Genomic DNA, 110103 nt, shown 5'->3' on the forward strand with positions numbered 1-110103 from the left:
CCCGTCCGCCCGTCCGTCGCTCCCGTTCGCGTGGTCACAGACTCGCGGCCACCTCGGTGCCCTGTTTGATGGCGCGTTTGGCGTCGAGTTCGGCGGCCACGTCGGCGCCGCCGATGAGGTGGGCCTTCGTCCCGGCGGCGAGCAGGTCGTCGTAGAGGTCGCGGCGGGGGTCCTGGCCGGTGCAGAGGACGACGGTGTCGACCTCCAGGACCGTGCTCTCCTCGCCGACGGTGACGTGCAGTCCGGCGTCGTCGATCAGGTCGTAGCGGACGCCGGGGACCATGGTGACGCCGCGGTGGCGGAGTTCGGTGCGGTGGATCCAGCCGGTGGTCTTGCCGAGTCCCGCGCCGACCTTGGTGGTCTTGCGCTGGAGGAGGTGGACGGTGCGCGGCGGGGCGGGCCGCTCGGGGGCGCCGAGGCCGCCGGGTGCCGCGTACTCCATGTCGACGCCCCACTGCCGGAAGTACGTCGCGGGGTCCTCGCTCGCCCCGTCGCCGCCGTCGGTGAGGAACTCCGCGACGTCGAAGCCGATGCCGCCCGCGCCGAGGACGGCGACCCGCTCGCCGACGGGGGCGTTGTCGCGCAGCACGTCGAGGTAGCCGACGACGCTCGGGTGGTCGATGCCCGGGATGTCGGGGACGCGCGGGCTGACGCCGGTGGCGACGACGACGTCGTCGTAGCCGGTGAGGTCGTCCGCCGTGACGCGGGTGCCGAGGCGTACGTCGACGTGGTGGGCGTCGAGCTGGTGGCGGAAGTAGCGGAGCGTCTCGTCGAACTCCTGCTTGCCGGGGACCTTGCGGGCGACGTTGAGCTGGCCGCCGATCTCGCTCGCCGCGTCGAACAGGGTGACGGTGTGGCCGCGTTCGGCCGCGGAGACCGCGCAGGCGAGTCCGGCGGGTCCGGCGCCGACGACGGCGACGCGCTTGCGGCGCCGGGTCGGGGTGAGGACGAGTTCGGTCTCGTGGCAGGCGCGCGGGTTGACCAGGCAGGAGGTGATCCGGCCGCTGAAGGTGTGGTCGAGGCAGGCCTGGTTGCAGCCGATGCAGGTGTTGATGGCGTCGGGGGTGCCCGCGGCGGCCTTGTTGACGAAGTCGGGGTCGGCGAGCATCGGCCGGGCCATCGACACCATGTCGGCGCGGCCGTCGGCGAGCAACTGCTCGGCCAGTTCGGGGGTGTTGATGCGGTTGGTGACGACGAGCGGCACGGACACCGCGCCCATCAGCCGCTCGGTGACCCAGCTGAACGCGCCGCGGGGCACGGAGGTGGCGATGGTGGGGATGCGGGCCTCGTGCCAGCCGATGCCGGTGTTGATGATGGTGGCTCCGGCCTCCTCGACGGCCCGCGCGAGGGCGACGACCTCGTCCAGCGTGGAGCCGCCGGGGACGAGGTCGAGCATGGAGAGCCGGAAGACGAGGATGAAGCGCTCGCCGACAGCCGCGCGGACCCGCCGGACGATCTCCAGCGGGAACCGGGTGCGGTTCTCGAAGGAGCCGCCCCAGCGGTCGGTGCGGTGGTTGGTCTGGAGCGCGACGAACTCGTTGATGAGGTAGCCCTCGGAGCCCATGATCTCGACGCCGTCGTAGCCGGCGCCCTGGGCGAGGACGGCGGCGCGGGCGTAGTCGTCGATGGTGCGCTCGATGTCGGCGTCGGTCAGCTCGCGGGGCACGTGCGGGCTGATGGGGGCCTGGAGCGGGCTGGGGGCGACGAGGTCGGGGTGGTAGGCGTAGCGGCCGAAGTGCAGGAGCTGCATCGCGATGCGGCCGCCCTCGCGGTGGACGGCGTCGGTGACCACGCGGTGCTCGGCGGCCTCCTCCTCGGTGGTGAGGCGGGCGCCGCCCGCCCAGGGGCGGCCCTCGTCGTTGGGGGCGATGCCGCCGGTGACGATCAGGCCCACTCCCCCGCGGGCCCGTGCGGCGTAGAACGCGGCCATCCGCGCGAAGCCGTTCTCGGCCTCTTCCAGGCCGACGTGCATGGAGCCCATGAGGACGCGGTTGGGCAGCGTGGTGAAGCCCAGGTCGAGCGGGCTCAGCAGGTGGGGGTAGGGGCTCGGGCTCGGGTGTCGGCTCATGGCGGCAGGCCTCCGTACGCGGGATCGTCCCCTCCAGTTCTAGAGGACCCCGTACGGGTTCTGCAACTAGTTGCACAATCAGGTGGGCCGGTGTGCCGCAGGTCACCGGCGGGGTAGGGCGTACGTCACCGACACGGCGCGGCGCGGGGGCGGGTCAGCGGTTGGCGAGGAGGACATGCAGTTCGCGTTCCTGGTCGCCGGAGGCGGAGGACAGGTCCTGGACGTCGAACATCGCGTCCAAAGTGGAGCGCAGCCGGTCGATCGCCCAGTAGCCGCCCTGCGCGTCGGCCTCGACGGCGGCGGAGAGACGGGCGGGGGCGGAGGGGGCGTGCGTGTGCTCGGTGACCTCGAAGGTGCCCGTCCACACGGTCGGGCGGGTCTCGTGCAGCCGCCGGGGGACGTCCTCGGCGGCGCGGTCGGAGGCGAAGCAGGAGCACAGCGCGTCGAAGACCACGCGCGCGTCCTCGGCGCCGCATCCGCTGATCTCCACGGAGACGGACTCCTCGTGCGGCCGGTCGCCGCCGGAGCGGCCGTGGCCCGCCGCGCGGCCCTGCCCTGTCATGCGGTCCTGGCCCGTCATGCGGTCCTGGCCTGTCGTGCGGTCGTGGTCCGTCATGCGTTCGCGGTCCATCGTGGGCGCTCCTCTCGTGGCGGTGGGACGCAGTCGCGGGTTCCCCGCGAACCACGCCACATCCCCAGACAAGCACCACTTTCCGCACCGGACCAGCGGCACGGCCCCCGGGACGCCCAGGGGCAGAACGCGGACGGGACCGGCCCGCGGGGTGCGCAGCCCGGTCCCGTCCGGCGGCGGTGTCAGCCGCGCTTGAAGCGGTACGTCTTGCTGTCGGTCAGCACGCAGATGCTGGGCGAGACGACGATCACCCGGAGTTCGCCGGTGCGGCGGTCGTAGTCGATGCCCTCGGTCTCGAAGGAGCCGGAGCAGGCGCTGCGCAGCGGGAGCTGGCGCAGGGCGGTGACCTTGCCGGTGACGTCGCCGGAGCCGCCGGGCTGGGCCGAGAGGTCGATCTGGAGCAGCGGCTTGCTGTACCCGAAGAGGGTGCTGTCCGGGTCGTCGGAGGAGCAGAGCAGCGTGGTGGCGCCGCTGAAGTCGCAGCCCTGGATGTCGCGCACCGGGCGGTCGAGGACCACCTGGGAGGCGAGCGGGAGGTTCGCCGAGGGGGAGGTGGCGGAGTTGACGCCGGGGGTCGGGAAGACGAGGAGGCGGTTCATGGTGCCCCACTCCCCCGCGAGCATCCACTGGCTGTCGGGCGTGATGGCCACCCAGGAGTTGTTGCTCTGCTCGCCGGGGGCGAGCTGGTGCACGTACTCCGACCAGGCACCGCCGGGCGCCTGCGCCCGGAACATCTTCTTGCCGCCGTCCTTGTACTGGTACGGCTCGACGTAGTGGCCGCCGTAGGAGGCGTCGGGGTCGCCGACGTGGTTCCAGCCGCGGATGTTGAGGTCGAGCGGGATGGTGCCGATCCCGGTGTAGCGGTTCGGGCTGTTCACCGGGACCTCGACCGAGGTCAGGCCCTGGCTCTCGGTGAGCGGGCGGGCCCGGTCGGAGCCGATCTCGTTCCAGGTGTCGGCGGCCGCGGCGGGCGGGGCGGCCCAGAGGGTGGCCGCGGTCGCGGTGGCCAGCGCGAGTAACGCGGCCCGGACGGCGTGACGGCGTCCGCGGGCAGGGCGCAGGGGCATGGGTCTCCTCGGATGGGGGGTGGGAGCGCGCACGGCGCACAGTGTGGCCAACTTCCCTGGGCATGTACAGAGCAATGGAAGGGACGGGTGCGGTCCGTGGGATGAACGGTGCGTGCGGCGGGGGCGGGGCGGCCGACAGATAGCGCTTGCAGCTGACATGGGGGAACGCGGCCCTTCCCGGCGACGCCTGCCGAGCGCGGGCGCGCTCGGCAGGCGTACTTGCGCTCGGCGGGCGTACGTGGGGTCCTCAGGCGCGTGCGGGGTCCGCGGGCGTACGTGGGGTCCGGGCCCGGATGCCCTCGCCGGGTCCGGGTGTCCTCAGGGGGCGCGGGTCCCGATGACCACGCGGGCCGGAAGGTCCTCGTCGACGATCAGACGGGCCGTCAGGCCCGCCCGTGTGAAGGCCCGGAGCGCGGAGGGTGCCTGGTGGGCGCTCGTCTCGACCAGGACCCGGCCGCCGGGGGCCAGCCAGTGCGCGGCCCCGGCGGCGACCCGGCGCAGCACGTCGAGCCCGTCGGGGCCGCCGTCGAGGGCGGTGCGGGGTTCGTGGTCGCGGGCCTCGGCGGGCAGCAGCGCGACCTCGCCGGTCGGGACGTAGGGGACGTTGGCGGCGAGGAGGTCGACACGGCCGCGCAGCGCGGCGGGCAGCGCGGTGAAGAGGTCGCCGGGGTGGACGTGTCCGCCGAAGGGGGCGAGGTTGCGCCGCGCGCAGCGGACCGCCGCCGGGTCGATGTCGGCGGCGTGCAGTTCGACCGGTCCGAGGGCGGTGGCGAGCGCGGCGCCGACCGCGCCCGAGCCGCAGCACAGGTCGACGACGACGGAGGCGTCCGGGGCGAGGGCGAGGGCCTGCCCGACGAGGAACTCGGTACGGCGGCGGGGCACGAACACGCCCGGCTCGACGGCGACCCGGAGGCCGCCGAACTCGGCCCAGCCGACGACGAGTTCGAGGGGTTCACCGGTCACCCGGCGGGCCACCATCGCGGTGACCTCGTCGGGGGTGCGGGCGGTGGTGAGGATGAGGCGCGCCTCCTCCTCGGCGAAGACGCAGCCCGCGGCGCGCAGCGCGGCCACGACGGAGTCGGCACCGGGTTCGCGCGACGGGAGGGGCGGGGTGGAGGACGGCGGGGTGGGCGGGAACGGGACCTGGGACACGGGGAGTTGACAGCCTCTCGGGAGCCGAAGGGCGCTCCCGCGGTCGTCTACCGGCGGCGGTCCACGCCGTACGGAGAGCCGTGCGAAGGAGGGAACACCCGTCCTGACACTGCGGTGATGGGTCCCACCTCCTCGGTCCGGTCGCGGCCGGGGACGCCCCGGCCGGACCGCAACCCTACACCGGCGCGCGGACGGGGAAAGCCGGGCGGGGGCGCGCACCGGACCGCCGACCCGGTCCGGCGGCGCGCCCCCGCCGCCCCGTCGGGGCCGCGGGCGCCGGGGCCTCAGGCCACCGGCACCGCGTCCCGCTCGGCCGCGCCGTCCCGCTCCGGTGCCCGCGCCGCCAGGAACGCGGTCCGCAGGCGGAGGCGGAAGCCGAGGGACTCGTAGAGCCGGATCGCGTTGGTGTTGCCGGCGCTGGTGTGCAGGAACGGGGTCTCGCCGCGTTCCCGGATGCCGTGCGCGACGGCCAGGATCAGCCGGGTGGCGAGGCCCTGTCCGCGTACCGAGGCGTCGGTGCAGACGGCGCTGATCTCGGTCCAGCCCGGCGGGTGGAGGCGTTCCCCGGCCATCGCGACGAGGACGCCCTCGCGGCGGATGCCCAGGTAGGTGCCGAGTTCGACGGTCCGCCGCTCGAAGGGGCCGGGCTGGGTGCGGGCGACCAGGTCCAGCATCTCGGGCACGTCGTCGGCGCCGAGGCGTACGGCCTCCGGGTCGGGGGCGGCGGCGAGGCCGTCGTCGACGAACTGGACGCCCGCGATGCGCTGGGTGATCTCCCAGCCGGGCGGGACCTCGCCCCGGAAGCCGGGCAGCGGAACCTCCCCGCCGGGGCCCGCGAGCGCGGCGAGGTCGGCCCAGTCGTCGGCGTCCGGCTCCTCGGGCAGCGCCAGCCAGGGCGACACGTCCACGGGGTAGCGCAGGACCCGGCCGCGGCGTTCGGCGAAGTGGGCGTGCGGCCCGGTGAGGGAGGCGAGGGCCGGGTTGTCCAGGACGTGCCGGGGTGCGGCGGCGGTCATGCGGTGGCTCCGATCTCGATCACGATCTTGCCCCGGGCGTGGCCGTCCTCGACCTCGCGCAGGGCCTGTCCCGCCTGTTCCAGCGGGTAGCTGCGGGTGACGTGCGGGTCCAGGGCGCCGCCGACGACGAGGGCGGCGACCGCGCGCAGGACGGCCGCGTCACGGGCGCGCAGGACGCGGGCACCGCCGAGCGCCTCGGCCGCGTCGGCCGGGGCCCCGGCCGTGATCAGCTTCGTCCGGTCGGCGACCAGGTCGGCCGCCTCGCGCAGCACGTCGCCGCCGACGAGGTCGTAGACGCCCGCCACGCCGTCGGGCGCGGCGGCGCGGGCGCGGTCGGTCCAGCCGGTCCCGGAGGTGACGTGGACCGCGCCCAGTGACTCCACCAGGTCCTTCTTGGCCTCGCTCGCCACGCCGACGACCCGGACGCCGAGGGCGCGGGCGATCTGGACGACGGCCACGCCGACCCCGCCGCCCGCGCCGGTGACCAGGAGGGTCGCCCCGGCGGGCAGGGCGAGCTGGTGGACGCCGTCGTAGGCGGTGGCGGCGGCGACCGGGAGGGTGGCGGCGTCGGTGACGGACAGGGCGGGCGGCCGGGGGGCGGTGATGTGCGCGGCGAGCAGCGCGTACTCGGCGTAGCCGCCCGCGACGGCGGTGCCGAACACCTCGTCGCCGGGCGCGAACCCGGTGACACCCTCGCCGGTCTCCACGACGGTCCCGGCGACCTCGTTGCCGAGGACGGCCGGGAAGTCACGCTCGCCGCTCTCGCCGGGGCGGCGGTAGCCGGTGCGCTGCTTCCAGTCGACCGGGTTGACGCCCGCCGCGCGGACCGCGACCAGCACCTCGCCGGGGCCCGGCGAGGGCCGGTCCAGCTCCACCAGGGCCTCGGTCTCCGGGCCGCCGTACCGCGTGAAGACGTACGCCTTCGGCATTGCTCCCACTCTCCTTCGCTGCCACCGGACCGCAAGGCCCGGAACGACACGTCCAAGGGAGATCCTGCGGCCGGTATTCCCCGGTCGGAACGGTGCGCGGGAGTGTTCATACGGCCTTAACGATGCCGGGCCGCCCCCGGGCGGGGGCATCCGCGGCCCGGCGCTACGGTTGAACGCGCAACGTCCGCCGCCTCCCCGCCTGTCCTCTCCCCTCTTCTCCCGCTGGAACCGCATGAACGCCACGCCCGTCACGCCCCTCGCACCGCCCGTGCCGCCGGGCCCGCCCGTCACGCGGGGTTTCACCGGCCGCCCGCGCGCCTTCGATCCGGGGCTGCCGCCGGGGCAGTACGACGCGCGCGACGACTGGCCCGTCCTGTCCGCCGAGGTCACCCCCGACCTGGCCCCCGCCGACTGGTCGTTCCGCGTCGACGGGCTGGTGGACACGCCCCGCGTCTGGGACTGGGAGCAGGCGCACGCGCTGCCGTTCTCGGAGTACGCGGGGGACATCCACTGCGTGACGGGCTGGTCGCGGTTCGGGACACGGTTCGGGGGCGTGCCGCTGGACGTGTTCCTGGCGGCGGCCGGTCCGCTGCCGACGGCGACGCACGTGGTGGCGTACGCGCACACCGGATACACGACGAACCTGCCGCTGGCCGATCTCACGGGCGGGCGGGCGTGGATCGCGTTCACCCACGACGGGGCGCCGCTCACCGCCGAACACGGCGGCCCGGCACGGCTGTTGGTGCCGCACCTGTACTTCTGGAAGAGCGCCAAGTGGATCGCGGGGCTGCGCCTCCTCGACCACGACGAACCGGGGTTCTGGGAGCGCAACGGCTACCACGCGCGGGGCAACCCGTGGGAGGAGCAGAGGTACGCCGGTGACTGAGACCGTGACGTCCGCGGGGCCGTCGGCGGCGCCCTTCGTGCCGCCGACCCGGTTCGCCGTGCCGGGGCGCGTCGAGGTGAGCGACCGGGCGGCGGCCGTCTGGCAGACGGCCGTCCTCACCGGCGTCCGCCGCGAGACGCCGCGCGCGGCCACCTTCCGACTCGCGGTGCCGCGGTGGGCGGGCCACCTGCCCGGCCAGCACCTGATGCTGCGGCTGACCGCCGCCGACGGGTACGTGGCGCAGCGGCACTACTCGATCGCGTCGCCGCCCGACGACACCGGGCACGTGGAACTGACCCTGGACCACGTGGCGGGCGGCGAGGTGTCCGGCTGGTTCCACACCGTGGCCCGGCCCGGCGACACCGTGGAGGTGCGCGGCCCGCTCAGCGGCTTCTTCGCCTGGCCCGGCGACCGGCCCGCGCTGCTGCTGGGCGCGGGCTCGGGGGTCGTCCCGCTGATGTCGATGGTCCGCCACCACCGGGCCCGCTCCCTCACGGTGCCGCTGCGGCTGCTGGTGTCGGCTCGCACCCCTGAGGAGCTGATCTACGCCCGCGAGTACGGCGCCGAGACCACGCCGGTCTTCACCCGCCGCGCGCCCCGAGGGGAGCCCGTGGGGCGGCTGTCGGCCGATCATCTGGCGCCGCTGCTCGCGGCGGCCCCGGAGGCGGCGGGCGGCTGGGAGGCGTACGTGTGCGGGTCCAACGGGTTCGCGGAGCACGCGTCGCGGCTGCTGGTGGCGGCCGGGCAGCCGGTGCACCGCATCCGCGTCGAACGCTTCGGCTGACCCCGGCCCGCCCCCCGACGGTCCGCCGGACGGCCCCGCGGGCCGGTGCCGGAGCCGTGGGGATGCCGGACCGGCCCCCTGGTGGAACGATTCTCCGTGTACGAGGCATCTCCTCCACGCGGGTGACCGCCCGGGTGACGGCGAGGGGGTCGACATGCGAGGTCGGGTGCGCGGCTGGCGCTGGCGGCGCAATCCCCTGCGGCGCCGCTGCGACGTCGTGGAGATGTGGACACTGCTGGTCGTCGCCGTGCTGGTGCTGACCGGAGCGCCCCTCGCGGGGGCGCTCGCCGGTCTGTGGGCGCATGACGACGCGCGGTCGGTCGCGGCCGGCCTGCGGGCGGAGCGCCACCCCGTGACCGCCGAGGTGGTGGGCCGCCCTCCGGCGGGCACCATGCCGACCGCCGACGGCGGCCAGGTGCGGCTCTACCGGGTGGACGTCCGCTGGACCGACGACCGGGGCACGACGCACACCACGCGCGCCGGGGTCCCCGCGGGGACGCGGCCGGGCGACACGGTGCGGATCTGGCTGGACGCGCGGGGCCGCGGCGTTCCGGCTCCGCCGGGCGACGCGGCCGTGTGGCAGCACACGCTCACCCTGGGCTGCGCCACGGCGGGCGGCACCGCCGCCGCGATCCTGCTCGGCCACGCGGCCGTCCGCCGCGTCGCCCTCCGCCACCGCCTGGGCGAATGGGACCGCGAGTGGGCCCGGACGGGGCCGGAGTGGAGCAAGGGGAAGGCGTAGGGCTCGGGGCGGATCGGAGCGGGCCGGGGCAGCTCGGAGCGGATCGGAGCGGTCGGGCGCTGCGGCGTGGGGAGACCTTCCGGCCGAGAGGTCCGGGTCCGCTCCGGCGGGTCACCCACGGGCTTTCGGACAGAGGTACGCCGGACGGCGGGGCGGCGTCACGGACAGACGGACGGGCCGGTCGGAGGGGTGGGCGGCCTCCGGGGCGCGGGCCCGGCAGCGCGCCTCCGGGGGCGGGTGCGGGGTGCGGCCGGATCGGCGGCGGTGCGGTTTCGGCCGATCGGGACGGCCGCCCTTCCCCTGTGGTTTAGACCAATGCTAGATCTGGTGGCGCACGAACCCGCACGGCACGTCACCCCCAGGAGGCGCGCGGCATGGCCCGCACCATCGCCCACGATCACCCCATCTACTGGCGGATAGCGAAGGAGTTGCTCGGCGAACTGCGTGACGGCACCATCCCGCCCGGCGAACGGCTGCCCGGCGAACGGCAGTTGGCGGAGCACTTCGGCGTCAGCAGAGTCACCGTCCGGCAGGCGCTGGAGGTGCTGCGGCGGGACGGGCTGGTCGCCACCGACCGGCGCGGCAGCCACGCCGTGCTGCCGGGCGCCCCGGTCGCCGCGCCGGACTGGCTCGCCTTCCCGGTGGGCGCCCGTCCCCCCGACGACACCAGCGCGGTGGACCGGGCCACCCTGAGCTGGGAGCCGCCCCCGCCCGAGCACGCCGAGGCGCTCGAACTGGCCCCGCACCGGCCGACGTTGGTGCACCGCTACGAGTCGGCGGGGGCCGACGGCCGGGCCCAGCGCACCGCCCTCACCTCGTTCTCGGCGGTGGCTCTGGCGGAGGTCGGCGAGCTGGCCCGCTACCGGGACCGGACCGCGACCGTCTCCTCGCCGCAACTGCGGCGGGCCTACGACTGGATGCGCCGGGCGGGGCTGAGTCTGCACCACCAGGACTCCATCACCCGCCCCGACGGCGCCCCCTCGATCCGGCTCACCCGCCGGGTGCACGACCAGTACGCGCGGCCGTTGGAGATCACCGACCTGGTCGTGGACATCCGTCGGGACGCGCTGGTCTACACGTTCACCCTGCCCGCGGCGGACTGACCGCGCGGCGGACGGGAGGCGGGCGGGAGGCGGGCGGGAGGCGTCCGGTTCAGTCCGCGCGCCGGGCCTCCACCAGGCGGACGCGCGGGCTGCCGTCGTCGCGGGTCCCGAACGCGGGCAGGGCGCGCAGCCCCACCTCGAACCCGGCGCGTTCCAGTTCGCGGCGCACCTCGCCGAGCCGGAAGGCCCGGTAGTACATGACGAACGGCGGTCGCCAGAGCGCGTTGCGCACGCGCATCACGGCGTCGAAGCCGAGGAGCATCCAGTAGGCGGACGTGGACGGGCGGGGCGGCGCGAGGACGGGGAAGACGAACCGCCCGCCCGGCCGCAGCGCCCCGTGCACCCCGGCGAAGAGGCCGGGCAGCTCCCGCGGCAGGAAGTGGCCGAACGCGCCGAAACTGACGACGAGGTCGAAGGCCGCCGCGAACGGCAGGTCCCGCGCGTCGGCACGCACCCACGACACCCGCGGGCCGGACGCCCCCGCCCCGGACCCGTGCGGGACCGGCGCGGACTCCGTCCGCCGTCGCGCCACGTCGAGCATGCCCGCGCTGAAGTCGACCCCGGTGACGCTGTCCCGGCAGACGGCGGTCAGGACGTCGACCCCGGCGCCGGTGCCGCAGCACAGGTCGAGTCCGTCGCCGTGGGGTCCGGTGGCGCGCAGGGCCTCGGCGACCGCGTCGAGCACGGAGTCGGGGGTGCGGAAGGGGGTGTGGTCGAACTTCGGGGCCAGCAGGTCGTAGCCGTGCTCGACGGACGACAGGGCCTGGACGGCGAGTTCGCGCAGCGTGGGTCCTTCGGGGCTGAACATCCGGGTCAGCCTACGGCGGTGCGGTCGGCGAGGAGGGCGAGCACGCGCGCGCACCAGCGCTGGTTCTCCTCCTCGAACCCGATCCCGGCCATCAGGGTCAGATAGGGGCCGATCCGGTCGGCCGCGCTCAGGTACGCCTCCTCGGTCCGGCCGTCGAGGAGGCGGTCGCGCATCCGCGTGTAGCGGTCGAGTTTGGCCCGCGACCACGCCATCCGCTCCTCGACCTGCGCGCGGGTGAGGGCGGGGTCGCCGCCGTCCATGGCCTGGATCTTGACGAGGAGTTCGTCGCGGATGACGGTCGGGCGGCGCGGCGGAGTGTCGGCGAAGGCCCGCAGGTGGGCGCGTCCGGCGTCGGTGAGGGTGAACATCCGCTTGTTGGGGCGGCGGTCCTGCCGTACGAGCCGGGCGGAGAGCAGGCCGTCCTGGGTGAGGCGTTCCAGCTCGCGGTAGAGCTGCTGGGGGGTGGCGGGCCAGAAGTTGGCGAGGGAGGCGTCGAAGAGCTTCGACAGCTCGTAGCCGGAGGCCTCGCCGTCGAGCAGGGCGGCCAGCACGGCGTGCTTGAACGACATGGGGACACGGTAACAGCCGGTGGTAGTGTCCTCGGCACCTATTCAACAAGTTGAGTATGAGGTGATCGCGTGCGCGCATTCCGTGAGGCGGTGGAGGCCGGCGACCTCGACGCCGTGGAGGCCCTGCTGGCCGAGGACGTCGTCTTCACCAGCCCGGTCGCGTTCAAGCCCTATCCGGGCCGCGCGATCACGGCGGCCGTCCTGCGCGCCGTGTCGCAGGTGTTCGAGGACTTCCGCTACGAGACCGAGCTGGCGTCCGGCGAGGGCCGCGACCATGCGCTGGTGTTCAGCGCCCGGGTGGGCGAACGGCGCCTGGAGGGCTGCGACTTCATCCACCTCGACGAGGAGGGCCGCATCGACCGGCTGACGGTGATGGTGCGTCCGCTGTCCGGGGCGCAGGCGCTGGCCGAGGCGATGGGCGCCCGGTTCGACCAGATCGCCGAGGAGGCGCAGGCGCGCTCCCGCTGAGACGCCGACACCCCAGAGAACACAGAGAACACCGGGAACACCGGGAACACCGGCAACGCAGACGGCGGCCGGAACGCGGGTGCGTGCCGGCCGCCGTCGCGGTGATCGGGTGGGGTCAGTCCTTGAGCCCGTCCATCGTGGTCTTGGCGTCGGCCTTGAGCCAGTCCGTCACCTCGTCGAGCTTCGGCGGGTCCTTGTCGGTGTCGTACGAGGAGAGGTAGGCGCTGTAGGTCATGGTGTACGTCGCCCAGCCGTCGCGGACCGCGAGGGTGGCGTAGATCGAGCCGCTGGACGTGCCGCTGGTGGTGTCCTGGCTGACGAGGTAGGCCTCGTCGCCGATGTCGTCGACGCTCTCCACGTCGTAACCGGTGTGGCTCTCGTCGTAGTTCTTCCAGGAGGCGGTGAACTCCGGTCCCGGGTCGGTCTTCCGGTGGAGGTCGACCTGGCTGGTGAGGTAGGCGTCGGCGTAGCTGGACGCGGTCTTCTTGAGGCTGATGCTGCACGAACTGCTGTCGAGCGCCGGGTCCTTGAGGGCGTTGTGGGTCGGTGTGCCGTCGGTGTCCGGGTACTCGCCCTCGAAGGAGGAGTAGTCGGTGCTGGAGCAGAGGTTCGCCGGGGCGGCGTAGCCGCGCAGGTCGGCCTGGTCGGTGTTGACGCCGATGAGGAAGACCCCGGCCGCCCACGCGGCGGAGGCGACGACCGCGCCGACGGCCGCCCACAGCACGGCCCGCCCGGCGCCTGTGCCGCCGCCGGGCGGCGGCGGGGGCGGGTACGGCGCCTGCTGGCCGTAGGGGTAGGACGGGTGCGGACCCGGCTGGGCGGGGACGCCGGTCTGTCCCGGCGCGCCGACCAGGGTCGGGGTGGCGTAGAAGTTCTGCTGGCCCGGTGCGGAACCGGCCGCCGGGGGGAACGCTCCCGGCCCGCCCGGGGCCGGTGACTGCGGATTCGGGTACGGATACGCACTCGGCGCAGCCGACGTCCCGGACGGCTGCTCGGGTTCCTGCGGAGGCTTGGGCGGCGTGGACATGACGTGAAGATAGTGCACCGATGGCGGCCAAGTCCCTTGTCGTCCGGGATCGTTATGGTCTGGGGACATCTGCTGCAAACCTATGACACGGCGCCCGGGACGCGGGGCGCCATACCGGGACGGACCAGGCGTTCCGCGGTCACGGAATAACCGGTCGCTCACCCGTGTTGACGCCCTCGAACGGTCGGCACCACGGCCACGGCGCCATGACGGGTGCTACTGTCCGGACAGCACGTGTGTACGCCCCTCCGTGGGCGCCGGTGCTGCATCTCTCCTCACCTCTCGATCCGCCCGCCGCGTTCCGGCCGGTGCGGACGTTCCTCCGCAGACTCTGTGAGCGGCCGTCAGCCGTCGCCCCCGTGGTGCTGCGTTCCCGCCGCCCGAGGCGTGCCGTCACGGCCCCTCCCCTTCGCGGCTCCCCCCCTCTTCGCCTGTTTCCGAACCGGCAGTCCCGAAAGGACGATCACCATGACCACCACACTCGAACACCCGCCCGTCCGGGAGCGGCCCCCGGCCCGGATCGTCGCCGGAGTCCTCGACACCGACGGCCACGGCAAGGGGCACCTCCGGGCCGCGACCTGCCTGCCCTCTCCCGCCGACGTGCAGGTACCGGCCGCGCTGGTCCGCCGCCTCGGTCTGCGCAAGGGCGACCTCGTCGAGGGGCAGGTCGACGCCCGGGGCGCGCTGGCCGACGTCACCCGCGTCGACGGCCGCGCCCCGCGCGGGCTGCGCGACCGGCGCGCCTTCCACGACCTCACCCCGGTGCACCCGCGGGAGCGGCTGCGCCTCGAACACCCGGCGGCCGGACTCGCGGGCCGGGTCGCCGACCTGCTCGCACCGGTCGGCAAGGGGCAACGGGGGCTGATCGTGGCCCCGCCCAAGACCGGCAAGACCGTCCTGCTCCAGCAGATCGCCGCGGCGATCGCCGGGAACCACCCCGGCGCCCGGCTGATGGTGCTGCTCCTCGACGAACGCCCCGAGGAGGTCACCGACATGCGGCGCTCCGTGCGCGGCGAGGTGTACGCCTCCACGTTCGACCGGACGCCCAAGCAGCACATCGCCCTCGCCGACCTCGTCGTCGAGCGGGCCAAGCGGCTCGTCGAGGCGGGCGAGGACGTCGTGATCCTGCTCGACTCGCTGACCCGGCTGTGCCGGGCCCACAACCACGCCGCCCCCTCGGGCGGACGCACCCTCAGCGGCGGCGTCGACGCCACGGCCCTGATCGGGCCCAAGCGGTTCTTCGGCGCGGCGCGGGCCGCCGAGGAGGGCGGCTCCCTCACGATCCTGGCCACCGCGCTCGTCGAGACCGGGTCGCGCGCCGACGACTTCTTCTTCGAGGAGCTGAAGGGCACCGGCAACATGGAGCTGCGGCTGGACCGCGAACCGGCCTCCCGCCGGGTCTTCCCGGCCCTCGACATCGACGCCTCCGGCACCCGCCGCGAGGAACTCCTCCTCACCCCGGCCGAGTTGACGGCCGTACGGGGACTGCGCCGCGCGCTGCGGACCGGGGACGGCCGGGCCAGCCTGGAGACACTGCTGGAGCGGCTGCGGGCCACGCCGGACAACGCGGCCTTCCTGCGGCGCGTGGCCCCGACCCTGCCGGGCGCCTGAGGCCGTCTACGGAGCCAGTCGCCGGAGCCTGTCGGCGGAACATCTCCCCGGCGCAGGCCGCCCCCCCTCCCCGGCCTCCTCTCCCCGCCCCCGTTCCGAGCCCGGGAACGTGCGGCATCCGGGTGCTCGCGGGGTGTCGTGCGGCACGGGCAGCGCGGGGACGGACCGGTTCATTCCTACGTTGATCATATGAAGATCGGATTCTCTTCTCGGGTGGTCGCGTCGGCCTGCGCGTTCTGCACGGCCGGAGTGCTGGCCCTCACGCCCGTCCTCACCCTCACCGCGGCCGCCGCGCCCGCCACCGGCGCCGATCCGGGCACGCACCGCGGGCCGCGGGCCGCCGCACCGCCGCCCGACCGGCTCTACCGCCCCGGCACCCAGGTCAGACCGCGCGCCGGGGCTCCCGGCGTCCCGGACGTCTCCGCGCTGTCGTGGGTGGTGGCCGACGCCGACAGCGGCGAGGTGCTGGCCGCGGCGGACGCCCACCGCAGGCTGCCCCCCGCCAGCACCCTCAAGACGCTGTTCGCCCTCACCGTGCTGCCCTCCCTGCCCGCCGGTCTGCGGCACACCGTCTCCGAGGAGGAGCTGGCCGGGATCGGCGCGGGCAGCAGCCTCGTCGGCGTCGCCGAGGGCCTCACCTACGGCGTCGACGACCTGTGGCGCGGGGTGTTCCTCAACTCCGGCAACGACGCCGTGCACGTGCTCGCGTCCCTCGGCGGAGGCTGGGACGTCACCGCCGAGCGCATGCAGGCCAAGGCCCGCTCCCTGGGCGCCCTCGACACCCATGTGCGCTCCCCCGACGGCTACGACGCCCCCGGCCAGGTGTCCTCCGCCTACGACCTCGCCGTGTTCGGGCGCGCCGGGCTGCAGGACCCCGACTTCGCCCGCTACTGCGCCACCGTCGAGGCCCAGTTCCCCGGCCGGGACGGCGGGACGTACGGCATCGCCAACACCAACCGGCTGCTCAGCGGCGCCGACGGCGTCGGCCGCTACCCCGGACTGATCGGCATCAAGAACGGCTACACCAGCCACGCGGGCAACACCCTCGTCGCCGCCGCCCGCCACGGGGAGCGCACCCTCGTCGTCACCGTCATGAACCCGCAGGCGGGCGGCGGCCTCACCGTCTACGAGGAGGCGCGCGCGCTGCTCGACTGGGGGTTCGCGGCCGCCGGGAAGGTCGACCCGGTGGGGTCGCTGGACGGACTGCGGGTGCGCCCGGCCCCCGCGCCGCGGCCCAGCGCGTCGGCGCCCGCCGCGGCCGGTGCCCCCGCACCGGCCGCCCCCGCGTCCCCGGTCGCCTCGGCCGACGGGGCGACGGCGGAGGGCGGCTGGGCGCGGGCGGGCTGGGTGGCGGGCGCGGGTCTGCTCGGCGCGGGCTCGGTCGTCTGCGCGCTGCGGCTCAGGGCGCGGCGCCGGTCCGGGGGCCGCGCGGAGCTCTGACCGACCGGCAAGCTGAGCAGCAGGCCGAGGGTGATCCAGGTGTACAGGTTGGCGCCGAGGAAGCCGCCGACGCCGGACGCGTCGTCGTACCAGAGCCACACGACGCTGGTGCACAGGACCGCGTACAGGCACGCCGCGACGCGGGCGTGCCCGGCGCGGACCAAGACGGCGAACGACGGCAGCAGCCACACCAGGTGGTGGACCCAGGTGACCGGGCTGACCAGGCACGCGGTCAGCCCGGTCAGCGCGAACGCGGCCGTCCGGTTCCCCGCCTCCGCCGCCCGCCGGACGCGCCACGCCCACCAGCCGAGCACCAGCACGGCCAGCAGCGCCCAGACCGGGCGGCCCTCCACGCCGAGCCGGGCCAGGACGCCCTGGAGGGACTGGTTGGAGACGTAGTCCAGGCGGCCCACCCGGCCCGTGTCCCACAGGGCGGTCGTCCAGTAGAAGCGGGAGGCGTCGGGGGCGACCAGGGCGGCGCAGGCCGTGGCGCCGACAGCGACCGCGGTGGCGAGGACCGCCGCGCGGCGCCGTCCGGCGACCAGGAGCAGGCCGATGAAGAGCGCGGGCGTGAGCTTGATCGCCGCGGCCAGGCCGATGCCGACGCCCGCCCAGCGGGCCGCCCGCCCGCCGGACAGCAGCGCGCAGTCCGTCAGGACCAGCGCGAGCAGCACCAGGTTGACCTGGCCGAAGCTGACGGTGTCGCGAAGCGGCTCGAACAGGGCGAGACCGCAGGCCGCGAGACCGACGCCGTACCAGCCGTACCGGCGCCAGGCCGGGCCGGTCAGGACGCGCAGGGAGACGGCGAGCGCGGCCAGGTTCAGCAGCAGGGCCACCGCGATCGCGGTGCGCGTCCCGACCAGCGCCATCGGCAGCATCACGACGGCCGCGAACGGCGGGTAGGTGAAGCCGTACGGGGTGCCGGGCACCCGGTAGTCGTAGACGCGCCCGCCGTCGTGGACCCAGCTGGTGACGGTGCCGTGGTAGACGCGCAGGTCGAACCAGTCGCGCAGCAGCGGGACCGTGGCGGTGAACACGGTGACGGCCGTCGCCAGGGCGAGGAGCAGCAGCAGGCGTCCGCCGTCGGTGCGCGGGAGGGCGGGTCGTCTCATGCCGGACGCGCCGGGGGGACGGCCGGGGTCCGGGCGGCGAGGCGGGTCTGCCCCAGGACGACGACGGCGAGCGCGCCGCCGGACACCGCCAGCAGCAGGCGTCCGGTGTCGGCGGGGTCGCCGTCGGGCAGCACCGCCAGGGCGAGCACCCCGGCGACGGCCGCCGTGCGGTGCCGTACGGAGGCGGAGGGCGCGGCGGCGGCGATGAGGAACAGGCCCCACAGCGCGTACCAGGGGCGGACGGCCGGTCCGAACGCGGCGACGGCGGCGAGGCTCAGGCCGAGCGCGTACACCGGGCGGGGGCGCAGCCGCCACCAGATGGCGGCCAGGAGCACGGCGGTGACGGCGAGGCCCAGGAGGTGCCAGGCGGGGACGGCGAGCGGGGCGAGGTCGCTGCCGAGGGCCGCCAGGGCGGCGCCGGTGGCGCGGCCGAGGAGGCTCGTGAGGGCCCAGTTCTGTTCGGAGACGGGGGTGTCGAGGGCGCCGGTCCAGCCGTAGCCGGTGCCCGCCACGGCGGTCGCGGTGACCGTGGTGGCGGCGCAGACGGTGGCCGTGCCGAGGACGGCGGGAAGCCAGGGGCGTCCGGCGCGTGCCTGGAGGACCAGGACGGCGGCGAGGCCGAGGGCGGCGGGCGCCTTGACGAGGGCGGCGAGGGTGATCAGGGCGGCGCCGAGGGCCGGGCGGCCCCCGAGGGCGGCGACCAGGCCGACGCCGAGGAGGCCCAGCATGAGGGCGTCGTTGTGGGCGCCGGCCACCAGGTGCAGCAGGACCAGCGGGTTGAGGGCGCCCAGCCAGAGCGCGGCGGCCGGGTCGGCGCCGCAGTGCCGGGCCAGCCGGGGCAGCGCCGCCGCCATCAGCGCCACGCCGACGACCGCGACGGCCCGCATCCCGGCGAGCCCGGCGGGCAGTTCGCCGCGGGTGAGGCCGGACAGGGCGGCGGCGACGGCGAGGAAGACCGGCCCGTAGGGGGCGCCGGTGTGCTGCCACAGCGGGGCGACCTCGTCGGCGAGCGGGCCGCCGAGCCGGGACGGGCCGTGCGCGTACACGTCGATGTGCGCGTCGACCATGGCGCCCTGCGCGAGATAGCTGTAGACGTCCCGGCTGAACAGCGGCGGGGCGAGCAGCAGCGGGGCCGCCCACACGGCGAGGACCAGCGTGAGGGCGCGCGGGGTCGGCGGGTCGCCGCCGCGCACCAGGCGGCCCAGGAGGACCCAGGCCGCGGTGAGCAGCACCAGCCCGAAGTAGACCCCGACCAGGCCCAGGACGGCGTGCGCGGAGGTCGGGGCGAGGAGGTCGCGGGCGGGCAGCGCACCGGCCGTCTCCCCGCCGAGCGCGAGGACGGCGGTTCCGGCCAGGCCGAGCACCTGGCAGTGACGGAGGTCGGTCCGGAGAGCGACGGGAAAAGCCTTGGCCAACACTCGGTCAGCGTGGCAAGGCCGGGTGGCCGGAAGGCGACGCGGCGGCCCCCGGGCGGCGGCGTGGGCATGTCCGCCGCGTGCACGCCCCGTACGCCCCGTACGACCCGTACGACCTGCGGGCCCCTACGGGTCGTACGGGTCGCGGGCCGGGGACGGGGTCAGCGGAAGCGGCCGCTGGGGACCGGTCCGGCGGACTTCACGCGGGTGCGGTCGCCGCGCAGCCAGGTGCCGCGGACGGCCTCGACGAAGCCGGTGAGCCGCTCCACCGGGTCGGCGGGCGTCCGCCCGTCGCCCTCGTCGGGGGTGGGGTCGGCGGCCACGATGTCGGCGGCGATCTCCGCCTCGGGACGCCCGTCGGGCGCGCCGCGTTCCACACCGCCGTCGGCGGCCTGCCGCAGTACCTCGCCCCAGGGCGCCACGACGGACTGGTGGAGCAGGGTGACGCTGTCGGGGGTGACGAAGGGCGGGTCGGTCCAGCAGCTCGCGTGGGCGTGGAGGACCTGGCCGGGGGTGCGGGCGACGAGCTGGTCGAGGACGGCGGGGCCGCCGTCGGTGTGGAGCGTGGCGTCGAGGTCGTGGGCGACGACGACGGTGTCCTCGCGGCCCGCGGCGAACGGCTCGGCGGGCAGGTCGAGGACGGTCGCGGCGGCGAGGCCGAGGACGCGGCTGCCGCGGTCGGGCAGCAGGGACACCGAGCGGGGGCGCAGGCCGCCCGCGTCGAGGACGGCCTTCAGGCGCAGCAGTCCCTGGAGGCAGAGGTCGGGCGTGTCCTGGAGGAACGCGAACCGTCCGGTCATCCCGGCGTCGTACCCGTACGGGGAGAGCGTGCCGAGGACGGTGCCGCCGAGGACGTACTGCCAGCCGCGCAGGTCGGTGCCGTCCAGCGGGCTCGCGTGCCCGGCGCTCTCGGCGCGGCGCAGGACCCGGTTCTGCCGCTCGCGGGCGGGCAGCCACATCGCGTCGTCGGGGGCGGGCAGGACGGCGTGGTGACGGCGGGCCAGGTCGAGGTCACCGGCGAGGACGGCGTTGAAGACGAGGAGGTAGCGGTCGGGCCACTCGGCGAAGCCGCTCTCGTGGGCGGCGAGCAGGTCGGCGGCCTCGCGGTGGAGCTGCTCGTCCTCGTAGGCGGAGACCAGTTCGCGCAGGACGGCCGGGGAGCCGGGCGCGAGGCGGAGGGCCTCACGCAGGGCGGGTATCGCCAGGTGGGAGACGCCGCGTTCGACGCACGCGTAGCCGTAGGCGTGCAGAGCGCGGGCCTCGCCGGGGTCGGCGGCGACGGCGGTCGCTGCCTGCGCGAGGTCGTCGAACCCGGCGGCCGCGGCGGCCCGGCCGACCACGAGGGCGACCTCCGCGAGGGGCTCGCCGGAGGCGTCGCGCAGATGGCGCAGGGCGCCGGGGACGTCACCGGCGTCCAGGGACTCCCAGGCGGGCCGGAGCGCGGCGGAGGCGGGCGGGCGGGAGGCGCCCCGGCGGCGGGACTTGCGCGAGAACATGCGGGTGATCTTCTCCGGCGGGGCGGGGCGGCCTCAACTGCTTTACGGGCGGGCCGGAACGCGGGACCGGCGGGCGTCCGCCGCACGGATCGGTGCGCCCGCCCGGGTCCGCCCGCCCGACCGCCCCGGAACCCGGTTCAGAACACCGACAGGCCGGTCAGGGTGGTGAAGCGGTCCAGCGCGGCCACGCCCGCGACGGAGTTGCCGCGTTCGTCGAGGCCGGGGCTCCACACGCAGAGGGTGCAGCGGCCGGGGACGACGGCGATGATGCCGCCGCCGACGCCGCTCTTGCCGGGCAGGCCCACCCGGTAGGCGAAGTCGCCCGCCGCGTCGTAGGTGCCGCAGGTGAGCATGACGGCGTTGACCTGCTTGGCCTGGCTGCGGGTGAGGAGGCGGCTGCCGTCGGCGCGGACGCCGTGCCGCGCGAGGAAGCCGGTGGCCAGGGCGAGGTCGGCGCAGGAGGCGGTGACCGAGCACTGCCGGAAGTACTGGTCGAGCAGGACGGGAACCGGGGTGTCGATGTTGCCGTAGGACGCCATGAAGTGGGCGAGGGCGGCGTTGCGGTCGCCGTGGGCGGCCTCGGAGGCGGCGACCCCGGTGTCGAAGCCGAGACGGTCGTTGCCGCTCTCCGCCCGCAGGAACGCCAGCAGTTCGCCCGCCGCGTCACCGGTACGGGAGTGCAGGCGGTCGGTGACGACGAGGGCGCCCGCGTTGATGAACGGGTTGCGCGGGATGCCGTTCTCGTACTCCAGCTGGACCAGGGAGTTGAAGGGGTTGCCGGACGGCTCGCGGCCCACGTGCTCCCAGAGGGCGTCGCCCTCGCGGGCCAGGCCGAGGGCGAGGGTGTAGACCTTGGTGACGGACTGGGCCGAGAAGGGGACCCGCCAGTCCCCCACCCCGTACACGGTGCCGTCGAGTTCGGCGACGGCCATGCCGAAGCTGCGCGGGTCGCGGGCGGCGAGCGCGGGGATGTAGTCGGCGGGGCGGCCCCGGCCGGGGGTGCGCGCGATCTCCTCGGCGACACGTTCCAGGACGGGCTGGTAGGCGAAGGACGAGGGCGTGGTCATGGTCGTCATGGTGCGGGCGGCGGGTTCCGGGCGCCGTGCTCAGGCGCAGGCCGGGAGGGCCACCGGAACGGGGTCCAGGGAACGGACGGGGCGGACCGAGCCGACCGGGCGTCCGCCGCCGAGCAGGGGCTCGCCCGCGAACGCGGAGAGCAGGGCGGGGTCCACCCCGGCGCGGACGAGGGCCGCCGCGGTGACGGGGACGCGGGCCCGGTCGGCGCCGTCGGAGATCTTGACGGCGACGGCGCGGCCGTCGGGGAGCGCGGCGACCTCGACGCCCTCGAAGCCGTCCTTGGCGAGCAGGCCGGGCACGGCCCGCATCAGGGCGGCCACGTCGCGGTGGGCGCCGGAGGCGAGTTCGGCGTGGCCGCGCATCGCGTCGGCGACGCGCGCCTCGGGGGTGCCGGGGGCGGCGGTGGTGATGCGGGCGGCGGACCGCGCCAGGCCGTGCAGCGACACCGCGAACAGGGGCGCCCCGCAGCCGTCGACGGTGACCCGTGCGATCCGCTGCCCGGTGAGGTCCTCGACGATCTCGGCGATCGCCTGCTGGAGGGGGTGCGCGGGGTCGAGGTAGCCGTCGAGGGGCCAGTCGTTGAGGACGCAGGTGTAGAGCATCGCCGCGTGCTTGCCCGAGCAGTTCTGGGCGAGGCGGGACGCGGGGCGCCCGGCGCGGACCCAGGCGTCGCGGACGGCCGGGCCGTACGGCAGGTCGGGGACGTTGCCGAGGCGGTCCTCGGTGAGACCGGCCAGGCCGAGGATGCGGCGGACGCCGTCGAGGTGGCGCTCCTCGCCGGAGTGGCTGGCGGCGGCGAGGGACAGCAGCTCGCCGTCGAGCGGCAGCCCGGCGCGGACCATGGCGACGGCCTGGACCGGCTTGAGGGCGGAGCGCGGGTAGAAGGCGACCTCGATGTCGCCGAGTTGGAAGTCGACGCGTCCGCCGGTGCCGAGGACGACGACGGAGCCGTGGTGGACGCCCTCGGTCACCCCGCCGCGCACGAGGTGGGCGACGGGGGCGTGCAGGGGCTCGCGTATCGCGGGGGCGTCAGCGAGCGGGGAGAGGGGGGAGTCGTACGTCACGGCCTGGTCCTCCGTGGGTGGGCGGTGAGGAGCGGGAGGGGGAGTGACGGGGCGGGCGTTCATGCCCCGGTTCCGGGCGCCCCGGCGGCCGCGGTGTCCCCGGCGGCGGAGGCGGTGGCGGCGGAGGTCGCGGGGCCGGAGCCGGTGGCGGTGGCCGTCCCTGCCGCGGTGCCGGTGCGGACGATCGCGGTGAGGGTGGTCTCGACCCGGTCGAGGTGGTGGCTCATGGCCGCCACCGCGTCGCTCTCGGAGCCGTCGGCAAGGGCCTCGACGATGGCCCGGTGCTCCCGGTCGGACTGCTCGCGGCGTCCGCCCAGCTCGTTGAGGAACTCGGACTGGCGGGCGAGGGCGTCGCGGATCTCCTCGATGACCCGGCGGAAGACGGGGTTCTGGGCGGCCTCGGCGACGGCGAGGTGGAAGAGGCTGTCCATCGCGACCCAGGCGGTGGTGTCGGTCTCCCGCTCCATCCGCTCCAGGACGCGGGTCAGCCGGTCCAGGTTCTCGGGGGTGCGGCGCAGGGCCGCGTACCCGGCGACCGGGATCTCGACGTGGCGGCGGACCTCCATGAGGTCGCTGGCCGCGTAGTCGCCGAAGGTGGGGTCCTCCACGGTGTTCGCGACGACGAAGGTGCCCTTGCCGGTGCGGGACACCGTCAGTCCCATCGTCTGGAGGGCGCGCAGGGCCTCCCGCAGGACGGGCCGGGACACCTCCAGGGTGCGGCACAGCTCCGCCTCGGAGGGGAGCTTGTCCCCCACGGCGTACTCGCCGCGCTCGACGGCGGCACGGAGGTGGGCGAGCACCGCCTCCATCGCGCTCACGCGGCGGGGTACCGGCACTCGACCACCTGTCTGGCTGTCTGACAGGTTCATGGGACCGATAGTCGGCGGGACGGGGGCCGCCTGTCAAGACGTGCCCGGCAGGCCCTGCCGGAGCCGGGTCCGGCGGGGTCCGAACCAGCGGTAGTTGCAAGGTAAATGAATTCTGGATTCGGTGTTACCGTGCGGGTATGGCAGCGAAGACGGCCGAGGCGGAGCTCGAGACCCGGTGGCGGGACATCCTGTCGGTGCACGCGCGCACGATGTGCGAGATCGACCGCGTCCTGCACCCGCACGGCCTCGGCGCGAGCGACTTCGAGGTGCTGGACCTGCTGGCCGCCCGGACGGCCCAGGAGGGTGACCAGTGCCGGGTGCAGAACCTGGTCGGCCGCGTCCACCTCAGCCAGAGCGCCCTCTCCCGGCTGATCGGACGGCTGGAGAAGGAAGGCCTCGTCCAGCGCTCCGTCTGCGCGGAGGACCGGCGCGGCGTGTGGGTCGCCCTCACCGACAAGGGCCGCGACCTGCACACCGAGGTGCTGCCCCTCCAGCGCGAGGTGCTGCGGCGCACGCTCGCCGACTAGCACCCGGTGGCGCCTGGGAGGCGTCGACGGCGCGGCTCAGCGGGCCAGCAGGGTGCGCACGCCGTCCGAGGTGAGCGTCAGCGGGTGGTCGCCCGCGGCGTCGATGGCGAGCGACAGATCGCCCCGCGGCCACTGCCGGGCGAGCGCGCCCAGCGGGACCAGGCGGTAGCGGTCCACGTCCGGCAGCAGGTCGGCCAGCTCCGGTTCCGAGGTGAAGACGGGGACGACGGCCGCGCCGTCCGGCTGTTCCAGCACGGGCAGGGCCAGGGTGCTGGGGTTGGTGACGTCCTCGTCGGTGGCGTCGTCGGGGACGGGCACCAGGACGTCGCAGTGGGCGAGGGTGTCCAGGGCGTCGGTGTCGCCGGTGTCACGGGCGAGCGCGTCGAGGGCGCGGGCGGCGGGATTGTCGTGGGCTCCGTGGGCGGCGTCGTGGGCGGAAGTGTCCATGGCTGGTCCCCAGGTCGCGGCGGTCGGCTGTTCCGGCGACGCGTACCCGATCGGGGGCGGATCAATCAGCGGATCGATCAGGGGATCAATCAGGGGGCGGCCCGGAACAGGGGGCTACGGACCCCTCGGCCCGACCACCGGCCACGGGTCTTCAGGCCCGATCCCGCGGCTACGAGTCCTCCGGCCCGGGGTGGCGGCCACGAGGCCTCCAGCCCGGTCCTGCAGCCACGGGTCCTCCGGCCTGGGTCGGCGGCCACGGGTCCTCCGGCCATCGCGTGGCCCGGCGCACCGCCCGGCCGTCCTGAGGCCCGCCCCGCCGAGTCGAGCCGGGGGCGCCGCGAACCCGGCGGCTGCCGGTGGGGAGCTGACAGGGCGTTCCTCCCCCCTCGCTCCCCTTCCGTCGTCCTCTCTCCCCCGTCGCTTCACCCGGTGGTGGAGGTGTACGCCGCGATCGCCGCGTCGGCGGCGGCCAGGTGCCGTCGGACCGGGCCGAAGGAGATCAGGCCGCTGCCCGCGCCGGCGTACTCGGTTCCGGCGTCCGCCAGTTCCTCCCGGGCCCGGCGGAGCACCGGCAGGTGCCCCACGGCCGCGGCCGTCCGGGCCAGCACGCACCACAGGGCTTCCTGGAGCAGGTCGTGCGGCGGCCGGGGCACGCTCCCGAGGGCGTGCCGGGCTCGCTCGGAGTCGCCGGAGGCGGCTAGCAGCAGCGGGTCGAGCCACGGCCGGTACGGTCCCGGGTCCAGGCCCGCGAAGGCGCCGGGATCGGGCAGGGCGTCACCCCGCAGGACGGGCACCAGCGCGACGAGGGCGGCGGCTCCCCCGGTCAGGCCGGGCATGCCGCAGTCGGCGGTCTCCGTCAGGACCCGTGCGTACCGCCGGCGGGCGGCGGGCCAGCCGTCCGTCTCGCAGAGCCGCAGGGCCCGGTACCAGGCGGTGAAGACGCGGGCCAGCGGCCGTTCGTCGCGGTCCGCGAGCCGGTCGATCTCCTCGGCCTCGGTGTCCGCCTGCGTGAGGTCGCCGAGTCCGGCGAGCGCCTGGAGGCGGACGACACGGCCCAGCACCTCGTGCGCGGGGAGCTGGTGGTCGACGGCGAGCCGGGTCAGTTCGGTGCCGAGGGCGTCCCGCCGGGCGGCCGACCCGCAGGCGGCGAACGCCTGCATGAAGGCGCCGTTGAGGGCGAACGCCAGGAGCGCGGGGTCGCCGAGGCGGCGGGCGGTGCGCACGGCCTCCTCGGCGGCGCGTTCGGCGCGCAGCCGCCACGGCTCGGCGGCGGGGACGTCGCGGGCCCGGGGAAGCGGGCCGTCGGCGGCGGCGTCGCCCCGGGACTCGACCGCCACGACCGACAGCAGCCGCGCGCGCAGCGCGGGCGGCCCCTCCGGGCCGAGCCGGGCGGCGGTCCGTGCCGCCGTCCGGGACAGTTCGCCGGCCCCCTCGGGGTCGTCGGCGCGGGTCCACGCCGCCGGGACGTCGTAGGAACCGATGATCCGGGCGGCCAGTTCCGGGTCGCCGGTCGTCTCCGCCGCCGCCACCAGGTCGCGCCGGTGCCGGTGGGCCTCCCCCAGGCCGTCGGGGCCGGTCACCGCGAGATCGCGCAGGAGGCCCGCGGTGGCGTGCAGCCGGGCCCGTGACCGGGCGGGCACGGAACGGTCCCAGGAGGCCGCCGCGCGGTCCCAGAGGCTGTCCGCCGTCCCGGCCGGTTCCGCGGGAGAGTCCGGCGCCGCGGCGTGGATGCGTGCCTCGGTCCGTGCCAGGGCGCTCCCGCCCCCGTCCAGGGCGTCGCGGGCCCGGGTCAGTGCCCGCAGGGCCTCGGCGCGCCGCCCGGCACGGTCCAGCGCTGTGGCCAGCAGCACCCAGCCGTCCTCACGGCCGGGGTGCTCGGCGACGTGGGCGCGCAGGTCCGCCACGGCGTCGCGGGCGGCGCCGGTCGCCAGCAGGGCGTCGGCCCGCCGTTCCACCGCGTCCAGGCGCAGCGCCTCCAGCCGGGCCCGCTCCGCGGCGGCCCACGCGGCGGCGGGGAAGTCGGCGAGCACCGGCCCGCGCCAGCAGGCGAGTGCCTCGTCCCAGAGGCCGACCGCCGTCCGCGGCGGCGCCTGGCCGGCCCGGGTCGCGGCGTCCTCGAACCGCCAGGCGTCCACCGCTTCCCGTACGGCGCGCAGTACGTATCCGGGGCCGTCGGTGACGAGGAGGCGGGACGGCTGCCGGGGCGGGCGTCCGGGTTCCAGGGCGCGGCGCAGGGCGGCGACGAAGGTGCGGACCGCGCCGACGGCGCCCGCCGGGGCCTCGTCCTCCCACAGGTCGGCCACCAGCCGCCCGACCGGGACCACCCGGCCGCGGGCGACGAGCAGCCGCCCGAGGACCTCCCGGTGGCGGGGAGCGCCGAGCGGCAGCGGTGCCCCGCGGCCGGTCTCCCAGGCGGCGACCGGTCCGAGCAGTCCGAACTCCACACCCACGGCAGGGTCCTTTCGCGGGTGGGGCGGCGCCGTCGCCGGAGGGGGCCGTGTGTCCACTCATCGATCGCTGATCCGGGGCCCGCACCCTGGGTGACGTCCCCGGACGGCCCGGACCACCGAGGGGGGAGGTCCGGAACGCCCACTCTGCCACGAACCCCAGGAGTCACCGTGCCGAGCCCGAGCATCCCCGGATTCACCGAGCACCGCGTGCCCGTCGACGACGGCGTCGCCCTGCACGCCGCCGTCGGCGGCACCGGCGCCCCCGTCGTCCTGCTGCACGGCTTCCCGCAGACCCACCTGATGTGGCGGCACGTCGCGGCCGGTCTCGCCGCCGACCACACCGTGATCTGCGCCGACCTGCGCGGTTACGGCGCCAGCGACAAGCCCGCCGCGACCGGGCCCGACGTGTACTCCAAGCGGACCATGGGCCGGGACGTCGTACGGCTCGCCGCCGCGCTCGGCCACGACCGTTTCACCCTGGCCGGACACGACCGGGGCGCCCTGGTCGCCTTCCGGGCCGCGCTGGACCACCCGGAGGCGGTCGCGCGCGCCCTCTTCCTGGACGTCCTGCCGACCCTCGACATGTGGGACGCGCTGCGCGGCGTCGACGCCGCCGTCGGCTTCCACCTCTATCTGATGGCGCAGGCGCCCGGCCTGCCCGAGGAGATGATCCAGGGCGCCGCCGACCCGTTCTTCGGCCACTTCCTCGACGCCTGGACCAAGGACCCGGACGCCCTCCCCGCCGATGTCCGCGCCCACTACCTCGCCGCCTCCGCCGCGGCCGTCCCGTCCATCGTCGCCGACTACCGCGCCTCGGCCGGCGTCGACGTGGACCACGACACCGCCGACCGGGAGTCCGGCACCAGGCTGACCATGCCGGTGACCGTCCTCCAGCAGGACTGGGGCGCCGCCCTCGGCTACCACGCCCAGGCCCTCTGGAGCGCCTGGAGCGACGACCTCCGCCACCGCACCGTGACCTGCGGGCACTTCATGGCCGAGGAGGACCCCGAGCTGATCGCCTCCGAGATCCGGGCCCTCACCGACCGCTGAACGGCCCCCGCCCGGCGCTCCTCCCCACCCCCTGCTTCTCCCCCGCCGGCCTCGGCCGGCCCATGGCCGCGTCGGTCCAGAGTCGCGGACGGGGTGCGCGGGCCGGAGTGGTGCCGCACCGTACGAGGACCGACCGGATCGGACGGCCGCGGCACGACCGCCCTGGAGGAACGCGTGAGCAACGAGGCAACGGGCGCCGCCGCCCCCTGGGCCGTGCGGCTCCTGGACACGGACACCTGGCCCGCGTTCGCCCGGTTGGCCGAGGCGAACCACGGTGTGTGGGGTGGCTGCTGGTGCATGGGCTTCCACGTGAAGCTCGGTACAGGGCGTACCGCCGAGCAGAACCGCGCCGAGAAGGAACAGCGCGTACGGGAGGGCCGCACCCACGCCGCCCTGGTCCTCGACGGCGACGACTGCCTGGGCTGGTGCCAGTTCGGCACACCGGCCGAACTGCCCGAGATCAAGAGCAGGCGGCGCTACGAGAAGGACCTCGTCACGCCGCCGGACTGGCGGATCACCTGCTTCTTCACCGGGAAGGGGCTGCGCCGACGGGGCGTGGCGCACGCCGCGCTCGGCGGCGCGCTGGCCGAGATCGCCCGCCGCGGCGGTGGCACGGTCGAGGGCTACCCCGAGGAGACCGACGACCGATCGGTGTCGGGATCGTTCCTGCACACCGGCCCCATGGCCGCCTTCGAGCACCACGGCTTCACGCGGACCCGAGCCGTCTCGCCGCACCGCTGGGTCGTGACCCGCACGGTCGAGGCGGCCTGAGACCGCGGCGAGGAAGGGCCCGCGCCGGGGGCCTCCCGCGCCGGGTCCGCCGGGGAAGGCACCCGGTCAGCAGGTGCCGTGCCGTCGGGCCGACTCGTTCTCCTGGGCCAGGCGGCGCAGGGCCATCAGGGCCGGTTCCAGCAGGACGGTGAGGACGAGGGCGCGCTCGGCCGCCTCCAGGGGGTCCTCGATGCCGTCGAGCTGGTCCAGGTCGAGGACGGCCGTCTGCTCGGCCAGCCGCGCGTAGGGCAGCAGGCGGGGGGTGTCCACGGGGACCCCGATCGAGCGTAGGGACGCCAGCGTCTCGGCGAGGGCGGCGCGCGCGGGCGCGGCGGCGTGCACCGACCAGCCCATCTCCCTCACCAGCGTGTCCACCTCGTCCGTCTCGGGGGTGCGCTCCGGGGTCGCCTTCGCGGGGTCGACGATGCCGATGACGAGGCCGAGCAGCACATGGGCGTCCCCGCGGTGCCGTTCCAGGGCGTGCAGGACCTCGCGGGCGGCGCTGACCGAGAGGCCGCGGACGCCGGTGAGGGCGCGGACCAGGCTCAGGCGGCGCAGGTGGGTGTCGTCGTACTCGGCCTGCGTCGCGGCGGTCTGGCGGCCGGGCGGGAGCAGGCCCTCGCGCAGGTAGTACTTGATCGTCGTCACGGAGACGCCGCTGCGGCGGCTCAGCTCGGAGATACGCATCAGAGAGAACTCCACTTGAAAATTGGATACCTTCAGTGTCTAACATGGATAGTGGAGGTATCCAATAGGGCTGCCTCCCCCTTCGCCGTGAGATCCGTCCTTCGCGAGATCCGTCGTCCGTGAGATCGCTCGTCCGTGAGATCCGTCGTTCCGGTCAGGAGACCAGTCGTCATGACGCTGAACCAGGAGACACCCCCGCTCGACCCGCCGGGCGGCCTCCGCCCGGACCCCCACCCTGCCACGGGCGCGCGACGCGGCCCGCTCTGGCTGGCCGTCCTCGCGACCAGCGTGCCCATGTTCATGGTCGCGCTCGACAACCTCGTGGTGTCGACCGCGCTGCGCACCCTCGCCGTGGAGTTGGAGGCGAACACCCAGCAACTCCAGTGGTTCGTCAACGCCTACGTGCTCAGCTTCGCCTGTCTGCTGATGACCGGCGCCGCGCTGGGCGACCGGTTCGGGCGGCGCAAGGTGTTCGTGGCGGGCATCGCCCTGTTCACGCTGGCCTCGATCGGCTGCGGACTCGCCGACACCAGCGCCCAGTTGATCCTGTTCCGCACCGTCCAGGGCTTCGGCGCGGCGGCCGTGATGCCGCTGTCGCTGACCCTGCTGTCGGACGCGGTGCCGGAGCGGATGCGCGGTCTGGCGCTCGGCGTCTGGTCCGGGGTGAGCGGGCTCGCCGTCGCGATGGGTCCGGTCGTGGGCGGCGCCGTCGTCGACGGGCTGGACTGGCGGTGGATGTTCTGGCTGAACGTCCCGGTGTGCGTGATAGCGATCCCGCTGGTGCTGTTCGCGCTGCGGGAGAGCAGGCTGCCCGGGTCGCGGCTGGACCTCGTCGGCATGGTGCTGGCGGCGGCCGGACTGTGCGCGGTCGTCTGGGCGATCGTCCACGGCGAGCAGGACGGCTGGACCTCCGCGACCGTGCTCGGCGCGTTCGCGGCGGGCGCGGTGCTGCTGGCGGTGTTCGTGGTCTGGGAGGCGCGGACCCCGCAGCCCATGCTGCCGATGTCGTTCTACCGGGTACGGGCCTTCACCCTCACCAACGTGGTGTCGGCGGCGATGTACTTCGGCGTGTTCGGCTCGCTGTTCCTGCTGGCGCAGTTCCTCCAGATCGCGCCGCCGCGCACCCCGCTGGAGGCGGGTGTGCGGACCCTGCCCTGGACGCTGATGCCGATGGTGGTCGCCCCGGTGGCCGGGCTGCTGATCGACCGGGTGGGCGGCGGCCGGCTGATGGCGCTCGGCCTCACCCTCCAGGGCGTGGGCCTCGGCTGGATCAACCTGGTCGCCACGACGGACACCCCGTACGGCGAACTGGTCGCCCCGATGATGGTCGCCGGGACCGGGATGGGGCTGGTGTTCGCGCCGACGGCGGCCGTCGTGCTCGCGTCGGTCGCCAGGGAGCACGCGGGCAAGGCGTCCGGCGCCAACACCACGGTCCGCGAGATCGGCGGCGCGCTCGGCATCGCCGTCCTGAGCACGGTCTTCGTGGCGTACGGCAGCACGGACGACCCGCAGCGCTTCCTCGACGGACTGCGGCCCGCCGTGTGGGTGGGCGTCGGCGTGGTCCTGGCGGGCGCCCTCTGCGCGCTCGGCATCCCCCGGCAGCGGCCTGCCGCCGACGAGGAGGCCGAGGACCCGGGAGCCACCGGGAGTGCCGGGGAGTCCGGCAAGGTGCCGGCCGGGCGTCCCGCGTGACGCGGGCGGGGGCGCGGGGCGGCGCGGGTCCGGCTCAGATGGGCTGGCCCTCGAAGTCCCAGTAGGGGCGGGCCCGGGAGCGCATGTAGAGGGTCTGGGGGTGGTCGGGGCCGTGGCTGGCGGAGAGGGCGGCCAGCGCGCGGCCCTCCCGCTCGTCCGCCTCGGCGGTCCGGCCCAGGACGCGCAGGTCCTGTGCGAGCCCGGCCTCAAGGTTGACCGCCAGGACGTGCCCGGCGCCCACGGCGGCCACCGCCCGGTCCACGGCGTCGCGGCCCAGGTCCGCCGCCGCCTGCGGCTCCCCCGCGGCGGTCGGCGTCGCGGCGCGCTTCATGGCGCGCCAACATCCGCACGAGGGGGCGGCCGACCACCGCGTCCGGTTCATGGGTCGAGCGGACGGCGAGGTGGCGGACGGCAGCGGTCCCTCAGCCGGAGGTGAGGGGGTCGTGGCCCCTCCTTGAGGAGTCCTCGCGGCCGGTGAGGGGGGCCGCGGCGCGGCGGCGAGGTCACCGAGGGCGGCGCTCCGGGCGGCGGCACCGAGGGGTGCACACCTGAGCCGGGGGGTGCTTGAACGAGCGGAATCCGGTCCGGTTAGCATATGAGCGCCACCTAGCTCGAAAGAGAATCCTGTGACTGTCAACGACGACTCGTTCACCAACTGGAAGATCCGCGAGGAGATCGCGGAGTCGATGATCCCGATGATCGGCAGGCTCCACCGGGAGCGGGACGTGACCGTCCTGCTGCACAGCCGCTCCCTGGTGAACAAGTCGGTGGTGAGCATCCTCAAGACGCACCGCTTCGCCCGCCAGATCGCGGGCGAGGAACTCTCGGTCACCGAGACCCTGCCCTTCCTGGAGGCGCTCACCACGCTCGACCTGGGCCCGTCCCAGATCGACATCGGCATGCTGGCCGCGACCCACCGGGCCGACGACCGCGGTCTGTCGGTGCGCGAGTTCACCGCCGAGGCCGTGGCCGGTGCCACCGGTGAGGGCCGGGCCGAGACGCGCCCCCCGCGCGACGTCGTGCTCTACGGCTTCGGCCGCATCGGGCGGCTGGTCGCCCGGCTGCTCATCGAGAAGTCCGGCTCGGGCAACGGGCTGCGGCTGCGCGCGGTCGTCGTGCGCGGCGGCGGTGACCAGGACATCGTCAAGCGGGCCTCGCTGCTGCGCCGGGACTCGGTGCACGGCCAGTTCCAGGGCACGATCACCGTCGACGAGGAGAACAGCACGATCCTCGCCAACGGCAACGCGATCCGGGTCATCTACGCCGACGACCCGAGCGAGGTGGACTACACGGCGTACGGCATCCGGGACGCGATCCTCATCGACAACACCGGCAAGTGGCGTGACCGGGAAGGTCTGTCGAAGCACCTGCGGCCCGGGATCGACAAGGTCGTGCTGACCGCGCCCGGCAAGGGCGACGTCCCGAACATCGTGCACGGCGTCAACCACGACACGGTCAAGCCGGACGAGCGCATCCTGTCCTGCGCCTCCTGCACGACCAACGCGATCGTCCCGCCGCTCAAGGCGATGAACGACGAGTTCGGCGTGCTGCGCGGGCACGTGGAGACCGTCCACTCGTTCACCAACGACCAGAACCTGCTGGACAATTACCACAAGTCCGACCGTCGCGGCCGGTCCGCGCCGCTCAACATGGTCATCACCGAGACGGGTGCCGCCTCCGCCGTGGCGAAGGCGCTGCCGGAGCTGAAGGCGCGGATCACCGGCAGCTCGATCCGGGTGCCGGTGCCGGACGTGTCGATCGCGATCCTCAACCTCCAGCTGGCCCGTGAGGCGGAGCGCGAGGAGGTCCTCGACCATCTGCGTCACGTGTCGCTGACCTCGCCGCTCAAGCGCCAGATCGACTTCATCAGCGCCCCCGACGCGGTCTCCAGCGACTTCATCGGCTCCCGGCACGCCTCGATCGTCGACGCCGGGGCGCTGAAGGTGGAGGGCGACAACGCGATCCTCTACCTCTGGTACGACAACGAGTTCGGCTACTCCTGCCAGGTCGTCCGCGTCGTCCAGCACGTCTCGGGGGTGGAGTACCCGACGTACCCGGCGCCGAGCGCCTGACCTCACCCCCCGCCCCGGCCGCGGTGAACGGGCGGTGCCGTCGGTGAACGCCTGGGGCGGGCGGTTCACCCGTGGTCCGGCCGGGGCATGCTCGCCTGCGGGGCGGCCGTCGCCGCGCGGGACGCCGCGCCCCGGCAGGCGGACGACGAGGGGGAACGAAGCGTGGGTTGGACGAGTGAGGAGTACGGGGAGTCCCACGAGGGCGTCGCGGGCGCGGTGCTCGCCGACGGCAGCGAGCCCAAACCGGTGTTCCTGGACTTCGGCAGCGGCGCCGCGAGCGTCGTGGAGACCAGTGAGTGGTGGGCGTACGACGGACGGCTGCGGCGGCCCAGGGCGGCCGGGTACCGGGCGGCGTGCGCCTGCGGCTGGCGCGGGGAGACCCGGCCGATCGACCGGGACCGGCTCTCGGACGACGAGGTGGACGAACTGGACACCTCGGACGCGTACGCCGACTGGCGCGAGCACCTGCGGGCGGTGGAGCGGCGGACCGTCCCCCTGCCCGCCGAACTGACCCACCTCATGGGTGAGTTGGAGAAGCAGTTGCTGGTGCTGACCGAGCGGGCGCCGGTGGCGGCGCTCAAGGCGGTGACGACGCTGGAGCGGCTGCTGCCCGGGATCGGCCGGGAGGCGGCGCAGGCGGTGCGGGACGACGAGCTGTCGTGGGAGTCGGTGGGCACGGCGCTCGGGGTGAGCCCCGAGCGGGCCCGGTCGCTGCTGTCGGGGTATCTGCTGCCGCGGCGCGGCCTGGCGGACTGACCGCTCTCCCGGCGGGCCGGGCGGTCGTCCTCCGGCGAGGGGCGGGCCACGGGGGCGGGCCCGCGCTCCGTCGGCGGGTCAGGCGCGGACGAGTCCGGCGACGTGCGCGGTGACGGTGTCGAGGACGCCGGTCCAGGCCGTCTCGTCGCCGAGGACGAGGTAGTTGAGGGTGAGTCCGTCGGTCATGGCGGCCAGGTAGCGGGCGAGGACGGGCACCGGGACCGCGAGCCGCAGGTCGGTGCCCTCGCTGAGGTGCTCGATGAGGTCGGCGTAGGTGTCGGCGTACATCTCGTACTGGCGGCGCGCCAGGTGTTCGTAGCCGGGGCTGCGCAGGGCGTACTGGGTGAGTTCGTAGGTGAGCATGTGCTCGTCGGGGTGGGCGCGGACGTGGTCCCAGTAGGCCTCGAAGCCCGCCCGGACGGTCTCCTCCAGGGTGGCGCGGGGGCGCAGGGCGTCGCGGACGACGGTCACGTAGTGGTCGGTGATGGTGGTGATGACGGACTCCACGAGGGCCTGCTTGGAGTCGAAGCAGTAGTGGAAGACGCTCAGGGACACCCCGGCCTCGGCGGCGATGGACCGGGTCGTCGTGCGGGCGACGCCGTCCCGGGCCATCGCCCTGATCGCGGCCTCCGTCAGCTGTCTGCGGCGTTCGGCCGACGGCATGCGTGCCATGGGTGTCCCTGAGGGTCGGTGCGGTCAGGCGCTGTGGACGCCGACCTCGTGGAGCGAGTATCCCCACTCGGTGCCGCGGCCGGTGGCGTGCACCCGGACGTAGCGGGCGGGGGTGCCGGTGAAGCGGGCCGTGTCGAGCCCGCCGTCCCCGGCGGTGGTGGACCAGGCGGTCTGCCAGGTGGTGCCGTCGGTGGAGAGTTCGACGCGGTAGGCCCGGCCGTAGGCGCGCTCCCAGTCGAGGGTGACGCGGGCGACGCGCTGGGTGGCGCCGAGGTCGACCTGCCACCACTGGTCGTCGCTCCAGTCGCTGGCCCAGCGGGTGGCGGCGTCGCCGTCGACGGCCCGGCCGGGCGCGTAGCTGGTGAAGGCGCTCCACTCGGAGGAACTGGCGGTCGCTGCACGGCCCTTGGCGAGGTTGACGCCCGCCTGGTGGCCCTCGGAGGCGCCCCAGGTGTCGAGGTAGGACTCGGCGCCGCGGAACAGGTCGTCGACGACGCCGTTCCCGCCGACCTTGCGGATGTCCTCGATCCAGTCCGGGATCAGGCCGACATGCGCGCCGCCGTCGGTGTTGTAGTCCCAGGTGCGCTGCCCGGTGACCTGACGGTCAATCAGGGAGCTGCCGTCGGCGCTGCGGAAGGGGTAGGTCACGGGGTTGGACGTGTTGGCGCCGCGCGGGGCGGGGTGGTCGCCGACGCCGTTGAAGTCGGTGCCGAAGCCGTAGCCGACCCCGTACTTGTCGCGCAGCGCGTCGGTGCGCTTGGCCTCGGCGCTGAACGCCTCGGTGCCGTTCATGTACTGGGCGACGAACCCGCCGAGGGAGTAGACCCGTTCGGTCCAGTCGAGGTCCATCCAGCTGTGCGAGGAGAGGACGCCGGGGTAGGAGGCGGACTCGAAGATGTCGAGCACCCGGCCGGTGGCCTTGACGCTCATGTGGTCGATCTCCAGCATCATCTTCCGCTGCATCATGCCGCGTACGGCGTACTCGCCGAGTTCGGTGAGGCCGCGTTTGTTGCACTGCGCGTTCTCGTCGTACGCGGGGACGTCGACGCCCGCGGGCAGGTCGTCCTCGGCCTTGGACGCGGCGAGGCCGATGGGGTTGTCGCGCTGCGGGCCCTTGCACTGCTCGGTGCTCCAGAAGGTGCCGGTGGAGAGGAACTGGCCGACGTTGATGGCCGTTCCGAGGCCGCCCTGGTCGAACCGGACGCCGCACAGCGCGTTGTCGAACTTGTGGCACAGGAACATGCTGCGCACGCCGAGGTCGTACAGCTCGTCGAGGCCCTTGTCGATGTCCTGCCTGCTGCACTGGGCGACGTCGAGGATCTGCTTGCACCCGAAGGGTTCGGAGGTCTCGACGCCGAGGACCACCGCGAGCTTGCCCTGCTGGATGACCTGGCGGGCCTGCGCGCTGTCGAGGACGATCCGGAACCAGCCCTTGCCGGGGCCGCCGTACATCGAGTCGATGAACGCCTGGAGGTCGTAGGTGAGTTTGGCCTGGAGGCGGATGGAGGTCATCTCGTCGCAGCTGCGGTCCTTGAAGAAGTAGACCGAGCAGATCATGCCGTTGGTGACGAGGTCGTTGACGAGGACGCGCTGTCCGCCGCGCCAGGCGCGCTCGATCCAGGCGTAGTAGTTGGCCTGGTGGGTCATCGAGTCGTAGGCGGGCCAGTCCTTGAACGTGGGCCATCCGGCCGGGTCGTGGCGGCCGTCACCGCCGTGGGTGATGTAGTCGAAGATCGCCAGGGTGCCGTCCGGGTAGTGCTCCGGACAGTCCTTGAGGGCGTCCGCGACCCCGGCCGTGGAGAAGGTCTTGCCGCAGATGAGCCGCCCGCCGAAGGCCTCGTTGGACATCAGGTGGTTGTGCGCGTCGACGAAACCGCGCACCTCTCCCTGGGCGTTGGTGCCCTTGAAGGGCTCTCCGGTGACGTTGATCTGCGAGTCCGGCGCGGGCCGGTTCACCGGCGTCCACCAGTCGGCGGCGGCCGCCGAGCTGCTGGGGGTGGGGCCGAGCACGGCGGCCAGGACGAGAAGGAGCAGTGACACGACGGTGGCGTGTCGGTGTCTGCGGTACGCGCGTCGAGTCAGGGTCACTGCCCACGTCCCTCGGGTCGGCGGGAACGCGCGGCCCACGCGGGGGTGTCGGCACCACCCCAGGATGGTCATGGCCGCGCAAGGTGTGCGACGAGGATCGCGACTGGCGCAATCCGAGTCAAGAGTCCGGGACGAATGACCTGATGCGGCCCGCGACGATTCCGGTGATCCACCAACTTCCTTGCAGCGTCAGGGATTTCAGGGGCCCTACGGCCCTTCCGGACAGGTCGTCGCAAGCGGTTTCCTCGGGGCATGTGCGAGAACGACGACCGTCCCGCGCCCGCTGCCGGAGAGGGCGCCGACGAGGGCCCGGCCCTGGTGGGCCCGGCCCTGGTGGGCCCGGCCCTGGCGGTCCCGGCGGACCCGGGTCCGGTCCTGGTGGAACTGCGCGGCGAGATCGACCTGTTCACCGCCGCGCCGCTGGCCGCGCGGCTGGACGCCCTGACCGCCGGCCCGCGCCCCGACCTGCTGGTGGACCTGCGCCCGGTGTCCTTCATCGACTGCGGCGGGCTGGGCGTTCTGCTGCGCGCACGCAACCGGGCCCTGGCCCGGCGGGGCCGGCTGCGGCTGATCAGCGACGGCGGGGTGGTGCGGCGCGTCCTGCGGCTGACCGGGCTGGCGAAGGTGTTCGAGGTGCTGCCGGGCCCTCCGGGGGTGGGGCCGCCCGGCGGGACCGGGTCCGTGCTGCCGCCGAGGGCGGGCTGACGTCGGCGCGGGGGTCTGCCAGGATCGGGGGATGTCCGTGACCGTCGGAGCGCACACCGCCGATCCGTGCCCCCGCTGCCGCATGACGGCCGTCCGCTTCGGCACGCCCCTCACCGGGGCGGGACGTGCCGTGGTCCGGCTCGACTGCGAGCAGTGCGGGCACGCCTGGTCGCGACCGGTGGAGGACGAGGTGGACGTCCACGACGTCGTCCGGGTGGACCTGCCGGAGTCCACGGTCCACGGTCACGTCCTGGCGGTCGAGGCGGACCGGGTCCTGGTCACCGGGGGCCGGGGCACCGAGCCGTTCTGGGTCGAGCGGTGGACGGTGATGGTCTACTGAGCGACCGGCCGGGCGGGTCGCCAGGATCGTCGAGGTCGTCGGGGTCGCCCCGATCGTCGGAGTCATCCCGATCGTCGGGGCCGTCGGGGTCACCAGGATGGGCCGGGTCGTCGGTGAGCCGGGCGGCCGGAATGCATCGGACGGAAACAGGTCATCCGGCTGGTTCTGGGGGTGACCTCAGCAACTTCTCTCCCCCGCGCGGGAGTCGACCACAGCCACCCGCCCCGCGTCGCGCCGACCCACCGGGAGCGGCCTTATTGCCGGGGTGGGACCGCCGTGGCCGGTCCGTACGGATGTGCGGCAACGGGCCGCGACGGTAAGGGGGTTGGCCGGTGCGGGAGGTTTACCGCCCACGGACGGTCGGGATTTCGCTTGACTGTGCGCATGGAACTCCGAGGCACACACCAGAGGGAAACGAGCCGCCGCACGACCGGACCGGCGGCCCGGCCGCACACCGTCGCCGCAGCCGCGTCCGACGACGGCGACGACAGTTCGTGGGGGGTGTGCGCGCGGACGGCCGCTCGGTCCGTCTGAACGGCGCGCACGACAGATCGCCTGACGGCCCGACGGACCGTCAGCCCGCGTGACGGGTGACGGCGCCGATGAGGGCGTCGACGTCCCGCGGGGTCGTGGCGAAGGAGGTGACGAAGCGGACGACGCCTTCCGCCCAGCGGTCGTGGTAGAAGACGTACCCTTCGCCGAGCAAACCGTCGATGACGGGTCTCGGCAGGCGGCAGAAGAGGATGTTCGCCTCGGCCGCCCCCAGCAGAGCCGCACCGGGGACCGCCTTCAGCCCCTCCTGGAGGCGGGCCGCCATCGCGTTGGCGTGGGCCGCGTGGCGCAGCCACAGTCCGTCGGCGAGATAGGCGTCCAACTGGGCCGACTGGAAACGGGCCTTGGCGGCGAGCTGCCCGGCCCGCTTGGCACGGAAGGTGAGTTCAGGGGTCAGGGAGCGGTCGAAGACGACGACCGCGTCGGCGGTCATCGTGCCGTTCTTGGTCGCCCCGAACGAGAGCAGGTCCACGCCCGCCCGCCAGGTGAGGTCGGCGGGTGTCCGGCCGAGCGCGGCGACCGCCCCAGCGAAGCGGGCGCCGTCCATGTGCAGGCGCAGCCCGGCCTCCCGGGTGAGCGAACCGAGCAGGCCCAGTTCGTCGGGGGTGAGGACGGCACCGGTCTCGGTGGCCTGCGTGACGCTGACCACGGCGGGCTCGACGCTGTGCACGTCGCCCGCCTTGTGCCGTACGGCGGCCCGGAGTTCGTCGGGGTCGATCTTGGCGTCGGCGCCGCCGAGGGGGACGAGTTTGGCGCCCGCGGTGTAGAACTCCGGTGCGCCGCACTCGTCGTTGGTGATGTGGCTGTCGCGGTGGCACAGCACGCTCCCCCAGGGCGGGGTAAGGGCGGCGAGGCTCAGCGCGTTGGCGGCGGACCCGGTGGAGACGGGCAGGACGTCGACCTCGCGCTCGAAGATCTCCGACAGCCGCCGCCGTACGGCACCGGAGAGTGCGTCGGCGCCGTACGGCACCGCGGGGCCGGTGGCCGCGCGGGCGACGGCCTCGATGATCTCCGGCGCGGTACCGGCGACGTTGTCACTGCTGAAGACGCGGGAGGGCTCGGGCGGGGCGGCCGCGTCCCTGTCGGTCGGGTCGGTCATGGCGGTTCCTGGTTCTCGTGCTGCGGGGCGGCGGGGCGGTCGGGCCCCGGGTGGGACGGGCGGAGATCGCTCAGGCGGGCGGGGTGCCACGGCCGGGGGCTCGGTGGGCGGTCGGGTCGGCTGCGGCGATGAGCTGGCGGAGGGCGCCGCGGTAGACCTCGTGGTCGGTGATCGCGGGGACGACGGTCGCCAGGTGGGCGGTCAGGGCGGGGAAGTCGGCCGGGTCCAGGGCGGCGAGGGCGGTGCGGACGGCGGCGCGCGCGGCGGACGGGTCGCGGTGGTCGACGAACCCGGCGCTGCCGAGGGTGAGGAGGTACATCCGCCGGTAGGCGGCGATGGCGACCTCGGGGCTCATCCCGGCGGCGAGGCTGTCGGCGAACTGCGGCTCGACCAGCCGGGCGAGGAGCTGCGGGCCGAGCCAGGGCCGGGTGCCGCGCAGGGCGAGCAGGCCGGGGTGGGCGCAGAGCAGGCGGTACAGGGCGGTGAACCGGGCCTCGGTGGCGTCCGCCCACTCGGCGGCGGGAACGGGCTCCGGCTCGGGGTCGGGCAGCCGGGCGGCCAGGTGGTCGGCGCACAGGTCCAGGAGCCCGGCCAGGTCGGTGCAGCGGCGCTGGAGCGACGCGAGCGAGATGTCCAGCCGCGCGGCGAGAGCACGGAAGGTGAGCGCCTCGGGCCCGTGCTCACCGACCAGCAGCAGAGCGGCCTCGGCGATACGGGCCTGCGTGGCACGGTCCAGAGCGGCGGAGTGACGGGGCATACGGGTCACTGTACGGTACGGCGTATCGCAATGGTCCGGAGGGGAGCCCGGCAGCCCTACACCCCCGGCCCGGCAGCCCCCGGCGCCCCTGACCGGGCGGTCTTCGGCACCTCTGGCCTGGAATCCCCCGGCACCCCTGGCGCGGCGGCCTCCGGCACCACCGGCTCAACAGGCGCGTCGGTGCGCGCGACCGTGGACGGGTCGGCAGGTGAGCTGCTACGCGCGTCCGGGGACGGTTCGGCCGGGCGGTCGGTGAGGCGGGACAGGGAGACACGGAACGTCGCGCCTCTGCCCGGTGTCGACTCGACCCCGATGTGGCCTCCGTGCGCGGCCACCAGCGAGTGGGCGATGGCGAGACCGAGCCCGGAACCTCCGGTGGCGCGGGTGCGGGAGGTGTCGGAGCGGTGGAAGCGCTCGAAGATGCGGGTGCTCTCGCCGGGGGCGATGCCGGGGCCCCGGTCGGCGACCTCCAGGACGGCGTGGCCGCCGACCGTGCCGACGCCGATGCGGACGGGACTGCCCGCGGGCGTGTGCGTGACGGCGTTGCCGACGAGGTTGGTCACGACCTGCCGCAGCCGGGCCTCGTCGGCGAGGGCGGGGGCCGAGGCGGGCGGCCCCTCCCCCGCCGGTCCGGTGAGGGTGACGGGCCGGGCCGGGTCGAGGGCGCGGAGGTCGTGCAGGGCGTCGGCGGCGAGGGTGCGCAGGTCGGCCGGGGCGAGGTCGAGACCGGGGCCGGGACCGCGTCCGGGACCGGCACAGGCATCGGCACCGGCATCGGCACCGGGACCGGGACCGGGACCGGCGGGAGCGGACCGCAGCGCGTGCTCGTCGAGGCGGGCGAGCAGCAGCATGTCCTCGATGAGCCGGGTGAGCCGTTCGGACTCCCGCGCGATCCGGGACATCGTGGCGTCGATGTCCTGCGGTCCGTCGAGGGCGCCCATGCGGTGCAGGTCGGTGAGGCCCTTGATCCCGGCGAGCGGGGTGCGCAGTTCGTGGCCCGCGTCCGCGACGAACCGGCTCATCCGCGCCTCGGACTCCGCCCGCGCCGCGAACGCGGTCTCCACCTGGCCGAGCATGGCGTTCAGCGCGGTGGCGAGGCGGCCCATCTCGGTGTGCGGGGCGGCCAGTTCGGGGACGCGGCGGGTGAGGTCGCCGCCCGCGATCTCGGCGGCGGTCCGCTCGACCCGGGCGAGCGGGCGCAGGCCGGAGCGGACCGCGAACCAGCCCGCCACCGCCAGCAGGACGAGCAGCACCAGTCCCGTACTGGCGAAGATGCGCCACATGCGGTCGACCGTGCCGTCGACCTGGGCCATGGAGGTGGCCACGACGACGCTGCCCGCGCCCGCCGGGGCGGACCCGGCGGCACCGGGCAGGACGCCGGGCCGGGTGCGCGGTACGGCGATGACCCGCCAGCGGGTGTCGTCGCGGGTGCCGCTCGCCGTGAAGACGCGCGCACCGCGTCCGGCGACCTCGGCCGTGCCGAGCGGGGGCAGGGCCGGGCCGCGTGCCCGGCCGGTCCGGTCGGCGCCCGCGAGGGAGTCGATGCTGCTCTCGACGGTGCCGTCGGGCCGGAGGTAGGTGACGACGGGGTTGCCGAGCACGTCGGTGCCGAAGTCGGCGAGGGCGGCCGGGCGTTCGCGTGCGGCGCCGCTCTCCGCGACGCGGGGCGGGAGGACGGCGAACACCTGGGCGGCGGTGCGGAGTTGGGCGTCCACCCGGTCCTCCATGTAGCCGCGCAGGGCGTTCCCGGCGAGCAGGCCGAACGCGGCGAGCCCGGCCGTCAGGAGAGCGACGGCCAGGACGAGCACCCGGCCGCGCAGGGACGCCCGCGCCCAGCCCGCCCGCAGCCGGTACGGACCGGAGCGCCGGCGGGCCCGGCCCGCGCGCGGGAGGCGGGGCCGGATCATGACCGGGGGCCGCGCAGGACGTACCCGACGCCGTGCACGGTGTGGATGAGCTTGGGTCCGCCGTTGTCGATCTTGCGGCGGAGGTAGCTGATGTAGGTGTCCACGATGCCGGTGTCGCCGCTGAAGTCGTAGTCCCAGACCTGGTGCAGGATCTGCGCCTTGGCCACGGTGCGGCCCGCGTGGGTCATCAGGTGCCGCAGCAGCCGGAACTCGGTGGGCGACAGCCGTACGGGCTCCCCCGCGCGGCGGACCTGGAGGGCGTCGGTGTCCAGTTCCAGGTCGGCGACCCGCAGGAGGGCCGACGGGTCGCCGTGGGTGCGGCGCAGCACGGCTCGGATGCGGGCGATCAGTTCCTGGAGGTCGAAGGGCTTGGTGACGTAGTCGTCGCCGCCGAGGACCAGGCCCTCGATCTTGTCGCGGGTCGCGTCACGGGCGGTGAGGAAGACGACGGGGATGTGCGGGAGGTGGGGGGCGTGGGCGGCGGGGCCGGGCGGGTCGGACGGGCGTTCGCGCAGCAGGCGGATCACCTCGAAGCCGTCGAGGTCGGGCAGCATCACGTCGAGCAGGACCAGGTCGGGGGCGCGCTCGCGGGCCCGTTCCAGGGCCTCGCGGCCCGTCCCGGCGGCGACGGCGGTGAACCCGGCGTGCCGCAGCGCCGCGCACAGCAGCTCCCGGACCGTGGGTTCGTCGTCGACGACCAACAGGTTGACCGCGCCGTCGGCCGGTTCCCACGGGGCGCGGGCGGGCCCGGCGGCGCGCGGCACGGGGCGCTGTACGGCTGTCACAAGGGCCTCCAGGGGGGCGGGTCCGTTCCCCGGCCGTGCCGGGCGCGGGGCGGCCGGTCGGCGGCCCGGCGCGCGGGGCGGCCGGAATGCTGGGCGGCACGATACGGACGTTTCCTGTGACCGCCGGGCCGCGCGGCGCCGGGACCCGGCGGGGGGGTGACGGGAGGCGCCCCCCGGTGCCGCCGGGGTGCGGAATGTGCGGCCCGTCAGGCATTTCTCCGGTGAACCGGCGTGCCAGTGAGGGCTGTTGGGACGTACGTTGTGCGTGGACAGTTCACGCCACGGCTGAAAGACGGACGTACTCATGAGCGACTCCGCGACGACGCCCGGATCGTCGGTGCACCAGAAGATCGACACCTCGGTGCCGCACTCCGCCCGGATCTGGAACTACTGGCTCGGCGGGAAGGACAACTACCCCGTCGACGAGGCGGCCGGTGACGCCTACACCGCCGTGTTCCCCGGCATCGTCACCATCGCCCGCAGCAGCCGGGCGTTCCTGCGCCGCAACATCACCCACCTGGTGCAGGAGGCGGGCATCCGCCAGTTCCTGGACATCGGCACCGGCCTGCCCACCGCCGACAACACCCACGAGGTGGCGCAGCGGCTGGCGCCCGAGGCGCGGATCGTCTACGTCGACAACGACCCGATGGTCCTGGCGCACGCCCGAGCGCTGCTCTACTCCACGCCGGAGGGCAAGACCTCGTACGTCGACGCCAACGTGCTGGACCACGAGCGCATCCTCGCGGTGGCGGCGGAGACCCTGGACTTCGAGCGGCCGATCGCGCTGATCCTGAGCAACATCCTCGGGCACATCGCCGACACCGGGCAGGCCCGCGAACTGGTCACCAAGCTGGTGGCGGCGCTGCCGTCCGGCAGCTACCTGTCCATCAACGACGGCTCGCTCGGCGTCGACCCCGTGTTCGAGGAGGCGCAGGACGGCTACAACAAGAGCGGTGCCGTGCCGTACAACCTGCGGACGGTCGAGGAGATCACCGCGTTCTTCGACGGCCTCGACCTGATCGAGCCGGGTGTGGTGTCGGTGCCGCTGTGGCGTCCGGAAGCCGGTGCGCCGGAGCCGCAGGTCATCGCGGAGCACGGAGGACTCGCCCGCAAGGCGTGACGGCCCCGCGCCCCGGCGGGAACCGGAGGGGGCGCACGGGCGTTCTCTCCGGGAGGAAGCCGGCGGGGTGACCCGTCGGCTTCGTGACGGGATCGGGAGCGCCCGCCGGACCGGCGGCGCGTACGGGATCGGGAACCCCCTGCGGGGGGGGGCGGGGACGGGGACGGCATGAGCGAGCGGGCCCGCAGACTGTTCGAGGCGCTGGACCTCGACGCGGACGGCACCCTGACACGGGCCGAGGTGATCGGCGCGCTGCGCGCCAAGGGCCCCACCCTGGCGGCGACCGGGGTGCTCCCGCCGTGGGGCCTGGGCGACGCCGACGCGTCGTCCGCCCTCTTCGACGCCGCCGACCAGAACGGGGACGCGGTCCTCACCCTCGCCGAGTTCGCGGCGGTGGTGGACCGGCGGTTCGGCTGGACCTGAACCCCGCCGACCACGCCGTACGCCCTGGCTGTCACTCTCGGTCACGGCGTACGCGTGGTCAGGTGCGGGCCGGGGTGCGACGCTGGAGGGGACCGGCATATCCGGTGCAGCCGGTATGCGAGGAGAGCACCCGGGAGGGCCGATGGGACGCGACGTCCCGGCGATGGTCTTCACGCGCGAGGACCGGCGCCGGTATCGGACCAAGATGCAGGACTGCCTCGACGCCTTCGCCCAGATGCTGCGCGACGCGCGCTTCGACGCGGAGCGCCCCCAGGTGGGCCTGGAGATCGAGCTGAACCTGGTCGACGGCCGCGCCGAGCCCGCGATGCGCAACACGGACGTCCTGGACGCGATCGCCGACCCGGCCTGGTCGACCGAGCTGGGGCGTTTCAACCTGGAGATCAACGTCCCGCCGCGCCGGCTGACCGAGGGCGGCCCCGACGCCTGGGAGGCCCAGATCCGGGCCGCGCTCAACCACGCCGACGAGCGGGCCGCGAGCGTCGGCGCGCGCCTGCTGATGGTGGGCATCCTGCCGACGCTGCGGCAGGAGGACATCGGCGAGTCCGCGCTCTCGGAGAACCCGCGCTACCGCCTCCTCAACGACCAGGTGTTCGCCGCGCGGGGCGAGGATCTGCGCATCGAGGTGGACGGCGTCGACCGGCTGCGGACGTACGCCGACACGATCACGCCCGAGGCGGCGTGCACCAGCACCCAGTTCCACCTCCAGGTCGCCCCGGAGGAGTTCCCCGGCTACTGGAACGCGGCCCAGGCCATCGCCGGGGTGCAGGTGGCCCTCGCGGCGAACTCGCCGTTCCTGTTCGGCAAGGAGCTGTGGCACGAGACGCGGATTCCGCTGTTCGAGCAGGCCACGGACACCCGCCCCGAGGAGATCAAGGTGCAGGGCGTCCGGCCGCGGGTGTGGTTCGGGGAGCGGTGGATCACCAGCGTGTTCGACCTCTTCGAGGAGAACCTGCGCTACTTCCCCGCCCTGCTGCCGCTCTGCGACGACCAGGACCCCCGCGAGACCCTCGACCGGGGCGACACCCCCGAACTCGCCGAACTGACCCTGCACAACGGCACGATCTACCGCTGGAACCGCCCGGTGTACGCCGTCGCCCACGACAAGCCGCACGTCCGCGTGGAGAACCGGGTCCTCCCGGCCGGTCCGACCGTCGCCGACACCCTCGCCAACGGCGCCTTCTACTACGGACTGACGCGCGCCCTGGTCGAGGAGGAGCGGCCGGTCTGGTCCCGGATGTCGTTCCGGGCCGCCGAGGACAACCTGCACGCGGCGGCCCGGCACGGCATCGACGCCCTGCTGTACTGGCCCGGCATGGGCGAGGTGCCGGTGCCCGAACTGGTGCTGCGGCGGCTGCTGCCGCTCGCCCACCGGGGGCTGGAACTGTCCGGCATGGACACGGCCTGGCGGGAGCCGCTCCTCGGGATCATCGAGCAGCGGTGTGTGACCGCGCGCAACGGGGCGGTGTGGCAGAAGGAGATGTTCCACCGCGCCACCGCCACCTCCCGCACCGGCCACCACGAGGCGCTGCGCCGGATGACGGAGCTGTACATCGACTACATGCACCTCAACGCGCCGGTGCACACCTGGCCCGTCGACTGAGCCCGCCTCCCACCCCGCCGGACGGGGCCGCGGGAGCCGGACGGGGCCGCGGGGCGTGTCCGACGAGGTGGGCGGGTCGGAGCGTGCGGGTGACCGGCGTATAGGCTCCCCCGGCGCGCGACCGACGTGCGCCATTCGGGTGGGGGGAACTGGGGACATGGGCGACGACGGCAGAACCGTGACGGGCACGGCCGCGACGGACGGCACCGGGGCGGGCGGGGCCGGGGCAGAGGGCACCGGGGCGGGCGGGGCCGAGGAGGGGGCGAGCGCGTGGGCGCAGGCGGTCATGGCGCTCGTGCTGGTCGGGGGGCTGGCCGTCGGGCTGTGGGCGCTGAGGGGAGCGCTGCCCGATCAGGCGGCGGCCCGTGAGCCCGCCCGGTGCGCGGAGCCCTCGCGGGCGCCCCTGGCGGGCCGCGCCACCGGCACGCAGCTCTGCGAGGCGCTGAACCGCCCCGACCTGGCCGCCCTGCTGGGCACCCCGACGGAGACCGCGCTCGTCGCATACGGGAACGACGGCGCGGTCACCCTCGCGGGCGGTTCCAAGGTTTCCACGCCCGAGGCGAAGGTGCAGTTCGACACCTACTCCGTCCAGCTCTCCGCGTCGTACGACACCCTCACCGTCGGTGACCTGGCCGACGTCCTGGGGCCGGAGGCGCGGACCAGCACGGTGCTCGGGCACCCGGCCGTCCTCTACGCGGACCGGACCATCGCGATCCGGATCGGCGGCGACGGGGCCGACAGCGGCCCCGGCGGGATCGCCCGCCGTGTGCTGGTGTCCCGCGACGTGACGGACGGCCACGGCTCCTTCGAGGTCGTCGTGTGGCGGGAGGACGGCGCGGCGCCCGACGACACAGTGGCGCTGCGGGTGGCGGAGCGGGTGCTGCCGACCGTACCGGGGTGGAGCGCGGGCTGAGCCCGCCCCACCGCCCCGGCCGCGCCCGTCTGTCTGTCTGTCGACCTCTTGGCCTCTCGGCCTATCGATCTCTCGGCCTCTCGATCTCTCGATCTCTCGATCTGCCGGTGCTCACGGCTGCTCGGCGAAGGTGACGCCCACGCGTCCCAGGCCGGAGATGTGGGCCTCGAAGGTGTCTCCGGGCGCGGCCGGGGCCATCGGGCCGAGCGCGCCGGTCAGCACGAGGTCGCCCGCGCGCAACGGGTCGCCCCGCCCGGCCAGTTCGGCGGCCAGCCAGACGGCCGCGTTGAGGGGGCTGCCGAGACAGTCCGCCCCGGTCCCCTCGGAGACGGCCTCGCCGCCCCGGCTCATCGTCATGGTCACGGCGCGCAGGTCGAGCCCGGTGAGCGGGACGGGGGCGCCGCCGAGGACGTACAGGCCGCTGGAGGCGTTGTCGGCGACGGTGTCGACGAGGGAGATGTCCCAGCCCGTCACCCGGCTGTCGACGATCTCCAGCGCGGGCAGGGCGAAGTCGACGGCGCGCAGCAGGTCGACGAGGGTGCAGTCGGGGTGCGGGAGGTCGCGGGCGAGGACCAGCGCGACCTCGGCCTCGATCTTCGGCTGGATCAGGCGCCCGGCGGGCACCTCCCCGCCGTCGGGGACGCCCATGTCGGCGAAGAGCGTGCCGAAGTCGGGCCGGTCCACGCCGAGTTGCCGTTGGACGGCCACCGAGGTGAGGCCGATCTTGCGGCCGACGACCCGGCGCCCGGCGTCCACCCCGCGGCGCACGTTGAGGCGCTGCGCGGCGTACGCGGAGGCCAGGTCGCCCGCGTCGAGGAGGCCGCGCACGGGCGGACAGGCGGTGCGGGTGCGGGCGGCCTCGGCCAGCTGGTCGGCGGCCTTGACCACGGCGGGGGAGGCGGCGTCCTGGGCGCTGGCGTCGGGCACGGTCGGCACGGTGATACCTCCGGGGGACGGGGAAGGAAGGGCTGCAACGCCCGGCACCCCCCGGTATAGGCACCCGGCCGCGGCCCCGACAACCGCCGTTCCGTGAGACGGAACGCGCGGGGGCGGCGAGGCAGTCGTGCGGCCCCATGTGCGCGGCCCGGACGCGGCACCAGGGCCGCACGTGGCGCTGGTGCCGGACCTGGCACCGGGGCCGGACGTGGTACCGGGGTACCACTCCCCCGAGATCGTTCAGACCGCGGTACCACGGCAGCGGCGGACGCGGCTCCTAGCGTGGCGGGCAGGGTCGCCGGGTCCGTCCGGCGCCGGAACCGAGGATGCGCGGCGATGATCGAGGCACAGCAGCTCACGAAGCGGTACGGGGAGAAGACGGCCGTGGACGGCCTGGACTTCGTGGTCCGGCCCGGGAGCGTGACCGGCTTCCTGGGGCCGAACGGCGCCGGGAAGTCCACCACCATGCGCATGATCGTCGGGCTCGACGCCCCGTCGGGCGGCTCCGTCACCGTCGGCGGCCGGGCGTACGCCGGGCACCGCGCGCCCCTCCAGGAGGTCGGCGCGCTGCTGGAGGCGCGGTCGATCCACCCCGGCCGCTCCGCGTTCCAGCACCTCAACGCGCTGGCGCTGACCCACGGCATCCCGCGCCGCCGGGTGGACGAGGTGATCGACCTCGCCGGACTCGGCAGCGTCGCGAAGAAGCGGGCCGGGGCGTTCTCCCTCGGGATGGGCCAGCGGCTCGGCATCGCGGCGGCGCTGCTCGGCGACCCGCGGACGGTGATGCTGGACGAGCCGGTGAACGGCCTCGACCCCGAGGGCGTGCTGTGGATCCGCACCCTGCTCACCGACCTGGCGTCCGAGGGGCGCACCGTGTTCGTCTCCTCGCACCTGATGAGCGAGATGGCACTGGTCGCGGACCATCTGATCGTGGTCGGCCGCGGACGGCTGCTCGCCGACACCACGGTGCGCGACCTCGTGCGGGAGGCGGGCGGTGACACCGTGCAGGTGGCGACCGCGGACCCGGCACGGCTGCGGGAGGTGCTGGCGGGCCCGGACGTCGAGATCGTCGGGCGGCCCGGCTCCGAGGAGTTGCAGGTACGGGGGCTCGGCGCCCGCGAGATCGGTCTGCGGGCCGCCGCGCACGGCATCGCCCTGTTCGAGCTGACCCAGCGCACGGTGTCGCTGGAGCAGGCGTTCATGGACCTCACCCGGGACGCCGTCGAGTACCACGGCACCACGGCCCCCACGACGTCTTCGACCGGCACCTCCACCCCCTCCGGGAGCGCGGCATGAGCGACACCCTGACAGCCCCGGCCGCGCCCGCCGGGAGCGGCCCCGCCGCACCGCCCGTGTACCGGGTGACCGCCGCGCGCGTGCTGCGCTCGGAGTGGGCCAAGCTGTGGTCCCTGCGCTCGACCTGGATCACCCTCGGCCTGGGCCTGCTCTTCCTGGTCGCGGTCGGGGTGATCGCGTCGACGCAGTACGCGTCCCAGGTCGACTCGGCCCGCGCCGCGGAGCACGGCGACTTCGCCGACGCCACGGCCGTGAGCCTGGCCCTGTTCGGTACGACGTTCGCGCAGCTGGCGCTGGGCGTGCTCGGCGTGCTGGTCACCGCCGGGGAGTACTCGACCGGCATGATCCGCTCCACGCTGGCCGCCGTACCGCGCCGCCTGCCGGTGCTGTGGGCGAAGGCGACGGTGTTCGGCCTGGTCGCGCTGGCGGTGGGCACGGTCGGCGCGTTCGGCTCGTTCCTGCTGGTCGGCGGCATCCTCGACGGCACGGACGCGGCGCTCGGCCTGTCCGACGCGGGCGTGGCCCGCAGTCTGCTGGGCGCCGGGCTCTACCTCGGCCTCGTCGGCGTCGTCGGCGCGGCGCTCGGGGCGCTGCTGCGCTCGGTCGCGGGCGGGATCTCGGTGCTGGTCGCGGGTCTGCTGCTCGTGCCGGGCCTGGTGTCGCTGCTGCCGAGTTCCTGGCAGGACGACATCAGCCGCTATCTGCCGGGCAGCTCCGGGCAGGCCATGTTCGCGCTCACCCACGACGCCTCGACGCTGTCCCCGGGGGCCGGACTGCTCGTCTTCCTGGGCTGGACGGTGCTCGCGCTGGCCGGGGCGGCGTACCGGCTGGTGCGCCGCGACGTCTGACGGCCGCACCATGGACGGGTGAGCGCCGTGCCACCGGAGACCTCCGGATACCTCCATGCCCCCGGAGAGCACGGTGCCGCCCGCCCCGCCCACCCGTCCGTCTCACCCGTCTCACCCGTCTCGCCCGCCTTGCTCGTCTCGCCCGCCCCACCTGTGAAGCCTGTGATGCCTGTGACGCCCCCCGTGCCGCCTGTGACCTCGGGATTCTCCACGACCGCGTCGGACGCCTCCGGGGCGGCAGGACCGTCCGGCGCCTCCGGTCCGCCCACGGCGTCCGGCACCTCGAAGACGTCCGGCACCTCGGACGCACCCCGTGCCTCGGAGGTGCCCCGTGCCTCGCATGCCTCCCGTGCCACCTGTGCCTCCCGTGCCTCCGATTCCCTCGTCGGCGGTGACGAGGGAATCGGGGGCATGGGCCCGTTCGTGGTCCGGCTCGGCCGGATCGGGCGGCGGCTCGGGCGGGCCGACGCGGCGCGGCCGTGGGTGATGGACGTCGTCGTGGTGGTGCTGCTGTTCGCGGCGTTCTGTCTGCCGGACCTGGTGGGCCGGGGCGGGCTCGATGAGGACGCCCCGCCCGCGCTGCGCGCCGCGTTCGCCGACCTGTCCCCGGCCGGGGTGCTCGCCTTCCAGGCCGGGCTGGTGCTGCCGCTGCTGTGGCGGCGCCGGGCGCCGGTGCTCGCGTTCGGCTCCGTCCTGGCGGTGTTCACCGTCCAGTGGGCGGCGTGGGTGCCGCTGCGCGCGGACGTCGCCCTGTTCGTCGCCGCGTACAGCCTGGCGCTCTACGGCAGGCCGCGGGCGCTGCCGTGGGCGTGCTCCGCGCTGGCGGCGGCGCTGCTCCTCGTGGCGGGGCGGATGTCGGTGGTGGTGTCGTTCTGGGTGGCGCTGTTCTTCCTGCTCTGCGCGGCGACCGCGGCCCTGGCGGTGGGACTGGCGGTGCGCATCCGCCGGGCCCAGCTCGCGGGGCTGCGGGAGCGGGCGGCGCGGCTGGAGGTGGAGCGCGACCAGCGGGGCAGGCTCGCGGTCGCCACCGAACGGGCCCGGGTGGCACGGGAGATGCACGACATCGTGGGCCACAACCTCTCCGTGATGATCACCCTGGCCGACGCGGGCGCGTACGCCACGGACGTGACCCCGCACCGCGGCAAGGAGGCCCTGCTGCTCATCGGGGACACCGGCCGGCAGGCGCTGGACGAGCTGCGGCGCGTGCTGGGGCTGCTGCGTGACACGGGCGAGGGCGGGCCGCGGCCGCCGGAGCTGCACCCGCAGCCCGGTCTCGCGGACGTCGACGCCCTCTGCGCCGGGGTGCGCGCCGCCGGTCTGGAGGTCGTCTACCGGACCGGCGGCGCCCTGGACGCGCTGGACGGCGGGGTGCAGCTGACGGTGCACCGCATCGTGCAGGAGGCGCTGACCAACACCCTGAAACACGCGGGCGCCGGGGCCCGCGTACGCCTCACGATCGTGCTGGAGGGCACCCGGCTGGACGTGCGGGTACGGGACACCGGCCCGGCTCCGCGCCCGGCCGCCCCGACCGGCCAGGAGAGGCGCCAGGGACGGGAGGCACAGCAGGCGCGGGACGGACGGCGGGGGCGGGAGGCGCACGAGGGGCAGGGCCTGGTGGGCATGCGCGAACGCGTCGCGCTGTACGGCGGGAGCCTGGCCGCGGGGCCCGCGCCGGGCGGCGGCTGGTCCGTGGAGGCCACTCTCGACCTCACCCCGCGCGGCGGTGCCGGGTGACGACGGTACTGATCGTCGACGACCACGACCTCCAGCGGTTCGGTTTCCGCGTGCTGCTGGAGTCCGTGCCCGACACCGACGTGGTCGGGGAGGCGGCGCACGGGGCGGAGGCGGTGCGCAAGGCCGCCGAACTGCGGCCGGACGTCGTCCTGATGGACGTCCGGATGCCCGGCATGGACGGCATCGAGGCGACCCGGCGGATCGTCGCGTCGGGCGGCCGCTCCCGGGTCCTGGTGCTGACCACCTTCGACCTGGACGAGTACGCGCACTCCGCGCTCCGGGCGGGCGCCAGCGGCTTCCTCCTCAAGGACGCCCGCCCCGCGGAACTCCTCGCCGGAATCCGGGCGGTGGCGGCGGGCGACGCGGTCATCGCGCCCGCGCTCACCCGGCGGCTGCTCGACGCGTACGCCCACCACCTTCCCGCGCGTACCGGGGACGTCGTGGACAGCCCGCGGCTCAGGACGCTGACCGACCGGGAACGCGAGATCCTGGTCGCCATCGGCCGGGGCTGGACCAACGGCGAGATCGCCGCCCGGCTGGTGCTGTCGGAGTCGACGGTGAAGACCCACGTCGGCCGGGTCTTGGCGAAGATCGGGGCGCGGGACCGCGTCCAGGCGGTCATCCTCGCCTACGACCTGGGACTGGCGCGGCCCGGAGAACACTGAGCCGCGCCAGTCCCGTGCACGGGTCGGCCCCGCGATCCGGCAGAGCGCGGAACCGGATCACGGAGATCGGGCGGCGTCCCAGGCCGGGTACGTGAGTCCGCGCGGGCGGGTCAGCTTCCGTCCCGCTCCCGGCCAGCGTCGGCCTCGACGTCTGCGTCGAATGCGGTCCCGGCGTCGGCGTCCGAAGCGCGGGACATCAGGTCCGGCAGGCCCGCCGCGCGGCGGTCCTCGGCCGTGCGTTCCGCGAGCGCGTCCTGGTCGGGGCGGCGCGGCAGGCCCCGGCCGTGACCGGCGTACGGGTCGCCTTCCACTGCTTTGTTGGACTTGTGGTGGTGCGCCATGTGCGGACCTCCGCTCCCACTGCGGCGAAAGGTGTCCCTCCACCCAAACCCGGTGGCGGGTCCCGCGCAAGCGGGGGCGGCGGCGCCGACAGCCTTGGGCGTTCCCCGGCCGGTCGCGGGGGTAGGAAGGGGAGGACGGGAACGGGGCCGGTCCGACGGTCCCGCCGTACGGGGAAGGGCGGTTGGGGCATGACGCTGGAGCGGACGGCACGCGGCACGGTCGAGGCGGTCGTCGTGGACAACGGGAGACTGCTGCTGGTCGGGGCGGCGGAGGCCTGGGGACTGCCCGCGGGGACACCCGAGGCCGCCGAGACGCCCGAGGCGACGGCGGCGCGCGCGGTCTACGAGCTGACCGGCTACCTCGTCGACGGCTCCTCCCTGCTGCGGCCCACCGAGGAGACCCCGGCACCGGCGGTCCCCGTCGTGGTGTGCCGCCTGCTGAGCGACTCCCCCTCCTCGGAGGCGACGCTCCCCGCCGAACGGGTGCGCTGGGTGCCGCTCGCGGAGGCGGCCGACGCCGAAGTGCCGCCGCTCGTACGCGAGTTCCTCCGGGGCAGGACCACCCTGTAGCGCGCCGGGGAACGGCGGCACGCTACTGAGGGGTGAGCCCGGAAATGGCGGCACGCCCCTGCGGCGATCTCGCTGGACCCGCGGTCCCGCGCCCCGCACCCTGGTGCCGTGACCGACAAGACCCCGGCCCCGCCGCACCCCACCCCGCCGCCCCACTCCACCTGGTACGCCCGGACGGGCGCCCTCTCCTGGCGGTGCGCGCCCGCGCCCGCCGGGGTACGGGACTTCCACGCCGCGCTGCCGGGCTACGCACCCACTCCGCTGATCGAACTGCCCTCCCTCGCAGCCGAGTTGCGCGTGGGGCGCGTCTTCGTGAAGGACGAGTCCGACCGTCTGGGGCTGCCCGCGTTCAAGGTGCTCGGCGTGGCCTGGGCCGTGGACCGGCTGCTCGCCGCGGCGGCGCCCGACAGGCAGCCGGAGGCGGGCCGCGCCGAACGGACGGCGCCGGAGCCGGAGCCGGAGCCGCTGACGCTGGTGACCGCGACCGACGGCAACCACGGGCGGGCCCTCGCCCGGACCGCCCGGCTGCGCGGACAGCGCGCGCACGTCCACGTCCCGGACGGGGTGCACCCGGCTGCCGCCGAGGCGATCGCCGCCGAGGGGGCACGGGTCACCCGCGTCCCCGGCTCCTACGACGACGCCGTGCGCGCGGCGCGGCGGGCCGCGCGGGCGCCGGGCGCGGTCCTCGTGCAGGACACCGGCTGGCCGGGCTACGAGCGGGTTCCGGGCTGGATCGTGGAGGGCTACGCCACCCTCTGCGCCGAGGTGGACGAGCAGCTTTCGGCGGCGGGGTCCGCGCCGCCCGGTCTGGTGGCCGTGCCGGTGGGGGTGGGGTCGCTGGCGCAGGCCGTCGTCACCCACTACCGCAGCCGCCCCGCCGGGTCCCCTCCCCCGGCGCTGCTCGCGGTGGAGCCCGACACCGCCGCGTGCGTGCTGCGCGGGCTGGCCGCCGGGGCGCCGGTCACCGTACCCACCGGGCGGACCACGATGGCGGGGCTGAACTGCGGCACCCCGTCCACCCTGGCCTGGCCGTTCCTGCGGGACGGGCTGGACGCGGCGGTGGCCGTGTCCGACGCCTCGGCGGCCCGCGCGGCCCGGGACCTCGCGGCGCTCGGGGTCGCCGCCGGTCCGTGCGGGGCCGCGCCGCTCGCCGGGGTCCGCGCCGCGCTCACGGGCGACGGCGCGGACGGCCGCCGTACGGTCCTCGGACTCGGCCCGGACGCCACGGTGGTGCTGCTGAGCACCGAGGGCGCCGCCGCGAACCCGCACGCGACGGACCCGCCCCGCTGAGGTCCGGGGCGGCACGCCTCCGCCGTGGCCCAATTCCCCTGCGGGGACAACCTGGTCGACCACTCCGGCTCGGCGGGCCCGCGATCGACGGCCCCGAACTCCGCCCGCCCGTACGGCAGATCCAGCCTCCCGCAGGTCCGCCCGTCCATGACCGTCCGCCCATCCGCCCGTCCCCTCACGTCGGCGTGCGGCGGGGCCCGCTATGCTCGGCGGCTGCGTACGTCCGGCGAACTCCCCGTCACCTGGCCCGAGTCGGCGCCCGAGTCGGCCGGTCACGGCCGCCGGACCGTCGCCGAGCCACCGGAAGGACCCCATGAGCGCCTCCCCCCACGAACCGACGGCGGAGACCGGCCGGGCCCGGCCCGCACGGCGGCCCCTGCCGCGCCGGGCGCCGGGCCCGTCCGCGATCGCCGACGCCGTCGCCGCCTCGGGCGCGCGCAACGCCGGGGACCCGGCCGCGGCAGACCACCGGCAGGGGGACCGGCCGGGCGGGGACCCCGTGCCGCCCATGTCGGCCGCCGCGGCCGAGTTCGCGGCGCTCACCGCCGAACCGGCGGGCCCCCGTCCCCCCGCTCCCACCCCCACCCCCGCTCGGGACGCCGCCCCGCCCCGCCGCTCGCGCAAGGCGCTGCTCGCCGGGGCCGTCGTCCTGGTGGGCGCGCTGGCCGTCGGCGTCCCGTTCCTGGTGCGCGGCGGCGGGGACGACGGACGCGCCACGTCGGCGCAGGCAGCCGGACGGACCGCCCTCGGCCAGGGCCAGGGCACGGGAGCACCCGCCGCCCCCGGTGCCGCCTCCCCCACACCGCCGACGGCTTCGGCCAGCCCGTCGGCCTCTCCCCCGCCCTCCGCGTCCGCCTCCGCCTCACCTTCCGAGACCGCTGCCCCGGTGAAGTCCCCGGCCCCCGGCAAGGGGCCCGGCGGCAGGCGGGCGGGCGTGCGGATCCGGGGCGCCGCGTCCGGCCGCTGCGTCGAGGTCACGGGCGGCCGTACCGAGGAACGCACCCCGCTCCAACTGGCGGGCTGCACCGGGGCGGCCCGCCAGACCTGGCGTTTCCTGCCGGACGGGACGGTGCGCGCCCTGGGCCGGTGCATGGACGTGGACGGCGGCACGGATCACAACGGCTCGGCGATCCAGCTGGTCTCCTGCAACGGCACGGACGCCCAGCGGTTCCGGCTCGACACCGCCGGTGACCTGGTCAACGTGCGCACCGACAAGTGCGTCGACGTCCGCGACCAGGCGACCGCCGCCGGGGCCCGTCTCCAGCAGTGGAGTTGCTCGGGCGCCCCCCACCAGAAGTGGAGCACCTCCTGACCGACGCCCCGCGGTGCCTTCGACCGGCCCGCGCGGCAGGGCGGCCGCACGTCACCGGGGGTCGGCCGGTGCCGCCGGATCTTCGGGTCCGGCCCCGTCCACCCCTTCCGCCTCGGCCACTTGAGCCGCCTCGCCCTCCGGGATCGCGGGCAGCGCCGGTCGCCGGGGCAGCGTGAAGGAGATGCTCGTACCGGGGCCCTCGGTGGCGTCGAGGGTGATGGTGCCCCCGTGGTGTTCGACGATCTTCTTGCACATGGCGAGGCCGATGCCGCTGCCGGGATAGCGGTCCTTGGTGTGCAGCCGCTGGAAGATGACGAAGATGCGGTCGGCGTAGGCCTGGTCGATGCCGATGCCGTTGTCCCTAACGGTGAACCGCCACATGCCGCGCGCCTCCCGTTCGGTCTCGGCGCCGCCGGTCCCCGTCGCGTGGTCGTCCGCGCGGTCGGCCGCCGCCTGCGGACCGGGCACCTCCGCCACGGTGACGCGGATCTCCGGAGTGCGGTCCGGGGAGCGGAACTTGACCGCGTTGGCGATGAGGTTCTGCCAGACCATGCCGAGTTGGGTGGCGTCGCCGAGGACGGTGGGCAGGTCGTCCCGTTCGACGCGGGCGCCGGACTCCTCGATGGAGATGCTGAGGGTGTCGAAGGTCCGGTCCACGAGAGCGTCGAGGTCCACCGGCTCCCGGTCGCTGTCGAGGCGGCCGACGCGGGAGAAGGCGAGCAGGTCGTTGATGAGGACCTGCATGCGGTTGGCGCCGTCGACGGCGTACGCGATGTACTGGTCGGCGCGTTCGTCGAGCCGGCCGCCGTAGCGGCGCTGGAGGAGCTGGCTGAAGCTGGAGACCTTCCGCAGGGGTTCCTGGAGGTCGTGCGAGGCGATGTACGCGAACTGCTCCAGTTCCTCGTTGGAGCGCTTGAGGTCGGCGGTGCGGGCGTCGAGGAGGAGGCGCTGCCGTTCGCTGGTGCCGAGTTCGTCGGCGAGCCTGCGCCGCATGGACTCGATGTCGGCGCCCAGCTCGCGCAGGTCGGCCGGGCCGGAAGCGGTGATGCGGTGGTCGAAGTCGCCGCGGGTGACGCGCCGGGCGTCGACGCCGAGACGGGTCAGCGGCTGCGTGACGCCTCGGCGCAGCCCCTCGAACACGGCGACGGCCATGAGGGCGATCACGGCCGCGATGACGGCGAACACCAGGTTGCGCAGCCGTTCGGCGCTCTTGAGGTCGTCGACCGCGTCGACCCGGGCGTCGCGCAGATGGTCCTGCTGAACGGTCATGGCCTCCCGCAGCCGGTCGAAGGCGGCCTTGCCCGCGTCGGCCCGCTCCGTGGCGAGCGGGACGGGCGCCCCGGCGGGCGCGCTCGCCACGGGCACGGCGAGCAGTTCCTGCCAGGTGCGGGCGCGGTCGAGGACGGTCCGCAGGTCGGACCGGCCGCGCGCGTTGTTCACGAGGAGTTCGCCGAGCCGGTCCACGGCCGTCTTCTGGTCGGCCAGGCCCTTCTGGTACGGCTCCAGGAACTGCCGGTCCCCGGTGAGGCCGTAGCCACGCACACCGGTCTCCTGATTGACCAGGGCGGTCTCCAGGCGGACGGAGTTGGTGAGCGACGGCGAGCGCGTGTCGACCAGTTCGTGGGTGAGGGAGGTCGCGCGGTCCATGGCCCACACCCCGACCCCGCTGAGGACGGCCAGCAGCACGAGGGCGGCGCCGACACCGACCCGCAGCCAGCGGCGGGTGGTCCAGCGGCGTATGGCGCCCTGGCGGGTGGACGGTGGCATTCCCGCGCTCATCGGGGGTACTCCTCAGGGGTCCGGGCCGGTCCGACGTGTACGCGGCGGGGACACTGTAGCGCCCACGACAACGGATGTTGTCATCGCCCGTCGGCTCCGCCTACTGTGTGCGCATGCCAGGCATCCACTTCCGGCTGCGGATGACCGACAGCGAGATCGGGGAACTCGCCGTGCGGGAGATCGGCGACCTCGTCGACCGTCTCGTTCCGCATGTCTTCGAGCCCGTGGCGGGCGCGGAGGACTTCACCGCCGAGCAGACGCGGGCCCTGGCGCACCTGCACCTGCTCACCTATCTCCAGGCGGCCGTGGACCGGCTGGAGGCCGACCGCGCCGGACGCGCGGCGGCCGCCGGGGCCGGCTATCCGCAGATCGGCCGCGCCTCCAACCTGACCCGGCAGGGCGCCCGCCGTCGCTGGCCGGGTCTGCTCGACCCGTCCGACCGCACCACCGGGACCCCCCGGACCGCACAGCCCCCCGAGACACCCCCTTCAGCAGAACCCAGCAACGGGAGCCCCCGATGATGATCGCCCCTTCCCGCCCCTACGACGTGCTGCTGGTCGAGGACGATCCGGCCGACGCGCTGCTCATCGAGGAGGCCCTGCTGGAGTGCGGTGCCCGCAACCTGACGCAGGTCCAGGACGGTGTCGCCGGGCTGGAGTACCTGCGCGATCCGGCGAACCCGCGCCCCGATCTCATCGTGCTGGACCTCAACATGCCCCGGATGAACGGCCGTGAGCTGCTGGCGGTGATCAAGGACGACGAGGAGCTGTGCACGATCCCCGTGGTCGTCCTCACCACCTCCTCGGCCCCCGACGACGTGAACGGCGCGTACCGGCGGCACGCCAACGCCTACGTCACCAAGCCCGTCAACCTCGACGACTTCGAGCGGGCCGTCCGCAGCATCGACACGTTCTACCTGGAGACGGTGACCCGGCTGCCGCGCACCTGACACGTGGGCGCCCGGGGTGCGGGCCGGGCGTGGCGTCAGCGCAGGGTGAGCAGCTCCTCGTAGAAGCCGCCGAATCCGCGCTCCGGGTCGACGAGGTGGATCTCCAGGATCCAGTGGCAGCGGCGCCCGGCCTTGTCGGTGCGCCGCATCGGGGTCTCGTTGGCGGGGGCGACGTACGACTCGACGTCGGCGCCGTCGATCCACTCGTGCGGGAACTCGCCGACCAGGTGTCCGGCGTGCCAGCCGCCCAGTTCCCACCCGGCCGCCTCGGCGAGCCGGGCCACCTCGGCGTACAGGGCGGCGCCGGTGATGTCCGGGTCGGCCTCGAAGAAACGGCGTCCGGCGGCGAACACCTCGGGCAGGTCGTCGCGCAGCCGGTGCTTGACCGGGTCGTCGCCGAGGACGAAGGTCCGCCCGAAGTCGGCCTCGTACTCCTCGAAGATCGGCCCGAAGTCGGCGAAGACGAGGTCGTCGGCGCCGATGACCCGGTCCGGCGGGTTCTCCCGGTAGGGCTTGAGCGTGTTCGGGCCGGACCGCACGATCCGCTTGTGCCAGTGCCGGGTGGTCCCGAAGAGTTCGTTCGCCAGGTCCCTGACCTGGTCGCTGACCTCCCGCTCGCCCCGGCCGGGCGCCACCAGGCCGCGCCGGTCGATCTCCTCGAAGAGCCGGACCGCCTTCGCCTGCGCGTCCAGCAGCCGTCGCGCGCGCGTGTCTTCGTCATCCGCCATGCGCCCGACCGTAGGAGCGGAGATCGACTCCGGGCAACCGGATTCCCTCCCGCGCCCGCGGCCCCGGCTCTCCCGCGGGCGGGCGGCTCCGTGTAGGGCCGGATCGCACTTACGTGTCCCCTCACCCGGTGATAGACCGAAAAGTGAGGATTCGGCATGTCTGTGCCCCGCGCGGACCGGAGGAGGGCTCATGAACGCCTCGACCGACACTCTGGCCGGGACGGCCGCACGCGCCGAGGAACCGGAGGCGCCGACCGTCCACATCCTCTGGATCAACGCCGGGCTGAGCTGCGACGGGGACTCCGTGTCGCTGACGGCCGCCACCCAGCCCAGCATCGAGGAGATCGCCCTGGGCGCGCTCCCCGGGCTGCCGAAGGTGGCCGTGCACTGGCCGCTGATCGACTTCGAGTGCGGGCCGGTACAGGGCGCGGACACCTTCATCGAGTGGTTCTTCAAGGCCGAGCGGGGCGAGATCGACCCGTTCGTGCTGGTCGTCGAGGGGTCCATCCCGAACGAGCGGGTCAAGGACGAGGGCTACTGGTGCGGGTTCGGCGACGACCCGGAGACCGGGCAGCCGATCACCACCAGCGAGTGGCTGGACCGGCTCACCCCGAAGGCGCTCGCCGTCGTCGCGATGGGCACCTGCGCCACGTACGGCGGCATCCACGCGATGGCGGGCAACCCGACCGGGGCGATGGGCGTGCCCGACTACCTCGGCTGGGAGTGGAAGTCCGCGGCGGGCATCCCGATCGTGTGCATCCCCGGCTGCCCGGTCCACCCGGACAACGCCTCCGAGACGCTGCTGTACCTGCTGTACCAGGCGACCGGCGCGGCCCCGATGATCCCGCTGGACGCGGAGCTGCGGCCGACCTGGCTGTTCGGCGCGACCGTGCACGAGGGCTGCGACCGGGCGGGCTACTACGAGCAGGGGCAGTTCGCCGAGGAGTACGACTCCCCGCAGTGCCTGGTGAAACTGGGCTGCTGGGGGCCGGTCGTGAAGTGCAACGTGCCCAAGCGCGGCTGGATCAACGGGGTGGGCGGCTGCCCCAACGTCGGCGGGATCTGCATCGCCTGCACGATGCCGGGCTTCCCCGACAAGTTCATGCCGTTCATGGACGAGCCGCCCGGCGGGCACGTGTCCTCGGCGGCCAGCACCGTCTACGGCTCGGTGGTGCGGCGGCTGCGGCACTTCACCGAGAAGACGCTGGACAAGGAACCGAGGTGGCGGGGCAAGGGCGAGAAGCTCACCACCGGCTACCGGGCGCCCTGGTGAGCACCCGACCGGCCGGGACGGACCCCGACCGGCGTCCGGCGACAGGGCAGGAAGAACCGACAGAGAAGCGAGCGGCGCCATGGCGACGGTGACGGGCAGGCCGACCGGTGACGGCCTCGTGGAGATGTCCTGGGACCCCATCACACGCATCGTGGGCAGTCTCGGCATCCACACGAAGATCGACTTCAAGGCGAAGCGGGTCGCCGAGTGCTACAGCACCTCGTCGGTGTTCCGCGGCTACAGCGTGTTCATGCGCGGCAAGGACCCGCGCGACGCGCACTTCATCACCAGCCGCATCTGCGGCATCTGCGGCGACAACCACGCCACCTGCTCGGTGTACGCGCAGAACATGGCGTACGGGGTGGCGCCCCCGCACCTGGGCGAATGGGTCATCAACCTCGGCGAGGCCGCCGAGTACATGTTCGACCACAACATCTTCCAGGAGAACCTGGTCGGCGTGGACTACTGCGAGCGGATGGTCCGCGAGACCAACCCCGGCGTCCTGGAGCTGGCCGAGCGCACCGAGGCGCCGCACGCGGCCGACCACGGCTACCGGACGATCGCCGACATCATGCGCTCCCTCAACCCGCTGGAGGGCGAGTTCTACCGCGAGGCGCTCCAGGTCAGCCGCTACACGCGGGAGATGTTCTGCCTGATGGAGGGCCGCCACGTGCACCCCTCCACGCTCTACCCGGGCGGCGTCGGCACGGTCGCCACGGTGCAGCTGTTCACCGACTACCTCACCCGCCTCACCCGGTACGTCGAGTTCATGAAGCGGGTCGTCCCGCTCCACGACGATCTGTTCGACTTCTTCTACGAGGCGCTGCCCGGCTACGAGGACGTCGGCCGCCGCCGGGTCCTGCTGGGCTGCTGGGGCGCGCTCAACGACCCCGAGTACTGCGACTTCACGTACGCCCGGATGAGCGAGTGGGGGCGGCGGATGTTCGTCACGCCGGGCGTCGTCGTGGACGGCGAGCTGGTCACCAACGACCTCACGGAGATCAACCTCGGCATCCGCATCCTGCTGGGCAGTTCGTACTACGAGGACTGGGTGGGGATGGGCAAGTTCGTCGAACGCGACCCGCTGGGCAACACGGTCGACGAGCGCCATCCGTGGAACCAGCACACCGTCCCGGCCCCGCAGAAGCGGGACTTCGACGACAAGTACAGCTGGGTGATGTCCCCGCGCTGGTTCGACGGCGAGCACCACCTCGCGCTCGACACGGGCGGCGGACCCATCGCCCGCCTGTGGTCCACGGCGCTGTCCGGGCTGGTCGACATCGGGTACGTGCAGGCGACCGGGCACAGCGTGCGGATCAACCTGCCGCGCACCATGACCAAGCCGGAGAAGACCCTGGAGTGGCACATCCCGAAGTGGAGCAACGCCCTCGAACGCAACCGGGCGCGCACCTACTTCCAGGCGTACGCGGCCGCCGCCGCCCTGCACTTCGCCGAGCAGGCGATGGCCGAGATCCGCGCCGGACGCCACCAGACCTGGGAGAAGTTCGACGTCCCCGACGAGTCGATCGGCTGCGGCTTCACCGAGGCGGTGCGCGGGGTGCTCAGCCACCACATGGTCATCCGGGACGGGAAGATCGCCAACTACCACCCGTACCCGCCGACTCCGTGGAACGGCAGCGTCCGCGACTCCTACGGCACGCCGGGCCCGTACGAGGACGCGGTGCAGAACACGCCGATCTTCGAGGAGAACCCGCCCGACGACTTCAAGGGCATCGACATCATGCGGGCCGTCCGCAGCTTCGACCCGTGTCTGCCGTGCGGCGTGCACATGTACGTCGGCGGCGGCCGGACGGTGGAGCGGACCCATCTGCCGACCGGCCTCAGCGGACTCGCGGGCTGACCCGGCGGAAGAGCGGCCGGACGTGACGTGCGGGCCGTAGCCCGCGGGAGCAGGAGGAAGGGGCACCGATGGCCGGACAGGAGACGGGCGAGCGGGTCGCCGCCCTCCTCGACGAACTGGCGCGCACCCCCGACCCGCGGGTCCGGGCGACCGCCGACGAACTGGTGCGCACGCTCGTCGAGTTCTACGGCGAGGGCCTCGCCCGCACGGTACGGCTGCTCGGCGCGGCCCCGGCCGGGTCCGACCCGCTGGCCGTGCTGACCGCCGACGAACTCGTCGCGGACCTGCTGATCCTGCACGACCTGCACCCCGAGGACACCCTCACCCGCGTCGAGCACGCCCTCGACAAGGTACGGCCGTATCTCGGCTCCCACGCGGGCGACGTGGACGTCCTCGGCCTGGACGAGGGCACCGGACTGGACGCGGGCACCGGCCCGGCCGACGGTGGCGCGGACGGCCCGGTGCTGCGGCTGCGGCTGCGCGGCAGTTGCGAGGGCTGTCCCTCGTCGACGCAGACCGTGCGCTGGACCATCGAGGAGGCCGTGGCCCGCGCCGCGCCCGAGATCGCCCGGATCGAGGTGGAGGGCGCGATCGGCGAACCGGCCGACGGGGCGGGGCCGTTGCTCCAGATCCTGCCCCGGCCGCCCGAGGACGCGCCCGGCCCCGCCGCACCCCCGGCGGACCCCGGACCGGCGCCCGGCCCCGCGCACTGGCACCCCGTCGGCGCGGACCGCCTGCCCGCGCCCGGCCGTACCTCGGGCACCGCGCGCGTCGACGGCACCCCGCTGCTCTTCGTGCGGCTGCCGGGCGGCCTCTACGCCTACCGGGACGCCTGCCCGGCCTGCGGCGCCGGACTGGCCGGGGCGGCGCTCGCCGGGGAGCTGCTGCGCTGCGCGGACTGCGGCGCCGAGTACGACGTACGGCACGCGGGCGCGGGCCGCCGGGGGCACCTCGACCCGCTGCCGCTGCTGGAGGAGGCGGCGGGCGGGGTGCGGGTGGCGCTGCCGGAGCGGGCGGGGGCGGTGTCGTGACGGCCGACGTGCTGCGGCAGTTCACCCGGCGGCCCCCGCCGCCCGGGGAGCGGTGCGAGCTGTGCGGGGAGCCGCTGCCCGCCGAGCACCGGCACCTCGTCGACACCGAGCGGCGCGCCCTGAAGTGCGTGTGCCCGGCCTGCCATCTGCTGCTGGACCGTCCCGGTGCCGGACGGGGCCGCTCCCCCGCCGGTCAGGGCCGCTTCCGCGCCGTACCGGACCGGTATCTCGTCGACCCGGGGTTCCGGCTCGGCGAACAGGACCGGGCGCGGCTCCAGATCCCCGTGGGGCTCGCCTTCTTCCTGCGGAACTCCGCGCTGGAGCGGCTGTGCGCGTTCTATCCGAGCCCGGCGGGCGCCACCGAGAGCGAACTCGACCCGGCCACCTGGGACGAGGTCATCGGCCGCACCCCGCTGGCCGCGCTGCTGGAACCCGACGTGGAGGCCCTCCTCGTCCACCAGGAGCGCGGCGGGCCCACCCTGTGCGCGCTGGTGCCGGTCGACGTCTGCTATGAGCTGGTGGGCCGGATGCGGCTGCACTGGAAGGGCTTCGACGGCGGCTCCGAGGCACGGGCCGACCTCGCCGCGTTCTTCGAGCGCGTCCGCGCCGCCGCCCGGCCGGTGGGACCGGAGGCCGCGCCGTGACCGACCTGGACATCACCTGCACCGGTGTCCGCGTCGAGCCGTTCGGCGCCGGGCCCACCCTCCTGTTCGGGCTGCGGATCGAGGAGATCGACCACCAGGCCGTGCACGCGATCGCGCTGCGCTGCCAGCTCCGCGTCGAGCCCGCCCGCCGCACCTACGCCCCGGAGGAGACCGACATGCTCGCCGACCTGTTCGGGGAGCCCGGCCGCTGGGACACCACCCTCAAACCGCTCCAGTTCGCGCACGCCTCGATCGCCGTGCCCGGCTTCACCGGCGTCACCGAGGTCGACCTGCCGGTGCCCTGCACCTACGACACCGAGGTGGCCTCCGCGTCCTACTTCCGCGCCCTCGCCCAGGGTGAGATCCCGCTGCTGATGCTGTACTCGGGCACGGTGTTCACCGGGCGCGGCGGGTTCCGCGCCGAGCCGATCCCCTGGCACAAGGAGTCCTCGTTCCGGATGCCGGTCCAGGTGTGGCGGCAGATGATCGAGGACTACTTCCCGGGCACCGGCTGGATACGGGTGCGCGACGACTGCCTGGACGCGCTGCGCCGCTACCGGTCGGCGCACGCCCTGCCGTCCTGGGAGCAGGTCTTCACCGAGCTGCTCGCCGCCGCCGAGGCCCGCGGGGGGCGGCCGTCGTGACCGGCGCCCGCGGCACCCCGGACCCACTGGCCGCGGCCCGCGCGGTCGCCGACGCCGTCCTGTACGAGGGCTACGTCCTCTACCCCTACCGGGCGTCGGCCGCCAAGAACCGGCTGCGCTGGCAGTTCGGGGTGCTCGTGCCGCCCGCCGCGGACACCGGAGGCGAACCGGACGCGCTGCGCGCCGAGTGCCTGCTGGAGCCGCGCTCGGCCCGTGAGGTGTCGGTGGAGCTGCGCTTCCTGCGGGTCTGGCGGCGCACGGTGGAGCGCCGGGCGGCGGACGGCACGTACACCGAGGTGCCCGAGCTGGAGCTGCCGGACCGCGTACTCGTCCCGTGGGAGGAGGGCACCGAGGAGACGGTCCGCATCCACCTCCCGGCCCGCGCCACGACGGGCGACGACGACACCACCGGGACCACCCGGACCGCTCCGACCGCTCCGACCGCCGGAACCGGCGAGGGGGTCGAGGACTGGGATGTCGCCTTCGACCTCCCCGCCGACCGCCGCAGCGAACCGGTCGAGGACGCGGCCGGGCGGGCCGTCGGGCGGCTGGTCCGGCGCGCCGGGCGGGTCACCGGCACGCTGAGCCCCGCGCTGACGGAACTCCCCGGCCCCTACCGGGTGCTGCGGCTGACGGTCACGGTGCGCAACACGACGCCCGCCGACCGGTCCGGCCCCGACCGCGCCCCGGCCCTCGCCCACTCCCTCGTCGGCGCGCACCTGCTGCTCGCAGTGCCCGGCGGACGCTTCCTGTCGATGACCGACCCGCCCGAGTGGGCCCGCGCCGAGGTCGCGGCGTGCCGCAACGACCACACCTGGCCGGTGCTGGCGGGCGCCGGGGGCGGCGACGACGTCGTCCTGTCGGCGCCGATCATCCTGGCCGACCATCCGGCGCTCGCCGAGGAGAGCCCCGGCCCGCTCTACGACGCCACCGAGATCGACGAGATCCTGTCGCTGCGTACGGCGGCCCTGACCGACCGGGAGAAGCGGGAGGCCCGCGGCACCGACCCGCGCGCGGCCGAGGTGATCGACCTGGTCGACGCGATGCCCGCCGCCGTACGGGACCGGTTGCACGGCGCGATCCGTGAACTGCGCGACGTCGACGGGGAGACGGAAGCCCGGTCCGGGCCGGAGCGGGCGGCCGGCCCCGGGCCGGCGGAGAGCGGCGGCCGCCCCGATCCGTCGGCCGCGGCCGACGGGCCCGTGCCGCGCCTGGCGCTGCCCGACGGGCCGGGGCATCCGTGGTGGGACCCGGCGCGCGACGGCCTCGGGGCGGGTTCCGGGGCGGGAGAGGGGCACGGGCCGGGGAGCGGGGAGCCGCCCGACACCGTCGTGGTGGACGGGGTGACCGTGGGCACCGGCAGCGCGGTCGTGCTGACGCCGGGCGCCCGCCGCAGCGACGCCCAGGACGTGTTCCTGCGCGGACGGCGCGCCACGGTCGAGGCGGTGGTGACCGACCTGGACGGCGAGACGCACCTCGCCGTGGTCCTGGACGACGATCCCGGCACCGACCTGCGCCGCGCCCAGGGCCGCTTTCTGTACTTCCGGCCCGACGAGGTCGTACCGGAGTCCGGCGGGAGGCCGTCGTGACCGGGGCCCCGGGCCCGGCCGGACCGCCGGGACCGTCCGTGCTGGTGGCCGGGGTCGGCAACGTCTTCCGGCGCGACGACGGGTTCGGCGTCGAGACCGTCGAACGGCTCGCCCTGCGCGGCCCCTCGGTGCTGCCGGACGGCGTCGAGCTGATGGACGCCGGCATCCGGGGCCTGCACCTGGCGTACCGCCTGCTGGACGGCTGCGCGACCCTCGTCCTGGTGGACGCGGTCCACCGCGACGGACCGCCCGGCACGCTCTACACCCTGGACGCCGGGCAGCTCCCGGCGGCGGATGGCACCCCCGCCGCCGCCGGGGACGAAGCCGAGGAACGGGCGCGGCCGGTGGCGATGGACGGCCACTCGATGGACCCGGCGGCCGTGCTGCGGCAGGCCCGTGGTCTGCGCGCCGCGGTGGGCGGCAGCCTGCCGGACCGGGTCTGGGTCGTCGGCTGCGAACCCGGGGACGTCGGCGACGGCCTCGGACTGACCCCGCCGGTGGCACGGGCCGTGGAACCGGCCGTCGACCTGGTGCTGCGGCTCACCCACGACATCACCCGCACACGGACGAGGAGTTGACCATGCACGCAAGTTCGGGCCTGACCTGGCTGGGCGTCGCGGTGGGCCTCGCGATCGCCTACGAGATGGCACGCAACCTGGCGGACGTCCGGCGCTACGTGCGGTTGCGGCGCATGTGATGCGGGCGCTCCGCGCGGTCCGCACGGCCGCTCCCCACGGAAGGCGCCCGCGGTCCCTTCCCGGGGCCGGGGTGCACCCCCGCGTCGGTGCCGGGACCGGTGGGCTCGGGACCGGTGCCGTCGGGGCCGGTCGCGTCGCGGAGTTGTCCGTACCGCTCCAGGAAGAGGTGGAGGACGCCGTGGAGTTCGCCGAGGCGGACGAAGGACAGGGCGAGTTCCATGGCGCCCTGGTGCGTGACGGTGTAGACGCGCCGGGCGGGTCCGTGGAAGGAGGCGTCCCAGGAGGAGGTCACCGAGCCGCACGCCTCCAGGCCGCGCAGCAGCCGGTAGACGTGGGCGGAGTCGACGTCCGTCCAGCCCATCGCGGCCAGCCTCCGGACCAGCTCGTAGCCGTGTCCCGGGCGCTCCGCCAGCAGCAGGAGCAGCACCGGGGGCAGCAGGCTGCGGCACTCGGCCTCGTGTGCGTCCATCGCCCTTCCAGCGTAACCAGGAGCCCGGCGCCGCACCGCTCCGCGCGGCGCCCCGCCCGGGGCGGGAGGTGAGGGGCGTGCACGAACTGGCGCTGGCCACGGCCGTCGTCGACGAGGTGGCGCCGCTCGCGGGCCCGGACCCGGTGCGCGCGCTGACGCTGCGGATCGGGGAGCTGGCGGCGGTCGTCCCCGAGGCGCTGGACCTGGCCTTCACGGTGGCCGCCGAGGGCACCGCGCTGGCGGGCGCCACGCTGCTGATCGAGACTGTGGAGGGACGGGCCCGTTGCGACGGCTGCGGCCGCGAGAGCCTGACCGGGATGCCTCCGGTGCTCTGGTGCGACGCGTGCGCCCTCCCGCTCGTCCTGCTCTCCGGCCGCGAACTGGAGATCGTCCGGCTGGTCACGGACCCGCCCGGTCCGGCACCGGCCCCCGGCACCGATCCCGACACGGAACACTCCATCTCCGGGAGGTAGACCATGTGCCGTTCGGTCGACCTGCACCGGGCCGTCCTCGCGAGGAACGACGAGCACGCGACCGCGCTCCGCCGCTATCTCGACGGGCGCGGCACGGTCGCCGTCAACCTGATGTCCAGCCCCGGCAGCGGCAAGACGGAGCTGCTGGAGGCGCTGCTGACCCGGGCGCGGGAGCGCGGCACGACGGTCGCGGCGGTCACCGCCGACCTCGCGACCGAGAACGACGCCCGCCGTCTGGCCCGGTCGCGGGCCCCGGTGCGGCAGATCCTCACGGACGGGCTGTGCCATCTGGAGGCCTCGATGCTCCAGGCCCGGCTGGAGCCCTGGCTGCCCGAGGGGACCCGGCTGCTGTTCGTGGAGAACGTCGGGAACCTGGTCTGCCCGGCCTCCTACGACCTCGGCGAGACGCTGCGGATCGTGCTGGTGTCGGTCACCGAGGGCGAGGACAAGCCGCTCAAGTACCCGGCCGCGTTCGGGCTCGCGCAGGTCGTCGTCGTCACGAAGACCGACCTCGCGGACGCCGTCGGCTTCGACCGGCCCGCGTTCCTGGACGGGGTGCGGCAGGTCAATCCGGGGGTGCCGGTCGTCGAGACGTCGGCCCGCACCGGTACGGGCGTGGACGCGCTGCTGGCCCGCGTCCTGGCCCACGCCGACGGGGACGCCGTACCGCACACGCCCGTCCTCGCGGCGCGGCACGAGGCGCACCTCCACCACCACGACCACGGAGCCCCTGCCCTGCCGGCCCCGGCGACCGGCCCGGCCGTCCCGTCATGAGCACGGCCCGCGCGCGCAGGCACGTCACCGTCCGGGGCGTCGTCCAGGGCGTCGGCTTCCGGCCGTACGTGCACGCGCTGGCGGCCGAGCACGGGCTGACCGGGTGGGTCGCCAACGACGCGCGGGGCGTGGACACCGAGGTCGAGGGCCCGGCGGCGGCCGTCGACGCGTTCTGCGCGGAGATCGGCACGCGGGCGCCGCCGCTCGCCGTCGTCGAGTCGGTCGACCATCACGCCGTACCGCCCGGCCACGACGACGGCTTCACGATCCGGCCCTCGGGCGGCGGCCCCGGCCGCACGCTGGTCTCCCCCGACACCGCGACCTGCGACGCGTGCCTGGCCGAGCTGGCCGACCCGGCCGACCGCCGCCACCGGCACCCGTTCGTCACCTGCACCCACTGCGGCCCGCGCTTCACGATCGTCACCGGCCTGCCCTACGACCGGGCGAACACCACCATGGCGGGCTTCCCGCTCTGTCCCGCCTGCGCCCGCGAGTACGCCGACCCCGCCGACCGGCGCTTCCACGCCCAGCCCGTCGCCTGCCCCGACTGCGGTCCCCGGCTCGCCCTGCTGCACACGCCGGGCGCCGCCCACCGCTTCCCCGGCGCGGTGGCGGGGCCGGGCGTGCTGCGGGACGGCGACGCGCTGCGGGAGGCCCGCCGGATGGTGGCGGACGGGGCCGTCGTCGCCGTCAAGGGGATCGGCGGCTACCACCTGGCCTGCGACGCCTCCGACCCGCTCGCTGTGCGGGCCCTGCGCAAGCGCAAGAACCGGGGCGCCAAGCCGTTCGCCGTCCTCGCCGACTCCCTCGCCACGGCGGAGCGCCTCGCCCACGTGGACGCGGCCGAGGGCGCCCTGCTGACCGGGCCGCGCAGGCCGGTCGTCCTGCTGCGCCGCCGCGATCCGTCGTCGCCGGAGATCGCCGCCGAGGTGGCGCCCGGCAGCCCCGACCTGGGCGTGCTGCTGCCGTACACGCCGCTGCACCGGCTGCTGCTCGGGCTGCCCGGCGATCCGCCCGGCCCGCGGGTCCTGGTCCTGACCAGCGGCAACCGGGCGGGCGAGCCGATCGTCACCGACGACGCGGAGGCGCTGGTCCGGCTGGACGGGCTCGCCGACGCCTGGCTGCTGCACGACCGGCCGATCCACGTGCCGTGCGACGACTCGGTCGTGCGGATCTGCGGCGGCGCGGAGCTGCCCGTGCGGCGCTCGCGCGGTTACGCCCCGCTGCCGGTCGCGCTGCCCGCGCCGGTCGTGCCCGCGCTGGCGGTGGGCGGCGATCTGAAGAACACGTTCTGCGTGGGCGGCGGGCGGTACGCCTGGCTGTCCGCGCACGTCGGCGACATGGACGACCTGGCCACGCTGACCGCCTTCGAGCGGGCCACCGCCCACCTGGCCGGCCTCACCTCGGTCACGCCCCGTCTGCTGGTCGCCGACCGCCACCCCGGCTACCGGTCGACGCGGTGGGCGCTGCGGGCGGGCCGGGAGCGCGGGCTGCCGGTGGTCCACGTGCAGCACCATCACGCGCATGTGGCCGCCGCGATGGCCGAGCACGGCCTCGACGGCGCCCGCCCGGTGATCGGCGTCGCCTTCGACGGCACCGGCTACGGCGACGACGGCGCGGTGTGGGGCGGCGAGGTGCTGCTCGCCGACTACGACGGCTACCGGCGGTTCGCGCATCTGCGGTATGTGCCGCTGCCGGGCGGCGACGCGGCCGTGCGCAATCCCTACCGGACGGCGCTCGCCCACCTGTGGGCGGCGGGCCTGCCCTGGTCGCCCGGCCTGCCCAGCGTCCGGCGCACCGACGAGAGCGAACGGTCGCTGCTGGAGCGCCAGTTGGAGCGCGGCGTGAACTGCGTCCCGACCTCCAGCATGGGCCGCCTCTTCGACGCGGTGTCCTCCCTGACCGGCACCCGCCACCGGGTCGCGTACGAGGCGCAGGCGGCGATGGAACTGGAGGGCGCGGCGCTGGCGGCGGAGCCGACGGGTGAGGCGGGGGGCGAGAGTGCCATAGGAGTTGGGGGTGCCGTGGGTGCTGAGGGCGCTTCGGTCTCTCAACCGGCGGGCGGGGCCTACCGGTTCGGGCTGTACCCGGAGTCCGCGGCGGCCGGGGCGCCGTTGCTGGCCGACCCGGGGCCGGTGCTCGCCGCCGTGGCCGCCGAGACGATCGCCGGGGTGCCGGCGGGCGTGGTCGCCCGGCGCTTCCACGACGCCGTCGTCACGCTGGTCCACGAGGTGTGCCGGGCGGCCCGCCGGGACACCGGGCTCGGCACGGTGGCGCTCTCCGGCGGGGTGTTCTGCAACACCCTGCTGGTCACGGGCTGCCGCGACGCGCTGGAACGGGACGGCTTCACCGTCCTCACGCACCGCAGGGTGCCCCCCAACGACGGCGGCCTGGCGCTCGGCCAGTTGATCGTCGCCGCCCGCACCGGAGAGTGAGGAGTCCGTCATGTGCCTTGCCGTACCCGGCCGAGTGCTGGAGATCGAGGAACGCGACGCGACCCGGATGGCCAAGGTGGACTTCGGCGGCGTCGTCAAGGACGTCTGCCTGGAGTACGTCCCGGACATGCGGGTCGGCGACTACGCGATCGTGCACGTGGGCTTCGCGCTGCAACGTCTGGACGAGGAGTCCGCCAAGCAGACCCTCGAACTCTTCGAGAACCTGGGGGTGTTGGAGGAGGAGTTCGGAGACGCGTGGGCCAAGGCCGCGCGGGATGCCGGTGCGGACGGCGTGCCGGCCGAGGGCGCCGGGCCGACCGGGTCCGTGAGGTCCGCGAGGTCCGCCGAGAAGGAGGGACGGCCGTGAAGTATCTGGACGAATTCAACGACCCGGTGCTCGCCGGGCGGCTCTTCGACGACATCCGGGCCGTCACCACCCGCCCGTGGGCGCTGATGGAGGTGTGCGGCGGGCAGACCCACTCGATCATCCGGCACGGCATCGACCAGTTGCTGCCCGACGAGATCGAACTCATCCACGGGCCCGGCTGCCCGGTGTGCGTGACCCCACTGGAGATCATCGACAAGGCGCTGGAGATCGCGGCCCGCCCGGACGTGGTGTTCTGCTCCTTCGGCGACATGCTGCGGGTGCCCGGCAGCGGTCGGGACCTGTTCAAGGTCAAGAGCGAGGGCGGTGACGTGCGGGTGGTGTACTCGCCACTGGACGCGCTGCGCGTCGCGCAGGAGAACCCCGACCGGCAGGTGGTGTTCTTCGGCATCGGCTTCGAGACCACCGCCCCGCCGAACGCGATGACCGTCTACCAGGCGAAGAAGCTCGGCATCACCAACTTCAGCCTGCTGGTCTCCCATGTGCGGGTGCCCCCGGCGATCGACGCCATCATGAACTCCCCGGACTGCCGGGTGCAAGGATTCCTCGCCGCCGGGCACGTCTGCACCGTCATGGGCACGGCCGAGTATCCCGAGCTGGCCGAACGGCACCGGGTGCCCATCGTGGTGACCGGCTTCGAACCGCTCGACATCCTGGAGGGAATCCGGCGTGCGGTGCGGCAGTTGGAGGCCGGACGGCACACCGTCGAGAACGCGTATCCGCGCGCCGTGCAGGAGGACGGCAGCCCGGCGGCGCAGGCCATGCTCTCCGACGTGTTCGAGGTGACCGACCGGGCCTGGCGCGGCATCGGCATGATCCCGCGCAGCGGCTGGCGGCTGTCGCCCAAGTACCGGGACTACGACGCCGAGTACCGTTTCGCGGTGGCCGACCTGCACACCAGCGAGTCCACGGTGTGCCGCAGCGGCGAGGTCCTCCAGGGGCTGATCAAGCCGCACGAGTGCGCCGCGTTCGGCAAGGAGTGCACCCCACGCAATCCGCTCGGCGCCACCATGGTCTCCAGCGAGGGCGCGTGCGCCGCCTACTACCTGTACCGCAGGCTCCAGTTGCCGGTCACCGCCGCCCCCGCGGAGCCGGGCACACGCGGGAGGAAGAAGGAACACCAGGAACGGAAGGAGCACGAGAAGCAGAAGGCGCAGAAGGAGGAGGCGCGTTCCCTTGGCTGACACGAGGACGGATCACGACACGGCCGACGTGACGGACACGAGCGACAGGACCAGCAGTGCCGGCAAAACCAACAAGGCCGACAGCGGCGACCGGGCCGACGGGGGGCGGGAGACGGCCGTCCCGGCCGACTTCTCCGGCTGGACCTGTCCCGCGCCGCTGCGCGACCACGACCGGATCGTCATGGGGCACGGCGGGGGCGGCACCCTCTCCGCCGAACTGGTCGAGCACCTCTTCGCCCCGGCGTTCGGCAACGACACCCTGGCCGAACTGGGCGACTCCGCGCGGCTGCCCGCCTCCGGTGAGCGGCTCGCCTTCTCCACCGACTCGTTCGTCGTCCGCCCGCTGTTCTTCCCCGGCGGCAGCATCGGGGACCTGGCGGTCAACGGGACCGTCAACGACCTGGCGATGTCCGGCGCCCGCCCGGCCTACCTGTCCTGCGGGTTCATCCTGGAGGAGGGCGTCCCGCTGGACGTGGTCGCCGCGGTGGCCCGCGCGTTCGGGGAGGCGGCGCGCCGGGCCGGGGTCACCGTGGTCACCGGGGACACCAAGGTGGTCGAGGCCGGGCACGGGGACGGCGTCTTCATCAACACGTCCGGCATCGGGTACGTCCCCGACGGCGTCGACATCCGCCCGCAGCGGGCGGCGCCGGACGACGTCGTGCTGGTCAGCGGGGCGATCGGGGTGCACGGGGTGGCGATCATGAGTGTGCGGGAGGGCCTGGAGTTCGGGGTGGCGATCGAGAGCGACACAGCCCCGCTGGGCGGTCTGGTGGCGGAACTGCTGGCGGTCTGCCCGGACGTGCACGTGCTGCGCGACCCGACGCGCGGCGGGCTCGCGACCACGCTCAACGAGATCGCGGGCGCCTCCGGGGTCGGTGTGGCCCTGGTCGAGAACGACCTCCCGGTGCCGGACACGGTCGCCAACGCCTGCGCCTTCCTCGGCCTCGACCCGCTGTACGTCGCCAACGAGGGCAAGCTGGTCGCGTTCGTGCCCCCGGACCGGGCCGACGCCTGCCTCGCCGCCCTGCGGGCCCACCCGCTGGGGAGGGAGGCGGTGGCGATCGGCCGGTGCGTGCCGGACCATCCGGGCATGGTCGTCTCCGCGACCGGCCTGGGCGGCACCCGTGTCGTGGACACCCCGCTGGGCGAGCAACTCCCCCGGATCTGCTGAGTGTTCCCCCGCGCCCACCCTCCCGCGGCGGTCAGGGCCGCAGCGGTCCGCAGAGCAGGGCCGCCGGTCCCTGCCTGCTGCCCACGCGGGTGGTGAAGGCGATGCCCGCCGCGAACTCGTCAGAGGCGCACTGGCCCTTGTAGCGGCCCGGCGCGAACTCGCCGCCGACGCCGTCGGCGGGCCTGTTGTCGGACCGGTCGAACCAGACGGTCCGGGCCGGGCGGCCGAGGGCGGTCCGGGCGGGCGCGCACAGCGCCGCCGAGACGCGCTCCCCGCGACGGCTGTAGCCGATGAGGAACTGGCCCGCCGGGCACTGGAGTTTCGTGTAGCCGCCGGCCCAGTCGCCGCCCGCCGGGACATGCCGCTCGTCGGTGACGACGGTCTGCGCGGTGCCGGTGGCCCGCAGGTCCCCGGCGCCCGCGTCGATGCACAGCCCGCGCCCGCCGGTGCTGCTGAGCCCGGCCAGCCGCAGGCCGTCGGGGCAGGCCGCCTTCGACGCCCCGGAGTCCCAGTCGCCGCTCGCGCGCACCCGCAGCGACCGTACGTCGTCGCCGCGGTCGGTGGTGAGCATCCGCCAGTCGGCGACCGGCTGGACCTGCCCGGTGCGGCTCGGCGCGGTCATCAGCCGCTGCCAGCCCGTACCGCGCCAGTCCCCGCCGTCGAGGAGGCCGTGGCGGCGCCCGGCGGTGTCGTAGCGCAGCAGCGCCCAGTCGTCGTGGCCCTCCCAGCCGACCAGGGGCCAGTAGGCGAAGTCGGCGTCGTGGTCGGCGAAGTAGTCGGTGAGGTTGCCGAACCAGGCACGGGCGGCGGTGCCGTTCTCGCCGCTGCCGATGCCGAACTCGCTGATCCACACCGGCGCGGTGTGGTGCCGTCCCTCGGTGGTGACGAAGAAGGCCTGGTCGGTGAGGGTCTGGAAGAGCTGGTCGCGGGTGAGGTCCTGGTAGCGGGGGTCGCTGGTCTCGCCGATGCCGGTGGCGCCGCTGTGCCGGGGGCCGGTGTAGCCGTAGAAGTGCGCGGAGTACACGAGCTTGTGGGAGGCGAGGAGGGTGTGGGAGAGGGTGCGGACCGGGGCGAGGGTGGGCCGCTCGTGGGGCAGCCCGTCGACGGGCAGGCCGGTCCAATTGATGCCCTCGACGACGATCAGCAGATCAGGGTTGGCCTCGGTGAGGATGCGGTCGGCGGCGAGCCGGGAGGCGGCGAACCAGTCGTGGGCATCGCCGAGGCCCCAGTTGGGGTCGTCGAGGATGTCGCGCCGGACCTCGTTGTAGAGGTCGGCGCCCACCACACGCGGGTCGGCGGCGTACCGGCGCGCCATGAACACCCAGTCGTCGACCCATCGTTCGGTGGTCTGGCTGCTGTTCCAGCGCTCGTTGCCGTCCACCCCGCAGCACCAACGGCTCGTGTTGGTGTGGTTGTTGAGGATCACCGCGAATCCGGCGCCGGTGAGCGCGGACACGGTGGCGTCGAAGACCTGGAGCGGGGTCCTGCCGCGCAGGGCCGGGTTGGCGGCGACCGCCGCGTCCGGGACGGGGTCCGTCGCCCGGATCATCTCGTTGGAGAACGGCAACCGGATGCTGTTGACGCCGAGTTCACGGAAGTCGGCGAGGAGCCGGGCCATCGGCACCCGGTCCAGGCCGAGCGGGATGCCGTTCGCGTTCTGGCCCGCGTGGTGGTTGGCGGGGTCGGCGGTGTCGCCGCTGCCGTTCCAGGAGCCCTGCGCGCCGTCCCAGTTGGCCGACTTGAGCCGGAACCGGTCACCTCGCGCGTCCACCACCCACCGGCCACGGGTGGACAGCGGCGGCTGCCAGGCGTCGAGGGCGGGGGCCTGGGCCGTGGCGTGAGCGGGGGCCACCGCGTCGGTGGCGGAGGTGGTCCCGGCCACCGTCCGGGGAGCGGCGCCCGAGGTGGGCGCAGCAAGGGACAGACAGAGCAGCGCGACCGCCGCCGCTGTCAGGTTCTTGACAAGCCTGGTCGACATCCTGGTCCTCTGGGGGCACGGGGTGGGGTGAGCCGACGAACGACGGCTGCCACCCTATGGGGGATTGCCCCCGAGGTCGACGGCACGGGCCCGAAAGGTCCGGACGAAGTCCCGTACTGGTCAAGCGAGTTCGCGCGGAATGTCTTCGCCGTCGGCAGGTGACGGCATCGGCGGCCGTCAGGTCAGCCGGACGTCGACGTGTCCGTCCCTGACACGGGTGTCGAAGGCGGGCTGCGGTGCGGTCGCGGGCCCGCGGACGTTCCAGCCGTCCGTGAGGCGGAAGGCGCTGCCGTGCCAGGGACAGCTGACGCAGCCGTCGACGAGTTCCCCCTCGGAGAGCGGACCGGCCAGGTGGCTGCACCGGTCGGCCAGCGCGTGGATCTCGCCGCCGGACTCGCGGACCACCAGCACCGGAACGTCGTCCACGCTCCGCCGTACGGCTGTGTCCAGCGGGAACTCCGCCACCGCGCCCACCGGGTGCCAGCCCTCGCTCACGACGTGCGGCACCTCTTCGGCGTGGTTGGCGCCCGCGGCCTGCCGGTACGCGAGGTGGCCCCCGAGCATGCCGCCGACGCCGACCGCCGTGAGGCCCATCAGCCCATAGGCGCGGCCCTTGCCGCCGTGTCCGGTGACGCGGTACAGGAGCGACGCGGTGTAGAGACCGACGGCGGCCGTGTTGGCGAGGGCGTGCACCAGGCCGACCCGGGATTGGGGCCGCAGCAGTTCCGCCCAGTCGACGGCGCCGGTCACCAGCGCGGGCACCGCACCCGCCAGCCCGACCCCGACCAGGAGACCGGCCTCGCGGTCCCGGCCGGGAAGGGCGTCGAGGACGGCCGCGGAGAGCCAGCTGCCGACCGGTACCTGCACGGCGATCGGATGGACGGGGTGGCCGAGCCACCGACCGTGCAGAAGGTCCCGGCCGCGCCCCAGCGGAACCGCGCGGACCGCCTTGCCGAGAACGTCGATCAAGGGGTCGGCCCGCTCTTCACGCTCGACACGGTCGAGGAGCCACAGCAGTCGGCTCTGCCCCTCCGGACGGGCGGCTGGCGTCGTGTTCATGCTCTGCCGGGTTACCCACCCTTCACGACACAAACAACACCAAGAGCCCAAAAGGAACATGCCGGACGGACACCCGACCAGGACACGGGACCGGCGTGCCTCAAGCCCCTGCCGCATACCGCGCGCCGTATGCCGTATGCCCGTCAGGCTGCCGCAGCGAAGGCCGCCGCGATGGCGGTGTCGGTCCGGGCGTGGACGACCATGCGATGGCCTCCCCCGGCAGGGGCCCCGGCGGCCCCGTCCGCAGGCGCACAGGTGGCGGTGGCGGTGCCCGCTTCGAGCAGCCGCCGGTCGGCCGCGCGGTGCGAGACGACCGACATCAGCACCCCGGAGGAGGCACAGAAGCGGTGCGCTTGTATGACGGCGTCGACCGCCGTGCCGCCGGTGCCGGATGCCTCCAGCACCACCACGACCGGCATCGGCCGATGGGCGAGGACGAGGGCGCTGATGTCGGCGGCCAGGCGGGCGGGCCCTTCGGCGCCGGGCGGCCCGTGGACCGTCACGACCAGGACCCCGCCTTCCAGCACGTGAGACAGCATGCCCGCGTTCCTCCGATTCTCCGGTGGTTCAGGTCCGGCCGGTGTCGACTCGGCCGGAGTCCGTGCAGGGCGGGAGTACCCGAAGCGCCTCCCGCGAATCCTGGCCGGTCGGCCACGCGTTCGATCGGCGGGTCAGTCGGGTGGGGTGAGCAAGGGTCCGAGCGGGCCGAGGTCGAGGTTGAGGTCGGCGAGGGTTAGCCCGTGTTCGGCGCACAGGCCCTCCATGCGGTCGTGCAGGACCATCAGCGTCATGCCGAGGCGTTCCTCCTGGTCCTCGGTGAGATCACCCTGGTCGACGCGGTGCAGCGCCTGCCGTTCCATGAGCTGGCGCAGCAGTTCCACGACGGTCAGGACCAGCCGCATGAGGTCCTGTTCCACGGTGTCGGGGTCGGTGGTGATGCGACGGGTCGGCGTGGAGGCCGGTGCCCGCGGCGGACCGGGCGCGACGGCCGGGAGCCGCCGCAGCGCCCGGTCCACGGCCTCGGCGACGTCCTCTCCCCGCCTCGCGGCACGGCCTGCGCCGTGCGGGCCGCGCGCCGCTCCGCTGGGCGCCACGCCGTCGTCGGCCGTGTTCACCGCCGCACCGTTCCGTCCGCGTCCGGGGGCGGTGCCCAGGGTGACGGGGTCGACGGCCCGATCGACACGACGAGGGCACGCAGCGACACCCGTACGAGGTCGATGTCCGCGACGGAGAGCACCACGTCGCCGGTGATGACGGCTCCGCCGGAGAGCAGTCGGTCCAGCAGGTCGATCAGCGCGACCTGGCGGCCGGGCAGCGGACCGTCCGGACCCTCCGGGTCGGCCCGGTCCACCTGCCCCACCGGATCGCCCGGACGCCCCCGACGCGCAGGCCCGGCCGGCGGGAAGGGGAGGCCGTCGTACGTCACGTGCGACCACCGCCGCCCGCCCCGCCGGGGGCGTCGGCCCCGACGGGCACTTCTCCCGTGAACGAGTAGGGGGCCCACGGGCCGGTGACGGTCACCCGGACACCGTCGAGGCCGTCCGCCGCCCGTGCGACGGACTCACGGAAGGGGAGCCCGCACGCGACCGGCACGAGGTAGGCGTCGTTCACGACGTTCTCGTCCGTCGTCGCGGCGAGTGACCCGCTCTGCGGGCGGTGCCGGGCCCGCGCCGCGGCGTACGGGGCCGCCGCGCTCTCCACGCGCGCCGCCGCGGTCACGGCCGCCCGGTGCACGGCTTCACGCGCGTCCTCCTGGGCGCGGCGCCGCCGGAGATACGTACGGCCCGGCGTCGGGGAATCGCCTGCCGGGAAGGCGACCGACGGGTCCGCCGACGGCGCCGGGGAAGCCGAGGGCGGGGCGGGCGAGCCCCGCGCGCGCCCCGCCTCGGCCCCTGCCGCCGGGACCGGCTCCCCACCCTTCACGGCGTAGACCTTCACCCCCCATTCCTCGTGCCCTGCCAGCCGGTCCAGTGCCGCGGCGAGGGCGGGCCCCCGCTCGCCGAGCACCCGGCCCGCGCTCGGGTCGTCGAGGTAGACGGTGGCGAGGCGCAGGGGCAGGACGACGGTGACGGTGGCCAGGGCGTCCACGACGGCGTGGTGCGCGCGGGCGACCGCCGCGAGCCAGTCCAGGTCCTCCAGATTGCGGCGCAGCGCGGATTCGTCGAAGTCGCGTGCGGGGACGGGGCTGACGGCGATCGCCAGGCCGGGTGCGGCGGGCTCCCGGACGACGCGTACGGGCGCCTCGGCGACCCCCGTCAGCGCGGTCACCGCGTCGGTCAGGCCGTGGGCCGTGCGCGTGACGGCGTAGGCGTACGTGACCAACTCGCCTCCGGCGTCGGTGGCCACGGCGTCCCGGGCGTCGGCGGTCACGGCGCCGCCCTCCGCCGCCGGGGCGGTCCGCCGTCGTCGGCGCGGCGGGCCGGACGCGACTCGTCCGCGCTCTCCACCGGTGTCGACGCTCCGCGCCGCAGGGACTCGATCTCCGCGCGGAGCCGCTCGTTCTCCTCCGCGAGGGAGTCGCGGGCGACGTCGCCTTCCGGCAGTTCGCGGGCGGGCCGGGCGCGGGAGGAGAGCGACGGGTCGTGTTCCCACCAGTCGATGCCCATCTCCTTCGCCTTGTCGACGGAGGCCACGAGCAACCGCACTCGGATGGTGAGCAGTTCGATGTCCAGCAGGTCGATCCGGATGTCACCGGCGATCACGATCCCCTTGTCCAGCACGCGCTCCAGGATGTCGGCGAGGTTCGCGGACGATCCCTGGGGATAGGGCGCCCCCTGGGGATACGGGGACACCGCCCGGCTCGGGTAGGGGCCGAGGCCCCCGGTCGTCGGTTCGGTCACGACGGACACCAGCCTTCCGGGCTCAGCGGCCCTGGGTGTCGGGCGGGGGGCGCAGGGCGTCGAGCCGGTCGAGCAGGACGTCCTCCTCACGGTCGAACGTCTCCTCGTCGATCTCTCCGGCCACGAGCCTGCGCTCCAGGTCGGCGAGGGCACGGTGGACCGGAGCGGGGTCGCGGTACTCCCGTTCCGCCGCCTCCCGCACCTGGTCGGCGACCCACACGACGCCACGCACCGGGGCCAGGGGCAGGGTGACGAGCTGCGTGAACAGTCCCATGGGACCGCCTCCTCGAAAGAATTCGAAAGAATTGGGAAGAATTCGAAAGAGTGGGGAACGTCAGACGAAGCTGTACGGGGGCAGCGGACCGTTGAGGCGGAACTCGAAGTCCTCGCCCATCTGGTCGGCCACGCTCGACTCGGTGGTCAGGAAGGTCTCCTCGTGCTCACCGGGCACGAGCAGCGACACATTGAGGAAGTCCTCACCGGTGGGCTGCCCGGTGCGCAACTCCCGGGAGAACGGGCGGAGCGCCTCGACGATCCCGGCGCCCAGCGCCCGCTGCCGCGCGAGCACCTCGCCTGCGACGATCTCCCCGAGGCGGACCGGCGCGTCGGGCCCGGCCCGGCCGTCGCGGATGTCCTGGTTCAGCCCACGTGCCTCCGCGGAGGACTCCAGTATCCCCCGCAGCAGCGGCTCCTCGTCCTGCCGCACCTTGAGGTTGTACTCGGCGCAGTCCCTGACGGAGTGCAGACGCTCGGTGTACTGGGGGGCACGCTCCGCCAGCGCCTGCCGTACCGCCTCGTCGTCGGGGGCCACCAGGCCGAACCGCAACGGCAGGACGGCACCCGCGCGCAGGAGGCTCTCCTGGACCCGTTGGTGCGCCTGGAGGTCGCGCCGCTTCGGCCGCAGGCCGTCCGGGGCGTCGCTGACGACGGCGCGGAGTCCGCCCCCGTCCACGACCCGGAGGGCGGCGGGCGGATCGCCGACACCCGAGAGGCCGTCCAGGGCCGTCCGGTGCCCGGCGTCGACGACGGCATACACGTACACGCTCATCGTCTACTCCCTCTCCCGGGACGTCGTGCGGCTGCGCCGGGCGGGTTTACGGGCCGCGCGGCGGGGACGCTCGACGGGCTCGGCCTCCTCTTCGGGCTCGTCGTCTTCCTTGTCGCCCTCCTCGCGTGATCTGCCGGTCAGGGAGTCGGAGACTGCCTCCACAGCCCCGGAGAGGGCTCCCTTGGACTTTCCCTTGGCGCCGCTCTCGACGGTGTCGCCCACGATGTCGGTCAGCCGGGAAGGGGCGTTGTTCCCGGACTCCAGGTCGAGCCGGTTGCATGCCTCGGCGAACCGCAGGTAGGTGTCGACGCTGGCCACCACGATGCGGATGTCGATCTTGAGGATCTCGATGCCCACCAGGGAGACCCGGATGAACACGTCGATGACGAGGCCCCGGTCCAGGATGAGTTCGAGTACGTCGTACAGGCTGCCGCCCCGTCCTTGCGGTGCGCTGCTGCTCTGCGGCACCACGGTCATGGGTGCCTCCCTTCGGGACCGGACGGCGGTGTCAGCCGGGCCGGTCGATCTGTCCTCGGGTGTAGCGCCGGGTGCGTTCGTAGCCGACCAGTTCGCCGTCGTGGTCGAGGGTGACGTGGTAGCTGCCGAGGACGCTGGTCGTCTCGGGGACGCGCTCCAGCTCCACGACGTCCACGTCCGCCTCCCAGCCGTCCGGGGTGCGCCGGAGGGCGGTGACCGACTCGGGGGTCCGCCCCAGCAGCTCCTGGAGACGGGCCGCCGCGGACCGCATGGCGCGGGCGGCGTCGTGAGTGCCACGGGACGGTGCGGGGCGCTTCGCGCGGGGGCGGGCGGGGGTGCCGTGGTCGTCTCCGGAACGGTGCGGGGTGGGCATGGTGGTCCTCGGGGTCGGTGAGTGCCCGGACCGGGTACCCGCCCCCACCGAGAAAAACAGACAATTGCACCATAAGTGGATGAATCTTGCCCGCTGGGGCACTGGAGTGAGTGGCAAACGGGTGAACGCACCCGGTGGGCGCCGACGAGCCCCGTGCCCCGCTGAAGGGATTCCCGATGGACGACACCACCAAGATCGCTCTCGCAGCCGCGGTCGCGGGCGGCTACGTACTCGGAAGGACCAAGAAGGGCCGACTCGCTCTGACGGTGATGGGACTCGTCGCCGGACGCAATCTCGACCCCAAGAAGCTGGTGGAGGAGGGCGTCAAGCGGCTGGCCACCGTGCCCCAGGTCTCCGAGCTGGGTGATCAGCTCAGGGGTGAGGTCTTCGAGGCGGGACGCGCGGCCCTGTCGGCCACCGCGGACCGCCGCCTGAAGGGCCTCGCGGACTCGCTGCACCAGCGCACCCTGAAGCTGGACGGCAGCGCCCTCCAGGACGACGAGGAGACGGACGAGACGGAAGAAGCGGACGAGGCTGACGCGATCCCCGACGAGGAGGACGACGAGAACTCCGAGAACGCCGAATACGACGAGGACGGGGAGTACGACGAGGACGAGCCCTCGGACTACGACGAGGAGGAGGACGAGCCGGAGGACGCCGAGGAGCAGGAAGAGGAGGACGAGGAGGAAGAAGAGGAGGAGCCCGCTCCCCCGAAGCGGGCGAGGACAGCGGCGAGGAAGGCTCCCGCGAAGAAGGCCCCCGCCAAGAGGGCTCCCGCCGAGGCACCGGCGAAGAAGGCCACGGCGGCGAAGCGGGCACCCGCCAAGAAGGCCCCCGCGAAGAAGGCGGCCGCGAGGAAGGCCCCGGCCAAGAGGGCGCCCGCGAAGAAGACCGCTTCCTCGGGTTCGGCGGGCGGGACGGCGGCCCGTAAGCCGGCCTCGGCCAGGAAGACGGCCGCCAAGAAGACGACATCGCGGCGGAGGTAGCGCCATGGCCACCGGACAACGCGAGGAGGCCGCCCCGGCTTCCGGCCTGGACCTGCTCAAGGACGAACTCGTCGCCCACGTGACGGCGCAGGTGAACGCGCTCGCCGAGCGGGCGGGCGAACGTCTCGCCGACCTCACCGACAACCTCACCGGCGCCGCCGAGGGCGGTGGAGCGGTGCCCAAGGCGGGGCTGCGCGCGCTCAAGGGCGAGTCTCCGGTCAAGGCGTTCGTGAGCGAGAAGGCCAAGGGGCTGAAGGACAGCCTGCTCGGCAAGGCGAAGGAGGTCGTCGGCGGGGGCGGCGGCGGGAGCCGGAAGGCCGGGAGCACCAAGGTGATGAACATCGTCGAAGTACTGGACGTGGGAGTGCCGTTGCGCACCGCGTACGACCACTGGACGGACTACGAGCAGTTCAGCTCGTTCGCCAAGGGTGTGCGCAGCGTGTCGCAGGGGGACGAGACGACGAGCGACTGGAAGGTCAAGGTCGGCCCCTCGACCCGGGGTTGGAAGGCCACCGTCCAGGAACAGGTCCCCGACGACCGCATCGTGTGGACGTCGGAGGGCGCCAAGGGCTCCACCCGCGGCTGCGTCTCCTTCCACGAACTCGGCCCGACCCTCACCCGGGTCGTCCTGGTCGTGGAGTACTACCCCTCGGGCTTCTTCGAGAAGACGGGCAACCTCTGGCGTGCCCAAGGCAGGCGCCTGCGCCTCGACTTCAAGCACTACCAGCGCTACGTCACCTTCGCCGAGAACGACCCGGAGGGCTGGCGGGGCGAGATCAGGGACGGCGAGGTGGTACGCACCCACGAGGAGGCGATCGAGGCGGAGGAAGCGGAGGACGCTGAGCAGGAGGAGGGCGCCGCGGACGACGAGGACGAGGCGACCGGGGGAACCGACGAACAGGCGGACGAGGAAGACGAGTTCGAGGACGAACCGTACGACGGAGAGAGCGAGGACGACGGAGAGGAAGCGGAGGAGGAGTACGAGGACGACGAAGAACCGGACGAGGAATTCGACGAGGAGGAAGAGCCGGAGGAGGAAGAGGAGGAGGAGGCCGAAGAGGAGGAAGAGGCACCGGCCCGCAAGTCCCGCGCCCGTCGTTGACTCCCGTCCTCACGGGCATCCGACGCGCCACGCACCGCCCTCCCCTCCCCCCCCTCACCTGGCTCAGTTCCCCTGCCCGAGCCCCCGGTCCGGTGCGCTCATGTCCCCCGTGCCGGGAACGCCCTCGGCGAGCCCGTACCGCAGGTGGACCGTGCCCTTGGTGCTGACGGCGGGCGGCTGGACCAGGGTGACGTTCGTGGGGACGGCGCCGTCGTCGAACACCTTCTTGCCGACGCCCAGCACGATCGGGTGCACCCACAGGTCGAGCCGGTCGAAGAGCTTCTCGCGCAGGAGGCTCTGCACGAGGTCCAGGCTCCCGACGACCTTGATGTTCTCGTGCCGGTCACGGATCTCGCGCACCGCGCCCGCCAGATCCGGACCGAGCTGGGTGGACCCGGCCCACGACAGGTCCGGCGTACCGCGCGACGCCACGTACTTCGGGATGCTGTTGAAGAGCCGCGCGATCTCGTTGTCCTCGCCGCCCTCCTGGTGCGGCCAGTACGCGGCGAAGATGTCGTACGTCCGCCGCCCGAGCAGCAGCGCGTCCGTGCCCTCGTAGGCGGCGGCGACCTGCGCACCGGAGACCTCGTCCATCAGCGGCGCCTGCCAGCCGCCGTACGGGAATCCCTCCGGGTCCTCCTCCGGACCGCCGGGCGCCTGCCCGACGAGGTCGAGGGTCGCGAACATCTCGATGTGGATGAGTCCCATGGTTCCCACTTCCGCAGAGCCGGCGGTATCGGTCGGAAGGTAGACCGCCGAACCCCCCCGGACTCATCGCCGCGCCGCCACCCGGCGACGACGCCCCCTCCGGACCCGGCCGGGCTGTGAACACCCCGTGGCCCCGCCTATCCCAGCACCCGTCCGAGGAAGCCGCGCACGTAGCCCGCGACGACGTCCAGGTGGCTCTCCAGCAGGAAGTGGCCGCCGTCGATGAGGTGCACCTCCGCGTCCTTGGCGTCGCGGGCGAAGGCACGCGCACCGTCCGGGCCGAAGATCTCGTCGTTGCGGCCCCACACGGCGAGCACGGGGACCTCGCTGGTGCGGAGGAACTCGTGCAGCCGCGGGTAGAGCGGGCGGTTGTTCGCGTAGTCGCGGAACAGCGCCAGCTGGACCTCGTCGTTGCCCTCACGGGACACGAGCGCGTAGTCGTGCTCCCAGGTGTCCGGGTTGACCACGCTCGGGTCGGGCACGCCGTGCACGTACTGCCAGCAGATGGCGTCCACACTCAGAGCGGTGCGCACGGCGGGCTCCGTGTCGGGGCCGGGGTTCGCCCCGTAGGCCCAGACGTCGGTCCAGAACGACTCGACGAAACCGTCCTCGTAGCCGTTGCCGTTCTGGGTGATGAGGGCGGAGATCCGTTCGGGGTGCTTGAGCGCGAGACGCCATCCGACGGGGGCTCCGTAGTCCTGGACGTAGAGGGCGTAGCGGTCCAGGCCGAGCTGGTCGAGGAGTCCGGAGGTCAGGTCGGCCAGGGCGTCGAAGGTGTAGGTGAACTCCCCCACACCGGGGGCGTCGGAGTGGCCGAAGCCGAGGTGGTCCGGCGCGATCACGTGGTAGTCGTCGGCCAGCAGCGGGATGAGCTCGCGGAACATGAACGAGCTGGTGGGGTAGCCGTGCAGCAGGACGATCGCGGGGGCGTCGGGGCGACCGGCTTCGCGGTAGAAGATCTCATGGCCGTCGACGGTGGCGGTCCGGTGATGCACCGAGGTCATTTCTAACTCCTTCAACAGCTCGAACCGGTTAGGTGACTGTCATGCAAGCACGCGAGGAGCTAACCTGTCAAACGACTCGATACGGTTAGAGAAGGCTCGGTGCCCCATGGACACGCTGCTGGACCTGCTCAACAGCAGGCCGCTCGTCAACGGCGAGGAACAGGACGCGCTCGGCGATCCGGCCGAAGGCAGGCGCTGGGCCCGGGAACACGGCGGTGACGGCAGCCTCGCGGAACTGGCGCTGCTGCGCGCGACGCGGGACGCCCTTCAGGACCTGGTCCGCAGAGAAGGCTCACCCGCCGCGCTGCGCCCCCTCCTCGAAGACGTCCGCCAGGTCCCGGACATCACTTCGGAGGGCCTGCGGTGGAGGCTGGAGACTCCCCCGCACGCCCGGCTGCCCGTCGAGGTGGTTCTCGCCTGGGCCGCCGTCGAGGAGGACCTGCCCGGCCGACTGCGCCCCTGCGACAACGACGAGTGCCGTCTGTTCCTGCTCGACCGCAGCCGCGCCAACCGTGCCCGCTGGTGCTCGATGGCCGTCTGCGGCAACCGCGCGAAGGCGCGCCGCCACTACGAACGCACCCGCTGACTAGGACATTCACTGTCCTATACCCCTGCCACGCTTGTTCACAGGTCGCGGGGGAAGCACCACACCGATCCTTGCGACCACCCCTTCACACCGGTCACTCACGCAAGGAGCAACCATGTCCGTCACCACGACCACCCACTTGAACTTCCGGGGCACCGCACGTGAGGCGCTGGACTTCTACCAGTCCGTCTTCGGTGGACGCACCACCGCCGTCACCTACAAGGACGCGGGTGCCGTACAGGTCGAGAGCGAGGCCGACTGGGTGATGTGGGGTGAGGTCGTCGGCGACAGCGGCTTCCACGTCATGGCCTTCGACGTACCGTCCGGGCAGCGCTGGGACCGCGGCGAGAACTCCTTCTACGTGTCACTGCGGGGAGAAAACACCGACGAGATCACGGCGCTGTGGGAGAAGCTCAGTGAGGGCGCGACCATAGTGAGCCCTTTGAAGCCCGCGCAATGGTCGCCCCTGTACGGCATGCTCACCGACCGCTTCGGAGTCACCTGGGTCATCGACGTCGCCGCACCGTACAACGGCTGACCGCGGCGTCCGATCGCACGGACCGGCGCCGTCCGGCCCTCCGGCCGAGGGCCGGACGGCGCCACCCCCTTCACCGACTCCCTCCTGCCTCCGGGCACGCGCCGCCCCTGATCTCTCCCGCGCCGCTCCCGCGCACTGGATGACGACGCTCGTGCCCCCGTCGCCGGTTGACGCACAGGTGGTGCACACGGACGTCGGTTCCTTTCGGCCCGGCGGCCTCCACCGCGGCGTGGGAGGGCTGTCGGCTCGGCGACGGATGGCGCTCCGACGTCACGGACGGGGCGGGCGCCCGACGCGTGGGCGCCTCGCGATCGGCAGGCGGCGGGCGACGGCTCCCTGGCCGCCCTCCCCCTCGCCGGGCGCCCTCTTCCGGCTCGACCGGTGATCGTCAAGCCACACCCTAGGGAGAGGCCCCAGCCCACCGCGACCTGTCCCGCCGCACGGCGACGAGGAGACCGACGCGGCCGGTGCGCCGAACACGAAGCCTCCCGCCACGATGACGGCTCCGGCCATCCCGGAAAGCCGTCCTCGTGCCCGTCCCCGCCGACTGTCCGGCAGATGGGGTCCGCAGACGGAGCGGGACCGGCGCGGGCAACGCCCCTCGTGGCGACCCTCGTTGCCGGCCTCCTTCTGGTCCGGCCCGACATGACGACCCTCGGCCGTCACCCCAACGGCGACTACCCTGGACGCGCATCGTTCACGGTGCCGACGACGTGGCTCTGACCGAGGTGCTTCTGGAGGACAGTGTTGGCGAACGAGGTCCTGACCGCGTGGATCGCCGCGGGCGCGGCCGTCGCAGGGGCGGTGGCCGGAGGCGCGCTCACCGGATGGTTCACGCTCGCCTCGGCGAAGCGCCAGGCCCGGGGCAGCGTCGACGCGGCGACCCGGCAGGCGGACGCCGCCTGGGCGGCCGGGCAGCGGCAGGCGGACGCCGCGTGGGAGGCGGGACGGCGGCAGGCGGACGCGGCCTGGGAGGCGGGCAGGCTCCAGGCCGACGCCCAACTCGCCGTCGCCACGCGGACGCTGGACGCGCAGGCGGCGGACGCGCGGCGGTCGGTACGGCGGGCCGCGTACGTCGCGTTCCTGGCCCGCGCCGATCTGGTCCACGAGCGCCGCCAGGCGTGGCGGGCGGCGGTCGGCACGGCGGGCGCGGCAGCCCTCGCCGACACCTACCGCGACGCGCTGCCCGGCCTGCGGGAGGCGCTCACCGTGGTACGGCTGGAGGGCCCCGACGAGGTGGCCGACGCGGGAGAAGCCCTGGAAGGGGCGCTGGCGACTACGGCGACCGACAGTCAACACACCGCAGCACAGCAGGTGTTCCTCGCCGCGGCGCGCTCCGCCCTCTCCGACTCCCCGTGATCACCCGGACACGGACGGCGTGCCGTTCTGTGGCAAGCTGACTTCTTCGGGAGCGCATCTGCGGAACGAGGAGCGCGTGCACGACGACCACGACGGCCAGAACGACACGGCAGCGGCCGAACACCTCACCGATCAGGTGACGTTGATGACGACGGGCCAGATCGCGACGCCCCGTGCCATGGGTGGACTGCGGGCCCTGATCACGGACCTGATGGCCCAGGGCAGGGTCAGACTGATCGTCGACGTCTCCGCAACGAACCACGTGAACAGCATTCTGCTGTCGGTCCTCATGGACGGCTCACGGCGATGCGCGGACCGCGGCGGCGGCCTGGTGGTGGTCGACCGCAAGGAACGGGACCGTCTACCGGCCAGTGTGTGGTCGGCGGACGACCCTCTCGGTCGGTGCGCGAGCGTGCCCCAGGCGGTCGAGGCCCTGGCCCGCGCCGGGCGGCCCGCGCCGGGACCGCGGTGACCCCCGACAACGCCTTGGACGTGTCCCACACTCATCTGTCGGACTCGCTCACCCACGTCCGCGCGGCGGGAACCGTCACCGTCCACAACGCCCCGGCCCTCCGGGGTGCGCTGATCGACCTGATCTCCGAAGGGCACGTACGGCTGATCCTCGACCTGACCTCCGTGGCCTTCCTCGACAGCACAGGACTCGGCGTGCTCCTCGGCGGCCTGAAGCGGTGCCGGAAGGAAGGCGGTGACCTGGTCCTGGTCCTCACTGATCTACGGACCTCGAAGATCCTGCGTGTGACGGGGCTGATCCGGGCGGTCGGGGTGTACCCGGACGCCGCCCGCGCCGCGGAGGCGCTCGCGCGCACGGCCGCGGGGCCGCGGTGACGCCGGACATCACACCGCCCGACCAGGAGCCGGACATCACGTACGAGCACCTCTCCGAGGAGGTCACAGTGGTCCGGTTGGGGAGTGATCCCGCGAACCACGTGCTGAGCGTGTACACCGCCTCCGTCCTGCGCGCGGCGTCTGTCGACCTGACGAACCAGGGCAGATACCGACTGGTCCTGGATCTACGGGGGCTGGCGTTCCTCGATTCGACGGGGCTGCTGGTGATCACGGCGGCTCGCCGACGTGCCCGGGCACAGGGCGGTGACCTGGCCGTGGTGCTGACGGACGAACGGTTGCGGAAGATCTTCCGGATCACCGGCCTCACCAACGTCTTCGCCCTGCACGACACCGTGGAGCGCGCCGTCGAGGACGTCGTCCGCAAGACCCGGCGGCTCTGACGGCACGGCGTCACAACGACGCGAACGGCGTGCGCAAGGGAAACACCGAGCACGCCGGGAGCGCCACGAAGACAAGTCACGCCAAGAACAACGGGGAGACCACAGATGCCGACGGTCGACGGACAGGACGCTTCCGGCACCGGACGTCCCGGGGCCGGGCTGGCCCCCGCGCCGCCCCGCCTGCCTCCCGGGCCCGCGCGCACCCTGAACCGCCGCCTCCACGCTCTGTACCGCGCCGCCGGAACCCCGTCCGAGGCCGCCCTAGCCGCGACCGCACAGACCATGCAGACCATGCAGACCGCGCCGGACGCCCAGACCGCCGCCCCGCCCGTCCTCACCGGACTCGACATCGACCGCCTGCTCGGCTCCCCCGGCGGCGCCGGCACGCTCCGGGAGACCCTCGCGCTCGCCTCCGCCCTGGGAGTGCTGGCGGGCGAGGACCCCGACGGCGTCGTGGACGGTGTGCGCGGGTTGTGGCAGCGGGCGGCGGTGGAGCAGGTGGCCGGGCTGCGGACGGCGGAGCGCTGGGACCCGGTGTCGCTCGGGGTGCACCCGGCGCCGGGGCCGGACGGTGCGGCCGACCTTCCGCTGACGGAGTATCTGCGGCGGCCCCACGACGAGGCACTGCGGCATCGGCTCGCCCACGCCGCCGTGGCCGACCGGGGCGTGTTGGTGGTCCTGGTGGGCCGTTCGGCGAGCGGCAAGACCCGTGCCGCCTACGAGGCCGTACGGGCGGCCCTGCCGGAGTGGCCCGTGCTCGTCCCGGCCGACGCCGTGCAGCTGACCACCTGGGTCGAGGAAGACGGTGTCGACGCGCGGACCGTGCTCTGGCTGAACGAGTCCCAGCGGTATCTGACCGGTTCGGCCGGGGAGACCGCGGCCCGCGCGCTGGGGCGGCTGCTGGAGCGGGTGGCACCACTGGCCGTCGTGGGCACGCTGTGGCCCGAGCACGTACGGCGGCTGACCGGCGGCGTGCGGGGCGGCGGCGACGACAACTTCCAGGCGCGGACGCTGCTCACCAGTCCGCACGCGACGATCGGCGTCCCGGACACCCTGCCCGCGCATCTCCCGGAGACGGCCAGGGCAGCCGCGCGCGATCCGCGCCTCGCGGCCGCCGTGCGCGCAGCGGGCAGCGGCAGACGGGTGCTCCAGCACCTGACCACGGGGCCGGAGCTGGTCCGCCGCTGGGAAGACGGCCCGGACCACTGGTACTCGGCCGCCGAGCACGCGGTCCTCACCGCCGCCGTCGAGGCGCGTCGGCTCGGGCACACCAGTGCCGTACCGCCCCAGTTCCTTGAAGGGGCCGCCACCGCGTTCATGGACTCCACCACGCGGGCAACGGTCGGCGACGACTGGTTCGAGGCGGCGATCGGCTCGCTGACGGCCACGGAGGCGGGCCCGCCGGGGCTGATCGCCGACCGGCTCGGACCGGGGGTGGGGAATCCCGACGGCTATCGGCCGAACGACTATCTCGAACAGCATGTACGGCGCGTCCGCGCCCATCTGGCGCCGCCCGCGGGCTTCTGGGCAGCGGGGCGGTGGGCCAGGACGGGCGACGACGCCCACGCGCTCGGCCGCGCCGCCGAGGACCGGCGACGCTACGCCGACGCCCTCGCGCTGTTCGAACAGGCCGTCGCCGCGGGCAGTCCCCGGGCGCGGGCCTCGTGGGCGGTGCTGCTGGAGACGACCGGGTATCCGGCCGACGCCGAGGAGACCGCGGGAACGGACGCACAGGCCTGGGCCGCTGTGGCGGTGGCCCGGGAGAACGCCGGGGACGGCCCGGGCGCGCGGGCCGCGTACGAACGGACGGCAGCGCTCGGGGATGTGTGGGCGTGGGCGGCGCTGGCGCGGATGCGGCAGGCGGCCGGGGAGGCCGAAGACGCCGAAGCGGTGGCGGAGGAGGCGGCCGCCGCCGGTCACACCCTGGTGTGGCAGGCCCTCGGACGGATGCGGGCGGATGACCCGGCGGTGGCCGAGCGGGCGTTCCGGCGGGTGGTGGACTCCGGGGACCCGTGGGGGTGGCTCGACCTCGCCCGGCTGGCGGAGCGGGCCGGGCATCTCCCGGCGGCAGCGGAGCACACGGCCCGTGCCGCGGCGGCCGGAGTCATCCCGGCGTGGGCGGAGCTGGTCCGGCTGCACTGGGCTCTGGGCGACAGGTGCGCCGCGGAGCGGGCGGCCGTCGCCGGGGCGGCGGCGGGGGCCGCCGAGGGCTGGTCGGTGCTGGCCCGGCTGCGGGTGCGGGCGGGCGACCCGGCGGGGGCGGAGGCCGCGTACCGGGCCGCCGCCGACCGGGGGTCGGGGGCCGCGCGGCGCGACCTCGCCCTGCTCGCGGACGCGCGGGGCGACAGCCGTACGGCGGAGGAGGTCGCGGCGTCGGCAGCGCTGCGGGGGGACGCGGACGCCTGGACGGCGCTGGCGGAGGCGCGGACGCGGCGGGGCGAGGACGACGGGGCGGAGCGGGCAGCGGGCGAGGCGGCGCGGGCCGGGGACGTCGAGGCGTGGCTCGCGCTGGCCAGGGCGCGCCAGGCCGCCGAGGACGGAACGGGCGCGGAGCGTGCCGCCGACCGGGCCGCCGACCACGGCTCGCCCGCCGCTTGGTCCGCGCTGGCCCGCATCCGTGAACGCGCGGGCGACCGGGACGGCTCGGTGCGGGCGGTGCAACGGGCGGTGTCGCTCGGGGCGCCGGACGCTTGGACGGCACTGGGGCGGGTGCGGGAGGAGGCCGGGGACCGCACGGCGGCCGAGGACGCCTACCGCCGTGGCACGGAGACGGGCGACGCCGACGCGTACGCCTTGCTCGGCGCCCTGTACCGGGAGACGGGCCGGCTCACCGAGGCGCGCGACGCCCTCCGTACGGCGGTCGACGCGGGGCACCGAGACGCCTGGGAAGGCCTCCTCGCCGTCCTGCGCCTGCTCTCCCCCGTTGGCTCCGCGGCGCAGCGAGCGGAGGCCTTGCGCACCACCGGTTTCACGGCGGACGCCCCCCTGTCCACATGACACGGCTCACACGGGTGCCCCCGATCGGTCGGCGGCGCCCGTCCGGTCGCTCCTGGCCCACGTCCAGCAGCACTCCAACGCGACCGGTGAGGTCGACTGGTCGATCGTCTGCGTCGACTCGACCATCGCGCGGGCCCACCAGCACGCGGCCGCAGCCCGAGAGGGGGCTCCGGAGCCCCGCTCTTGGACGCTCCCGAGGCGGGCTGACCAGCAAGATCCACCTCGCCTGTGACAGCGCGGGCCGACGCGTGGCCTTCGTCCTGAGCTGCAGTCGTCAAGCACCTACGCCCACGCCGTAACCGGCGCTGACCACCCCATCTGATGCCTTTTCGTAACGAGTGGATATTTCTGTGAGTGACAATGCGAGCACTGCGGTGCGGCTCTCACCGGAGGACCGGGCAAGGGCAGACCACGCAAGTACTGCGGGGACGCCTGCCGCCAGGCCGCACACCGGAAGCGGACCCACAACGGTCCGGCCCCCGGCACCACCGCGCTGTCCCGCCCCGCCGATCAGCCCCTCTCCCCGCCTCAGCCGGGACCACTGCCCGGACCTCCGTCCCGCGGGGGCCTGTACAGCCCCTCCGCAGGGGAGGAGGCGTTCGTCTTGGCCGCCGGCCAGGCCGCGAGCACGGTAATGCGCTCACGGTATGCGAACCCGCGCAGCCGGCGGGAGGGCAGGACCGACGTGGAGTAGGCATGTCCCGCTGTCGCTGGCACCGTCACGTGCAGCGCAGCGACCTCAGATGTCGGAGACGGACTACGGGCAGGTGGTCCCCCGGACGGTGAGCCAGGGGACCACGGTTCGAGTGTCAGGGCTGGGACTTCTTGGTGTACCTGAGGAACAGGAACAGTCCCGTCCACAGGACGACTGCCAGGCCGATCAGTACCCAGCCGGCCGCGTTGCCCATGGCAAGGGTCGCTATGCCGATGGCCAGGCACAGCACGGCGAAGAAGGTGGAGAGTCGGCTGTAGGCCTTGACGCCTGCCCGCTGTTCCATGGTCCAGCCGAGTCGAGCCATGATGGCCGTCCTTCTGTGAGGGTGGGAACGGTTCGGGGCCGTTCCCGCGTGATGGGGTTACCCGCCGACGAGGTGGGAGACGCCCGTACTGGCGCCCCATGCTCCGGCGTAGCAGACGGCCTGGCCGGCGATGGCTGAGGCTCCGCCCGTGGCGATGCTTCCACCGAGCATGACCGCTTCGCAGGTGACTGCGACGAAGGCTCCTGCGGCGAATCCGGCCACGTCGCCCCAGAGGGCGCGGGTGTCGCCCTCCGCGAGGTGGCTGCCGGCTTGGATGAGATCACCGACTGGGCCGAGCGCGTCCCAGGAGGCCGTGCCGTCGGGGTCGATGCGGTTGACTGGATCGCCTTCGGCGTAGAGGTAGGGGTTCTTCTCGCGGCCGGAGGGGTCGGGCTGGGTGAAGCGGCCGATGTTGGCGTCGTTGTAGCGGGCCTTGAGGTGGTAGAGGCCGGTGGGGTCGTGGTAGTTGCCGGCGAAGCGGTAGGGCGGCGGTGCGGTGAAATAGGGGCCACGGGACGGAAGTTCGGTAGGAAGGACCCAGGGTGGACCGGAGACGAGACGGGGCCGTGGTGTGTACGGGGCAGCAGCGTCTTGAGGCATGCGTGTGACGAGAGCTCTGCGACTACAGCCGCGACGTCGGCGACGCGTCCGTCGCGGCCACCGCAAGCGGGTGGAAGGCCGCTGCGGCAGGCAGTTGCCTGCACCTCTCCGTCGACTCGATCACGGCCTCCCTCCTCATGTCCGTCCTGGCCCCGGTACTGGACGGCCCGTCCGCGAAGGGCACGCTGCAGGGCTGCCCTCTCCGGGTGCTTTCGCGGCAGGAGAGGACGCGGCCGTTGCGTAAGTGGCGTGTGCGACGCGCGTCCCCATTGCTCAGGTGAGCAGGACGACGTGCTTGCCCGGCGACGCGGCGGACTCGACGCCGGCCTGGGCATCGCGCACCTGCTCCAGACCGTGGTAGGTCTGCGCGATCGAAGCCTTGAGCCGGTCGTCGGCGATCGCCTGCAGCTGGTGCTGGAACACCTCCGGCGGTAGGTCGGCAGCCTCGCCCGCGTAGCTGGTCAGCCGTACTCCGCTGGGAATCATGAACGGGGTGAAGTCGGGGATGGTCCAGCCGCCCCCCAGGACGCCGGTGAAGCAGACGGTGCCGTGCACCCGCACGCATCCCAGCGTGTCCGGCAGAGTCGTGCAGCCCACCAGTTCCAGCGCCGCGTCGACGCCCTGCGGCACGAGGTCCAAGAGCTTCTGCGCGATCTGCCCGTCGTCCACGACCGGGTGGTCGACGCCCATCGCCCGCAGCTCAGGGACCCGGTCAGCGTGGCGGGTGGTGGAGACGACGGTGGCACCCAGCTCCTTGGCCATCGTCGCTGCGCTCAGACCCACCGTGGAGGTGCCGCCGCGGATCAGCAGCGTCTGCCCGGCCTGCAGGTCCAGGCCGCGGGTCAGCGAGCCGTAAGCGGTCTGGAACATCTCCGGCAGCGCGCCGACCACGTCCCAGGGCAGGCCGGTCTCGAACGCGATGACCTGCCCGGCGGGGACGGTCACGTACTGGGCGTAGGCACCGTCGTAGGAGCGGCCCATGCCGCCCATCATGGTCGCGACCTGCTGCCCCGGCCTCAGCCCGGAGTCCTCGTCCGCCTCGTCGACCACTCCGACGCCCTCGATGCCGGGGACACGGGGATAGGTGACCTCCGCGTCCGATTTCCCTTCGCGGGTGATGATCTCGGACTCGTTGACGCCGAACGCCTTCACTTCGATCCGCACCCAGCCCGGCTTGCGGACAGGGACCGGCACCTCCTTGACCTCCAGGGCGTCCAGGCCCCCGGGGCGCGTAACGACGACGGCCCGCATCGTCGTCCGTGTGGTGCCGTCGTCTGCTGTCGTGTGGTTCATGCCGAGCTCCTTTTCATGTTCGCACGCTCTCAGGTCGTGAGCGTGGGGTCAGGTGGGCCAATGGCCACGGGCATCCGGCTGATCACGCCGGTGCTCACTGTCAAGGGGCGACGCTTCGGTACAGGTCGAGGCCCTCCCTACGGCACGCCGCGCCCCCAAAGAGCACGCTGACGGCGCTTCCCGCAAGGAGCCGGTCGGCGGCGGCGAACCGATCGAGGACAGCGCAGCAAGGGCGTCCCGCAGGCAGAGACTGCCAGCCTCGGCCAGGGCGGCGCGCTACTGCGACAACAGGGCCCGCCCGGGGCATGCACGTCCACGATCGAGCACCGACGTCCGGCCAGTAGCGGCCTTCCGGCTGGAAGGAGACGATGCCCTTGCGGTCGTAGAGCGGCTCCGGCACGAAAGTCCACGAACACCGGACAGTGGAATCGCGTGACGTATATCCGCCGGCAAGACCGCACCCCACGCGCGTTCGAGGCATGGGGACCAGGGGGTACAGCACGTCTTTCCGGTGCGGTTCGGATGGCAATCATCGTTCCAGGGATTCCTGCGAATCGCCAGGCGGGCGAAGGCCAGCTGTCGGTCACGCAGCCCCCGGATCCGATAGCCCGGCTCAACACCTACTGGCGGACGCTCTAAGCAGAGAGCCGAGTGGGATGCCTCACTCGTCATCGATGACGAGTGAGGCTCAGAGGAGGCGCCAAGTCGGTAGGCGTTGGCCGAGGTGCTCAGGTCGGGCTGCCCGACAGCGTTTCGGTGGTGCAGCCGAGTTCGAGGGCGACGCCCTCCCACATGCGCTGGTGGGCGACGTCGCGGGGCAGGGCCCCGTCGTAACTGGCCAGTTGGACGCAGACGCCGTCGAGCAGCGCGTTGATGCGCCAGGCCGCTGCTGCGGGCGAGGAGCAGCGGAACGAGCCTTCCTCGACGCCCTGTTCGATGATGCGCTGGAGAGAGTCGAGCCAGCGGTGGAGGTAGCGGGTCTGCCCCGAGCGGACCTCGGGTATCCGCAGGGCGGCGACCCAGCCCTCCATGAGGGGAATCCAGCGCGTGACCGGGCGTTCGTCCGTGATCGGGGCGACGGTCCGGCGCATCTTGTACACGGCGTCAGCGCTGTCGTCCGCCAGCTGCCGCATGGCGACGGCTTCGTCCTCGGCGAGGAACGTGAAGGTGTCCGCCAGGAGCTTCTCGCGGGTGGGGAAGTGGTAATAGACAAGGGTGTAGCTGATGCCGAGCTTCTCGGCGACGTGTTTCACGCGTGCTTTGGCGAAGCCGTGCTCGCGCAGCACCTCGATCGTGGCGGCCAGGATCTGTTCGCGGCGTACTTCTACTTTCCTCGTGGGCACGGGGCGCAACCTATCGTGATGTTCGACGTGCACGGCGCTTCAGGTACGCAGACCGGCTCGGGGGGTGGCTTCCAGCAGCGCCTGTGTGTATGCGTGGGCGGGATGGCTCAGCACCTGGCGGGCGTTGCCCTGCTCGACCAGGCGTCCCTGCTGGAGCACCGCGATGGTGTCGGCGTGCCGGGCGGCCGACGGCAGGTCGTGGGTGATGAGGAGGACGGCCGTTCCCGCGTCGCGCAGGTCGTCGAAGAGCCGCATGACGCCGGCACGCAGCGAGACGTCCAGCATGGAGACCGGTTCGTCTGCGATGAGCACGGTCGGCTCCAGGACGAGTGCGGCGGCGATCGCCACGCGCTGGCGCTGCCCTCCGGACAGCTGGTGGGGCAGCCGGTCCAGCAGCGGGAGCGGTACGTGCGCGCGTTCCAGGGCCCGCACGACACGTTCTTCACGGTCGCGTGCGGTGGCGCCGAGCTTGTGGATCAGCAGTCCCTCCTCGACGGTGCGCCGCACCGTGAACCGTGGCTGCAGGCTGGCGAAGGGATCCTGGTAGACGGTCTGGAGGTGACGTCGCCGGGCACGCAGAGCACCGCCGTCGAGGTGGGTGACATCCTCGCCGCCGTACAGGACGGTTCCGCTGTCGCAGTCGAGCATGCGGGCGGCGACGGCGGCTGTGGTGCTTTTGCCGGAGCCTGAGCCGCCGACGAGGGCCAGCGTGGTGCCTGCTTCCAGGCGGAGGCTCACGCCGTCCACTGCTCGAACCGGTTTCTCCTCGCCGGAGCGGCGGAGAAACTTGTTGCGGCGTGGAGGGGTGAAACTGACGGTCAGGTTCCGCAGTTCGAGCGGACAGGGCGGCACGTCCGGTGCGATGTCGGTCATCGTGCGGCTTCCTCGGAGGCGTCGAAGAGCTGGCGGGTGTAGGGGTGGGCGGGCTCGGAGCGCAGGCGTGTGCTTGGTCCCTGTTCGACGATCCGGCCATGACGCATGACCGCGACGTGGTCGCAGTACTGGCTGACCAGCGGGAGGTCGTGGGAGACAAGGATGAGCGCCAGTCCCAGGCGGTCGGTGACGTCGACGAGGAGTTCGGCGATCTGGGCTTGCACGATCACGTCGAGGGCGGTCGTCGGTTCGTCTGCCAGGAGCGCTTTGGGCTCGCAGGAGAGTGCCATGGCGATGACGGCGCGCTGGCGCATGCCGCCGGACAGTTCGTGGGCGTAGGAGTTCGCGACGCGCGGCGGCAGCCCGACAAGGTCGAGGAGGTGCTCGGTGCGGGCGCGTGCGGCCCTGCGGTTCGGCTGGGTGCAATGGAGCAGCATCGGCTCGGCGATCTGCCGGCCGATGGTGCGGACGGGGTTGAAGGCCGCCATGGCGCCCTGGAAGACCATGGAGATGTCCTTCCAACGGTGCGGTCGTACGCTGCGCTCTCCCTCTTGCAGGATGTCGCGGCCTTCGAGCAGGACATGGCCGGCGGCGGTGGCGTTGGCCGGAAGCAGGCCCATGGAGGTGAGGGCGACGGTGGACTTGCCGCTGCCCGACTCGCCCACCAATCCCAGGCGTTGGCCTGCGCGGACGGTGAGGTCGATGCCGTGCAGCACCGTGACGGTGTCACCGGCGGTCTGGTCGAACCTGACGTGCAGATCCTTGATCTCAAGGACGGGCGTGCTCATCGTTCCTCCAGGAGACACGTCGGAACACGAGGCGCCGCAGCCCGGCATCCGTGTGCGGCGGGGTAGGGCTGCGCGGGGCCGTGCTCGTGGAGCCGGACTGTCACGAGGCTCACCGCTTCTCCTTGAACCGGGCCAGCGGCAGGACGCCGAAGGTGCGCACCGACAGATGACCGGCTCCCAGGCGCGGGTTGAGCGCGTCCTCGACGGTCTGGCCCACCATCGAGCAGGCGACGACGGCGAGGGTGATGCACACTCCCGGCGGGATGATGGCCCACCAGGCGCCTCTCAGGACGGCGCTGGAGGTGGACGCGTTCTCGATCAGTCCTCCCCAGGTGATGGCGGTGGGATCGCCCAGGCCGAGGAAGGAGACGTAACTCTCGGCGAAGATCGCGGTGGAGATCATCAGCACCACGTTCGCGGCGAGCAGCGGTGCGACCGACGGCAGGATGTGGTGGCGCAGGATGCGTCCGTGACCGGCGCCGAGTGAGCGCACGCGCTGGATGTGCGGCCGCTCACGCAGCGACTTGACCTCGGCACGAACCATCCGCGCCGTGCTCGTCCAGTAGATCGAGGCGATGATGACCACCACGTTGGTCAAGCTCCGCCCGAACAGTGCAGCGGCCACGATCATCAACGGGACATCGGGCAGGGTCAGGAAGTAGTCGGTGATCCGCATCAGGACGCCCTCGGTACGCCCGCCCACGTAGCCGGCGAGCATGCCGACGGTGCCACCGATGAGGACCGCGGCCAACGCGGCCGTCAGGCCGACGAGGAGAGAGACCCGGGCACCGGCGATCAGCTGGCTGAGCATGTCGACGCCTCCGTCGTCCAGGCCGAGCGGGAGGCGCGCGGACGGGGACGCGAAGGGATCGCCGATCGCTGAGCCGGTGCTGTGCGGTTCGAGCACCGGCCCGAAGACGGAGACGGTCAGCAGAAGAGCCAGGAGGACGAGTCCGATGCGACCGTAGAGAGAGTGCAGCAGGGCGTCGCGGATGGGGCGGCGCCGCGGTGGAGGGGGCGTCGCGAGGGTTTCGGTCGGGGCTGTTGCACTCACGAGGCGGCTCCCACACGCGGGTCGAGCTTCGGATACAGAAGGTCGGCGATCAGGTTGGTGAGGATCACGGCAGCCGTCAGCAGCAGGAACGCGCCCTGGAGAGTGGGATAGTCACGGCTGCTGATCGCGTCCATGACCGCCAGGCCGATGCCCGGATAGGAGAAGACGCTCTCGATGACGACCGCACCGCCGACGATGTAGCCGAAGGTCTGCGCGGTGATCGTGACCAGGGGCAGCAGCGCGTTGGGCAACGCGTGCCGGAACACCGCGCTCAGCGGGCCCAGTCCCTTAGCCCGCGCGGTCAGTATGTGGTCGTCGGCCAGCGCCGACAGGAGAGAGGACCGGGTGATCAGCGCGAACTGCCCGAAGAGGATGATGCCGAGAGTGGCGGAGGGAAGCGCCATGTGCTGAAGGCGGTCGATCAGTGTGTCGCTCCACGAGGCGGCCTCCAGCACTCCCAGCCCCGGGGAGTGCAGTCCGGCGACCGGGAGCCCGACGGTGAACGCGACGTACATGACGAGCATGAGGCCGAGCCACTGCGCCGGCATCGAGTAGAGGACGAGACTGGTCAGAGTCAGGCCGCGGTCGGTGAGGGTGTCGTGACGCCAGGCGGCCAGGGAGCCGGCGACCACGCCGAGAAGCAGGGCCGCGACGGTGCCGAGCAGCAGCATGGGCAGGGTCGCCAGGAGCGGCTGCAGGAGCTGGGAGGTGACGGGGCGGTGGGAGGAGACCGACTGCCCGAGGTCACCCTGGAGCAGGTCGCGCAGGTAGTACAGATACTGCACGATCAGGGGGCGATCGAGGCCCAGCTGGTGGCGCAGCAGTTCCCGGAAGGCGGGGGTGCAGCGTTGACAGCGCAAGGAGGAGACGGCGTCGCCGGGGATCGTGCGGAAGAGCACGAAGTTGAGTGTGGCGGCCACCCACAGAGTGAGCAGGGCCGCGCCGATCCGGCGTATCAGACGTTGGGGACTCACGTTCGGCCTCCCACGTTCACCGTGAACGCACCACAGGAGTCGGTCATCGCGTATCTCCTTGCGCGTACTTGATGTCGGCGTAATAGCAGTCGCAGGCGCCGATCGACCGCGGGGCGAAGCCGCTCCACCCGGGGCGCGCTGCACTGATGAGGGACGTGTTGACCAGGAAGATGTAGGGCCGTCGGTCTGCTGCGATCTGCTGCAACTTGTCGACGATCGAACGTCGTTCGGCGACAGACGCTGCGTCGGTCTGGTCCCGGTACAGACGGTCGTAGGCGGGATCGCTGAAGCCGGTGTCGTTGAGGTTGCCGAGCTGGTCGCTGGTCAGGAGTGACAGGTTGAACGACGGGTCGACATTTCCACCCCAGGTCCACATGCCGATGTCGGCCTTTTCGTACTTGTAGTCGGGCGCTGCCAGAGCGTCGAACGTCTGCGCCGTGTCACCTGAGGGGAGCTGTGTGACCTTCACTCCGAGCTTCGCCCAGTCGCTCTGCACGATCTTGAACTGGCGGTTGACGTCAAAAGTGAGATCACCGGGTGTGATGATCCCGTAGTCCATGCGGTGCGCCGGCTGCGCATGCTCACCGGTGGTGGCGGGGGCGATCCGTATCCCGTCCTCGCCGCGCCGGTAGCCGAGAGCGTCCAGTGCCCGGTTTGCGGCGTCGAGGTCGAACGGGAGCGGCTTGATCGCCGGATCGCGCCAGTCGCCGGCCATCGGCGATATGAGGTTCGCGTAGGGAGTTGCGTAGCCCCCGAACACCACATCGGCGATGCGCTGCCGGTCCACTCCCCGCTCCAGCGCCTCCCGTACATCGGGATCCAGCAGTTCGCGGTTGCGCGGCTTGGCGGGGTTGGAGTTGAAGATGAGGTCGCTGCGCATCGGTCCCGGAGCTGTCGTCACCCGTACCTTCCCGGCTTTGCGCAGTGCGTCCGCAGTCGTGCTGGGCAGCTGGTTGACGAAGTCGAGGTTCCCGGCGACCAGATCGGCGACAAGGGCCTCGGCGTTCGTGTAGTAGGTGAGGGTCACGGCCTTGAGGGCGGGCTGGGCGCCGTAGTAGCGGGGGTTGGGCCGGTAGACGGTGGTCCCCTTCTCCTCCAGCCGCGTGATCGTGAACGGGCCGCCGCTCACCATGGGCAGCGAATCCTGCGGCCGGAAGCTCAGCAGGCCTGCCCCGTCCTTGCCCACCTCGTCCTTCCACACCGCACGTGGCAGCACGAAGAAGCCCGTGAGCAGGTCAAGGATGTTGGAGGGCGCCTTGCGCTCGAAAGCCAGTTTCACCGTATGGCTGTCAACGGCGGTCACCTGGTCGACCGGGCCGAGGGCCGAGGCGAGGGACGCGGTGGCCCCGTCGGCGAACTTCAGGTCGGTGCGCGCGCTCCACACCACATCCTGTGCGCCCAGGGCGGACCCGTCCGACCACCGGGCATCCCGGTTCAGGTGAAGAACCAGGCTCCTGCCCTCATCTGTCCTCGACCATCCGGAGGCCAGAGCCGGGATCACCGTGTTGTCCAAGCCGTACTGCACCAGACGCGGGTAGACCATCGAAACAGCGTTGAGTCCCTCGTCGCTGCCCGCGGTGTAGGGGTTGACCGAATCGATCGGCGACACAGTGCCGATCCGCAGTACCTCGCCCTCCGGAGGGGCGCCCGGCGCGCGGCATCCCACCGCTGCCACCGCGAGCACGCAGGCAGCCGCGCACCGCGCCCTCCAGCGTGCCGGTTTCCTGAGCTTCATCCGGGCTCCTCGCACAGTTCCAGCCGTGCCGACGCCAACGCGCCGGGCCGAGTGGCCGGAACTCTACGCCTGATTGACATGTCTGTCACCAGTCGCACCCAGCTGGGAGGAGATAACGAGGCCATTACCTCAGGTGAGGCATGTACAGGCGTCGCTTGTGACTGATAGATGTGTCAGTCAATGCAATGACAGGAGCGTTCCATGTACAGCAACAAGCAGTCGTCACCGCGCTGGCCGCTACCGCCCGACCTGGAGGCGGTGTCCGCGTCCCTCCCGCACATCACGGCGTTCCCCACCGTCGCCGAGATGAACAGGCGCCTGACGGCGCTCGCCGAACAGCACCCCACGCTGGCGACGATCCGACGCATAGGCACATCCCGGGAAGGCGAGCCGCTGCTGCGCCTGGACATCGACGGCGGTCCGCGCAAGGCACTGGTCGTGGGCGGCCCGCACCCCAATGAGCCGATCGGTTCCGTCACCGCGCTGCACCTGGCCGAGAAGCTGTGCACCGACCCGGACCTCCGTGTGCGCCTCGGGCACTCCTGGCACATCATCGGCTGCATCGACCCGGACGGCGCCAAGCTCAACTACTCCTGGTTCGACCGCCCCCACGACCGGCTGGCCTACTTCCGCGGCTTCTACCGACCTGCGTTCTTCGATCAGATCGAGTGGACCTTTCCCCTCGACTATCGCGGAGTGACGTTCGAGGCGTCCCTGCCCGAGGTCCGCGCCTGGATGGACTCCATCGATGAGCTCCAGCCCGATCTCATGCCGTCCCTGCATAACAGCGACACCGGCGGCGTCTTCTACTACCTCTCCCGCGACACCGGCGACCTCGCCCGGCGCCTCTCCTCCCTGCCTCCGCTGTACGGACTCACTCTGGACGCCGGCGACCCCGAGAGCCCCGGCGCGCCCCTGTACGCGCCCGCGGTCTTCGGCCAGTGGGACACCCCGGAAGAGATCGACTACCTGATCGCACACGACGAGGCCCCCGACAACTGGAGCGCGGGCGACTCCAGCTTTTCCTACGCCAGGAAGTACGCGACCACCGGCCTGGTCGCAGAAGTTCCCCTGTGGAGCGATTCCACGTTCGGCGACACCAGCGCCAGCTCCGTCCACCTGGACGAGCTGCGCCGACGAGAGCACGCCACCACGCAGCGCACTTTGCAGATCTTGGGCGACGCCTATGACAAGGCCGCCCCTCACATCGACGCCGAGTCGCCCTTCGCCCGAGCGTGCCGGGACCGCCTGGCGTCCCGACTCGTCCACCAGAACCCCGCGGCCGATCGCATGGCCACGAAAGCCGAACTGGCCTCCGTCACGCAGTCCCGGCATCTCCTGCGCCTGCGCTACGGAAGCATGCTCGTACGCCTGCTCGCGTCAACCCGCTCCGCGCAGGCTTTGCGCACACAAATGACCCGAACTTACGAGTCGTGGGAACGGGAGTCCGTGGCTGAAACGCCCCCTCCGGTACCTGTACACGTCGCCGCGAGCCTCCAATTGGCTGCGATCACGGTTGCTGCGGTCTCATGTCACCCGCGCTGAAGTGGTCACCGCTGTTTGGTAGGCGCGCCCTCGCTCGGCCGGACCTTCCCTCCTGCACTCCGGACTGAGTCTTTTCCCACCTGCCGCGGTGAAGAGCAGATGGCGCTCCTCGACCTGGTGGGGATTCGGGCGCCGCGGCGGAGGGCCGGGTCCAGACGCTCCCGAATGACGAAGGACGTACCGTACTTGCGAATCGTCCGCCTCACCCCGCAGGACACGGTCTCAGGGGCGCCGGGGGAAGTCCGCGCTTCGTGAGGCCGTTTCGAAGTCGTGCAGTTCTGCCGTCATGTCTGTCAGCTGCCCCTGCACGGCTGTGTAGCCGTCGGCGCCCAGGACGATACGGCGGGGCGGGGCGGGGCTGTTCATGGCGTCCACGACGGCGCGCACTCCGCGGTGGGGGTCGCCGGGCTGCCGACCGCTCTGTTCGATCATGGAGGAGCGGACGGACCGGATCAGGGGCAGGTAGGCGTCGACGGTCTCGTTCACGGCTTCGTCGGCGAATGACGCGTAGGCGTGTGTGCGGAAGGCTCCGGGCTCCACGGCCATGACCTTGATGCCGAACGGGGTGACTTCGTGGCGCAGGGCGTCGGTGAGCCCTTCGATGGCGTATTTGGCGGCGCTGTAGTAGCCGAAGCCCGGCACGCTGCGCAGTCCGGCGACCGAGGACATGTTGATGATCCATCCGCTACCGCGCTCTCGCATGCCCGGTAGGACGGCGCGGAGCATCTGCGTGACGGAGAAGAAGTTCAGCTCGAAGGTGTTCCTGACGTCGCTGTCGGGCGTGCCTTCGACGGAGCCGTACCATCCCCGGCCGGCGTTGTTGACCAGGACGTCGATCCGGCCGATACGGTCCTCGGCGGCTCGGACGGCCTTGTGGATCTCCTGGGCGTCGGTGACATCCAGGGGGTGGACCAGGACACGGTCGCCGTGGCGGGCGGCCCAGTCGTCGAGCAGGTGGGGGCGGCGGGCGGTGAGGACGACGTTGTCGCCCAGGTCCAGGGCGGCGTCGGCGTAGGCCATGCCGAATCCTCCGGGGGTGCCACCGGTGATGAACCAGGTCCTCATACCGTTCAAGCTCCTACATTGAATCGGGTGTGCGGGGGTGGGGAGGGCCGGTCAGGGGGCGATACGGAGTTCGCTGATCAGTCCGTGAGCCAGGACGAAGCGGCAGTGCAGGTCGACCCTCCCGCCGGGGAAGTTGCCTTCGAGGCGCTGGTGGACGGTGTACCGGTCGGGTGCGTCGCGTTCGGCGCCGGTGAGCGTGGTCGTGTAGCTGTACTCGGTGTCGGTCTGTCCGAGCCATCGGGTGATGGCCTTGATTCCCTCGTAGGTGCGTCCGTCGTCGGTGACGGTGCCGTGCGGTGCGAAGGCGGGTGCGGCGGCGGGGGCGTCCTTGGCGGCGCGGCCCGTCAGGTAGCGGGTGATCGCTTCGGGGAGGCCGGTGAGGTCGACCGGCGTCGAGCTCTCAGTCATAGGTTTCTCCATTGCGTCAGGGCAAGCGGTCACGGGGTGCGGCTCTTGTCACTGCCGGGCGGGCGCATGCCTGACCCCTGCCTGTGCGCACTACCGCGAAGGCTCGTGACTGCTAAAACAGAAGCCAGTAACTTCTACATTAGCAGTGACCTCGGGAGGGCGGCATGTCGAGTCGCATACGGCTGGAGGACCGGGAGTGTCCGCTGTCGACGACGGCGCAGCACGTCGGCGAGTGGTGGACTCTGCTGCTCTTGCATGACGCCTTCGACGGCTACACGCGCTTCGACCAGTTCCAGCAGAATCTGAACATCTCCACCAGCATGCTCACCGCACGGCTCAAGACGCTTGTCGCGGACGGTCTGCTGGAACGGAGGCTCTACCAGGACAAGCCGGCCCGTTACGAGTACGTACTCACCGAGCGGGGCCGATCCCTTCGGCCGGTGATCGTGGCCCTGGCCGCCTGGGGGAACCTGCACCTGGCGCCGCAGGAGCGGTCCATGATCTTGGTGGACGCCGCCAGCGGCGAGGCGGTCGAGCCGGTGCTGGTCGACGCCCGTACGGGACGCAGCCTCCACGACAGTGAGGCGTTCGTCTTCGCCGCCGGCCCGGCCGCGAGCACCGCAATGCGCGCACGATACGGGAACCCGCGCGGCCAGCAAGCGGGCAGCGCCAACGTACGGTAGGCATGCCCAGCCATCGCCGCCACCATCGCGTGCAGCGCACCGGCCTTCGCCAGTCCGGCCCGCTCCCTTGGTCGTCCTCGTCCAGTTCTGGTGTGTCCGGGGCGCACTGCGGGGCCAGAGCGCCGAAACCGGATGAACTCCCGTACTCACCAGCTCGGTCGACTGCGCGCCACGGGTAGCCTCCCTCACCGGCAGCGGCAGTCGGCAGCTGCGGGAACCGGGACGGGACCGCTGGCCGGGGCACCCCGACGGCGCACTCCAGGCCGGGGCCGGGCGAAGTCGTCAGGATGGAGCGCCGAGGGTTTTGGTCATGGCGCGGTTCACGTTCCGGTCGCGTCCGGGGATGTACGACTCGCGGGGGACGTACCCGGCGCTCTCGTAGAGGGCGAGAGCGGCGGTGTTGCGGTGCCCGGTCTCCAGCAGGATGCGCGTGGCTCCGTGGCGGGCGGCATGCGTTTCCAGCAGTTCGAGCAGCGTGTGGCCGAGTCGGAACCTACGGACGCGGAGGGCGACGTACATCTTCTTGATCTCCGCGGTGCGCGCGTCGAGGAAGCGCACCCCCGCGCAGCCGACCGGTTCGCGGCCGAGGCGGGCGATCAGGAACCGGCCGGGGGCGGCGAAGTCGTCTGCCGGTGTGGTGTCCGGTTCGTCGGCGAATCCGTAGAGGTCGATCTGCTCCTGGCGCAGGGCCCGGACCAGATGCCGGGCGTCCGGATGATCGTAGGGGCCGGGCTTGACCGAGATCGTCGGTCGTATGGCGTCCGCCGCGCTGGAGACGGAGTGCATCGAGGTCATGCGGGAGATAGTGCCCCGTCCACGGCGGTGAGCGCACGGAGGCCGTCCTGCGTGCGCAGGCGGGGACCGGCGGCGGTGCGGAGGCTCTGGAGGAGGTGGCGGCAGCGGATGGACCGGACGTGGGGTGGGTGGTCGGCGAGGTGCAGAACCTCGTGCAAGCCCTTCAAAGCCCGCAGGCACGCCAGGAAGCCGACCAAGCCGCTCGACAGGTCCACCAACGGCTACCCGAACTGATCGACTACCTCGCCCACCAGCGGCTCACCGGCCACCAGGCACCTGTGACCGCAGTACTGGCCTCGCATGAGGCCGTCCGCCGCCCCGGCAAAGTGCGCCCCGAGCGGTGGGACGCCTTCCTTGAGGACCTGCTGCACCACACCGGCCTGTTGGTCCACCACGCAGACGGCCTCGGCTTCCACCACGAGACCTTCCTCGAATACCACGCAGCCCGACACGCCACACGCGACCAACAGGCGCGCACGCAACTCCTCGACTCATTGTTCCCACCCAGACAAGAACCCCAGGCGCCCGCTCTCGAACCGTCCTACCTGGGCTTCCTCCTCGATGCTCTCCTCGCCTCCCCCGGCGGCATCGCAGCCGAGACCAACAACAGAATCGAAGCCCTCACCAGCCAGGGAGGCACAAGTGCCTGCGACTTCCTCATCAAACAGGTGGCCCTCAGGACCCGCCTCCCCACCAAGCCCACCGCAAGCCAACTCACTCGCTTCGCTCAGCACAAAGCCCTCGACGGCTTCGCCCGCGTGCGGGCGGCTGAGTGCCTGACCGGGGTGGAGGGGTACAGGAATGCGGGCGCCGACCGGCTAATCGCCTTCGCCGACGATCCCACCCTCGGCATCAACGACCGCGAGCAGGCCGTATGGATCCTGTCCAGGGTCGATGGGTACCGGGACCGGGCTGACCAGTTCTTCGCCCAGATTGTCGGTGATCGTACCCTCGCCGTATTCTCCCGTCGGCGGCTGGTCCGCCAGCTGGCCCAGGAGGACGGATACCAGGACTGCGCGGCCCGACTCTTCGCCCGTCTCTGCGATGACCCCGCCTTCGGCGACTACAACCGCCTCCAGGCGGCCGAGTACATGGCTGGAGTGAACGGCTATGAGGAGCTGGCTGCTCGGCTCCTCTCTCCGTTCGTCGACAGCCCTTCCGGCAATGCCTCCTTCTGCGTGCGGGCAGCCCGGGCCTTGGCCAGGATGGACGGGTACAGGGAACCGGCGACACGCCTTCTCTCCGCGTTTGCCGACGGCACTGATCTGAGCGTCTCAGCCCGCATACAAGCAGCCCAGGGCCTGGCCGGGGTGGACGGGTACAGGGCTGAGGGTGCCGACCGACTGATTGCCCTCGCCAACGATGCGGGCCTCAGCATCTCAGCCCGCGTGTCGGCGGCTGGGGAGCTGGGCAGGGTGGGGGACCGCAGTCGTGCTGACCAGATCCTCGACCAGCTTGCCGACGATCCCGCTGGCCGGGCACTGGCGCTCTCCTACATGAGCCGCCCCGCGCGGAACCGAAGACGCAGATACTGATGCTGGAGAAGTTCGGTAGGGGATCCCCCAACGAACACGACTGATCTTGCTTGGCAGGGATGACCGACCAGGGCGGACGGCGTCTCATTTAGGGTGTCCGGTGATCTGCACGGTCAGCGGGGGCTATCCGTACGCTCCTCGGCTCTGACCGGACTCCTCACGGGCTACGCCCGCTGCTTAACCGACGACCAGGACCTCACCGCCCAGCGCGAGATCCTTACCGGCCTCGGCGTCCCCGAAGACCGGATCTACCTCGACCGCGGACTGACCGGCGCGCACGGCGGAGACACCCTCGTGGTGACCAGACTTGACCGCCTCGCCCGCTCCGTGCCCGACGCCCGCGACATCGGCGACTCCCTCGTCGCCCGCGGCGTCAAGCTTTCCCTCGGCGGCAGCCTCTACGACCCGGCCGACCCCATGGGCAAGATGTTCTTCAACATCCTGGCCGCCTTCGCCGAGTTCGAGGTCGACCTCCTGCGCCTGCGCACCCGGGAGGGCATGGCCGTTGCCAGGGCGAAGGGCAAGCTCAAGGGCAAGAAGCCCAAGCTGACGGCCCGGCAGCAAGCCCACCTGGTCGAACAGCGCGCCACTGGCGAACACTTCATCGCCGACCTTGCCGAACTGTTCTCCGTCAGCCGGGCCACGGTGTACCGAGTGCTCGAACGCGCCCGTATCAGCCCCTGAGACTCGCGGCGGACCGCTCTCACCAGCGGGAACAGCGACGTTTGGGGCTCATGGCACATCCGTTGATGGCACCCGGTGTCCTGCGGCCCGGCGCCCTTCGGGGGATGGACCACTTCCCGCCCAACAGCGCCAGGGCCAAGGTGGGCACCCGGACCCTGAAAGGCCCCGAGGCGACGTCCACCGTACACATCACCTGGGACCCGACGACCGTCCGGCTCAACAGCTACATGTCCACCCGCTACGAGGACGGCCACGTCGAGCCGTTCCACGGCTCCTCCCGCCTCTACACCCCAGAGGACCTCCGAACGGCCCTCGCCGAAGCCGGGTTCACGGTTCACGGCGCGTTCGGCGGGTGTGACGGCAGCTCTCTCACCGGCGACAGCACGCGATGCATCGTCGTCGCACGCCGGGCATGACCGGCTCGCCCCGGGGCCCTGGCGGAACCGGGGCCGTCAGGTGGAACAGCGAGCCCTGGACCGTGGACGGCGGAAGGTGCTTCTCCTCGACCGGCCGCGCCGCGGTCCCGGCGATCTCCTCCAGCTGAGCGAAGGTCGGCCACCGGCCCCCGGCCGCACCGCGCTCGACCGCGTGTCGAAACACCTGGGCCACCGCCCAGGCCTCCTGGGTGGCGGGCCGGGGTCCAGGAGGCAGCCGCACTCCCAGATACCGGGCGAGCTCCTCGAACCCTCTCCCGACACCGGGACAGGCGGTTCGAGCGAGCTTCACCGCGTCCCAGCGGGTGAGGGAGGCCAGACGCGGGCACGCGGCCCGCTCGGTGTGCAGCAGCGAGGCCTCGATGAAGCCCAGCGCGGCGACGATCCGATGTGGCTGCGCCGTGACATGCCGCTCGATCTCGCGCGTGGCGAGTCCGGCGGACCCCTCTGGGAGTTCGTGAGGCAGTCGTGGCGGCCGCGGCTTCTTCCAGGAGGAGTGAAGCTCCTCGCGGATCTCCTGGTGAACCCGCCACAAGGGCTGGAAGTCCGCCCCGCTGAGAGCGAGGGTGGCTCGGCCGCAGGAACAAGGCCGCCGGGCTGGCGGCGCATCTCCACATCGACGACCACGAAGGTCGTGGAACCGAACTCGGCATTCATCATCCGCACCGGCATCACGGCATCGACCGCGTGCGGCGGTGCGCGGCCATTGCGGCGTGGCTGCGGCCAGCCCGCCGGGCCACGCCCGCTCGTCGGTGCGAACCTCGGCGATTCGGCCAACCACGCAGCTTGGCAGACCCGGTGCGCCGGACGGGTTCGTGCATCTTCCACGTGCCGCCACCCGCTCTATCTCGGGAAATCGGGAGCGACTGAAACACACCAGTTCGATATCTCGGCCAGCTCGTTGAGCATCACGGACCAGCCGTGACCGACAGATCGGGGGACAGCTTGAGCACGGGCAGTACATCCGAGCAGCAGGGCGAGAGCGCGTCGGAGGCGGGCCCTCCGGAGGATGCTGTGAGCACGCCGCAGGAGGAGGAGTTCCTCTACCGGGATACCTCTCGGCTTCAGGCTGGCGCGCAGATGACGACCGTCACGATGGCGCGGCGCCTGCCCGCGCTGGTGCTGC

At 73.5% G+C, this 110103-nt stretch carries 112 protein-coding genes and 2 pseudogenes (1 of these 114 cut by a window edge); 59 read left to right on the top strand and 55 right to left on the bottom strand.

Annotation, left to right across the window (positions count from 1 at the left end; translation table 11 throughout):
* Window positions 1–34: 34 nt before the first annotated feature.
* The 6 genes from ACIQPQ_RS10255 to ACIQPQ_RS10280 form a co-directional block, all read right to left on the bottom strand.
* Window positions 35–2068 carry an FAD-dependent oxidoreductase gene (locus tag ACIQPQ_RS10255; protein WP_401302273.1) on the bottom strand — a complete coding sequence of 678 codons (2034 nt, stop codon included), beginning with the start codon at window positions 2066–2068 and terminating at the stop codon, window positions 35–37.
* A gap of 154 nt (window positions 2069–2222) precedes the next feature.
* Window positions 2223–2630 (bottom strand): hypothetical protein, encoded by a 408-nt coding sequence (locus ACIQPQ_RS10260; protein ID WP_401302679.1) that lies wholly within the window; start codon window positions 2628–2630, stop codon window positions 2223–2225.
* 251 nt (window positions 2631–2881) lie between these two features.
* Window positions 2882–3766 (bottom strand): hypothetical protein, encoded by an 885-nt coding sequence (locus ACIQPQ_RS10265; protein WP_401302275.1) that lies wholly within the window; start codon window positions 3764–3766, stop codon window positions 2882–2884.
* Window positions 3767–4084: 318 nt separating this feature from the next.
* A complete protein-coding gene (locus tag ACIQPQ_RS10270) occupies window positions 4085–4918 on the bottom strand; it encodes a putative protein N(5)-glutamine methyltransferase (protein ID WP_401302277.1) in 834 nt (277 codons plus the stop codon).
* Window positions 4919–5202: 284 nt separating this feature from the next.
* Window positions 5203–5934: a GNAT family N-acetyltransferase gene (locus tag ACIQPQ_RS10275; RefSeq protein WP_401302279.1), complete on the bottom strand. Its 732-nt coding sequence runs from the start codon at window positions 5932–5934 to the stop codon at window positions 5203–5205.
* Window positions 5931–6863, bottom strand: a complete 933-nt coding sequence (locus ACIQPQ_RS10280) for a zinc-binding alcohol dehydrogenase family protein (RefSeq protein WP_401302281.1) — start codon at window positions 6861–6863, stop codon at window positions 5931–5933. The genes ACIQPQ_RS10275 and ACIQPQ_RS10280 overlap by 4 nt, the downstream gene beginning before the upstream one ends.
* Before the next feature lie 232 nt (window positions 6864–7095).
* Between ACIQPQ_RS10280 and ACIQPQ_RS10285 the strand changes: the two genes are divergently transcribed.
* The 4 genes from ACIQPQ_RS10285 to ACIQPQ_RS10300 all read left to right on the top strand — a co-directional run bounded on the left by ACIQPQ_RS10285 (window position 7096) and on the right by ACIQPQ_RS10300 (window position 10378).
* The gene (locus ACIQPQ_RS10285; protein ID WP_401302283.1) at window positions 7096–7749 is read left to right on the top strand and encodes a sulfite oxidase-like oxidoreductase; all 654 of its coding nucleotides are present in this window, start codon (window positions 7096–7098) and stop codon (window positions 7747–7749) included.
* Entirely contained in the window at window positions 7742–8533 is a 792-nt protein-coding gene (locus ACIQPQ_RS10290; RefSeq protein ID WP_401302285.1) for a ferredoxin reductase, read from the top strand. The genes ACIQPQ_RS10285 and ACIQPQ_RS10290 overlap by 8 nt, the downstream gene beginning before the upstream one ends.
* A gap of 154 nt (window positions 8534–8687) precedes the next feature.
* On the top strand, window positions 8688–9275 hold the full coding sequence (locus tag ACIQPQ_RS10295; RefSeq protein WP_401302286.1) for a hypothetical protein: 588 nt from the start codon (window positions 8688–8690) through the stop codon (window positions 9273–9275).
* A gap of 374 nt (window positions 9276–9649) precedes the next feature.
* Window positions 9650–10378 (top strand): GntR family transcriptional regulator, encoded by a 729-nt coding sequence (locus ACIQPQ_RS10300; protein WP_383772969.1) that lies wholly within the window; start codon window positions 9650–9652, stop codon window positions 10376–10378.
* A gap of 49 nt (window positions 10379–10427) precedes the next feature.
* Here the strand turns inward: ACIQPQ_RS10300 and ACIQPQ_RS10305 are convergent, their stop codons facing one another.
* The gene (locus ACIQPQ_RS10305) at window positions 10428–11186 is read right to left on the bottom strand and encodes a class I SAM-dependent methyltransferase (protein ID WP_401302288.1); all 759 of its coding nucleotides are present in this window, start codon (window positions 11184–11186) and stop codon (window positions 10428–10430) included.
* A gap of 5 nt (window positions 11187–11191) precedes the next feature.
* Window positions 11192–11755: a PadR family transcriptional regulator gene (locus ACIQPQ_RS10310; protein WP_383772965.1), complete on the bottom strand. Its 564-nt coding sequence runs from the start codon at window positions 11753–11755 to the stop codon at window positions 11192–11194.
* Between the two features lie 69 nt (window positions 11756–11824).
* Here ACIQPQ_RS10310 and ACIQPQ_RS10315 point away from each other — a divergent pair, with 69 nt between their 5' ends.
* Entirely contained in the window at window positions 11825–12223 is a 399-nt protein-coding gene (locus tag ACIQPQ_RS10315) for a nuclear transport factor 2 family protein (protein WP_401302290.1), read from the top strand.
* A gap of 115 nt (window positions 12224–12338) precedes the next feature.
* Here the strand turns inward: ACIQPQ_RS10315 and ACIQPQ_RS10320 are convergent, their stop codons facing one another.
* Window positions 12339–13250: a hypothetical protein gene (locus tag ACIQPQ_RS10320; protein ID WP_401302292.1), complete on the bottom strand. Its 912-nt coding sequence runs from the start codon at window positions 13248–13250 to the stop codon at window positions 12339–12341.
* 468 nt (window positions 13251–13718) lie between these two features.
* Between ACIQPQ_RS10320 and rho the strand changes: the two genes are divergently transcribed.
* Together rho and ACIQPQ_RS10330 are read left to right on the top strand one after the other, a co-directional pair.
* Window positions 13719–14861 carry a transcription termination factor Rho gene (rho, locus tag ACIQPQ_RS10325; protein WP_401302294.1) on the top strand — a complete coding sequence of 381 codons (1143 nt, stop codon included), beginning with the start codon at window positions 13719–13721 and terminating at the stop codon, window positions 14859–14861.
* Between the two features lie 189 nt (window positions 14862–15050).
* Window positions 15051–15950 (top strand): annotated as a pseudogene (locus ACIQPQ_RS10330) (D-alanyl-D-alanine carboxypeptidase family protein); the annotation flags it as partial.
* A gap of 35 nt (window positions 15951–15985) precedes the next feature.
* Here the strand turns inward: ACIQPQ_RS10330 and ACIQPQ_RS10335 are convergent.
* The 6 genes from ACIQPQ_RS10335 to ACIQPQ_RS10360 all read right to left on the bottom strand — a co-directional run bounded on the left by ACIQPQ_RS10335 (window position 15986) and on the right by ACIQPQ_RS10360 (window position 23334).
* Complete coding sequence (locus ACIQPQ_RS10335) at window positions 15986–17413, bottom strand: glycosyltransferase 87 family protein (RefSeq protein WP_401302295.1); 1428 nt, start codon at window positions 17411–17413, stop codon at window positions 15986–15988.
* On the bottom strand, window positions 17410–18831 hold the full coding sequence (mptB, locus tag ACIQPQ_RS10340) for a polyprenol phosphomannose-dependent alpha 1,6 mannosyltransferase MptB (RefSeq protein ID WP_401302297.1): 1422 nt from the start codon (window positions 18829–18831) through the stop codon (window positions 17410–17412). Before mptB ends, ACIQPQ_RS10335 begins: the two co-directional genes overlap by 4 nt.
* 158 nt (window positions 18832–18989) lie before the next feature.
* Window positions 18990–20324, bottom strand: a complete 1335-nt coding sequence (locus ACIQPQ_RS10345) for a hypothetical protein (RefSeq protein ID WP_401302298.1) — start codon at window positions 20322–20324, stop codon at window positions 18990–18992.
* A gap of 137 nt (window positions 20325–20461) precedes the next feature.
* Complete coding sequence (locus tag ACIQPQ_RS10350) at window positions 20462–21400, bottom strand: glutaminase (protein WP_401302300.1); 939 nt, start codon at window positions 21398–21400, stop codon at window positions 20462–20464.
* A gap of 30 nt (window positions 21401–21430) precedes the next feature.
* Entirely contained in the window at window positions 21431–22528 is a 1098-nt protein-coding gene (locus ACIQPQ_RS10355) for an asparaginase (RefSeq protein ID WP_401302302.1), read from the bottom strand.
* Entirely contained in the window at window positions 22525–23334 is an 810-nt protein-coding gene (locus ACIQPQ_RS10360; RefSeq protein WP_401302304.1) for a FadR/GntR family transcriptional regulator, read from the bottom strand. The genes ACIQPQ_RS10355 and ACIQPQ_RS10360 overlap by 4 nt, the downstream gene beginning before the upstream one ends.
* Window positions 23335–23471: 137 nt before the next feature.
* Here ACIQPQ_RS10360 and ACIQPQ_RS10365 point away from each other — a divergent pair, with 137 nt between their 5' ends.
* Entirely contained in the window at window positions 23472–23861 is a 390-nt protein-coding gene (locus tag ACIQPQ_RS10365; RefSeq protein WP_401302306.1) for a MarR family winged helix-turn-helix transcriptional regulator, read from the top strand.
* 36 nt (window positions 23862–23897) lie between these two features.
* Here ACIQPQ_RS10365 and ACIQPQ_RS10370 read toward each other — a convergent pair whose 3' ends face one another.
* Together ACIQPQ_RS10370 and ACIQPQ_RS10375 are read right to left on the bottom strand one after the other, a co-directional pair.
* On the bottom strand, window positions 23898–24308 hold the full coding sequence (locus tag ACIQPQ_RS10370) for an SseB family protein (RefSeq protein ID WP_401302307.1): 411 nt from the start codon (window positions 24306–24308) through the stop codon (window positions 23898–23900).
* 422 nt (window positions 24309–24730) lie between these two features.
* Entirely contained in the window at window positions 24731–26758 is a 2028-nt protein-coding gene (locus ACIQPQ_RS10375) for a BTAD domain-containing putative transcriptional regulator (RefSeq protein WP_401302309.1), read from the bottom strand.
* 168 nt (window positions 26759–26926) lie between these two features.
* Between ACIQPQ_RS10375 and ACIQPQ_RS10380 the strand changes: the two genes are divergently transcribed.
* Both ACIQPQ_RS10380 and ACIQPQ_RS10385 read left to right on the top strand, forming a co-directional pair.
* Entirely contained in the window at window positions 26927–27808 is an 882-nt protein-coding gene (locus ACIQPQ_RS10380) for an alpha/beta fold hydrolase (RefSeq protein WP_401302310.1), read from the top strand.
* Window positions 27809–27982: 174 nt separating this feature from the next.
* Window positions 27983–28579, top strand: a complete 597-nt coding sequence (locus ACIQPQ_RS10385; RefSeq protein WP_401302312.1) for a GNAT family N-acetyltransferase — start codon at window positions 27983–27985, stop codon at window positions 28577–28579.
* Between the two features lie 66 nt (window positions 28580–28645).
* Here ACIQPQ_RS10385 and ACIQPQ_RS10390 read toward each other — a convergent pair whose 3' ends face one another.
* Window positions 28646–29266: a MerR family transcriptional regulator gene (locus ACIQPQ_RS10390; RefSeq protein WP_383772937.1), complete on the bottom strand. Its 621-nt coding sequence runs from the start codon at window positions 29264–29266 to the stop codon at window positions 28646–28648.
* 171 nt (window positions 29267–29437) lie between these two features.
* On the opposite strand from ACIQPQ_RS10390, the gene ACIQPQ_RS10395 reads away from it, so the two are divergent.
* The gene (locus ACIQPQ_RS10395) at window positions 29438–30958 is read left to right on the top strand and encodes an MFS transporter (RefSeq protein WP_401302314.1); all 1521 of its coding nucleotides are present in this window, start codon (window positions 29438–29440) and stop codon (window positions 30956–30958) included.
* Window positions 30959–30992: 34 nt separating this feature from the next.
* Here ACIQPQ_RS10395 and ACIQPQ_RS10400 read toward each other — a convergent pair whose 3' ends face one another.
* Window positions 30993–31289 (bottom strand): hypothetical protein, encoded by a 297-nt coding sequence (locus tag ACIQPQ_RS10400; protein ID WP_401302315.1) that lies wholly within the window; start codon window positions 31287–31289, stop codon window positions 30993–30995.
* A 295-nt stretch (window positions 31290–31584) separates the two neighbouring features.
* Between ACIQPQ_RS10400 and ACIQPQ_RS10405 the strand changes: the two genes are divergently transcribed.
* Both ACIQPQ_RS10405 and ACIQPQ_RS10410 read left to right on the top strand, forming a co-directional pair.
* Window positions 31585–33030 carry a glyceraldehyde-3-phosphate dehydrogenase gene (locus ACIQPQ_RS10405; protein ID WP_383772929.1) on the top strand — a complete coding sequence of 482 codons (1446 nt, stop codon included), beginning with the start codon at window positions 31585–31587 and terminating at the stop codon, window positions 33028–33030.
* A 162-nt stretch (window positions 33031–33192) separates the two neighbouring features.
* The gene (locus ACIQPQ_RS10410; protein ID WP_401302317.1) at window positions 33193–33786 is read left to right on the top strand and encodes a hypothetical protein; all 594 of its coding nucleotides are present in this window, start codon (window positions 33193–33195) and stop codon (window positions 33784–33786) included.
* A gap of 78 nt (window positions 33787–33864) precedes the next feature.
* Here ACIQPQ_RS10410 and ACIQPQ_RS10415 read toward each other — a convergent pair whose 3' ends face one another.
* Together ACIQPQ_RS10415 and ACIQPQ_RS10420 are read right to left on the bottom strand one after the other, a co-directional pair.
* Window positions 33865–34458: a TetR/AcrR family transcriptional regulator gene (locus ACIQPQ_RS10415; RefSeq protein ID WP_383772925.1), complete on the bottom strand. Its 594-nt coding sequence runs from the start codon at window positions 34456–34458 to the stop codon at window positions 33865–33867.
* Window positions 34459–34482: 24 nt separating this feature from the next.
* Entirely contained in the window at window positions 34483–36546 is a 2064-nt protein-coding gene (locus ACIQPQ_RS10420) for a discoidin domain-containing protein (RefSeq protein ID WP_401302319.1), read from the bottom strand.
* A gap of 252 nt (window positions 36547–36798) precedes the next feature.
* Here ACIQPQ_RS10420 and ACIQPQ_RS10425 point away from each other — a divergent pair, with 252 nt between their 5' ends.
* On the top strand, window positions 36799–37251 hold the full coding sequence (locus ACIQPQ_RS10425) for an STAS domain-containing protein (RefSeq protein ID WP_401302321.1): 453 nt from the start codon (window positions 36799–36801) through the stop codon (window positions 37249–37251).
* Between the two features lie 31 nt (window positions 37252–37282).
* Entirely contained in the window at window positions 37283–37591 is a 309-nt protein-coding gene (locus ACIQPQ_RS10430) for a hypothetical protein (RefSeq protein ID WP_401302322.1), read from the top strand.
* Between the two features lie 574 nt (window positions 37592–38165).
* Here the strand turns inward: ACIQPQ_RS10430 and ACIQPQ_RS10435 are convergent.
* The 4 genes from ACIQPQ_RS10435 to ACIQPQ_RS10450 form a co-directional block, all read right to left on the bottom strand.
* Window positions 38166–39242 (bottom strand): threonine aldolase family protein, encoded by a 1077-nt coding sequence (locus tag ACIQPQ_RS10435; RefSeq protein WP_401302324.1) that lies wholly within the window; start codon window positions 39240–39242, stop codon window positions 38166–38168.
* Window positions 39243–39312: 70 nt separating this feature from the next.
* Window positions 39313–39999: a TetR/AcrR family transcriptional regulator gene (locus tag ACIQPQ_RS10440; protein ID WP_401302326.1), complete on the bottom strand. Its 687-nt coding sequence runs from the start codon at window positions 39997–39999 to the stop codon at window positions 39313–39315.
* A 56-nt stretch (window positions 40000–40055) separates the two neighbouring features.
* Window positions 40056–41906, bottom strand: a complete 1851-nt coding sequence (locus ACIQPQ_RS10445) for a sensor histidine kinase (protein ID WP_401302327.1) — start codon at window positions 41904–41906, stop codon at window positions 40056–40058.
* A complete protein-coding gene (locus ACIQPQ_RS10450) occupies window positions 41903–42670 on the bottom strand; it encodes a response regulator transcription factor (protein WP_401302681.1) in 768 nt (255 codons plus the stop codon). The genes ACIQPQ_RS10445 and ACIQPQ_RS10450 overlap by 4 nt, the downstream gene beginning before the upstream one ends.
* A 325-nt stretch (window positions 42671–42995) precedes the next feature.
* Here ACIQPQ_RS10450 and ACIQPQ_RS10455 point away from each other — a divergent pair, with 325 nt between their 5' ends.
* From ACIQPQ_RS10455 to ACIQPQ_RS10470, 4 genes are all read left to right on the top strand, one after another.
* Window positions 42996–43811, top strand: coding sequence for an SAM-dependent methyltransferase (locus ACIQPQ_RS10455; protein ID WP_401302329.1), 816 nt, complete (start codon window positions 42996–42998; stop codon window positions 43809–43811).
* Window positions 43812–43979: 168 nt separating this feature from the next.
* Window positions 43980–44234, top strand: a complete 255-nt coding sequence (locus ACIQPQ_RS10460) for an EF-hand domain-containing protein (protein ID WP_383772910.1) — start codon at window positions 43980–43982, stop codon at window positions 44232–44234.
* Between the two features lie 142 nt (window positions 44235–44376).
* Window positions 44377–45855: a glutamate--cysteine ligase gene (locus ACIQPQ_RS10465; protein ID WP_401302330.1), complete on the top strand. Its 1479-nt coding sequence runs from the start codon at window positions 44377–44379 to the stop codon at window positions 45853–45855.
* 157 nt (window positions 45856–46012) lie between these two features.
* On the top strand, window positions 46013–46768 hold the full coding sequence (locus tag ACIQPQ_RS10470; RefSeq protein WP_401302332.1) for a DUF6215 domain-containing protein: 756 nt from the start codon (window positions 46013–46015) through the stop codon (window positions 46766–46768).
* Window positions 46769–46879: 111 nt separating this feature from the next.
* Here the strand turns inward: ACIQPQ_RS10470 and mhpD are convergent, their stop codons facing one another.
* Window positions 46880–47695, bottom strand: coding sequence for a 2-keto-4-pentenoate hydratase (gene mhpD, locus ACIQPQ_RS10475; RefSeq protein WP_401302334.1), 816 nt, complete (start codon window positions 47693–47695; stop codon window positions 46880–46882).
* A gap of 345 nt (window positions 47696–48040) precedes the next feature.
* Between mhpD and ACIQPQ_RS10480 the strand changes: the two genes are divergently transcribed.
* From ACIQPQ_RS10480 to ACIQPQ_RS10495, 4 genes are all read left to right on the top strand, one after another.
* Window positions 48041–49000, top strand: a complete 960-nt coding sequence (locus ACIQPQ_RS10480; RefSeq protein ID WP_401302336.1) for an ATP-binding cassette domain-containing protein — start codon at window positions 48041–48043, stop codon at window positions 48998–49000.
* A complete protein-coding gene (locus tag ACIQPQ_RS10485) occupies window positions 48997–49848 on the top strand; it encodes an ABC transporter permease (RefSeq protein ID WP_401302338.1) in 852 nt (283 codons plus the stop codon). The genes ACIQPQ_RS10480 and ACIQPQ_RS10485 overlap by 4 nt, the downstream gene beginning before the upstream one ends.
* A gap of 411 nt (window positions 49849–50259) precedes the next feature.
* The gene (locus tag ACIQPQ_RS10490; protein ID WP_401302340.1) at window positions 50260–51582 is read left to right on the top strand and encodes a sensor histidine kinase; all 1323 of its coding nucleotides are present in this window, start codon (window positions 50260–50262) and stop codon (window positions 51580–51582) included.
* On the top strand, window positions 51579–52247 hold the full coding sequence (locus ACIQPQ_RS10495; RefSeq protein ID WP_401302342.1) for a response regulator: 669 nt from the start codon (window positions 51579–51581) through the stop codon (window positions 52245–52247). Before ACIQPQ_RS10490 ends, ACIQPQ_RS10495 begins: the two co-directional genes overlap by 4 nt.
* A 110-nt stretch (window positions 52248–52357) precedes the next feature.
* Here ACIQPQ_RS10495 and ACIQPQ_RS10500 read toward each other — a convergent pair whose 3' ends face one another.
* Window positions 52358–52588, bottom strand: coding sequence for a hypothetical protein (locus tag ACIQPQ_RS10500; protein ID WP_401302344.1), 231 nt, complete (start codon window positions 52586–52588; stop codon window positions 52358–52360).
* Window positions 52589–52777: 189 nt separating this feature from the next.
* Between ACIQPQ_RS10500 and ACIQPQ_RS10505 the strand changes: the two genes are divergently transcribed.
* The 3 genes from ACIQPQ_RS10505 (at window position 52778) to ACIQPQ_RS10515 (ending at window position 55760) form a co-directional block, all read left to right on the top strand.
* The gene (locus ACIQPQ_RS10505) at window positions 52778–53158 is read left to right on the top strand and encodes an NUDIX domain-containing protein (RefSeq protein ID WP_401302346.1); all 381 of its coding nucleotides are present in this window, start codon (window positions 52778–52780) and stop codon (window positions 53156–53158) included.
* 108 nt (window positions 53159–53266) lie between these two features.
* Window positions 53267–54448, top strand: a complete 1182-nt coding sequence (locus ACIQPQ_RS10510) for a diaminopropionate ammonia-lyase (RefSeq protein WP_401302348.1) — start codon at window positions 53267–53269, stop codon at window positions 54446–54448.
* Window positions 54449–54761: 313 nt separating this feature from the next.
* A complete protein-coding gene (locus ACIQPQ_RS10515; RefSeq protein WP_401302350.1) occupies window positions 54762–55760 on the top strand; it encodes a ricin-type beta-trefoil lectin domain protein in 999 nt (332 codons plus the stop codon).
* Between the two features lie 51 nt (window positions 55761–55811).
* Here the strand turns inward: ACIQPQ_RS10515 and ACIQPQ_RS10520 are convergent, their stop codons facing one another.
* On the bottom strand, window positions 55812–57539 hold the full coding sequence (locus tag ACIQPQ_RS10520) for an ATP-binding protein (RefSeq protein ID WP_401302351.1): 1728 nt from the start codon (window positions 57537–57539) through the stop codon (window positions 55812–55814).
* 113 nt (window positions 57540–57652) lie between these two features.
* Here ACIQPQ_RS10520 and ACIQPQ_RS10525 point away from each other — a divergent pair, with 113 nt between their 5' ends.
* Together ACIQPQ_RS10525 and ACIQPQ_RS10530 are read left to right on the top strand one after the other, a co-directional pair.
* Window positions 57653–58060, top strand: coding sequence for a hypothetical protein (locus tag ACIQPQ_RS10525; RefSeq protein WP_401302353.1), 408 nt, complete (start codon window positions 57653–57655; stop codon window positions 58058–58060).
* Window positions 58057–58488, top strand: coding sequence for a response regulator (locus tag ACIQPQ_RS10530; protein ID WP_383772884.1), 432 nt, complete (start codon window positions 58057–58059; stop codon window positions 58486–58488). Before ACIQPQ_RS10525 ends, ACIQPQ_RS10530 begins: the two co-directional genes overlap by 4 nt.
* A gap of 35 nt (window positions 58489–58523) precedes the next feature.
* Here ACIQPQ_RS10530 and ACIQPQ_RS10535 read toward each other — a convergent pair whose 3' ends face one another.
* On the bottom strand, window positions 58524–59216 hold the full coding sequence (locus tag ACIQPQ_RS10535) for a M24 family metallopeptidase (protein ID WP_401302354.1): 693 nt from the start codon (window positions 59214–59216) through the stop codon (window positions 58524–58526).
* 190 nt (window positions 59217–59406) lie between these two features.
* Here ACIQPQ_RS10535 and ACIQPQ_RS10540 point away from each other — a divergent pair, with 190 nt between their 5' ends.
* From ACIQPQ_RS10540 to ACIQPQ_RS10575, 8 genes are all read left to right on the top strand, one after another.
* Window positions 59407–60489, top strand: coding sequence for a hydrogenase expression protein HypE (locus ACIQPQ_RS10540; RefSeq protein WP_401302356.1), 1083 nt, complete (start codon window positions 59407–59409; stop codon window positions 60487–60489).
* A 79-nt stretch (window positions 60490–60568) separates the two neighbouring features.
* Window positions 60569–62350: a nickel-dependent hydrogenase large subunit gene (locus ACIQPQ_RS10545; protein WP_401302357.1), complete on the top strand. Its 1782-nt coding sequence runs from the start codon at window positions 60569–60571 to the stop codon at window positions 62348–62350.
* A 68-nt stretch (window positions 62351–62418) separates the two neighbouring features.
* Window positions 62419–63381, top strand: coding sequence for a NifU family protein (locus ACIQPQ_RS10550; RefSeq protein ID WP_401302359.1), 963 nt, complete (start codon window positions 62419–62421; stop codon window positions 63379–63381).
* Complete coding sequence (locus tag ACIQPQ_RS10555) at window positions 63378–64025, top strand: DUF5947 family protein (RefSeq protein WP_401302360.1); 648 nt, start codon at window positions 63378–63380, stop codon at window positions 64023–64025. Before ACIQPQ_RS10550 ends, ACIQPQ_RS10555 begins: the two co-directional genes overlap by 4 nt.
* Entirely contained in the window at window positions 64022–64669 is a 648-nt protein-coding gene (locus tag ACIQPQ_RS10560; RefSeq protein ID WP_401302362.1) for a DUF6084 family protein, read from the top strand. Before ACIQPQ_RS10555 ends, ACIQPQ_RS10560 begins: the two co-directional genes overlap by 4 nt.
* Complete coding sequence (locus ACIQPQ_RS10565; protein WP_401302364.1) at window positions 64666–66258, top strand: hypothetical protein; 1593 nt, start codon at window positions 64666–64668, stop codon at window positions 66256–66258. Before ACIQPQ_RS10560 ends, ACIQPQ_RS10565 begins: the two co-directional genes overlap by 4 nt.
* Entirely contained in the window at window positions 66255–66836 is a 582-nt protein-coding gene (locus tag ACIQPQ_RS10570) for a hydrogenase maturation protease (protein WP_401302366.1), read from the top strand. The genes ACIQPQ_RS10565 and ACIQPQ_RS10570 overlap by 4 nt, the downstream gene beginning before the upstream one ends.
* A gap of 2 nt (window positions 66837–66838) precedes the next feature.
* The gene (locus ACIQPQ_RS10575) at window positions 66839–66955 is read left to right on the top strand and encodes a DUF6893 family small protein (protein ID WP_383772866.1); all 117 of its coding nucleotides are present in this window, start codon (window positions 66839–66841) and stop codon (window positions 66953–66955) included.
* On the opposite strand, the gene ACIQPQ_RS10580 is transcribed toward ACIQPQ_RS10575, so the two are convergent.
* Window positions 66931–67425: a helix-turn-helix transcriptional regulator gene (locus ACIQPQ_RS10580; RefSeq protein WP_401302368.1), complete on the bottom strand. Its 495-nt coding sequence runs from the start codon at window positions 67423–67425 to the stop codon at window positions 66931–66933. The two genes, ACIQPQ_RS10575 and ACIQPQ_RS10580, sit on opposite strands and share 25 nt — an antisense overlap.
* Before the next feature lie 77 nt (window positions 67426–67502).
* Here ACIQPQ_RS10580 and ACIQPQ_RS10585 point away from each other — a divergent pair, with 77 nt between their 5' ends.
* From ACIQPQ_RS10585 to hypE, 6 genes are all read left to right on the top strand, one after another.
* Window positions 67503–67898, top strand: a complete 396-nt coding sequence (locus tag ACIQPQ_RS10585) for a hydrogenase maturation nickel metallochaperone HypA (RefSeq protein ID WP_401302370.1) — start codon at window positions 67503–67505, stop codon at window positions 67896–67898.
* Window positions 67899–67901: 3 nt separating this feature from the next.
* The gene (gene hypB / locus ACIQPQ_RS10590; protein WP_401302372.1) at window positions 67902–68672 is read left to right on the top strand and encodes a hydrogenase nickel incorporation protein HypB; all 771 of its coding nucleotides are present in this window, start codon (window positions 67902–67904) and stop codon (window positions 68670–68672) included.
* On the top strand, window positions 68669–71107 hold the full coding sequence (gene hypF, locus ACIQPQ_RS10595) for a carbamoyltransferase HypF (RefSeq protein WP_401302374.1): 2439 nt from the start codon (window positions 68669–68671) through the stop codon (window positions 71105–71107). Before hypB ends, hypF begins: the two co-directional genes overlap by 4 nt.
* A gap of 10 nt (window positions 71108–71117) precedes the next feature.
* Entirely contained in the window at window positions 71118–71474 is a 357-nt protein-coding gene (locus ACIQPQ_RS10600) for a HypC/HybG/HupF family hydrogenase formation chaperone (RefSeq protein ID WP_401302375.1), read from the top strand.
* On the top strand, window positions 71471–72676 hold the full coding sequence (gene hypD, locus ACIQPQ_RS10605) for a hydrogenase formation protein HypD (protein ID WP_401302377.1): 1206 nt from the start codon (window positions 71471–71473) through the stop codon (window positions 72674–72676). The genes ACIQPQ_RS10600 and hypD overlap by 4 nt, the downstream gene beginning before the upstream one ends.
* Window positions 72677–72857: 181 nt before the next feature.
* Window positions 72858–73847 (top strand): hydrogenase expression/formation protein HypE, encoded by a 990-nt coding sequence (hypE, locus tag ACIQPQ_RS10610; protein WP_401302682.1) that lies wholly within the window; start codon window positions 72858–72860, stop codon window positions 73845–73847.
* Between the two features lie 31 nt (window positions 73848–73878).
* Here the strand turns inward: hypE and ACIQPQ_RS10615 are convergent, their stop codons facing one another.
* From ACIQPQ_RS10615 to ACIQPQ_RS10665, 11 genes are all read right to left on the bottom strand, one after another.
* Window positions 73879–75825, bottom strand: coding sequence for a glycoside hydrolase family 5 protein (locus ACIQPQ_RS10615; RefSeq protein ID WP_401302379.1), 1947 nt, complete (start codon window positions 75823–75825; stop codon window positions 73879–73881).
* 177 nt (window positions 75826–76002) lie between these two features.
* A complete protein-coding gene (locus ACIQPQ_RS10620) occupies window positions 76003–76884 on the bottom strand; it encodes a Rieske 2Fe-2S domain-containing protein (protein WP_401302380.1) in 882 nt (293 codons plus the stop codon).
* Window positions 76885–77027: 143 nt separating this feature from the next.
* Window positions 77028–77423, bottom strand: coding sequence for a hypothetical protein (locus ACIQPQ_RS10625; protein WP_401302382.1), 396 nt, complete (start codon window positions 77421–77423; stop codon window positions 77028–77030).
* A gap of 132 nt (window positions 77424–77555) precedes the next feature.
* A complete protein-coding gene (locus ACIQPQ_RS10630; protein WP_401302384.1) occupies window positions 77556–77999 on the bottom strand; it encodes a gas vesicle protein K in 444 nt (147 codons plus the stop codon).
* Window positions 77996–78235 carry a gas vesicle protein gene (locus ACIQPQ_RS10635; RefSeq protein WP_401302385.1) on the bottom strand — a complete coding sequence of 80 codons (240 nt, stop codon included), beginning with the start codon at window positions 78233–78235 and terminating at the stop codon, window positions 77996–77998. Before ACIQPQ_RS10635 ends, ACIQPQ_RS10630 begins: the two co-directional genes overlap by 4 nt.
* Before the next feature lie 71 nt (window positions 78236–78306).
* The gene (locus tag ACIQPQ_RS10640; RefSeq protein WP_401302387.1) at window positions 78307–79254 is read right to left on the bottom strand and encodes a GvpL/GvpF family gas vesicle protein; all 948 of its coding nucleotides are present in this window, start codon (window positions 79252–79254) and stop codon (window positions 78307–78309) included.
* Window positions 79251–79724, bottom strand: coding sequence for a gas vesicle protein (locus tag ACIQPQ_RS10645; RefSeq protein WP_401302389.1), 474 nt, complete (start codon window positions 79722–79724; stop codon window positions 79251–79253). Before ACIQPQ_RS10645 ends, ACIQPQ_RS10640 begins: the two co-directional genes overlap by 4 nt.
* Window positions 79725–79746: 22 nt before the next feature.
* Complete coding sequence (locus tag ACIQPQ_RS10650; RefSeq protein ID WP_401302391.1) at window positions 79747–79998, bottom strand: gas vesicle protein GvpG; 252 nt, start codon at window positions 79996–79998, stop codon at window positions 79747–79749.
* A gap of 60 nt (window positions 79999–80058) precedes the next feature.
* Window positions 80059–80772: a GvpL/GvpF family gas vesicle protein gene (locus ACIQPQ_RS10655; protein ID WP_401302392.1), complete on the bottom strand. Its 714-nt coding sequence runs from the start codon at window positions 80770–80772 to the stop codon at window positions 80059–80061.
* 3 nt (window positions 80773–80775) lie between these two features.
* Window positions 80776–81249 (bottom strand): gas vesicle structural protein GvpA, encoded by a 474-nt coding sequence (locus ACIQPQ_RS10660; protein ID WP_401302394.1) that lies wholly within the window; start codon window positions 81247–81249, stop codon window positions 80776–80778.
* A 31-nt stretch (window positions 81250–81280) separates the two neighbouring features.
* The gene (locus ACIQPQ_RS10665) at window positions 81281–81622 is read right to left on the bottom strand and encodes a gas vesicle protein (RefSeq protein ID WP_401302396.1); all 342 of its coding nucleotides are present in this window, start codon (window positions 81620–81622) and stop codon (window positions 81281–81283) included.
* Window positions 81623–81798: 176 nt separating this feature from the next.
* Here ACIQPQ_RS10665 and ACIQPQ_RS10670 point away from each other — a divergent pair, with 176 nt between their 5' ends.
* Together ACIQPQ_RS10670 and ACIQPQ_RS10675 are read left to right on the top strand one after the other, a co-directional pair.
* On the top strand, window positions 81799–82608 hold the full coding sequence (locus tag ACIQPQ_RS10670; protein WP_401302397.1) for a histone protein: 810 nt from the start codon (window positions 81799–81801) through the stop codon (window positions 82606–82608).
* A gap of 4 nt (window positions 82609–82612) precedes the next feature.
* Window positions 82613–83710 carry an SRPBCC family protein gene (locus ACIQPQ_RS10675; protein ID WP_401302399.1) on the top strand — a complete coding sequence of 366 codons (1098 nt, stop codon included), beginning with the start codon at window positions 82613–82615 and terminating at the stop codon, window positions 83708–83710.
* A 63-nt stretch (window positions 83711–83773) separates the two neighbouring features.
* Here the strand turns inward: ACIQPQ_RS10675 and ACIQPQ_RS10680 are convergent, their stop codons facing one another.
* Together ACIQPQ_RS10680 and ACIQPQ_RS10685 are read right to left on the bottom strand one after the other, a co-directional pair.
* Window positions 83774–84418 carry a dihydrofolate reductase family protein gene (locus ACIQPQ_RS10680; RefSeq protein ID WP_401302401.1) on the bottom strand — a complete coding sequence of 215 codons (645 nt, stop codon included), beginning with the start codon at window positions 84416–84418 and terminating at the stop codon, window positions 83774–83776.
* Window positions 84419–84555: 137 nt separating this feature from the next.
* Window positions 84556–85422 carry an alpha/beta fold hydrolase gene (locus ACIQPQ_RS10685; protein ID WP_401302403.1) on the bottom strand — a complete coding sequence of 289 codons (867 nt, stop codon included), beginning with the start codon at window positions 85420–85422 and terminating at the stop codon, window positions 84556–84558.
* A 106-nt stretch (window positions 85423–85528) separates the two neighbouring features.
* On the opposite strand from ACIQPQ_RS10685, the gene ACIQPQ_RS10690 reads away from it, so the two are divergent.
* The 8 genes and pseudogenes from ACIQPQ_RS10690 to ACIQPQ_RS10725 all read left to right on the top strand — a co-directional run.
* Window positions 85529–86008 carry a CGNR zinc finger domain-containing protein gene (locus tag ACIQPQ_RS10690; RefSeq protein WP_401302404.1) on the top strand — a complete coding sequence of 160 codons (480 nt, stop codon included), beginning with the start codon at window positions 85529–85531 and terminating at the stop codon, window positions 86006–86008.
* Between the two features lie 115 nt (window positions 86009–86123).
* The gene (locus tag ACIQPQ_RS10695; RefSeq protein ID WP_401302406.1) at window positions 86124–86546 is read left to right on the top strand and encodes a VOC family protein; all 423 of its coding nucleotides are present in this window, start codon (window positions 86124–86126) and stop codon (window positions 86544–86546) included.
* A 747-nt stretch (window positions 86547–87293) separates the two neighbouring features.
* Window positions 87294–87905, top strand: a complete 612-nt coding sequence (locus ACIQPQ_RS10700) for a hypothetical protein (RefSeq protein ID WP_401302408.1) — start codon at window positions 87294–87296, stop codon at window positions 87903–87905.
* 76 nt (window positions 87906–87981) lie between these two features.
* Window positions 87982–88377, top strand: coding sequence for a hypothetical protein (locus ACIQPQ_RS10705; protein WP_401302410.1), 396 nt, complete (start codon window positions 87982–87984; stop codon window positions 88375–88377).
* 20 nt (window positions 88378–88397) lie between these two features.
* On the top strand, window positions 88398–88751 hold the full coding sequence (locus ACIQPQ_RS10710) for an STAS domain-containing protein (protein ID WP_401302412.1): 354 nt from the start codon (window positions 88398–88400) through the stop codon (window positions 88749–88751).
* A complete protein-coding gene (locus ACIQPQ_RS10715) occupies window positions 88748–89152 on the top strand; it encodes an anti-sigma factor antagonist (protein WP_401302414.1) in 405 nt (134 codons plus the stop codon). The genes ACIQPQ_RS10710 and ACIQPQ_RS10715 overlap by 4 nt, the downstream gene beginning before the upstream one ends.
* Window positions 89153–89257: 105 nt before the next feature.
* Complete coding sequence (locus ACIQPQ_RS10720) at window positions 89258–92149, top strand: hypothetical protein (RefSeq protein WP_401302416.1); 2892 nt, start codon at window positions 89258–89260, stop codon at window positions 92147–92149.
* Window positions 92150–92198: 49 nt separating this feature from the next.
* Window positions 92199–92415, top strand: a pseudogene (locus tag ACIQPQ_RS10725) (IS5/IS1182 family transposase); the annotation flags it as partial.
* 543 nt (window positions 92416–92958) lie between these two features.
* On the opposite strand, the gene ACIQPQ_RS10730 reads toward ACIQPQ_RS10725, so the two are convergent.
* From ACIQPQ_RS10730 to ACIQPQ_RS10770, 9 genes are all read right to left on the bottom strand, one after another.
* Window positions 92959–93168: a hypothetical protein gene (locus ACIQPQ_RS10730; RefSeq protein ID WP_401302418.1), complete on the bottom strand. Its 210-nt coding sequence runs from the start codon at window positions 93166–93168 to the stop codon at window positions 92959–92961.
* 57 nt (window positions 93169–93225) lie between these two features.
* The gene (locus tag ACIQPQ_RS10735; RefSeq protein ID WP_401302420.1) at window positions 93226–93768 is read right to left on the bottom strand and encodes an RHS repeat-associated core domain-containing protein; all 543 of its coding nucleotides are present in this window, start codon (window positions 93766–93768) and stop codon (window positions 93226–93228) included.
* Between the two features lie 273 nt (window positions 93769–94041).
* The gene (locus tag ACIQPQ_RS10740; RefSeq protein WP_401302684.1) at window positions 94042–95019 is read right to left on the bottom strand and encodes an alcohol dehydrogenase catalytic domain-containing protein; all 978 of its coding nucleotides are present in this window, start codon (window positions 95017–95019) and stop codon (window positions 94042–94044) included.
* A gap of 770 nt (window positions 95020–95789) precedes the next feature.
* Window positions 95790–96404 (bottom strand): TetR/AcrR family transcriptional regulator, encoded by a 615-nt coding sequence (locus ACIQPQ_RS10745; protein WP_401302422.1) that lies wholly within the window; start codon window positions 96402–96404, stop codon window positions 95790–95792.
* 39 nt (window positions 96405–96443) lie between these two features.
* On the bottom strand, window positions 96444–97277 hold the full coding sequence (locus tag ACIQPQ_RS10750; protein WP_401302424.1) for an ABC transporter ATP-binding protein: 834 nt from the start codon (window positions 97275–97277) through the stop codon (window positions 96444–96446).
* Window positions 97274–98065 carry an ABC transporter ATP-binding protein gene (locus ACIQPQ_RS10755; protein WP_401302426.1) on the bottom strand — a complete coding sequence of 264 codons (792 nt, stop codon included), beginning with the start codon at window positions 98063–98065 and terminating at the stop codon, window positions 97274–97276. The genes ACIQPQ_RS10750 and ACIQPQ_RS10755 overlap by 4 nt, the downstream gene beginning before the upstream one ends.
* A gap of 109 nt (window positions 98066–98174) precedes the next feature.
* A complete protein-coding gene (locus tag ACIQPQ_RS10760) occupies window positions 98175–99119 on the bottom strand; it encodes an ABC transporter permease (RefSeq protein ID WP_401302428.1) in 945 nt (314 codons plus the stop codon).
* Window positions 99116–100093 (bottom strand): ABC transporter permease, encoded by a 978-nt coding sequence (locus ACIQPQ_RS10765; RefSeq protein WP_401302430.1) that lies wholly within the window; start codon window positions 100091–100093, stop codon window positions 99116–99118. Before ACIQPQ_RS10765 ends, ACIQPQ_RS10760 begins: the two co-directional genes overlap by 4 nt.
* A 43-nt stretch (window positions 100094–100136) precedes the next feature.
* Window positions 100137–101828 (bottom strand): ABC transporter substrate-binding protein, encoded by a 1692-nt coding sequence (locus ACIQPQ_RS10770; protein WP_401302432.1) that lies wholly within the window; start codon window positions 101826–101828, stop codon window positions 100137–100139.
* Window positions 101829–102029: 201 nt separating this feature from the next.
* On the opposite strand from ACIQPQ_RS10770, the gene ACIQPQ_RS10775 reads away from it, so the two are divergent.
* Window positions 102030–103373 carry a M14 family zinc carboxypeptidase gene (locus tag ACIQPQ_RS10775; RefSeq protein ID WP_401302434.1) on the top strand — a complete coding sequence of 448 codons (1344 nt, stop codon included), beginning with the start codon at window positions 102030–102032 and terminating at the stop codon, window positions 103371–103373.
* A gap of 222 nt (window positions 103374–103595) precedes the next feature.
* Here ACIQPQ_RS10775 and ACIQPQ_RS10780 read toward each other — a convergent pair whose 3' ends face one another.
* Complete coding sequence (locus ACIQPQ_RS10780; RefSeq protein ID WP_401302436.1) at window positions 103596–104438, bottom strand: SDR family NAD(P)-dependent oxidoreductase; 843 nt, start codon at window positions 104436–104438, stop codon at window positions 103596–103598.
* Window positions 104439–104489: 51 nt separating this feature from the next.
* The gene (locus ACIQPQ_RS10785; protein ID WP_401302437.1) at window positions 104490–104846 is read right to left on the bottom strand and encodes a nuclear transport factor 2 family protein; all 357 of its coding nucleotides are present in this window, start codon (window positions 104844–104846) and stop codon (window positions 104490–104492) included.
* Window positions 104847–105010: 164 nt separating this feature from the next.
* Here ACIQPQ_RS10785 and ACIQPQ_RS10790 point away from each other — a divergent pair, with 164 nt between their 5' ends.
* Window positions 105011–105529, top strand: coding sequence for a winged helix-turn-helix transcriptional regulator (locus tag ACIQPQ_RS10790; RefSeq protein ID WP_401302439.1), 519 nt, complete (start codon window positions 105011–105013; stop codon window positions 105527–105529).
* A 282-nt stretch (window positions 105530–105811) separates the two neighbouring features.
* On the opposite strand, the gene ACIQPQ_RS10795 is transcribed toward ACIQPQ_RS10790, so the two are convergent.
* On the bottom strand, window positions 105812–106324 hold the full coding sequence (locus ACIQPQ_RS10795; RefSeq protein WP_401302441.1) for a GNAT family N-acetyltransferase: 513 nt from the start codon (window positions 106322–106324) through the stop codon (window positions 105812–105814).
* Window positions 106325–106452: 128 nt separating this feature from the next.
* Between ACIQPQ_RS10795 and ACIQPQ_RS10800 the strand changes: the two genes are divergently transcribed.
* The 5 genes from ACIQPQ_RS10800 to ACIQPQ_RS10820 all read left to right on the top strand — a co-directional run.
* The gene (locus ACIQPQ_RS10800; protein WP_401302443.1) at window positions 106453–107859 is read left to right on the top strand and encodes a hypothetical protein; all 1407 of its coding nucleotides are present in this window, start codon (window positions 106453–106455) and stop codon (window positions 107857–107859) included.
* Between the two features lie 93 nt (window positions 107860–107952).
* Window positions 107953–108543, top strand: a complete 591-nt coding sequence (locus tag ACIQPQ_RS10805; protein WP_401302445.1) for a recombinase family protein — start codon at window positions 107953–107955, stop codon at window positions 108541–108543.
* A gap of 50 nt (window positions 108544–108593) precedes the next feature.
* Entirely contained in the window at window positions 108594–108959 is a 366-nt protein-coding gene (locus ACIQPQ_RS10810) for a hypothetical protein (RefSeq protein WP_401302446.1), read from the top strand.
* 361 nt (window positions 108960–109320) lie between these two features.
* The gene (locus tag ACIQPQ_RS10815) at window positions 109321–109902 is read left to right on the top strand and encodes a hypothetical protein (protein ID WP_401302448.1); all 582 of its coding nucleotides are present in this window, start codon (window positions 109321–109323) and stop codon (window positions 109900–109902) included.
* Window positions 109903–110057: 155 nt separating this feature from the next.
* Window positions 110058–110103: the 5' end (the start) of an ATP-binding cassette domain-containing protein gene (locus ACIQPQ_RS10820; protein ID WP_401302450.1), read on the top strand. It continues 1757 nt past the right edge of the window; only the first 46 of its 1803 coding nucleotides appear in the window; its start codon is at window positions 110058–110060; the stop codon falls past the right edge of the window.

Source organism: Streptomyces sp. NPDC091281 (genome assembly GCF_044757425.1).
GTDB lineage: Bacteria > Actinomycetota > Actinomycetes > Streptomycetales > Streptomycetaceae > Streptomyces.

What these genes read in the sequence shown, in the direction of transcription:
- ACIQPQ_RS10255 (WP_401302273.1), bottom strand. Translation starts at nt 2,068, where the DNA reads ATGAGCCGACACCCGAGCCCGAGCCCCTACCCCCACCTGCTGAGCCCG.
- ACIQPQ_RS10260 (WP_401302679.1), bottom strand. Translation starts at nt 2,630, where the DNA reads ATGACAGGGCAGGGCCGCGCGGCGGGCCACGGCCGCTCCGGCGGCGAC.
- ACIQPQ_RS10265 (WP_401302275.1), bottom strand. Translation starts at nt 3,766, where the DNA reads ATGCCCCTGCGCCCTGCCCGCGGACGCCGTCACGCCGTCCGGGCCGCG.
- ACIQPQ_RS10275 (WP_401302279.1), bottom strand. Translation starts at nt 5,934, where the DNA reads ATGACCGCCGCCGCACCCCGGCACGTCCTGGACAACCCGGCCCTCGCC.
- ACIQPQ_RS10280 (WP_401302281.1), bottom strand. Translation starts at nt 6,863, where the DNA reads ATGCCGAAGGCGTACGTCTTCACGCGGTACGGCGGCCCGGAGACCGAG.
- ACIQPQ_RS10285 (WP_401302283.1), top strand. Translation starts at nt 7,096, where the DNA reads ATGAACGCCACGCCCGTCACGCCCCTCGCACCGCCCGTGCCGCCGGGC.
- ACIQPQ_RS10295 (WP_401302286.1), top strand. Translation starts at nt 8,688, where the DNA reads ATGCGAGGTCGGGTGCGCGGCTGGCGCTGGCGGCGCAATCCCCTGCGG.
- ACIQPQ_RS10300 (WP_383772969.1), top strand. Translation starts at nt 9,650, where the DNA reads ATGGCCCGCACCATCGCCCACGATCACCCCATCTACTGGCGGATAGCG.
- ACIQPQ_RS10305 (WP_401302288.1), bottom strand. Translation starts at nt 11,186, where the DNA reads ATGTTCAGCCCCGAAGGACCCACGCTGCGCGAACTCGCCGTCCAGGCC.
- ACIQPQ_RS10310 (WP_383772965.1), bottom strand. Translation starts at nt 11,755, where the DNA reads ATGTCGTTCAAGCACGCCGTGCTGGCCGCCCTGCTCGACGGCGAGGCC.
- ACIQPQ_RS10320 (WP_401302292.1), bottom strand. Translation starts at nt 13,250, where the DNA reads ATGTCCACGCCGCCCAAGCCTCCGCAGGAACCCGAGCAGCCGTCCGGG.
- rho (WP_401302294.1), top strand. Translation starts at nt 13,719, where the DNA reads ATGACCACCACACTCGAACACCCGCCCGTCCGGGAGCGGCCCCCGGCC.
- ACIQPQ_RS10335 (WP_401302295.1), bottom strand. Translation starts at nt 17,413, where the DNA reads ATGAGACGACCCGCCCTCCCGCGCACCGACGGCGGACGCCTGCTGCTG.
- ACIQPQ_RS10345 (WP_401302298.1), bottom strand. Translation starts at nt 20,324, where the DNA reads ATGTTCTCGCGCAAGTCCCGCCGCCGGGGCGCCTCCCGCCCGCCCGCC.
- ACIQPQ_RS10350 (WP_401302300.1), bottom strand. Translation starts at nt 21,400, where the DNA reads ATGACGACCATGACCACGCCCTCGTCCTTCGCCTACCAGCCCGTCCTG.
- ACIQPQ_RS10355 (WP_401302302.1), bottom strand. Translation starts at nt 22,528, where the DNA reads ATGAACGCCCGCCCCGTCACTCCCCCTCCCGCTCCTCACCGCCCACCC.
- ACIQPQ_RS10360 (WP_401302304.1), bottom strand. Translation starts at nt 23,334, where the DNA reads ATGAACCTGTCAGACAGCCAGACAGGTGGTCGAGTGCCGGTACCCCGC.
- ACIQPQ_RS10365 (WP_401302306.1), top strand. Translation starts at nt 23,472, where the DNA reads ATGGCAGCGAAGACGGCCGAGGCGGAGCTCGAGACCCGGTGGCGGGAC.
- ACIQPQ_RS10370 (WP_401302307.1), bottom strand. Translation starts at nt 24,308, where the DNA reads ATGGACACTTCCGCCCACGACGCCGCCCACGGAGCCCACGACAATCCC.
- ACIQPQ_RS10390 (WP_383772937.1), bottom strand. Translation starts at nt 29,266, where the DNA reads ATGCGTATCTCCGAGCTGAGCCGCCGCAGCGGCGTCTCCGTGACGACG.
- ACIQPQ_RS10395 (WP_401302314.1), top strand. Translation starts at nt 29,438, where the DNA reads ATGACGCTGAACCAGGAGACACCCCCGCTCGACCCGCCGGGCGGCCTC.
- ACIQPQ_RS10400 (WP_401302315.1), bottom strand. Translation starts at nt 31,289, where the DNA reads ATGAAGCGCGCCGCGACGCCGACCGCCGCGGGGGAGCCGCAGGCGGCG.
- ACIQPQ_RS10415 (WP_383772925.1), bottom strand. Translation starts at nt 34,458, where the DNA reads ATGGCACGCATGCCGTCGGCCGAACGCCGCAGACAGCTGACGGAGGCC.
- ACIQPQ_RS10425 (WP_401302321.1), top strand. Translation starts at nt 36,799, where the DNA reads ATGTGCGAGAACGACGACCGTCCCGCGCCCGCTGCCGGAGAGGGCGCC.
- ACIQPQ_RS10430 (WP_401302322.1), top strand. Translation starts at nt 37,283, where the DNA reads ATGTCCGTGACCGTCGGAGCGCACACCGCCGATCCGTGCCCCCGCTGC.
- ACIQPQ_RS10435 (WP_401302324.1), bottom strand. Translation starts at nt 39,242, where the DNA reads ATGACCGACCCGACCGACAGGGACGCGGCCGCCCCGCCCGAGCCCTCC.
- ACIQPQ_RS10440 (WP_401302326.1), bottom strand. Translation starts at nt 39,999, where the DNA reads ATGCCCCGTCACTCCGCCGCTCTGGACCGTGCCACGCAGGCCCGTATC.
- ACIQPQ_RS10445 (WP_401302327.1), bottom strand. Translation starts at nt 41,906, where the DNA reads ATGATCCGGCCCCGCCTCCCGCGCGCGGGCCGGGCCCGCCGGCGCTCC.
- ACIQPQ_RS10455 (WP_401302329.1), top strand. Translation starts at nt 42,996, where the DNA reads ATGAGCGACTCCGCGACGACGCCCGGATCGTCGGTGCACCAGAAGATC.
- ACIQPQ_RS10460 (WP_383772910.1), top strand. Translation starts at nt 43,980, where the DNA reads ATGAGCGAGCGGGCCCGCAGACTGTTCGAGGCGCTGGACCTCGACGCG.
- ACIQPQ_RS10465 (WP_401302330.1), top strand. Translation starts at nt 44,377, where the DNA reads ATGGGACGCGACGTCCCGGCGATGGTCTTCACGCGCGAGGACCGGCGC.
- ACIQPQ_RS10470 (WP_401302332.1), top strand. Translation starts at nt 46,013, where the DNA reads ATGGGCGACGACGGCAGAACCGTGACGGGCACGGCCGCGACGGACGGC.
- ACIQPQ_RS10480 (WP_401302336.1), top strand. Translation starts at nt 48,041, where the DNA reads ATGATCGAGGCACAGCAGCTCACGAAGCGGTACGGGGAGAAGACGGCC.
- ACIQPQ_RS10485 (WP_401302338.1), top strand. Translation starts at nt 48,997, where the DNA reads ATGAGCGACACCCTGACAGCCCCGGCCGCGCCCGCCGGGAGCGGCCCC.
- ACIQPQ_RS10490 (WP_401302340.1), top strand. Translation starts at nt 50,260, where the DNA reads ATGGGCCCGTTCGTGGTCCGGCTCGGCCGGATCGGGCGGCGGCTCGGG.
- ACIQPQ_RS10500 (WP_401302344.1), bottom strand. Translation starts at nt 52,588, where the DNA reads ATGGCGCACCACCACAAGTCCAACAAAGCAGTGGAAGGCGACCCGTAC.
- ACIQPQ_RS10505 (WP_401302346.1), top strand. Translation starts at nt 52,778, where the DNA reads ATGACGCTGGAGCGGACGGCACGCGGCACGGTCGAGGCGGTCGTCGTG.
- ACIQPQ_RS10515 (WP_401302350.1), top strand. Translation starts at nt 54,762, where the DNA reads ATGAGCGCCTCCCCCCACGAACCGACGGCGGAGACCGGCCGGGCCCGG.
- ACIQPQ_RS10520 (WP_401302351.1), bottom strand. Translation starts at nt 57,539, where the DNA reads ATGAGCGCGGGAATGCCACCGTCCACCCGCCAGGGCGCCATACGCCGC.
- ACIQPQ_RS10525 (WP_401302353.1), top strand. Translation starts at nt 57,653, where the DNA reads ATGCCAGGCATCCACTTCCGGCTGCGGATGACCGACAGCGAGATCGGG.
- ACIQPQ_RS10530 (WP_383772884.1), top strand. Translation starts at nt 58,057, where the DNA reads ATGATGATCGCCCCTTCCCGCCCCTACGACGTGCTGCTGGTCGAGGAC.
- ACIQPQ_RS10535 (WP_401302354.1), bottom strand. Translation starts at nt 59,216, where the DNA reads ATGGCGGATGACGAAGACACGCGCGCGCGACGGCTGCTGGACGCGCAG.
- ACIQPQ_RS10540 (WP_401302356.1), top strand. Translation starts at nt 59,407, where the DNA reads ATGAACGCCTCGACCGACACTCTGGCCGGGACGGCCGCACGCGCCGAG.
- ACIQPQ_RS10545 (WP_401302357.1), top strand. Translation starts at nt 60,569, where the DNA reads ATGGCGACGGTGACGGGCAGGCCGACCGGTGACGGCCTCGTGGAGATG.
- ACIQPQ_RS10550 (WP_401302359.1), top strand. Translation starts at nt 62,419, where the DNA reads ATGGCCGGACAGGAGACGGGCGAGCGGGTCGCCGCCCTCCTCGACGAA.
- ACIQPQ_RS10575 (WP_383772866.1), top strand. Translation starts at nt 66,839, where the DNA reads ATGCACGCAAGTTCGGGCCTGACCTGGCTGGGCGTCGCGGTGGGCCTC.
- ACIQPQ_RS10580 (WP_401302368.1), bottom strand. Translation starts at nt 67,425, where the DNA reads ATGGACGCACACGAGGCCGAGTGCCGCAGCCTGCTGCCCCCGGTGCTG.
- hypB (WP_401302372.1), top strand. Translation starts at nt 67,902, where the DNA reads ATGTGCCGTTCGGTCGACCTGCACCGGGCCGTCCTCGCGAGGAACGAC.
- hypF (WP_401302374.1), top strand. Translation starts at nt 68,669, where the DNA reads ATGAGCACGGCCCGCGCGCGCAGGCACGTCACCGTCCGGGGCGTCGTC.
- ACIQPQ_RS10600 (WP_401302375.1), top strand. Translation starts at nt 71,118, where the DNA reads ATGTGCCTTGCCGTACCCGGCCGAGTGCTGGAGATCGAGGAACGCGAC.
- hypE (WP_401302682.1), top strand. Translation starts at nt 72,858, where the DNA reads ATGGGGCACGGCGGGGGCGGCACCCTCTCCGCCGAACTGGTCGAGCAC.
- ACIQPQ_RS10615 (WP_401302379.1), bottom strand. Translation starts at nt 75,825, where the DNA reads ATGTCGACCAGGCTTGTCAAGAACCTGACAGCGGCGGCGGTCGCGCTG.
- ACIQPQ_RS10620 (WP_401302380.1), bottom strand. Translation starts at nt 76,884, where the DNA reads ATGAACACGACGCCAGCCGCCCGTCCGGAGGGGCAGAGCCGACTGCTG.
- ACIQPQ_RS10625 (WP_401302382.1), bottom strand. Translation starts at nt 77,423, where the DNA reads ATGCTGTCTCACGTGCTGGAAGGCGGGGTCCTGGTCGTGACGGTCCAC.
- ACIQPQ_RS10650 (WP_401302391.1), bottom strand. Translation starts at nt 79,998, where the DNA reads ATGGGACTGTTCACGCAGCTCGTCACCCTGCCCCTGGCCCCGGTGCGT.
- ACIQPQ_RS10655 (WP_401302392.1), bottom strand. Translation starts at nt 80,772, where the DNA reads ATGAGCGTGTACGTGTATGCCGTCGTCGACGCCGGGCACCGGACGGCC.
- ACIQPQ_RS10660 (WP_401302394.1), bottom strand. Translation starts at nt 81,249, where the DNA reads ATGACCGTGGTGCCGCAGAGCAGCAGCGCACCGCAAGGACGGGGCGGC.
- ACIQPQ_RS10665 (WP_401302396.1), bottom strand. Translation starts at nt 81,622, where the DNA reads ATGCCCACCCCGCACCGTTCCGGAGACGACCACGGCACCCCCGCCCGC.
- ACIQPQ_RS10670 (WP_401302397.1), top strand. Translation starts at nt 81,799, where the DNA reads ATGGACGACACCACCAAGATCGCTCTCGCAGCCGCGGTCGCGGGCGGC.
- ACIQPQ_RS10675 (WP_401302399.1), top strand. Translation starts at nt 82,613, where the DNA reads ATGGCCACCGGACAACGCGAGGAGGCCGCCCCGGCTTCCGGCCTGGAC.
- ACIQPQ_RS10680 (WP_401302401.1), bottom strand. Translation starts at nt 84,418, where the DNA reads ATGGGACTCATCCACATCGAGATGTTCGCGACCCTCGACCTCGTCGGG.
- ACIQPQ_RS10685 (WP_401302403.1), bottom strand. Translation starts at nt 85,422, where the DNA reads ATGACCTCGGTGCATCACCGGACCGCCACCGTCGACGGCCATGAGATC.
- ACIQPQ_RS10690 (WP_401302404.1), top strand. Translation starts at nt 85,529, where the DNA reads ATGGACACGCTGCTGGACCTGCTCAACAGCAGGCCGCTCGTCAACGGC.
- ACIQPQ_RS10695 (WP_401302406.1), top strand. Translation starts at nt 86,124, where the DNA reads ATGTCCGTCACCACGACCACCCACTTGAACTTCCGGGGCACCGCACGT.
- ACIQPQ_RS10720 (WP_401302416.1), top strand. Translation starts at nt 89,258, where the DNA reads ATGCCGACGGTCGACGGACAGGACGCTTCCGGCACCGGACGTCCCGGG.
- ACIQPQ_RS10730 (WP_401302418.1), bottom strand. Translation starts at nt 93,168, where the DNA reads ATGGCTCGACTCGGCTGGACCATGGAACAGCGGGCAGGCGTCAAGGCC.
- ACIQPQ_RS10735 (WP_401302420.1), bottom strand. Translation starts at nt 93,768, where the DNA reads ATGCCTCAAGACGCTGCTGCCCCGTACACACCACGGCCCCGTCTCGTC.
- ACIQPQ_RS10740 (WP_401302684.1), bottom strand. Translation starts at nt 95,019, where the DNA reads ATGCGGGCCGTCGTCGTTACGCGCCCCGGGGGCCTGGACGCCCTGGAG.
- ACIQPQ_RS10750 (WP_401302424.1), bottom strand. Translation starts at nt 97,277, where the DNA reads ATGACCGACATCGCACCGGACGTGCCGCCCTGTCCGCTCGAACTGCGG.
- ACIQPQ_RS10755 (WP_401302426.1), bottom strand. Translation starts at nt 98,065, where the DNA reads ATGAGCACGCCCGTCCTTGAGATCAAGGATCTGCACGTCAGGTTCGAC.
- ACIQPQ_RS10770 (WP_401302432.1), bottom strand. Translation starts at nt 101,828, where the DNA reads ATGAAGCTCAGGAAACCGGCACGCTGGAGGGCGCGGTGCGCGGCTGCC.
- ACIQPQ_RS10775 (WP_401302434.1), top strand. Translation starts at nt 102,030, where the DNA reads ATGTACAGCAACAAGCAGTCGTCACCGCGCTGGCCGCTACCGCCCGAC.
- ACIQPQ_RS10780 (WP_401302436.1), bottom strand. Translation starts at nt 104,438, where the DNA reads ATGAGGACCTGGTTCATCACCGGTGGCACCCCCGGAGGATTCGGCATG.
- ACIQPQ_RS10785 (WP_401302437.1), bottom strand. Translation starts at nt 104,846, where the DNA reads ATGACTGAGAGCTCGACGCCGGTCGACCTCACCGGCCTCCCCGAAGCG.
- ACIQPQ_RS10790 (WP_401302439.1), top strand. Translation starts at nt 105,011, where the DNA reads ATGTCGAGTCGCATACGGCTGGAGGACCGGGAGTGTCCGCTGTCGACG.
- ACIQPQ_RS10795 (WP_401302441.1), bottom strand. Translation starts at nt 106,324, where the DNA reads ATGACCTCGATGCACTCCGTCTCCAGCGCGGCGGACGCCATACGACCG.
- ACIQPQ_RS10810 (WP_401302446.1), top strand. Translation starts at nt 108,594, where the DNA reads ATGGCACATCCGTTGATGGCACCCGGTGTCCTGCGGCCCGGCGCCCTT.